We start from the raw sequence: 115,343 nt of genomic DNA, 5'->3' as shown, positions 1-115,343 counted from the left end.
GAAATTTAAGCGCCGAATGCAATGTTGCAAACTGTGCGCGACAAATTAGAGAGGAAGCATGGAGCCTGTAAAAGATAGGTATAGTATTGAAAATACCGATTATACAGTAGGACAAGATAACGTTCAGAAATGGGGTTTTGATGTTCATAACCCAGTATTTGGAATCAGTGCAGGAGCGATCATCGTCTTCTTAATAGCACTTCTGGTCGCCGACCCTGAAACCGCAAAATCAGCACTTGATGGAATTAAATGGAAAGTCATCGGTAACTTCGATGGGTTCTTCATGTGGGCAGCAAACATCTTTGTCATTTTCTGTTTTGCCCTCATTGTCTCTCCGTATGGCAAGATACGTATTGGTGGCAATGATGCCAAAGCAGAGCACTCCAACCTATCTTGGATGTCGATGTTATTCGCCGCGGGAATGGGTATTGGTTTGATGTTCTGGGGTGTTGCTGAGCCAGTGGCTTACTTCACAGGTTGGTATGAAACGCCACTTGGTGTTGAAGCTTATTCTCCTGAAGCCGCTAAGTTGGCGCTCGGCGCAACTATCTACAACTGGGGTTTACACGGTTGGTCTATCTACGCTGTTGTTGCTCTATCTCTTGCTTTTTTCACATTCAATAAAGGTCTACCGCTTTCTATTCGTTCTATTTTCTACCCAATTTTAGGGGATAGAACGTGGGGTTGGTTTGGACATATCGTTGATATCGTTGCGGTACTGGCTACGCTTTTTGGCCTTGCAACATCGCTTGGCCTAGGCGCACAGCAAGCCGCAAGCGGTATTAACCATGTATTTGGTACCGATGGCGGTATTGGTATGCAGCTTATTGTTATTGCAGTGGTAACACTGTTGGCAACAATGTCGGTTATCCGCGGCATTAACGGTGGTGTTAAGGTTTTAAGCAACGTCAACATGGTTGTTGCATTAGGCTTGCTGATCTTCGTAACTATCGCTGGTGGCATGGCGGGTATCAAGGCGATACCAACCGCACTAATGGGTTACATTGAAAACTTTATTCCTCTCAGCAACCCTCATGGCCGTGATGATGAAACATGGATGCAAGGCTGGACGGTATTTTACTGGGCTTGGTGGATTTCATGGTCACCATTCGTAGGCATGTTCATTGCTCGTATCTCTAAAGGTCGTACAATTCGTGAATTTATCGTCGCTGTATTGTTTATCCCAACGACAGTAATCATCATCTGGATGGCGATTTTCGGTGGTATTGCGATTGATCAGGTAGCGAGTAAGGTGGGGGAGATTGGGATCAATGGTCTGCAAGATATTACACTTTCTCTATTCCATACTTACGATGCGTTACCAATGAGCTCAGTGCTTTCAGTGGTATCGATTGGTTTGATTATGGTGTTCTTCATCACTTCATCAGACTCAGGTTCATTGGTTATTGATAGCATTACTTCTGGCGGTAAAGTTGATGCACCTGTTCCACAGCGTGTGTTTTGGGCATTGATGGGCGGCGCGATTGCGGCGGTTCTACTGTGGGTTGGCGGTACTGAATCTATCCAAGCACTGCAAGCTGGAACAGTCTCAATGGCATTACCATTTGCCTTCATATTATTGCTTATGTGCCTAAGTTTATTTTTAGGTTTACGTACAGAGAATCAATTGGTTAAGCAGCAAAGTGCTTTGAGCTAAAAGTATTTTTCAAATACAGGCCGACTTAGTCGGCCTTTTTTTCGCCGTAAACATAAATGATTACCTGTATTTTGTTTGAAAATTCATCGAACTGATTCTAGTTTACTGAAAACAATAAGTTAACCTGCTAAACTTCAGACATCCAAGTATTTGAATTATTGTGACAACAGCTTGCACTACTTGGATCGTATGTTCGAGTTTGTGATTCAGTCACAGGAAAGTAAGGGATATGAGGTCAACAGACCTTATAAGTATTCCGTAGAGAGGAATAATGACTAAAGGTATAGATAAATACAGTATCGACAGTACGGATTACACTGTTGGTCAAGATAACGTCCAAAAATGGGGTTTTGACGTTCATAACCCAGTGTTTGGTATCAGTGCGGGACTCATCACTTTGTTCTTGATCGGTGTTCTGCTTACAGATACCGCTTCAGCAAAGTCAGCATTGGATGGTGTTAAATGGCAAATTATCAATTCATTTGATTGGTTGTTCATTTGGTCCGGTAATATTTTCGTTATTTTTTGCTTGGGCTTGATTGTGTCTCCGTTTGGTAAAATCCGCCTTGGTGGTGTTGATGCAACGGCAGATTACTCATTCATGTCTTGGCTATCCATGCTGTTTGCTGCAGGTATGGGTATCGGCTTGATGTTCTGGAGTGTGGCTGAGCCTGCGGCTTACTACACGGGTTGGTATGAAACGCCATTGGGCGTTGAGGCGAATACACCAGAAGCGGCCAAGTTGGCACTAGGTGCTACTATGTACCACTGGGGTTTACACCCTTGGGCGATTTACGGTGTTGTAGCGCTTTCACTGGCTTTTTTCTCTTACAACAAGGGACTTCCGCTTTCAATTCGTTCTATTTTCTACCCAATCTTGGGTGATAGAGCGTGGGGCTGGGCTGGCCACATTGTTGATATTCTTGCGGTTCTTGCCACACTATTTGGTTTGGCGACATCGCTTGGCCTTGGTGCGCAACAAGCGGCAAGTGGTATTCAGCATGTGTTCGGCATTGAAGCTGGTTTAGGGCTACAAGTCATTGTTATTACAGTGGTGACTTTATTAGCGGTTGTATCTGTACTTCGCGGTATTGATGGTGGCGTTAAAGTTATCAGTAACATCAACATGTTGGTTGCTTTCCTACTGCTTATCCTAGTAGCTCTAATCGGCTACGCAGTGACTCTAGGTTCAATCCCTACAACATTGATGGCATACATCGAGAACATCATCCCGTTGAGTAACCCTCATGGGCGTGAAGACGAAGCTTGGTTGCACGGTTGGACGGTATTCTACTGGGCTTGGTGGATTTCATGGTCACCATTCGTTGGTATGTTTATCGCACGTGTTTCTAAAGGTCGTACTGTTCGTGAGTTCATTACAGCGGTACTGATTGTTCCAACGACAGTGACTATCATTTGGATGTCAGTGTTTGGTGGTATGGCAATTGATCAAATCGTGAATAAGGTTGGTACTCTCGGTCAAAATGGCTTAACTGATGTATCACTGGCAATGTTCCAAATGTTTGATGTATTGCCGTTTGGTACTCTGCTTTCAATCATCGCAGTTGTACTGGTTCTCGTATTCTTTATTACATCGTCTGACTCGGGCTCTTTAGTCATCGACAGTATTACCGCTGGTGGTAAAGTTGATACGCCAGTACCTCAACGCGTATTCTGGGCGTTCCTTGAAGGTGCGATTGCAGTAGCTCTATTGTGGGTTGGCGGTACTGAAGCCGTTCAAGCTCTGCAAGCGGGTGCAATCTCAACCGCATTGCCATTCACCATCATTCTATTGTTGATGTGTGTGAGTTTGTTAATGGGTATGCGAACAGAGAAAAGATAGACTAAGTACTATTCGATTTTTATTTTTTTGATGTCGAATATAAAGTAAAACAAGAGGCAGAAGAGGAAACTCTCCTGCCTTTTTTGTATCCATTTTACAGCCTGAGAAACTGTATATATCGTAGAAATTGTCGTTGAAATGGCGCCTTGAAATTGGCGAAAAGCCAAGTAATTGGCGTTAGCTTAGTTTATGCTTTCATTCAAGTTATAATGTGATCTCGAACTGTGAAATAGCTCGAATCCTTTGCTTATATTGGGTAGTATTCGCGAGATTTCCACCACTCGTGAAACTTACTAATGAAATTAACACTTAAGCAGAAGTTGATAGGCGCTAGCTTATCTGCTGTCATCGTCATGGCAACAGCCTTGACTTGGCTATCAGCAAACCAATTATTTGAAGAGACTCGTAATGGCGTATACCAACGAGCTGAAAGCGTATCCGAAGCCGCATCTGAAGGGATTAAAAACTGGATTGCGATTCGTACCGATATCGCATCTGCATTCAATGATTTCTCTCGAGAAAATGATGTTGTTCCCTTCCTTAAACAAGCACGTGTAGCAGGTGGTTTTGACGATATCTTTCTAGGTACTCCTGAAGGCGGAATGTATCGTTCACACCCTGAACGTAATCGTGCAGATTACGATCCTCGTCAACGTCCTTGGTACCAAGAAGCAAATGCTGCCGGTAAGCAAATTATTACGACTGCTTACCAAGATGCGATCACCCAAGCGCTTTTAGTTACGATTGCTGAACCTGTTCGTCATAACGGTAAGCTTGTTGGCGTTGTTGGTGCAGATGTACTTATCGATCAACTCGTCAACGATGTTATCAGCTTAGATGTTGGTGATAATGCTTACGCAATGCTAATAGATGCGTCAGATGGCACATTTCTAGCACATCCGGACTCAGCATTGAGTCTTAAGCCTGTAAGTCAGCTTTCAAACGATATCTCTATGCCTATCATCGAAAACGCCGTCAGTACGGGTAGCATCGAGATTATCAAAGAGCGCGGCGCTGAGAAGCTGCTTTACTTCTCGAAGGTGCCTAACACTAACTGGATCTTTGCGGTTCAAATGGATCGTGCGACTGAAGAGGCGAATCACTCAATACTTCTTACGCAACTCATTACTACCGCTGTTGTGATTACTCTGATCGTTATCGTGTTGGTTTCTATGTTGGTTAGTTTCCTATTCCGCGACTTAAACCGCGTTTCAGCGGCACTTGAAGAAATTGCTTCAGGTGAGGGCGACTTGACTCAACGTCTTGAACTTAAAAGCGACGACGAAATTGGTAAACTTGCGGCAAATTTCAACCATTTTGTGGGCAACATGCACACCATGGTACTTAAGCTAAGTGAAGTGTCTGCTGCACTAGGTAACCAAGCACGCCAAACAGCCTCTCAAGCTGAAGAGCGTAGCGCGCGTATCCAGATGCAACAAGACGAAATTAATATGGTAGCAACCGCCGTGAACGAAATGGCTGCAGCAACACAAGAAATTGCAGGTAACGCTGATCAAACTGCACAGAACTCATCTGAAGCAGTTGGCGCATGTGAGCACGGCACGGGTCAAGTGACACAAACTCAAAGCTCAATTCAAAATCTTGCACAAGAAGTTCAAATCGCAACAAACGTGATTCTAGAGCTTGAAGAGCACGGCAACAGCATTAACGCTATCTTGTCTAATATCCAAGGTATTGCAGAGCAAACAAACTTACTAGCACTGAACGCGGCGATTGAAGCGGCACGTGCTGGTGAACAAGGTCGCGGTTTCGCGGTTGTTGCTGATGAAGTTCGTGTTCTGAGCCAACGTACACACGGCTCAACGCAAGAGATTCAACAAACTATCGAATTGCTACAAGGTACCACGGGCAAAGCGGTAAGCATCATGAACGATAGCCGTACCCTTGCTGAAACCAGTGTTGATGACTCAAACTCAGCGGCTGCAAGCTTAACGCAAATTCACTCAGCAGTTGAACGCATCAGCGACATGGCGACTCAAATCGCTTCTGCTGCAGAAGAGCAAGCTTCAGTAACGTCTGAGATTACTCGTAACACTGAAGGGATCCGTGACGTATCTAACGAACTGGCAGGCGAAGCGCATCAAGCGGCAGAGCAAGCAGCTCAACTTTCTGAACTGTCTCACGAACTAGAAAGTGAAATCAGCCGTTTTAAGCTGTAATGATAGTTAGATAGTTAGATAGTTAGCTAAATAGCTAAATAGCTAAATAGATAAAACGAAGCCCCAACTTAGGTTGGGGCTTTTTTTTGTTCGATTTTTAAAACGTCAAAGAAGCAAAATGTCGTGATCTAATTATGCAAGGCTATTGTTTATTAAAAATTAAACCGCCCGAGCGTGACACAGAATGTGTTTTATTATGGCCTCTAAACCTTGACTCCGACTGGGGCTAAGTTGAGATTTTAGATCTAACTGACGGAACCAGCCTTTAATATCGAACTGTAGAATGCTCTCGGGTTTTTGGTTGTTATAGGCGATCAAAACCAATGCAAGCAAACCTTTAACTAATGAGGAATCACTGGTTGCTTGTATCGACATTTGATTCTGTTGATTGAGGGAAAGGTCTAGCCACACATTACTTTGGCATCCTGAGATAAGATGCGTGTTATTCATCTTTGCCACAGGGAAGGGCTCTAATCGGTCCCCCAATTCTATCAAATACAGATAGCGCTCTTCCCAGTCAGCGCATCGATCGAAGTTTTTCTGGAGCTTTTCAGGGGACATAAGCTACCTTAACAGTTGGTGGATTCGTTTAAGTGATTGGCACAAGGCGTCGATGTCTTCTGGCCGGGTATACATGCCAATCGATGCGCGACACAGCGAGTTTTGACCGAGTCGTTTTAAAAGGGGCATTGCACAGAGATGTCCGGTACGAATCGCAATTCCATATCTATCTAAGAATGAACCCACATCAAAAGAGTGTTGGTTTTTCATATTAAAAGCCAAAACACCCGTGCGGTTCTCATCGTCGCCATAGATCTCTATTGCTGGTATCTGTCTTATGTTTTCCACCAAATAATTCATTACACTTTTTTCATAGTCAGAGATCTCTTTGAAGCCGATCGCTTCGATATAGTCTAAAGCGGCGCCTAAACCCAAAACGCCTGCAATATTAGGAGTGCCCGCTTCGAACTTCCACGGAGCTTGACCAAACGAGGTTCCCAAAGGCAGTGTAACTTGATCGATCATGGCTCCACCGCCCTCCCATGGCACCATGTTGTCGAGGTGTGATTTTTTTGCGTAAAGCACGCCGATACCTGTAGGGCCATATAGTTTGTGTCCAGAGAAAGCATAGAAATCACAATCGAGATCCGTCACATTGACTTCATGGTGCATGACAGCTTGAGCCCCGTCGACTAACACGGGTACTTTTGCCTTATGCGCAGCTTTGACAATGGTCTTAACAGAGTTTGTGCGACCTAAAACATTCGACACGTGGCTAATCGCCAGCAGTTTTGTCTTTGTATTCATTAACGAGACAAGGTCGTTGAGATTTAAGTAACCATTTTTTGCCATTGGCCAAACACGAATGTTGACGTTATAAATTTCAGAAAGCATCTGCCAGGGGACAAGGTTGGCGTGATGCTCCATCTCCGTTACGATGATTTCGTCACCCGCTTTTAACCTTGGGCGTAAATAGCTATTAGCAACAAGGTTGATGGCTTCTGTTGTCCCTTTGGTAAAAACAATAGTTTCTCGGGATTGAGCTGAAATGAACTGAGCAAGTTTCTCTCTCACTTGTTCCATTTCTTCGGTGGCTTTAGAGCTGAGATAATGGACGCCGCGATGAACACTCGCATAATCATGTTGATAGAACTGAGTCATGCGGTCGATAACGACTTGAGGGGTTTGGGCTGTCGCTGCACTGTCTAAATAGACCAAAGGTTTGTCGTAAACTTGAGTTTTTAGAGCCGGGAAATCGTTAAACCAAGGACTCGTCTTTTCGCTCGAATCAATCATTGAGACATCCTTTATTGAGTGATGCATTGATTTTATCTATCACAGATTGTTTTAGAGCGGGGTGTTTAATTCTCTCGGTAACGTCAATCACAAACGCAGATGTAATCATGTGTTCGGCTCGCTTTTTTGGTATTCCTCTAGAACGTAAGTAGTTGATTTGGTTCGGGTCGATTTGCCCTGTTGTCGCACCATGGCTGCATTTGACGTCGTCCGCATAAATCTCTAATTGAGGTTTAGAGTTTACTTGGGCGTCATCGCCTAGAATCAGACTGTGGGTGTCCATTTGTCCATCTGTTTTTTGCGCGATAGGGTCAACATAGATCATGCCATCAAAAACAGACTTAGATTGGTTTCGAGCGATGGTTTTATGATTTTGCTCACTTTGGCAGTGAGGAGAGTTATGCTTCAAATACGTGCGAGTATCAAAAATCGCCTCACCTTGAGGGAGTGAAATACTATCCATAGCAACAAAACCTTGTTCGCCATTGAGCTCTGAACTTACTTGATGTCGTATCAATTGGCCGGAGTAGAGCAAGCAACAAGAGTAGGCGTTAGCATGCGCATTAACCACCAAATCGTTATGACCGAAATGATGTTGATTTGAGGCTTCTTCGACAATTTTAGTGTGATGGTAGTGAGCACCGCAGCCAACATGTTGTGTTAAGCGAGATAGTGTTACGCCTCTACCGCTTCCCTGTGAAACATGGTGTTCGATGACGGTGACTTCCGCATGGTCTGCGACTTCAATATGGCTTCTGTAGCTTGATACATCGCCTTGTTTTCCGGAATTGATATGCAGAAGATAAATAGGTTTCGATATCTGCGTGTTCGCTTCTACTTCAATTAATATGCCACTCGAAGCGGTAGCATCAGTAATGTAGGTAAAAGCGTCTGGCTTTATAGAACGAGATAGCTCATCGATTTCAATTGGTGAAAGCGCGCAGATCGGAGTGATTCGTGCTTTTGGGATCCAGTCGGAGTATCGAGCTAAAAAGAAGCCGTCGACGAAGACGAGTTGATAAGCTTCAATGTCTAAACCCAATTTATTGTATGACGTGTTAGCCGTCGATTGCTGTGGCGCACTGCTTAGCTCTAGTTCGTTTAATCGGTTAAGCGGCGTGTATTTCCAGTCCTCATGTTGCGGGGACGGCAGCTCAACCTCAAGTAATTTAGACCACTGTTTTTTTTGCCACTCAGGTGTTCGAACGAGGGTTTCAAATGAATCAAGCAATGAATGTTTATTGTTCATCAATGATCCACCCATAGCCTTTCTCTTCTAATTCTTGAGCTAACGTATGATCACCAGATTTTACAATCTTTCCTTGGTACAACACGTGCACGAAATCTGGTTGGATGTAATTGAGGATACGTTGATAGTGCGTGACCAAAATAAACGCTCGCTGTTCATTCTGCAGCGCATTCACACCTTCAGAGACGGCTTTAAGGGCATCAATATCTAGACCTGAGTCAGTCTCGTCGAGTATACAAAGATCAGGTGAGAGCACCGCCATTTGTAGGATGTCATTGCGCTTTTTCTCTCCACCAGAGAACCCCTCATTGACGGAGCGTTGGAGCAAATTTGCTGGCATCTTTAACAATTGTGCTTTTTCTTCCAGTAGATCTTCAAAGTCAAAACGATCGATCGGTTCTAAGCCTCTATATTCGCGAACCTCGTTGAGAGCTGTATTTAGAAAGAGTTTGTTACTGACACCTGGAATTTCGACAGGGTACTGAAAGGCTAAAAATACCCCTTCGCCGGCTCTCTCTTCTGGATCAAGCTCTGTAAGATCTTGGCCTTTGAAAACAATCTCACCACTGACGACCTCGTAATCATCCTTGCCTGCCAGTGTGGCGGATAGGGTACTTTTTCCTGACCCATTAGGTCCCATAATTGCGTGAACTTCACCAGGCTTAACGGTTAGGTTAATGCCTTTTAGGATAGAGTTTTCTTCAACGTTGACATGTAAATCTTTAATTTCTAACATTTTATCCCACACTATGCTCGAGGCTGATTGAAAGAAGTTTTTGCGCTTCAACAGCGAATTCGAGTGGTAATTCTGAAAATACGTCTTTACAAAAGCCATTGACGATCATGGATATGGCGTTGTCTTCACTGATCCCTCGTTGGGTACAGTAAAACAGTTGATCTTGGCCAATTCGAGAGGTCGTCGCTTCGTGTTCAACGTGAGCAGACGGGTTTTTGACTTCGATATAAGGAAAAGTGTGAGCCCCACATTCTGTGCCGATTAACATTGAATCGCACTGAGTGAAGTTTCTCGCACCTTCTGCGTTAGGGGTGACTTTAACCAAGCCACGATAACTGTTCTGGCTTTTGCCAGCCGAAATCCCTTTTGAAATGATGGTAGAGCGAGAGTGTTTTCCTATATGAACCATTTTGGTGCCGGTATCGGCTTGTTGAACGCCATTCGTTAAAGCGACAGAGAAAAACTCACCGACGGAGTAGTCTCCTTTGAGAATCACGCTAGGATACTTCCACGTAATCGCAGAACCTGTTTCCGATTGAGTCCAAGACATTTTGCTGTACTCACCCTCGCAAACCGCGCGTTTGGTTACGAAGTTGAGGATGCCGCCTTGTGAATCTTCTGCTCCGGAGAACCAGTTCTGTACAGTGGAATATTTAACTTCAGCACGCTTGTGTATGATGACTTCTACGACCGCAGCGTGAAGTTGATAGGTATCTCTCATCGGGGCAGAGCAACCTTCAATGTAACTGACGTATGAGTCTGCATCAGCCACTAAAATTGTTCTCTCAAACTGGCCTGTTTTTGCTTGGTTTATGCGAAAGTAGGTAGAGAGCTCTCTGGGGCATCTCACACCTTTAGGGATATAAACAAAAGTGCCGTCGGAGGCGACAGAGGCATTCAATGCCGCAAAGAAGTTGTCTTCAGGCGGAACAACAGTGCCTAGGTATTGCTGAACAAGTTCAGGGTATTCTTGGATAGCTTCGCTGAATGAACAGAAGATAATCCCGAGTTCTTTAAGTTCATTTTGATAGGTAGTGGTGACGGAAACTGAATCGAAGATTGCATCGACAGCAATTTCTGAACCTTCCCTAACTGGAATCCCCAGTGTTTCAAAGGCTGTCTCGACTTCTTCGGTTAAAAATTCATTCGAGCCATCATCATTGTCTTGGTCACAACTATCTTTGTCGCAGCTAGAGCAACTTGGCGCGGAGTAGTAACTGTAATCTTGATAATTAAGGTCTGGATAATCGGCTTTTAACCAATGCGGTTCCTCCATTGTTTGCCATTTTCGGAATGCTTTGAGGCGAAACTCCAACATCCATTCGGGTTCGTTACGTTTTGCGGAGATTGCTCGAACGACTTGTTCGTTGATTCCTTTCGACAAAGTATCTGAAGATAACTCAGTGTAGAAACCTTCACGATAGTGACTGCTCTGCAGTAACTCTGTAACTTCAGGCTGCGTGTCAATTTCAGGTCGCGTTTCAGCGTTTGGTCGCATTTCAATTTTTGTTTGCGTTTCAACGTCAAGTAGCATTTTAGCTTCAGGCAGCGTTTCTAATGCGCACATGGTTACACTCCAAAACTTTCGCCACATCCACAAAGGTTCTTCACTTTGGGATTATTGTATACAAAATTACTGTTTAAACCCTGACGCACAAAGTCGATCTCTGTGCCATCGATCATAGGTAGGGCTTTGAGCGAAATATAGAAAATAACGCTATGTGATTCGTGCTTGATGTCGTCATCGGATGGCGAATCGATCAGCGACACTTCATATGCAAAACCTGTACAGCCAGAAGACTTAACCGTGAGGTGGAAGTGCTTTTGTCCATGTGATAACTGGGAAATTCTGTTTGCGGCACTTTCACTTAACGTAACACCCTGCCACTCCATATCATGTATGGATATGTCATTAGAACCGGAACTCGGAATACTCACCTTACTGCTCCCTATTTGACGAGTGATACTAGATGATATTGATTATCATTTCCATATCAACCATGTATTATTTATGGTCTTTGGATTGAGGATCAATATGTTGACAAAATATAAATCCCAAATACTATATGTGCCAATATATTTAGTAATGATTATCATTAAGATTTAATTGAGGTTGTATAATATGGATGTCATCGTTTATTCCAAGCCACAGTGTGTGCAATGCACAGCAACGGTTAAGGCGTTACAGAGCAAAGGTATTGAGCATACCGTCGTTGATTTAACGTGTGACGAAATCGCAATGGAAAGAATTCAATCAATGGGTTATCGACAAGCACCCGTAGTTGTCGCCAATGATCGCCACTGGTCCGGTTTTAGACCTGACATGATCAGCGCGTTGGACTAATGATTGTTTACTACTCTAGCGCTTCTGGGAATACGAAGCGGTTTGTCGAACAGCTAGGATTACCTGCGATCAGGCTTCCTACTGAGGCCAATGAAAGGACGTTAGAGATTGAGCAACCATTCGTACTCATATGCCCGACTTATGCCGATGGTGAGGGGCGAGGAGCTGTGCCTAACTCCGTTATAAGTCTATTGAATAACCCGAAGAATCGAGCATTGATTAAAGGTGTGATTGCGTCGGGAAATCGAAACTTTGGAGCACTTTTTGCTCGCGGAGGTGCCATTGTCGCTGAAAAGTGCAATGTGCCGCTGTTGTATCGTTTCGAACTATCTGGAACCCAGAGCGATATTGATATCGTAACAAATGGGTTAGAACAATTTTGGAAACATCATGGATAACCACTTTGAGAACGAGTCCCTTGACTACCATGCTTTAAACGCAATGTTGAATCTACTTGATGAACAAGGGACGATTCAGTTTGAGGCAGACAAGGAAGCGGCTCGACAATTTTTCTTACAACATGTTAATCAAAATACCGTTTTCTTCCATAACTTGGACGAGAAGATCGACTACTTGCTCAGAGAAGGGTATTACGAGGCAGAGGTCATTGAGCAATATGATCGCAGTTTTCTTCATCAAATTTGGGCAAACGCCTATCAAGCCAAATTTCGATTCCGAACTTTCTTAGGTGCTTATAAGTTCTTTACTTCCTATGCTCTCAAAACTCGCGATGGTAAACGATATTTAGAAAGGTTCGAAGACCGAGTGGTTATGACAGCACTGTTATTGGCTCGTGGTGATTGTGAATTTGCGCTGGCACTAATGGAAGAAATTATTCACCAGCGTTTTCAACCGGCTACGCCCACCTTCATTAACTCCGGTAAAAAGAGCCGTGGTGAATTGATCTCCTGCTTTCTGTTGAGAATCGAAGACAATATGGAGAGTATCGGTCGCGCGATTAACTCATCATTGCAACTCTCACGTCGTGGCGGCGGTGTTGCTTTACTTTTGACTAACTTAAGAGAGCAAGGCGCACCCATTAAGGGGATCTTAAATCAAAGTTCAGGTGTCGTCCCTGTGATGAAATTGCTTGAAGACAGTTTCTCGTATGCAAACCAACTGGGTTCTAGGCAAGGTGCGGGTGCGGTTTATCTCAATGCACACCACCCAGATATCATGCAATTTCTTGATACAAAAAGAGAAAATGCCGATGAAAAAATTCGAATTAAGACCTTGAGCCTTGGCGTTGTCATTCCTGATATTACGTTGGAATTGGCCAAGCAAAACAAAGATATGTACTTGTTTTCTCCTCATGATGTCGAGCGAGTATATGGCGTACCTTTCTCTGAAATTAGCGTGACGGAGAAGTACCATGAAATGGTGGACGACCCGAGGATCCGCAAAGGAAAAATGAGCGCAAGAGGCCTATTCCAAACGCTTGCTGAGATCCAATTTGAGTCGGGCTATCCATACATCATGTTCGAAGATACGGTTAATCAGGCTAACCCTATTCAGGGACGTGTAAACATGTCCAACTTATGCTCTGAAATATTACAGGTCAATGAGGCGTCCAATTATGATGATGACTTGAACTACAGCCATATCGGACGAGATATTTCGTGTAACTTAGGCTCGCTCAATATTGCCAAGGCCTTGGATGGCGGCCGACTCTCTCAAACTGTTGAAACCGCAATTCGAGCATTGAATGCAGTGTCAGAAATGAGTTCGATCAACAGTGTGCCTTCGATAAAAAAGGGCAACGACGAAAGCCATGCGATTGGTTTAGGTCAGATGAACTTGCATGGTTTTTTGGCTCGAGAACGCATTCACTATGATTCACCAGAGGCCATTGATTTTACTGGTAGTTATTTTGCCTGTGTTTTATATCACTGCCTTGTGGCTTCCAATAAATTGGCGCAAGAGAAAAAGAGTACGTTTAAAGGGTTCGAAGACTCAAGTTACAGTGATGGGGCTTTCTTCGACAAATATTTGCAGCAGGATTTCTCGCCAAAATTGGACGTGGTACAAGACCTATTTAGCCGTTTGGATATTCGAATCCCCACCGTGTCTGAGTGGAGCGAATTGAAACAACTCATCATGAGCTCAGGGCTGTACAACCGATATTTACAGGCCATTCCACCTACAGGCTCAATCAGCTATATCAACGACTCTACCGCTTCTATTCATCCCGTTACCGCTAAAGTTGAGATAAGAAAAGAGGGCAAAATTGGGCGAGTTTACTTCCCTGCACCGTATCTGAATAACTCCAATTTGGAGTACTTCCGTGACGCTTTTTCGATAGGCCCTAAGGCAATAATCGATGTCTATGCTGCGGCGACTGAACATGTTGACCAAGGCCTTTCATTAACTTTGTTTTTTGACGATGAGGTAACGACGAGAGACATCAACAAAGCTCAGATCTACGCATGGAAAAAGAAGATTAAAACGCTTTACTACATCCGAATGCGACAGAAAGCATTAGAAGGTACTCAAGTTGAAGGGTGCGTGTCGTGCTCACTGTAATAAAGGGATAAACGCAATGAAAAAGATGGAATCCGGACCCGTTCAAGCGATTAACTGGAATCGTATGATTGATGGCAAAGACCTAGAGATTTGGAATCGCTTAACGGTTAATTTTTGGCTGCCTGAAAAGGTACCTTTATCCAATGATATTCAAACATGGAAGCAGCTAACTGAAGAAGAACAAACGTTAACGATTAGAGTTTTTACCGGTTTAACGTTACTCGATACTATTCAGAACACGGTGGGTGCACCAGCCTTGATGGAAGATGCGAGAACGCCTCATGAAGAAGCGGTATTAACCAATATCGCTTTTATGGAGGCAGTTCATGCTCGTAGCTACTCTTCTGTATTTTCTACTTTGTGTACTACGCCGCAAATTGATGAAGCGTTTCGCTGGGCTGAAGAGAATCCTCTGTTACAGAAAAAAGCACAGATTATCCTCGATGATTATTTGGCTGAAGGCGACCCGCTAAAGAAAAAAGTGGCCAGTGTTTTTCTTGAGAGTTTTTTATTCTATTCTGGATTCTATCTACCCATGCATTGGTCGAGTCGGGCGAAACTTACCAATACAGCGGATTTGATCCGTTTGATTATTCGTGATGAAGCGATTCATGGTTATTACATTGGATACAAGTTTCAACTCGCTTACCAATCTCTTAGTGAGGAAGAACAGGCGAGAGTTAAGGATGAAGCTTATTCATTAATGTTCTCTCTTTATGAAATCGAAACGCAATATACTGAATCGCTTTATGATCCTGTTGGCTTAACTGAAGATGTGAAGCATTTTCTACATTACAACGCCAACAAAGCGTTAATGAATCTCGGGTTTGAAGCATTGTTCCCGGATGAGTTATGTCAGGTTAACCCTGCTATCATGGCCGCATTGTCGCCCAATGCTGACGAAAACCATGACTTCTTTTCTGGTTCTGGTTCTTCTTATGTCATAGGTAAAGCTGTGGCTACTGAAGACGATGACTGGGATTTTTAAACGAATAGCCCGAGCGTGAGCTCGGGCTAGAAGCGTATTATTTAACTTCAAAACGACATCATCTGTTTCAAGATTTCAAGATTTCAAGATTTGCCGTTTGGAAGTCAGGTCACTCAGACGGCAAATTTTTCTTTAACTCTAAAAGTATTTTATAAGCACTTTCGCCAGACATTTCGTATGGGTTAAATTGATCAGATGCAGAAAACTGTAAGTTCAACAGCTCGGTTAAATAGGACTGTGGAATGTCTCCCATCGACCAATCTCCAAACTCTCGACTATCAATTTCCTTAAAATACAGTATGGTCACTCTCTCGTGTCGCTTGTCATTTAGGATGTGATTGTAGGTATGGTTAACGGCATCCCTAGAGCCTTCAATACATTGAAGAAAGTACTTTTGATTATGGCTGAGAAGCCCTGTTAGATGGCTCTGCCGGTTGTGGTCTCGTGAGATAGTGAGTATCTCTTCCAGTGCTTTAGAATCACAACATTCGGAAAGTGTGCTGACATAAATTAACCGATTTAGGAACATAGGCATCATTTCGAATTTTTGTTCAAAGGGTATTAATAAATATAAGCCAAGCTCATGGAATTGCGAGTTATTGGCCTAATTGTCACTCGGTGGCTTTTGGAAAAGAAGAGGGTGGGGATTAAGTAGCAAAGGACAGCAAGCAAGATACGCTAAAATGACTCTAATATTGGACATTCAATCATTTTAGCGACCTGCTTGTCATCGAGACTCTCTTTAGTCGTTTAGAACCGAAATCGATTCAACGTTGGAAGATGCATCGAATCGAACATTGACCAACACGCTTTCACGCTCAAAAGTCACATCATCAAAATCAGTGGCTGCGATCTTAAATCCATTCCTTGCAAATAAACTGGTCACTGTTGTTCGTTGTTTCTGTTCCATGGCGCTTGTCAGTAGTTCGTTCATCTTGATCTCCATTAAGTAACCGTGTGCATAGTGTAAGCGTACAGGGTCTACGTTATGAGTTCAATTGCTTAATTAACAAGCTGTGTTGATGAGTTCAATTGAATGATTTTGGCATTCCAAAATGTAATGAATAAAAGGGAATGAGGTTGTATCACTTATGATAATTATGGCGTAATGTGACCACCGTTCAGTATAATGTTCGGATAGAAATTTATTTAAAAATTCAATGTAATAAGTGGTTACAAATCGATCTAGTGCGGTTCGTGGTTTTACGTTTTTCGAAATTACTTTGTATTGGTTCAGGTTATTGCGATGTCGCATCTTCGGTATCTTGTTTTAATCTTTAGCCATAAACTGACTTGATGACTTGATGACTTGATGACTTGATGACTTGATGACTTGATGACTTGATGACTTGATGACTTGATGACTTGATGGATTAGTAATTCTGCCGTTGCTTTTTGGATGTTGGGGTTCTTCAATTTAAGTGATAAGTCTTTGATCTAATGTGTAAGATGGAACGTATTTCTGTTCATTTAATTGAAGATGAGCAGGTAATGATGTTATCTAAAGAGACTGAATCAAGAATTATTGAAATGGCATGGGAAGACAGAACGCCGTTTGAAGCAATAGAACTGCAATTTGGTTTAAATGAATCAGAGGTGATTCGCTTGATGCGCAGTCGTTTGAAGCTTGGCAGTTTCAAGTTGTGGCGTACTCGCGTTTCTGGTCGCTCTACCAAGCACGTAAAACTTCGTAGTTCAGATGTATCTAGAGGTTATTGCCCAACTCAGTATAAGCATCGTTAAATTGATACTTGCGTAGTTTTGTAGCCTCAATGGATATCCCTGTATGGAAAAGAAAGGAATAAAAGAAATGAAAAAGTTTATTACTCTATTTTTGGTATTGCTCTGCTTTGGTGTCAGCCATGTTCAGGCCAATGATGCGCGACTTAAGCAAGCTTACCAAAATCACCAAAGTGATGTTCAAGTACGTGGCTCGGGTTTAGTTTCACGATTGCTTCCAGACGATAATAAAGGCTCTCGACATCAGAAGTTTATCTTAAGGCTCGACAGCGGACAAACTTTGCTGGTGGCACATAATATTGATTTAGCTCCTCGTATTCAGGGATTGAGAAAGGGCGATAGAGTTGAATTTTATGGAGAGTATGAATGGAACAAGAAAGGTGGCGTAATGCACTGGACTCACAAAGATCCTCGGAATCACCATGCTCATGGCTGGCTGAAGCATAATGGGAAAATATACGAGTAGACGACACTTGGTATGCTGCATCTACGCTCGCCTTGGTTTCTGATTATATTGAATTCCTCATTTGGGTCTCACTTATATTTGCCCCAATAGACGAGAGAGCCGAAATATCGGCTCTTTATTATCTGCTCTCTATTATTGGTTCTGGATACCTTTATTTGTAAGCTAGCTTCGCTTGGTTATTTTCACATTAAACCCAACGGGAGACATCGTGAACGCAAACTGTTCAACTACAGTTTCAGGGGCTTGTTGTGGTTCGATGCTGAATTCTTTAAACAATGTATGAAAGGCGAGTTTAATTTCCATCATGGCCAATGAGCGTCCAGGGCATAGCCTTGCTCCTCCACCAAATGGCTGAAGGTTAGAGAACGAAGCGCCATCTTTTTCTATCCAACGATTCGGGTTAAACGTTGTTGGATCTTCAAATAAATCTGGGTCAAAACCATTCGCATGTAGCATCACAAAAACTGGCGTCCCTTTTTTTACCTGGATGTCACCAATCTGCGTGTCTCGTGTGGGTTCCAAATAAAGTTGTGGCGCTACCGGCTTTAATCGCATCGCTTCATACATCACCGCTGTCATATAAGGTGTTCGAGGAAGCGGCCATTCTAAGACCTTTCTCTTCCCTAGGGCGTCAAGTTCATCTTGTAAGGCCAACTCACTACTACGATTACCGCTGACTAAGAACGCCATCCAAGCCAGTGTATTCGCTGTGGTATCTTCTCCCGCTAATAGAAGGGTAATAGCATTGGCAACAATATCTTGGTCAGTTAATGATGAATCTTGTTCTTGTTCCAATAACATGATTTGCAGCATGTTTTCTGGTGAATCTTTAAGGGTTGGTTCGCGAACCAGACGTGCTCGTTGTGTTTCAATACACCCATAAACGAAATGCCCGATCTCTTCCAAACTGGCATCAAACTGCTTGTCTTTTCTTGTTTTGAAAAAACGCCACAATGGAATGGGAGAGCTACAGCGCTGATTTATTACTGGAAACACGTTTTGTAAGCTTTTACTTAGTGGCACCGTCGTTTGTTCTATAGAGTTAAAGTCCTCGCCGAAGGCCAGTAGCGATGTCACATCGACCGTGTATTTTTTAAACTCTGCTACGAGTTCGACCACTTCTCCTGATTCTGCGAGCATTTCAAGGTGCTTTCCAAAACGTTCTGTAATCACGCTTAACTGGGGGTGAAAATATTTCAGGTGACTTGGCTGAAACATAGGTTCTGTTAGTTTCCGTTGATGCTTCCAACGTTCCTCTTCAGCAGAGAATATGCCATTAAGACCGACTTCATCAAAGACACTCTCTATATTCTTTAGGCGGCGAAACTCATCAGGTCGAGACTTTAATACGGACTTGATTTGAGCTGCGTCGGATAATACAAGTACATCTTTCATGCCTAGCTTTAACCGAAAATGAGCACCGTACTCTTTAATCCAACACAACATTTGCTGATGAACATTGGACTTTTTTAAATAACTCACATGTCCTAAAACACCAGAAGTGGGTGGCATTGGTAGTTGCTCAATTCGCTTCATTTACATTTCCTTATGGATATCATTGATGGCGCGTAACATCACTGAAGTTACGGCTAGAGCGATAAGTAAAAGTCAGCATCTAATTTAACAAGTTTCATGATTCGGTAAGTAAAGGTATGTAAGTGAGGTATTCTCCGCTAAGTTTACAAAGTCTCGGAACCGGAGATTCCTCGACAATTACTTAACGAATATTTTTGAAAGTGGACTAACAACGCCGTTGGCCCCTCTGTCGATGATGTGAGTATATATTTGCGTTGTCTTTAGATCGGCGTGTCCCAGTTGTTCTTGAACTGTTCTAATATCTGCACCGCTTTGAAGAAGATGTGTAGCAAATGAATGCCGCAAAGTGTGGCAGGAGATGTCTTTCTCAATGTCGGCTTTTTGGCTCGCTACTTTAATGTGTTTTTGTAACGCTGTTGGATGAATATGATGCCTACGCAATACACCGGTTCTCAAATCGGGTGCCAGACGAGCAGAAGGGAAAAGAAATTGCCAATTTAAGCTTCTTTCTGCACTCGGGTATTTTTTAGCTAGAGAATCGGGCAGGTATACACCAGAAAAAGCTTCATCATGTATATCTTGCTGATGGTATTCTGCGGATTTCTGTTGTTGTAACTTGATTGCGGGAAAAAGCTCGGGGGCTATTGTCACTATACGGTTCTTTCCTCCTTTTCCTTGCCACACTCGCACCGATTTATAGTCATAGTCGATGTCTTGCATTCGTAAGCGCAGACACTCCATCAAGCGTAGGCCTGACCCATACATTAATTGGTAAGGTAATTTGAAGTTAGGAGAGCAGTGGTTAAAGAACCTGCCAATTTCTTCTGGAGTCATAACCGTTGGCAACTTTCGAGATTTGTCTGAACGGCGAAACTGCATATCAAGTTCTATGGGTTCTTGAATGATCTCTTTGTATAAAAAGACCAGCGCATTGAGGGCGAGGCTTTGTGTTTTCTGTGCTAATTTCTTATCAATAACTAAGTGCGTGAGGAAGTCTTCTACATGCCTCGAAGTCAAACTTTTGGGATGCTTTTTATCATGATAAAGAATGTACTGGTGAATCCAATAAATGTACGCCTTTGTAGTACGAAGAGCATAGTGCCTCGCCAACATATACTCTTGTATATACGCTAGAAATGGTGATTTTTGCATTTTAGTTTTAACTGGTTATACATACATGAATTACAGTTTGGCACATCAATTCATACTATATAGAAAAAGTCTGTATTTTGGGATGCAAGCAGATGCTCGTAGTGCTTAAGTTACTGTTAGTTTTCATAAAAACGGGGTATGGTTAACTTCATCAAGATACTAGACAGAATAATTCTATATTTAAATGCAGAATTTTTCTGTCTAAGAACTGTTATAGGGCACGAACAAATCAAGATTTATCAAATGAGAAGGTCAGTAAATGAATTTATCTATAGTAGACGTATTTAACCAGCCATATGAGCGATGGTCAAAAAGGCGATTAACCACAGAGGAGGCTATTGAAAACTATAGAATAACGAATGTTATGGAGCTAGAGACGAATGATCAGCTTCTTTATACTGTCTCTGATGCTTTTACTGCTGCGCAGTATGCCGTTATTTATTATGGTGATAATGGATTTGATAATCATATTGACGGCGCTTTGAACTCTTGTTCACACTACAGCACGTGGAAAGGCGCGATGCCTTCATCTACGCCGCTTGCCTTGTCCAGCTATCAAAAAAAGTACCCTAACTTCGACTCCGTTGCGGTTGATACTCAAATCAATAATCTAAATATTAAGCCAGGTCATGGTCAGTATTTATTTCATGGTGGCTTATGGACACATGGAACCAATAAAAAAATTGTCACAACACGACAGCTATCAACTAGCTTATGCCCAAATATTGCCCTAAATAATGCCCTTCATCTTGGCAAAGCTCATGATGCAGGGCAGATAGATTTAATGGTTATGAAAGTTGATAACCCAACAACAAACGCTTTTGTGTTTAAAAACAAAGGTACAAACCTTGGTCATGAAAAAGAAGTTCTATTCTCGAGCGGCGCAACTTTGTATGAAGTAGGAAGGCAGTTAATCACTAGTAACTTTGTGGTTGGTAAAGCCGGACACTCGAACAAAAATGTATGCGTTTACCTTGTTGAGATGCGTCTTAGTTAACGCCCTATAACAATGCAACCAAGGTGATGCGTTACACTCGGCGGTTTTGGTATGGAGTTTAGTGTGCTTTGCTTGTTTAGTGGGGCACACCTTATTGCAGGCGTTATGTTTCAGGTTCAAATTTCGTAAAATGAGGTAGATATGGCGTATTGGCGTATGCAGTTACACCCAGATGATTCTGGGAATTCAGCTTTTCATTCCGCACAAAGCTTATCCGCAGGATTTATTGGTTTAGATTTTGCTGAGCGCGTAGGCGATTTAGAGTTTGAAGAACTGGATAAGATTCCTCAACACCAAAAAGATTATGTCGCTTTTGCAAACCAAATGAAGGTCGGTGATAAAGTTCTGATTATCTCTCATCACTTTCCATTTGCCGTTTGCACTGTATCTGGTGACTATAACTATATAAAAACTCCAGTACCAGAGTTGGGTGTATGGTTCCGACATTTTCGAAGAGTAGACAATGTGAAGTATTTTGCTGATTTTAAAACCAATGCAAAAGCTTGGCAGCAAATCAAAATGACAGACACAATTTCCCCACTTGTTAACGAAGGGACTTTATCACTGAATCTAATTCGTGAGATGTATCCTGAAACATAACAAATAAGGATTAAGGTGTTGCGCAGCCAACACTAAATCCCAAGTGTTGAACAAGCCCGAAGCCACTTTATTAAGTAAATTGTACGATTGTATTTGAAGGGCACATCGCTTTGAGGCTTTTCTCAAGGCGAGCGAGGTCAAGATAAGGTTGCGATAGCAATCTTATCAACCAGTTAGTTATTTTCTCTTTCTTTCGTCGTCACGTATCCTCTGTTTTCGTTGATGCCATTCTCCTTATTATCAAATGCCTTTCGGCTAGATGGGTCGACTCACTCCAACGTACGCCATCTCATGCTCACAGCAAGGGCATACTCGTATCGCTTTGGTCCTTATCGGTGCGGTGAGTGGCGGCATCATATAGAGTAAGTTCAACAGCAACAGCTGAATACGGGCTCTTAAGGCGTGTGCTTGACCACGTAAAAAGCCGTAGTCTCGAACTCGTTGTAACCCTTTGGGGAGCACGTGTTGCAAAATGAGCAGCAAGAACTTGAGAGTCGGCAAGGTGCGCGTTCGCCATGCTTTGGTTTGGCTCTCTTTATAGCGGAACGTGACCGTATCATCGGTGATATGGATGATGTCTTCATCAGGCAGCACACCGCGATAGAGATAGCGCGACAAATAGCTCAGTGCAGACTGACCGTAACCAACCTGCCTACAATCGACCACCCATTGTTTGGGAATGCCACTCGGCAGCCACAATGTTGGGTGTTGATTAATGGCCTCTAGCATTCTTGCTCGCCAGATTTTGGCTAAAGCAAATGCGTTAAAAAGGTAATGCTTGTTGCCTTTGTGCCATGTTTGCCTTGATGCATCGTATTGGCCTGCCGCTACGATAATGTGCAGATGTGGGTGCAAGTTTCGTTGTCGGCTGTGGGTATGCAGCACGGCGGTAAAACCAAGTTCACCTTGCATCTGTCTTTTCGCAAAGTCCTTTAAAACCCCCGATGCCACCTTAAACATACCGTTATATGTCGCTCTAGGTTGATGTCTTGCTAAGACTCTTAGTTGATACGGCAAAGTGAAGGTCACCATGAAATAGTGAACAGGTAACCGCTTTTGCTGTTGACGTTGTAGCCAGTCAGAAGTGGTGCGTTGTTGGCATTGAGGGCAGTGTCGGTGACCACAAGAAAGCGGTAATCGGTCGTCGTGATGACAGTGACTACAGAACCATTGTGAGCGACCTTGTTGCTCGGTCTTGCAACGGAGCATCGCCCTAATGGCCCGATGCATATCGCCATTCATCTGAGTATGATAGTGACGCTTAAGCGCACGGTGATGTTGGCGAAGCAGCTCAATGAACGTACTCATTTCATGCTCCCTGTTAAGTCTAGAGCATCCGTTAATTGGTTGATGGCCATCGCCGCATCACGCTGCTTTATCTGAGTTATTCGGGTGTAACGGGCTGTGGTGTTGAGGCTTGCGTGACCCAGCAGCGTTTGCAGTGAACGCAGGTCAAGCCCTTGCTCAAGTAGGTGCGTTGCAAAGCAGTGTCTGAGAGAGTGGGGGCTGGCGTGTTTTTGGATGTCACACTCTTTGAGCACAAGCTTCATGGTTTTTTGAATGCCGCCTCTGTCCATCGGTGCGTTGTCACCTTTTCTAAGCCCTGGAAACAGTAATCGCGGGTGCTTATGGCTGAGCCAATGCACACGAAGAGTTTTAAGCGTTCGCAGAGGAAGCGGCACCATTCGGTCTTTCCCGCCTTTTCCTTCCCGTATGTGAACGCGCATTGTTTGGCTGTCGATATCATGAACGGTGAGGTTAAGTCCTTCACCAAGGCGTAATCCCATACTGTAAAGGGTCAAGAAAAACACTTGATAACGAGCCTGTCGCGTATGGTTAATCAGCGAGCTGACTTGTTGCGGTGTGAGTATGTCGGGCAGTCTTTTCACTTGTGGCGGCTTCACGATATTGAGCCATTCCCACTGTTTACCCAGCGTGTAGCGATAGAAGAACTGCAAGCCATTACGATCGAGTTTTATGGTGCTCCACGAGTGGGTTTGGATAAGAGACGCGAAGAACTGTTTGAGATCTGCCGTGGTTAACGTATCAGGAACGCGATCGAAATGAGCGGTGATCCGACGAACCGCACGAGAATAGGCATCAATGGTCGCAGGTCGTTTACCTTGTAGCTTTAGGTTGGTAAGGTGTTGTTCATAAAGGGTGTTGTAGCGTTTTAAGTCATCGGGTTTCATGGGCTTACTCCTGTCAACGACCATCAGGGTGATGGTGTTACAAGAGTATGGTTCGCACTCGTTTTACTCTGCCGCGTAGCGGCTTCGTTCAACAAGCAATTTAAGAGTGATTCAGCACGCTTGTCATTTTTAGTTTGGGTTAAGTTTGGTGATTACGGTGGTTAAATTGAGTGTCGTGGTTGCGTGCTTCACACCTTAATTGGGCGTTAAATGCCAATTCGAATTTGACTCTACTTGATATGTTTGTTCTAATCACTTACATGCCTAAAGAGGTGAGCGGACACCCTTAATACTTGATTAGAAATGCTTTTTTAGATTTTTGGTTAAGCAGGTCCCTTAGTTGATAAAACATCGTGCTAAGGTATGTAGTGACTATCTTTTACGTAGGTTGTGTCCGTGGAACAAACCCAGCGAAAGCTGGGTTTTTTTTTGGAGATAAAATAGTGGAATTGCACGAACATATTACTTGGTATATTGAGAAAGAATCAAAAAAATTAACTGAAAGGCACCATGCATACCATAATGCATTACATGTAGAAAATGAACGGAAACTATCGCGTTCTTCATCCCCTACGAATCTAAAAAAAGTAGCTAAGCCACCACAATGGTTAAAGGATAAGAAATTCGATCCTTTTTACGTTAGAAAGCATGCTAAAACTATTGCATATTCTATTGCAAAAAAAATAGAAGCAAAATCATACGAACCTTACCTGCCTGCAAAAAATGATATTGCAAAATCATCAGGTGGCTATAGAGAGGTTGCTGTATATCAAATCCCTGATGCTGCAATTTCAACTTTCTTTTACCATCGCTTACTTAAAAAAAATAAACACCGATTTAGTTCATTTTCTTATGCATATAGAGATGATAGGAACGTACATTTTGCTATTCAGGATATTGCAGTTGAATTATCTCAGAATTCAAGGTTGTTTGTCGCTGAGTTTGATTTCTCAAAGTTTTTTGACACTATATCTCATTCTTATTTATTTGAGCAATTTGATAAAAATGGTTTTTATATAAGTACTGAAGAACGAAGTGTTATAAAGGCTTTTCTAAAAGGTCGTGATGAAGGGATTCCACAGGGGACTTCAATCTCTCTATTTTTAGCAAATTTAGCATGTTGGAAATTAGATAAGCAATTAGAAAGAGAAGGTTTACAATTTGCTAGGTATGCTGATGACACCATTATATGGTCTCAAGACTACACTAAAATTACCAAAGCTCTTGATATTATGACTTCATTCTCTAAAGATGTTGGTGTTGCTTTAAATCCACAAAAGTCTGAAGGTATAAGTCTACTATGCCCAAATGAAATGCAATCTGAATTTTATAAAACTAAAGAATGCGTCGAATTTCTTGGGTATTCAATTTCTGTTGATAAGGTATCAATCAAAGAAGCATCTGTAATTAAGATGAAACGTGAAATTTCATACATTTTGTTTAAACATCTAATACAGCCACTTCAATCAGCTCAGTTAAAAGCCTTGAAAATTCCTGCAAATAATCAAGATGAAGCACTTCTTAGTGCTATATGTGAAATACGTAGATATATGTACGGAAATTTGTCAGAAAGCATGCTTGAGTCATATCTAACAGGCCGTAGCAATAGAATTTTCTTCAAAGGGATTATGAGCTTTTATCCACTGATTAATGATGAACAGCAGATGACATCCCTAGATGGTTGGCTGGTTAATGCGATCTTTAAAGCTGTACAAAAACGATCTAAATTATTAACTTCTCATCGTCAACCAAGAACTCACTCCTTCCCTTTTAATGTATCTCGTAAAGATCTACTAATAGGATGCAACAGAAGTAAAGTCCATGGTAAGAGGTTACTAAAATATCCGAGCTTTTTAACAATCTATCAGGCAATGCAAAAAGGATTAGTAGAAGACGGCATTTCTGGTATTACAAATTCGAATGCAAATAGTTACAATTACTAAAGCATTTAACAAGAGCTTTAAACGGAACTAAAACAGTTGGTTAGGTTCCGCTTCGCTCCACATTATAACCAACAATTTTAGTCCGCTTAAGCTGGCGTTAGCAGTTTAAATTGAATTAGGTAGTTAATGAAAACACAGTTAATGTTAGTACTGCTTTCGGTAGGTATTTGTTGGCAAGTTCATGCGGATGAAATTCGCTTACCTAAATGCCAGATTGAGGATGCAGTAGAAACGCCAATCACTTTTTTTGTCTCAGAGTCAGTAACAAAGCGTTATGACACATTTGTTATTGAAGGGCATATTCAGCGATGGCTGAATTTTTCAAATCAAGCACTAAAAAATTCGTGTGTTCCGATGCTCAGAACATTGGATAGAATTGTCTATACGTCGGAAATACTTGGTGAGGAAAGCGAAGAGTTTGAGGTTGTACATAGTTTCTTAGAGTACTATTACCCAGAAGAAATAGAGCGTCTAAATAGTGATAAAGCCAATCTTTATGGATTGGTTTTCAAAAAAGATATTTCCCAGTTCACAACTGAATGGTGCGGTGAGACTATGTCTTCAGTCTACCCTCAATTTTTCACTATTGGTTTAACCTGCGGTGACAGCGTTTTAGAGCATGAACTTGGTCATTTAGCATGGGCTAATCATGATATGGAGACACTATCAGATCAAACTGATGGAATGCCATTTGATCTATCAAATCAAGTCCCTCTAAGTGTTCAAAGTAAATACAAGAAACATTCATATGGCTATATGTGTGGGGGTAAAGGAACGGTCATGGCTTATGCTGATGAGACTCACCCGTTCTATTCATCTCCAGATATCAGTTACGGGGATATTGTTTGTGGAAACGCTTATTACGCTGACAATGCACGAGTTTTGCGTGAGCACGCTTTGAGTCTTAGAGGTAAATAAACAGCTAACAAGAAATTTAAGAGTGATTCACAACGCTCGGTGCTTTCACTTCAAGCCAGTTTAGTGTTTAGGGCACAATGCCTTAGGTAAGGTGTCTGCGTTGTTCACACCTTAATTTGGCGTTATGTGGTAGTCAGGTAAGTCTCTAATTTAGCTTGGTTTTCCATTGATTTTTATTGGTTTTCATGTGCGAAAATCCTTGTTTTGTTCTTTTGATTTGTCTCATGCTGTTTGAATAATAAGTGAGTTGAATTGTCGAATTTAATTTTGAGTAAATAAAAATTAGCGGATAATCGGATAGAAAGTTGAACATAAAAGTAACGTCAACGTTTAGTATATCTGTCATTAAGTTGAGCTCCATGAGGTCTCCCTGTTTGTTTATATCTAATGGGTATGTTAAACCTCAGATAGCTGCTATCAGTTTCACACTGTGAAACCTTCGCAGAGTCAAACCACATAACAAACAATTCAACCTGACTTGCAACGCGTGGCATTTTTACTTCTAATCAGTTTTAGTGGTTACGGTGCAATGCAGAATCACCGTATTGCGTTGCTGCGCAAGTTAATTGGGCGTTAGCTGTGTCTCACGTTAAGTAATCAGGATAAATATGAATAATCTTCTTATAGATGAACTGCTTCGTTCATATGGAATTTACTGCTCTAATAAAGAAGCTGATGATTTTGAAGAATATCAGCTTCTTGGAGCGGTAAAGTACGCCAAATCTGTAGCTTACAAGTTAAAAGACCTAGATTTATTAGGTCTTGCCTCAAAAATTGAAATAGAGTTGCAAGAGCGAATAAAAACTGAAAATGAATACTACCTATCTTTTGATGAGGCTCCGAGTGAGTTTCCGCATTTGGAAGATGGGCGAGAGTTTTGTAAGGACCTGTTTTATGTACAAAATCGCTATAGAGTTGATATGAAACCGTACCGAAGATTACTCATTGATCACGAGGAAATATTTATGTCTACGGGGCTATATGACTCTTTAGTTAAGTACCTCGATGAAGATACAGTTCTTCACAAGATCTACAATCAGGTAAAACACAAAGTCATGTATTACCAAGGAGTCACACTGCCTGAAATTAGTAAGGTTGATGCACTATTTAATGAAGCTTTCGAGGATATTTGTCGAAAGGCTGATAAACACCTTGAACGCCAATTGAATAAAGCTGTCGCTGCAAACAGCTAACAAGGCGCTAAAGATGGACTAACAAACGCTTGGCATTTTCAGTTTGGTTTAGTCGTGTGTTTAAGGTGTTTTAATTGAGCGAGGTGGCAGGTTTGTTAGCCACTTAGCTAATCGTTAGCTTAAAGGAGTAATACGATGAAATGGTGGGAAAAATCAGTAGAGTACTACTTTGTTAAAAAGTTTCTTCCATTGGAAACAATGATTTCTGCATTTGATGGAAAGCATGAACAAATTGGTGATGTACTTTTACAACATGCTGACAGATGGATAATGATCGAGTTCAAGGTTGATAAAGATGCAATCAGTAGTGAGAAAAATAAATTTCATGACTATGAGTTAGCTTTTGAAGAGTTGTCTGCCCATGATAGTCATCATTTTCTCATTTACGGTGCTATTCACTCTGAAAATGAAGAGTTCTGCTTGTGTGGCGATACATACTTCTCTGGACAGCCTTCTGGGAATATTAAGAAGATATTGGCGTCAGGGTTAAAGAAAGATGCTTTCTTAACATATCTCGATCGCTTTTTGTTTCATAAAAACGGAGGCCCTAAAGGGGGTGGAGGTGGTGGCGGTTTAACTTTCAAGGATTATGCTTTGGTTGCAGGAATTAGTTGTGACAATAAGATTGTTGAGTGTAAAACTCTACAAGAGTTTGGACTTGAAAATGGCCTTAAGATTGAGCATGAAAAAGTTCAGTCACGCGGCTATTCCATAGATAGAGATCTAGATGGACCGAGTTTCCCTTAAGCTAACAAACGACTATGGCGTCAATGATTAGTTTTTGGCTGTACTTTCATTCCACATGGCGCCATCTCTCAGCATAGAGTTTAGGGTCACAACCATCTTTCGAACACACGCGATTATTGCGACTTTCTTTGGCTTTCCGGCAGCTAAAAGTCGAGCATAAGTCGCTTTGAATACGGGGTTACATTGCATGGCTGACATCATTGCCATATATAACACTGTGCGTACTTGCGCTCGACCGCCTTGGATCACGCGCTTACCTTTGTAGCGCCCACTTTCGCGTGTTATTGGAGCGACACCAATCAGTGATGCTGCTTGTTTATTTGTGATGTAACCAAGTTCAGGTACGTTGCTAATTATTGATGCAGCGGCAATGTTTCCTATTCCTGGGACGCTTTGCAATATTGTGTTTTTAGCTTGGTATTCAGGGCTATCTTCAATGAGTTTAACGAGCTTTTCTTCTAACTTGGTGATTTGATTTTTTATCGTGGTTAGCATTGGTTTGATAGTCGGATGGAGAGAGGCGGGAAGTATCTGGATTCGGTTCTTTTCCATGGTTTGCATGGATAACAACTGGTTTCGGCGAATGACTAAGTCACTCATTAGGCGTATGTTTTTTGGCTTTATGACAGTAAGAGCTGGTTTGATTGCTTCTCCATAGTGAGCGATCAATTCTGCATCTAAACGATCATTTTTGGCTCTGCGGCCAATAGCACCAGCGAATCGTTTTATGTGGACAGGGTTTGCTCTGACAATAGGTAATTGAGCCTCTGCACATGCAAGAACAAAAGGCATTTCTAACCGGCCTGTTGCTTCAATAACGATGCGTTCAGGACTATGACTCTTAATTGTTTTGAGTGCTTTTTTGATGCCTTTATCATTGTTCTCTACTGAGAAAAATAGATCTAGTGGCCTGATGTGGATGTCTAATTGTGTTTTGCCAGTATCAACTCCAACGTTGATGCTTTGATTGATTTTGGTATTCATAATAAGCTAACTCATGCTTGCGTAATGCGGGTTCGAGACCCAGTCGACTATTCGAGGTTTATGCTTGAAGTCCTATGTAGCGTTCATGTTTGTTATCGGTCTCTCGATAGAGGAGCCAGCGTTTAAACGAACTGCTACATAGAAAGCTTTAGTTGCAGCTAAAGCCTGGGTCTCACATTACCCGATTGGAGTGCTTATTATCCATACAAACAATTTAAGAGTGATTCAGTACGCTTGGCATTTTCCTTCTACTTCAATAATAGTAGTTACGGTACAATGCTTTAGGTTGGGTGGTAGCGTTGCTCACCCCTTAATTGGGCTACATGGACTCCCTCTTTTGTCAACAATAGCTCCCGCTGACAACAGTGGATCGGACAGCAGCTCTACATTCGGTGTTTAATCGGATTCGTTCCGTCACCTTGATGATATTCGCTTGATGCCGGCCTCATTCGTTAAACAGTATTTATTACTTCCCAATTAAACAGGTTTAGGCATCTCGGTCTGGTCGTATTGTCATTATTTGCTATTGCTTTGACTCGGTGAGTGTTAACCGTTTACGTAGTTAATCTTGTACTCTTTTCCTGTTGTTAATAATGCCCATATTATACGAGCGTTCTTTGCTGCTAGGGCGACAGCTGCTCGTTTATAGCCTCGTCGTTCAACGAGTTGATTTAACCAAAGACTATTGCGATCGGTTTTCTCTTTACATCGTGCAATAACGGCTCTTGCGCCATGAATCAGTAGAGTGCGAATGTGTTTTTCGCCTCTTTTGCTGATGCGACCAAGAAGAACATGACCACCTGTTGAGTATTGTCTTGGAACCAACCCTATCCAAGCGGCAAATTGGCGACTAGAGGCAAATTGGCGACTAGAGGCAAATTGTTTGGCGTCATTGACGGTCGCGACAATGGCACTTGCACTGTGTTCACCGACACCTGGGATATCCATGAGGGCTTTGGCTGAAGCCATCTCACGGACTAAAGCAGAGACTCTGCGATCATAGTGCAGTACTTCTAGGTTAAGGCGTTGAATCTTGTTCGATAGATCTTGAAGTAGCTCTCGAGCGAGTATAGGCAAACCATTTTCTGCATCTTCAAGGACACTACCAATGGTGTTTTGAGCCGAGTAGCGACCCTGGGGCATCACAATACCAAATTCGGAAAGCAAGCCTCTGAGTTGATTAATGGTCGCAGTTCTTGTTTTAATTAGCCCCTGCCGAATACAATGCAGGCAAAGCACTGCTTGTTGCTCTTCACTTTTGATAGAGACGAATCGCGTTTTGGGTCTAGATACCGCTTCACAGATGGCCTCCGCGTCATTGGCATCGTTCTTCTCATTTTGACGATATGGAATAACGAATTTGGACGCCATAATTTTCGGGTTATGGCCGAGTTTCATTGGCTCTCTCGCCCAGTAGTGGGCATCAGAGCACGCCTCCATACTGATGAGGCAGGGCGGTAACTTAGCGAATGTGTCTAAGAGTTTGTTTCTTTTGACAGTTTTGCGTAGGACGCACTTACCATATGCATCAACGCAAATATTTTCAATGATGGACATAATAACCTCCAGTTCGTCAGCGTGTACTTAGTAAGTATGGCACGCAGAGTGTCAGGTAGAGGGAGTCCATATCATTCGTTAACTGTGCTTTGAGTCACGAACAAATACCATGAGCTTTATCATCCTATTTGTATATGCAACAGTGTTAACTGTTAGTTTCGTTTAAAGAGAGCACGGATGAAAAAACGTTTGTTAATAGTGCCTATTTTGGGTGCTTTTTTAGCTGGTTGTGCAAATAAATATGTAGCACCAGCAAATACTGGCAATTTGACACAACTTAGTCTCCAAGCGGAAGGCGGTGGAGCATCGTTAGCTGGAATACAGATTAGGTTCTGGCATGTAGATAATGCAGGTAAATGCGACATGTGGAAAATTGAAGGTGACAGAACTCTGATGCACACAATTGAAATTGGTGGATTCTCAATGTTTGGTGATGAACAGCCCAAAACATTGCCAATTGTTGCCGGGAATAAATCACACTTCTTAGTAACAGCTACTTCCGGAAGTCTTATGTGTGGGGTCATGTCTGATTTTGTTCCAAAAGAAGATGAGTCGTATATTTTGAAGTTTGATGGTGTGCTAAAAGCTCTGAGTAACTCACAGTGTAGTGTTGAGCTAACTACCAGTGACCACAACCCTGTTGAATCGCTTAACTCCCAACTCTGCTTTAAGCCACATTGACCGCACAGTTAACAAGTATTTAAGAGTCAGTCAGGTAGAGGGAGTCCATATCATTCGTTAGCTTAAAGGGACGTGAAACTATGGATATCATTTCAATAATCATTTTCGTTTTATGCGCAACATTTGTGTTTCCTGCCTTGTTTGGTTTGTTCGAATTGAAAACTTCAAAGCTCAAAGCAATCATCGAGGTTGAGGGCAATCAAATAACGATCCGCAAGCTAGCTGTGGAACGATTCCTTAGCTTAAAAGGCAGCACGATATGTACGACTAGGATTGTACGTATTCAGTTTGTGAAAGACCCGATTGGAGGGACATGCATAACTCTGTTTAATGAATCCGATGGAGCGTTGGACTTTTGGGTTCCAGAGCACTTAATGAAAGGTGTTAAAAGTCAACTTGTGAGTGCTTGTCCGTATGCACAATTCGTTGAAATTTAAGCTAACAAACGACTATAGCGTCAATGATTAGTTTTTGGCTGTATTTTCATTCCATATGGCGCCATCTCTCAGCATAGAGTTAAAGATCACAACCATCTTTCGCCCCCCCTTAATCCACCCAAGCAAGATAGAGATAAAGTGAGTAAGAAGAAAGTGTATTAATTTTCAGTGTATTGCGCGAGATTTGAGGCGTTTTTGAGGGCTCAAAAACGGTGAAACCCCGATGTTGGTAGCATCGGGGTTTCGAATTTCTAGATTCTCGACTGGTAAGATCGATTGTCTTTTCTATGCAGAAGGCTGGATTAATCCAATCTTATTCCTTGGTAGGGAATTAGATACGGATGAAGTCCATGTGCTCAACTTTAGGCTTGAACGCGTGACGTTGAACGTCTTGCGGCTTAACCTTAACTTCTGCGCCGTCAATCACTAGAGTGATTGCTTCGTAGAATTCAGGCTTATCCATTTGGTTGATAAGTTCAGCGTGAACAAGTTCGATAGCTACAGCTGCTGCTTCGCCACCGTAGATTACAGCTGGGAATTTACCAGCGTGACGTAGGCGGCGGCTCGCACCTTTACCTAGTTCAGTACGTACTACTGCTTCAAATTTCATAGTTTTACTCTCAAATTAGTAAAAATTAACTTCACACCTCAATGCGACCTTGAGTATGTGGTAAAGCTTAGGCATAAACGAGTTCATGCTTAAGCGAGCGCGGATACTAACATCACATTCAAATCTGAGCAAGTCAGAAGCCCATCTCAAAGTGAATTTCCTACGATAAATGATTCGTTTGGAGATAAAACGTTCACTAACTCTTATTCCCCCCATTTTATCGCCTTTTACATTGCCAATAATATCTATTTATAGCGCTGCTAAATCATCAAGTTAATGAATGGAAAATGAATGATTACCTAAGACTTGGTTAAGGCTTGGTTGGTTAATCTTAGTGTTAATTAAACAGCAGAATGAATAGGTAAAAATATGGAACCGGTAAGCATTGTCGTAATTACGCTAAACGAAGAGAAACGCATCAGTCGCTTAATGGAAGAGTTGAGTGTGCAAACCCACCAAGAGTTTGAGGTGATTGTTGTTGACTCGAACAGTGAAGACAACACAACAGGCGTGGCACAAGCTTATGAAAGCGCGTTGCCAAAGTTAACGGTTCATCATATGGAAAATCGTGGTGTGAGCCTTGGCAGAAACACCGGTGCATCATTGGCGCAATACAACCGAATCCTTTTCTTGGATGCCGATGTGAGCTTGCCTCGAAACTTCCTTGCGAAAGCGCTTTATGAACTAGAGGAGAAGAAGCTTGAAGTGGCGGGTGTGTACATGAGTTCGAAAGGCTTGCCGCTGGTACACAAATTTGGTTATGGGCTATTTAACGCAGGCTTATTTACTACCCAGTTCTTTTTCCCGACGGCGATTGGCGCCTGTATTTTCTCGACTAAACGCGCGCATGATGAAATCGGCGGTTTCGATGAAGAGATCGTCCTGTGTGAAGACTGTGACTATGTAAAACGTGCGAGCAAAACATGGCGATTTAGATTTCTTAATATGACCTTTGGTTTTGACCCACGTCGTTTAGACCAAGATGGGGTTGTAAAGACAGGATCAACTTACCTTAAGGCCAATGTAAGACGCTTCTTTAAAGGCGAAATGCGTAACAACGAGATGAACTACAAGTTTGGTCATTATAAAGAACAGTAAGCACTGAGGTTGTTATGTTTGATGGACTAGGGCTGTTTCTGGGGGCATTGGGTGATGCTCTCATTGGCCCAAACCTATTTGTACCGGGAGAGCCCTTTTTTATTGCTGCGGGCTTTCAACTGTATTCAGGTGCATGGATGGCGTTGGTTTTGGTGATGCTAGGTGGTTTGCTTGGTGACCAACTCAGTTATTTCATTGGCTATAAATACGGTGCGAAAGCGCAGCGAAGGCTCATTAAGTTTCATCCTAAAACCAAAAGATTAATTGCGCGCTGCCGTTACCTAATTGCTCGCAAAGGCACATACATCATTCTTTTTGCTCGCTTATTAGGGCCTATCGCTTGGGTTGTGCCATTTATCGCGGGCTCACATCGTGTGCCGTGGCGCAGTTTTAGTGTGTTGGCGTTTATCGGCTTGGCTCTTGGTGGAGGACAGTTCATTGTTTGGGGCATGTTACTGGCGCACGGTGTTGAAAACTTCCCGTGGCTTAATAGCCTTAAGATATTTATCTCTGAGCATAATAGCTTGATCGCCGGTGTGTTCATCGTATTGGTCTTCACTATTATTGGTTATCGAATGAAGTGGCGACGCTTGATGCTTAAATCCAGTGCGCTGTTGTTGGCGTGGGTATTGTTTGCGAACTACGCTCACTTTTTCTGGAAGGCCGATGATTTTCATAATCAACCAGAGACGGCTAAAATTGACAAAGTCGACTGGAATTCGGTGACCTATAAAGCGTTCCCTGGCAAATCTTCGTTCTACTCGGCGCAAGCTATCAACGTACTATATGTTGGAGCAACCCCAAGAGACTTAATGAAACAATTGGGCTGGATAGAGAATCAAACTTTTTCTCGAAATGAGATTGAATGGGCTGGCTATCTCGCATTGCTTAGAGACAAAACACCACCAGTGTCCGATTTGTATTGGCGAGACAAGCCACAAGATATGGCGTTTCAGTTACCTGGTAATTTGATGAAGCGCAGCCATATTCGCTGGTGGCGTGCAGGTGTCGATACCAAAACCAATCAGCCTCAGTGGCTGGGGGCAATTAGCTATGATGATGGCCTCAAAGTCACCCCTTACTCTGGCATAGTGACCATACTGCATAACATTGACCCTAATGTTGATGAAGAGCGAGATAGGCTCGCTCATCAGATACGAACGTCATTACCTGATATTGAGCTAGACAAGTACCCATTGGCTACGGTGGAAGTGATCGATGAAGATCATGACTACTATACCGACGGGAATGTTTTGATGATTGGAGTCGCGACTCATAATGATAATTTGCAAACTCTAGATGTCGCTGTGAACGAGATACAGAGCGATATATAAGAGATATAAGAGATATAAGAGATATAAGAGATATAAGAGATATAGAATAGATAGTTAAGAGCGACTAACTTGTGCCTTGTTTGAATCCCCTTCAAACAAGGCTTTGTGATTTCTACTGGACTATATCTAAAGAAACTTAACCTTCTCTCAAGTCTCAAGTCTCAAGTCTCAAGTAACTCCTCAACTATAAATTGTTCAACTTTGACTATGCTGATTAAGGGTGAACAAGCAGCGAAAGCTAAGGACAACGTTATGCAAATGAATCCGATTGGTTGGTTTGAAATTTATGTTGATGACATGGCAAGAGCAAAAGCTTTCTATGAGTCAGTATTTAAAGTGACATTGGATAAGTTGGCCAATGAAACAGAAATCGATGTTGAGATGTGGGTATTTCCTTGCGACATGGACAACTATGGCGCTACTGGTGCCATATGTAAGATGTCCGGTGTGAAAGCGGGAGGCAACAGCACCATGGTTTACTTTTCTTGTGAAGATTGTGCGACAGAAGCAAGTTTGGCGGCGGCCAATGGCGGTACGTTACAAGTGCCAAAAATGGACATCGGTGAGCATGGCTTTATCAGTGTAGTGAGCGATACGGAAGGTAATATGATTGGGCTTCACTCGATGAGTTAATCATATTGAAGTAAGAAGCGCTTTGTTAAACCAGAATAAAGTTAAGCCCTAGCGTTGTGCTAGGGCTTATCGTGTTTACTTAGTTTACTTAGTTTACTTAGCGCGTTTAGCTTACTTAACCTTTGCTTAGTTTAAGCACCAAAGAGGCTTTTAATCCGCCCATAGAGCTCTTGCTGAGTGTTAGGCTGCCTCGGTAGCTGTGCGCCATTTCGTTCACGATGTTAAGTCCTAAACCTGTTCCCGGTGTGGTTTCATCAAGTCGAACGCCACGTTTTGTCACTTGCTCAAGCTTCTCTTCCGGAATGCCTTGACCATCATCTTCAATCACCAACTCTATGTTGCCATCGTCGAGTTCATTTGCATGGACACGAATAATGCTGCTTGCCCATTTGTAACTGTTCTCGAGTAGGTTGCCGACCATTTCATCAAGGTCGGTCTTTTCTACCGCTACTTCAATTTCAGAGTCTAGCTCGTTAATCATGGTGACTTCGTTGGCGGCATACACTTTATCAAACGCCATTGAGATCGCTTCAACACGCTCACAAGGTGAAGATTTCACCGATAGAATGTTCATTGCACCAGCCATGCGCGCACGGCCAAGATGATAATCTATTTGGTTCTGAATCTGATGAATGGGTTGCTGTAACAATGTTTTGTCATCGTCTGGAAGTCGCTCTATCTCATTTTTCAAAACCGACAGCGGTGTTTTCAAAGCGTGAGATAGGTTTCCAGCGTGGTTACGAGCTCGTTCCAGTAACTCTTGATAGTGGAAGAGTAGGGCGTTGAGGTCAGAAACTAATGGAGAAACCTCTTTCGGGTAGTTGTCGCTTAACCCTTGTTGCTCGCCGTTTCTCAACATCACCAGTTCACGTTGCATCTTACTGAGTGGCAATAGCGACCAACTGACTTGAATGCCAATCAACATAAGCACGCCAACAAACAACAGCATCAGAATCAACCAGACTTGACCTGTAAGCTCGGTCAGTGTGGACTCTAGTGGATCTTCATCGATACCTATAGTGATCGTGACAGGGTCGTTCAATTCAGGCAGATAGATATCTTGCTCGATGTAAATCAGCTTTTCTTTCTCAGGCCCTTTGATTGAAGTATGAATCGGAGAGCGTTTAATGGTGAGGTCTTTGTCCCATAGAGAGCGAGATCGAATAATCTGGTCTTGAGTAGCTGCTCGCCAATAAATACCACTGTAAGGTTGATTAAACCTAGGATCAGACAGACGCTCTGCCATGATTAAGTTACCGCTGTCGTTGGTTTCGATATTGGCGGTTAACTCGTCCATGGTTAAGCTAAGTTGTTGTTTCATATCATCGACAAGGTAGTCATTCACCAGTTTAGGGATACCGACGCCGGCCGCTAATATCATCGCACCTAGCCAAAAAGCCGCGGCAAGGAGCAGGCGGCTTTTTAGACTGATGTTTTTAAGTGTTCTTTTTTTTAGATTCATGCATTTACTGCCTGTCTTTGCCCACAGTTATCTGATTGTATTTCGATGATCAGAACAGGCTGTCCATTTTATTGGCTATTACACTTAGTTTCGTTGACGATTGCTTCTAGTGTAACTAGATAGGGGGCTATTCAGCATTCAGTTGGTAGCCAAGCCCACGAACGGTTTTGATGATCTTTGGTGCGATTTTTTTGCGAATACGACCAATGAACACCTCAACGGTGTTTGAATCTCGGTCGAAGTCTTGCTTGTAGATGTGTTCAACCAACTCAGTACGCGAGATAACCTTGTTTTGGTTATGCATGAAGTACGCGACCACTTTATATTCCAATGCCGTTAGGCTAACCGCTTGGCCTTGCCACAACACTTTAGAGCTGCGTGTGTCTAGGCTTAAATCGCCAATTTGAAGAACAGGGGCGGCACTGCCAGACGCGCGACGTAATTGCGCACGAATACGAGCAATCAACTCAACCATTTCAAACGGCTTTGTTAGGTAATCATCAGCGCCTGCATTTAAGCCTTCGACACGTTGGGTCAGCGTATCTCGCGCACTTAAGATAATCACTGGCGTGTTAATGTTTTCGTCTCGAATGCCTTTTAGTACGGTAAGGCCATCGATTTTCGGTAAGCCTAAATCGAGAACGATGGCATCCCACTCTTCTGACGTGGCGCGATAGAGTGCGTCGATACCATCTTGAGAAAGTTCTGGAACCCAGTCTGCTCCCTCTAGTGTTTCAATAATTTGTTGGCCCAAACGAGGTTCGTCTTCAACGACTAAAATTTTCATAATTGTTCTTCTTAATTCTTGGAATGACCATTCGTTGTGCTTAATGGCTCGTTGTGCTTAATGGCATCTTTAAAGTTGCGGCCTTTAATCATGAGCATCTCCAACGTCTCGGCGTTGTATTCGACTTTGATGATATTGTTTTGGAAGTTTATTTTTAGCTCATAAACCCAAATATCATCGTCTTCTTCTAGTTCTACTTTAATGATTCGACCATGAAGATCATTTTCAACTGCAGCATACATTTCTGAGAAAGGGCGAATGTAGCCTTCTCGCACAGCTTCATAGACTTCGTCTTGATCTTCTTCAAATTCGATACGGGTTCCCGCTTTATGAACATCTTGTACAAGATCATGACCGTTATGGTGATCATCTTGTGCAAAGCTTGATGTCGAGCCTATAGCTACAGCGATACAGATGAGTATAGCGCTTGGTTTTTGCATGCAGTGGCCTTAGTAAAAGAAGCAAGTAACGACAGTTTAATACAATAATAATGAATGGAGTATGAATGTGAATATGAGAGACGCTTTATCATTTTAGCAATGTAAAGTGTTGTATCAACGTGCAATTAACCAACCTGATATTCATGTTGATTAATTTGCTCGATAGTAATGCGTTGACGTTATTACATTCCCTTACAAATTACAAATAATTAACATGGTAAACTTGTGACTATATGGACTTATGGGGCTCTTTTGCCGCGCGATATTTGATTTAATAAGGATTTTAGAGTGCCGCTTACAGTGCTAGTTATGTTGTTTTTTTCAGTGCTGATAACGTTCACTAGCCATGCTAACGAATTAGATTTCAAGCAAATCAGTGATTTCGAATATGGCATGGTAGTGAGTGATTCTTCGGTTGATGCCATCCTATATAAGGAAGAAGGGTGGAGCTCAATTGTTACTTGTATTCCTGAACCGAATCAGTCCTGTTGGCTTAAACTTGCACTACCTTCAGACAACCAATCATATGAACATCTAGTTTGGAAATCTCTTTCATCCCGGACAGGAGAGCTGTTTTTTGTTGATCAAGACGGCAAAGTTGTTGGCAATTTTTTGTTTGAGTATTATCGCTCGCTACGGCTGAACAAAAATTTTGAATACAGTTATGTTTTAGTGAAATTTCCTAGGGGTAAGACTGTAAATGCCAGTGCGTTACTTTCGAAAGAGCATCAATTAAAGCAATCACTTGTCATGAAAGATGGGGTGATTCTCTCGCTATTTATATTGGCGAGCGCAATATCGTTAGTTTATGTTTATTATGTTTGGCCGATAAAACGAGCTAAATCACTATTTATAACTTGTTATATAGTACTGTTCTCTATGTTTTATATTTATAAGTTTGGGTTTTTATGGGATGGGTATGATGATAAAGGAACCTACGTTATAAATTTTTTTAGAAGCGACTACTGGTTCGTTTCTTATTCTTTATCTTTAGTTTGTGTGTATTTAATGCTTGTTTTTTCAAGTTGCGATAGAATAAATACTAAGCACTTACTGATTTGTTCTTCATTTGTGTTTCTACAATTCTTTTCAGTTTATATAAACTTTGACGTCATTGTTGGATTTTTAATTAGTACTATCCTAGCAGCCGTTGTTATCGCATTTTGTTTGATATCAAAAGAAGTTAATAATAAAGTTCAAATAATAATTAGCTATCTTTCCTGTTTTATTATGTCTGTGGTGGTTCTTGAATCATCAATGACTATTTCATTCATGCCTGAGTATTACTATTTAATACAGGCGCTATTCTACTTGTCTCATGCTTCTTTTGTATTAGCATGTGTTTATGATCTTGGAGAATTAAGAGTTATTAATCTGGGCGATTATAAAAAATTGTTGTCTAATTCTGATAAAGATTTCATGACAGGATTGTATAATCGAAAATCTATAGAATATAAAAAGGTCATTGAGTGTTCTCGTTGTTATTATTACATTGATGCAAATCAGTTGAAGTTTCTCAACGATAGTCAAGGTCACCATGTGGGTGATCGAATGATAATAAACTTAGCTATGCGCTTCAAAAAAATAGCCGCACAAGGCATAGGGAAGGCGTATAGAGTCGGTGGCGATGAATTTGTGTTAATTTGCCAAACGTCGGTTTCCAAGGAGCTACTAGAATATTTGTTGGAACAGAACCTCACCCAAGAAACAGAAAACGCTCTGAGCTTTAGTTTCGGTCGCTATCGTAGTGGCCCTAATGAATCTGTGGAAGATTGTATTTACAAGGCTGAATACTGTTGCCGTAAAGCAAAGTCCAACAATGAATCTTACCAAGACTGGCAGCAACAAGACGGGGTCATGCTCTATAGCTTACCGAACCTTAGAGTAGAAGCCGTTGAATTACTTAACTCGGATAGGCTGCTTTGCTTTGCTCAAAAAATTCATTCTTTAAAGGGTGTTGCTTCGAGCTATGAGTTACTGTGTCGTTTAAAAATGGAGGACGAAGAGGGACGTGAAAAAATCGTTTCTGCTGGTGAATTGCTCGATGTTGTAGCCTCTCATGGGCTTGAGAAGGAGCTCGACTCTCGTATGCTTACTTACGCAATTAGCTTACTGGAGCACTATTCAACTATTCAATTGTCATTAAACTTCTCAGTTAAAACCATTTTCGATATGAGTGTTATCGATCGTTTATGTCATCTCCCCCCTTATATCCGTTCCCGTTTATGTGTTGAAGTGACCGAGCTTGTTTTTTATCGTGCAGATGAGAAGTTTCGAAAAATAGTAGAACGACTACAACACCACCAGATCATAGTTGCCTTAGATGATTTTGGTTCAGGTTATTCATCGTATTCAATTTTATCTGAAGGTTGTTTTGATACGATCAAGCTTGATGGTTCGCTCGTTGAAAATATTAACAGTTCTGATTTTAAGAACAAAATGGTGCACTCATTAGTTGAGTTGGCAGAAATGAGCCAAACTAAAGTGGTTGCAGAACGTGTTGAAACAATTGAAGAATTAAGAACGTTAGAAGCGTTAGGCATTGATTTTATTCAAGGCTTTTATATTCATAAGCCAACTTTAGCCATTGAGATTTTTGATAATATGGAAAAAGAGGCGCGGGAATCAGAAAAAGCTGAGCGCAATCTAATTTGTGGTTTAACAAGTTAACTCATGTGTGGTCATTAGAATGTGAATAAAAGGAGTATCAATACTCCTTTTATTAATTCTGTTGATTATGGGAGTCTATTGCTTGAGTTCATCTTCGAATATCTTGTCTCTCATTTTCCAAAAGCGCCCAACTTTACGGGCAATGACGAATTGAGGTGGGCGGAATCGATGTTGGTGAGCAACCACCTTCGTCGGTGAAGCTTCGTCAAATGGTCTGTGTCTGTCGGCAAGGTGAGGACGAACAAACTGATCCTTAAAGTTCTGCTTCTGTTTCTTGGTGGTTAATGACCAGAACTCATGCACTTGTGCTTGGTTTTCTCCACGGTAGGTGACTTTAAGTTGCGACTTGCCTTTGTCGTCCTTGAGAACGTTAAGGTCCATCTCTAAACACTCAAACACCAACGCATCTTTTAGGTTTAACGCTTCTTTGAGCTTTTTATCTGGGTCAACTAAGGTGGCATCGCACTCATGACAAATACGCGCGGCAATGTCGTTGTCTGCGCCGCATTCACCGCAGTACTTAGCGCGAAAACGATAGTTACAGTGCTCGCGTTCCCCTGTGTCTTCATCGGTAAAGTAGCCTTGGCATTTGCGGCCAAAGTGTTCAAGTAAGAAGCCATTGCTGTCTAGCTTGCCCCAAAAGTTATTATTGAAACCGCAAGCAGGGCAGGGGATGGTGATAATTTCACTGTCTGAGTCGGGTTTAGGGTCGCCCACTTCAGGTTGGTAAAGATCGTAACTGTTGCCTGCATAGTCTAAAACTAAACACTCTTTTTTACCCGGCGATAAGCGTAAGCCACGGCCAACGATTTGTTGATACAAACTGATGGACTCTGTCGGGCGCAAAATCGCGATTAGATCGACATGTGGTGCGTCAAAGCCTGTGGTTAATACCGACACGTTAACCAAGAACTTGATTTTACGTTCCTTGAAATCATTGATGATTTGATCGCGCTCTAACGTAGGCGTGTCACCAATCACGATGGATGATTGACCTTCGGGTAGTAAGCTTAGGATCTCTTGTGCGTGTCGAACGGTGGCAGCAAATACCATGATACCGAGTTTGTCTTGGGCTAGGTGAATGATTTGATCGACAATTTGTGGGGTGGCACGCTTCGATTGCTCAATCACCATGTCGAGTTCTGATTCTTTATAGCGCCCCGTACTTGCCGGCTTTAGTTGCGAAAAGTCATAGCTCAAAACGGGCGCATCGATCATGCGTGCTGGTGTTAGAAAGCCTTCGTCCAACAAGTAACGAATCGGCAGTTCGAAAATACAGTCTCTGAAAAATCTCGGCTCTTCAGAACGCACTTGTCCACGAGTGTGGTATTGGTAAAGCCACCCCATACCAAGACGATAAGGCGTCGCGGTCAATCCAAGCACCTTTATGCCCGAATTATTTTCACGTAAGTGAGTGATCACTTTTTGATAGCTGCTGGTCTTTTCATCTGGCACGCGGTGGCATTCGTCGATAACCAATAATGAGAACTGATTGGAGAATGAGTCAAGGTTTCGAACTACGGATTGAACTGATGCGAACACCACTTGTTGGTCTGTCTCTTTACGCCCTAAACCGGCAGAGAAAATTGAACCTTTTAGCCCATAACCTTCATACTTTTCATGGTTTTGCTCAACAAGCTCTTTTACGTGTGCAAGCACTAGAACACGACCTTTAGCAAGCCTTGCTAGCTCTGCAATTACCAGGCTTTTTCCTGCGCCTGTAGGTAACACAAGAACAGCCGGTGTTTGGTGTTTTCTGAAGTAATGAATCACTGATTTTACTGAGTCAGCTTGGTACGGGCGGAGTGTATACATATCGTGTCTTGTAAGATGAAAAACAAATAGTGTGAAATAGCTCAACTAATTGAGCAAAGGTGACTATAATACCCGACTTAGATTAGTTGAGGTATTCATGCGTTTAGATAAATTTCTGTGCGATGCGTTAGGCGTCACTCGAAGAGAAGCAACACACTTATTAAAATCAAAAGCAGTGACAGTAAATGATGTCATTCAAAAAAGCGGCTCACTTAAGGTAACTGAAGAGTGCGTTGTGGAATGGCAAGGCAATGAACTGAATGTTCACGGCCCGCGTTACATCATGCTTTACAAGCCAGAAGGCTTTGTTTGTTCGCATGAAGATGGTTCAAATCGCACTGCGTTTGAATTACTCGATGAAATCAAAATGGACAAGCTGCACTTTGCAGGTCGTTTAGATGTTGATACAACGGGTCTTGTCTTAATGACTGACGACGGTAAGTGGTCTCATCGTATTACGTCGCCAAAGCACAAGTGCGAAAAAATGTACCGTGTATGGCTTGTTGAGCCTGTTGAAGCGGATTATGTTGAAAAATTCAAAGAGGGCATCCAGCTTAAGAGCGAAGACGGCCTAACACTTCCAGCACACCTTGAAGTACGTGCAGAGCGTGAAGTGTTGCTAACGATTCACGAAGGCAAATACCACCAAGTAAAACGCATGTTTGCAGCTCTTGGTAACAAGGTAGAAGCACTGCACCGTGAACGTATTGGTGAAATCGAGATGGACGAGTCTTTAGAGTTGGGTGAATACCGTTACCTAACACAAGAAGAAGTAGACTCTATCTGGAAGTAATCTTTTCTATCGTAGATGTGGCCGACCAAGGATAGCGTCGGCTGATTATTTTGACTGGTACTAGGACAGTTTCAGCCATTATTGCTATATGTTCATGTATGTGTGCGCATATTCGTGTATCACTGTGCGTATTCGTATATTGCTGTGTGCATGTTCATGCTTACATAAAACCTAGTACTTAGTCGGAGAGTTATGCAAACGTCTACCCAACAGACCCCAAGCTCACAACCACAAACGCCTCAGTTAGGTTGGATGCTATTTTTGGTTCTGGGTGCGATTGGTGCACTGACACCGCTCGCCATCGATATGTACCTGCCTGCTATGCCAACGATCGCCAAAGATCTCGGCGTGACAGCGGGTGAAGTACAAATCACACTTACCGCGTATACCGCAGGTTTCGCATTAGGTCAGTTGTTACATGGTCCGTTAGCCGACAGTTATGGTCGCAAACCCGTTCTACTGATTGGTGTATTCTTTTTTGCGATAGCGTCTGTTGTGAGTGCCACCACTCATGGCATTGAAGCGTTAACGTTAGTTCGTACCGCTCAAGGTTTTGCGGGTGCTGCTGCGGCGGTCATTATCCAAGCGGTTGTGCGTGATATGTTCGACCGTGAAGATTTCGCAAGAACCATGTCGTTCGTTACTTTAGTGATGACGGTTGCGCCATTAATCGCCCCTATGATTGGTGGCTATTTAGCATTGTGGTTCGGTTGGCGTTCAATCTTTTGGGTGTTGGCTATTTTTGCCGTGATCGTGATTCTTGCGGTTATCATCAAGATCCCTGAGACACTGCCCGTCGAAAATCGTCAGCCCTTGCGCTTTAAAACGACGATTCGCAATTACGCTCGTTTGTGTAAAAACCCGACGGTTATGGGTTTGATTTTCTCGGGTGCATTCTCATTCTCTGGGATGTTTGCATTTTTAACCGCAGGCTCTTTTGTCTACATTGATATTTATGGCGTACGTCCTGACCTATTCGGTTACCTGTTTGGTCTGAACATCGTTGCGATGATTCTGATGACAACCATCAATGGTCGAATTGTTAAAAAGGTCGGTTCTCATACGATGTTGAGAGCGGCGCTGGTCATTCAATTACTGGCTGGTTTAGGCTTGCTCGTCGGTTGGGCGTTGGATCTAGGACTTTGGGGTATTGTGCCGTTTGTGATGCTATTCATTGGCACCATTTCTACTATCGGCAGTAACTCTATGGGTCTATTGCTAAGTGGTTATCCAAACATGGCAGGCACGGCTTCATCGCTTGCGGGAACATTAAGATTTGGTACTGGTTCTGTCGTTGGGGCTATCGTTGCGATGCTGCCAAGTGACAGTGCTGGGTCTATGGCTATGGTAATGGCTGCGTGTGCAGTAATGTCAGCATTACTATATTGGACATTAGGAAAGAAGGCATAATGTCAAAATACTATATTGAAATTCAGAAGTTAGTGAATGATGCATTGGGCGAGCTTTACGCTCTGCACAAAGCAGGCAAAGCGATTGATGCGCCTATTGCGAACAACCTTTATTTGGTTCGTTGGGTAACGAAGGCGATTAAGGCTCAGTCTTATGATCGTGTGATTGTTCCTGATTTGGTGCGTTGGCAGAAGCAGGGGCGTTCAAAAGGCAACAACTCTGATTTAACCTTTACGTTCAAACGTATCTCTGCGTTTTACGGTAAATTCTTCCCTGAAGGCGAAGAACCAAAAGCGCTAAAAGACAGTGATGTTGAAGCGTTCATGGACAAAATGTACGAGATGGGGTGGAGTGTATCAAGTGAAGACGAGCTAACGACTGGCGGCAAGATTCAATTCTTCACCGATGGTGAGCACTCTTTTGCTTTGTGTGGCAAACAGTGTGACGACTCTTTCGACGGTGAGCTGATGGTTAAGCCAATGAACTGGTTTGTTCGTGGTAACCACGCAGAGTTCATTCAAGCAGCGATGGAAGCTGGCTTTATGCTTCACAAAGTCACTGACTATAAGTCAGCGGTGAAGTACCACGGTGAATACATCGTTTATCCTGCTAACCAAGGCAACCAATTGGCTGAGATCCCAATTAGTGTTATTGGCTAATCTCGTGACGACTGAAATTGTAAAGACCGCCTAAATGGCGGTCTTTTTCTAACTAGAAGGTGTGAAGGAGAGTCTTATCTTTAGCTCTTAATCTCTTCGCATCTCGTACCCGAATCTAAAATCTGCTTTAATCCTTCGCCTGCTCTTTAGCTTGCTTCTCAATCGCCTTCACCATGCCTTTAAAGATAAACAGGTGAGCTGGCATCATCGCAAACCAATACAGTAACCCCAGAAATCCCTTTGGATGCCACCAAGCTGATATATTTAGTTCGCGAAAATCACCGTGGTCAGAGACGGTAATCTCCAGTCGTCCTAATCCTGGGCCTTTCATACCGAAAAGCAGGGATAGAAACTGATTCTTTTCACAGCGAATAACCTTCCAAGAGTCAATCTTGTCACCAACTTTTAGGTTAGGGCCTTCTGGCATTTGTCGAACCGGTACACCACCGCCAAATAGAAGATCTAACCATTCGCGTGTGCGCCATAAAGCGTTAGCGAAGAAGTAACCTTGCTTCGGGCTTCCTATTTGCTGTGCGACATTCCACAGCGATTCCAGTGACGCGGTTGAAGTGATACTTGCACCGGTTTTCTTCGGGTAGTAGCCGTAGCCAGCTTGCCAGCGTTTGAAGGCGGTTTTATCAAAGCCCCAAACATTACTTTTCACGAAGTTTCCTTCTGCGTGAATGGCCTGTTCAACCATACTCTCGAACGAGATAAGCTTCTGAGGGTATTTTTCTCTAATGTTGGTCGAATTGGCAATAAAGTCATGCTTTAAGCCCGCGAGAAGCGCTCTGCCGATGTTGGACGGAACAGAAGTCACAACGCCTAACCAATATGACGCGATTGAGGGCGTGAGGAGTGACGTCGCCCAGAGCCTGAGTGGGCGATCAGCTGTTTTGGCAATGTGAGCAAATTGATTTTGATAAGAGACAATATCTGGGCCGCCAACTTCGAAGGTTTGGCTTTCGCTAGGTGTGTCTTGTGCGAGTTTTAGTAGATAGTGGTTGAGGTTCTGCAATGCAATAGGGTTGGCTTTAGAATCGACCCACTTTGGCGCAATCATAATAGGCAAGTTGTACACGAAGTCTCGCATGATCTCGAACGCCGCAGAGCCGGGGCCAATGATGACGCCTGCTTGAAGCTCGGTTACTGGCACTGGTCCTTTACGTAGCAGTTCTCCGGTTTTCTTTCTCGCTTGAAGGTGTTCTGAATCACCAGTCTGCGGCTGAAGCGAACTCAGGTAGATGACGTGTTGATTCTTTGGGCCAAGAGCTGAAACAAAGTTACGTGCCAAATTCAGTTCATAATCAATAAAGTCGTGCCCTTCTGCCATCCCATGAACGAGAAAGAAGACAAGATCAAAGTCGGGGACTAATGCCTGTGTTGCCGCTTGAACGGCGAGATCAAGATACTCTAGTGACAAGTTGTCGTGAGGCTCGGTTCGTGCTTTTAAATAGTCGATATGCCTTGCAGCTGCGGTGACTTGATAGCCTTGCTCAAGCAAGAGAGGGAGGAGCTGCGAACCAACGTATCCAGAAGCGCCTAAAACCAGTACTTTCTTCATTGTTACTCCATTTATCTCTGTGGTTAAAAACCGAACATTGATATAATAGCGTGATATTTATCTTTATTCATCAATACGTTCCGTTTAGGTATCTCTATGTTGCTCTCTTCAATTATTCATCACACTCGAGGTGATTTTGTTCGTAGGCTTATTGCGATTGCTTTGCCTATCACCTTGCAGAGCATTATGTTCTCAAGTCGAGGCCTTGTGGATGTGTTGATGTTAGGTCAGCTTGGAGAAGCGGATATTGCGGCTGTGGGTGTTGCGAGCCGTGCGATGTTTGTGACGACCATTATGCTGGTGGGTGTCACCACGGGTGGTGCACTTCTTACTGCTCAATATTGGGGCGCAGGTAACAAACAAGGTGTGCGAGAAAGTACCGCGCTTACATGGTTGGTTTCGACACTATTTGCGTTACTGACCATTGTTTTCTTCGTTTCATTTCCCGCACAAATCATGGGTGTGACGACTGACTCCCAAGAAGTCATCAACCTTGGTGTTGAATACATTGTTATCACCTCGTTTAGCATGCTAGCGGTGTCGTGCGTCAGCAGTATGGCAGTTGGCCTAAGAGCGATGCACAAACCCGGGCTAAGCACCTTCTTCAGCGGTATCGGTATCCTGTCTAACGTGTTCTTAAACTGGGTGCTGATCTTCGGTAATTTAGGCTTTCCTGCGCTTGGAATCAAAGGTGCGGCGATTGCGACGGTACTGAGTGGTGCGATCGAAGTGGCAACTTTGTTTGGTTATCTCTATTTCTCTAAGCATTTATTAGCTTTTAAGTTCTGCGATATTAAAGCGGCAGCTTCGATCGATAAGGTGGTTCGCTTCTTAAAGTTATCGCTGCCGACGACGTTTAACTTTTTGGCATGGGCTGGTGGCTTATTTGCTTACCACGCGATCATGGGGCAATCGGGCGTTCAAGGATTGGCAGCACTTTCAGTGATGACGCCGGTTGAATCTATTTCATTGAGTTTATTGATTGGGATGTCGAATGCGGCTTCTGTTTTGGTTGGGAATCAACTTGGCGCAAAGAATAATGAAGCGGTTTACTATCAAGCGTTAGGCTTAACGATTTTGTGTTTCTTGACCAGTATCGCTGTGGCCGTTTTTCTTTACTTCGTACAAACGCCAATACTGAATGCTTTTAGTGCACTGACAGAAGAAACCAGAGCCCTCTCAGAAAAGTTCATTCTAATTTTAAGCGTGGGTATTGTTATCCGATCGGTACCGATGACTGTGATCGTTGGTGTGTTGAGAGCTGGCGGTGATGTAAAGTTCTGCCTTTATCAAGACCTGATTGCCCAATGGGTGATCGGTATTCCGCTCGCCGCGATTGCTGCTATCTATCTGAAGTTTCCACCTGAGTGGATATATCTACTTTTCCTCACTGAAGAAGTGCTTAAGTGGGGTGGGTCGCTCTATCGCATGAAAACAAGAAAATGGATTAAAAACTTGATAGGAAATTGAAGTAGAGCGCATCAACCCCATCACTTTATCGTTGGTGTGTGATCTATCTTTCAAAATACTTCCTCCTAACAGGGAATTAGTGTAGATTCTCATTCCAAATTCTAACTAATGTGAGCTGTTTAATGTTAAAGCTGTCAGACCTGTGTAAAGGCTATGTCGATGGGGGGGAGTTTCACCCTGTTTTGCAAGGTGCTGAATTAACATTAAACCAAGGTGATCAGCTGGCATTAATGGGAGAAAGTGGCTCTGGTAAGAGTACTTTACTGAATCTTATCGCGGGTTTAGACCTTGCCGATTCAGGTGAAATCGCTTTCCCTCACTTCGATATGCACGACTCGACCGAGCGTGACCGCACTGCTTATCGTAGAAACAACATCGGTCATATCTTCCAGCAATTCAACTTGCTACCAACGCTTAACATTGCCGACAACATCCGTTTTTGCCGCCAGTTAAAAGGTTTACCTGAAGATAAGGGCCTCTGGAGACAGATTCTTTCTGCTTTAGACCTTATGCCTTTGCTTGGTCGTTACCCTGAAGAAGCGTCCGGTGGTCAACAACAACGCGCGGCGATTGCTCGTGCCTTGTATATGGAACCGAAAATCTTGTTGGCTGATGAACCAACGGGAAGCCTGGATGAGCGCAATGCGGAAGCGGTAATGCGTTTGCTGACTTCTTTGGCCCGCCAATTAGAATGTACCTTGTTGCTGGTGACTCACAGTGAGAAAGTTGCATTGCATATGGATGGCAGAATTCGCCTACAAGGAGGGCAACTGCATGTTATGGCCCGTAGTTAAAGCGCTACTTGGTCACTATCGACGTTACCCACTTCAGATTATCTTGGTATGGCTTGGTTTAACCCTTGGCGTATCACTTTTGGTTGGTGTTACCGCTATCAACCAACACGCCAAGCAAAGTTATACGCATGGCGAAAAACTCTTTTCGAATCCTCTTCCTTACCGTATTCGACCAAAACATAACGCCAATAAAATCCCGCAAGGTTTTTACATTCAGCTTCGCCGTGAAGGCTTTCAGCAGTGCTCTCCTTTTGACCACCATAGTATCACTGATGAAAACGGCGCAAACTTCATGCTTATCGGCATAGACCCTGTTTCTATGCTTCAGCTTCAGCCTGGTGCTGCCCTAAAAGAACTCACCACATTAGATCTCATGAAACCACCATATCCGATCCTAGTGAGTGATGATCTTGCTGAACATATGGAATGGAAGGATGGGGACTACATCCCACTTATGGATGGTTCTGAGCTTGGTCCAGTGGTAGTGGACCAAAATAACCTGATTAATGGTACAAGGTTGATTGCGGATATCTCCTTGCTCCGAATGCTTAAACGCAGTGCAGGGCTTTCTGTTATTGCGTGTTCAGATATGTCTCCGGAGAAATTTGAGCGTCTTAAAAACATGTTGCCCAATGGTTTGACAATCTCTCGCAGCTCTAAAGCTGAGCTTGAGTCATTGACTAGCGCTTTCCACTTAAATCTAAAAGCGATGGGCATGCTGTCGTTTGTCGTTGGCTTGTTTATTTTCTATCAAGCGATGTCGCTGTCTTTCATCCAGCGCCAACCACTCGTCGGAATCTTGAGACAAACAGGTGTTTCTGGTTGGCAACTGGCTAAAGCGCTTTGCTTAGAGTTATTGTTATTGGTTCTACTGAGCTGGGTTTGCGGCAATGTATTCGGTGTCATGTTGGCAAACCAACTGTTACCGGCCGTTTCTTCGAGTTTAGGTGATCTTTACGATGCGAATGTGGGCTTAACCTTGAGCTGGAGTTGGCGTTGGAGTAGTTATAGCTTATTAATGGCGTTGCTTGGTGCATTCCTAGCGTGTGCGTGGCCATTGGTTCGTTTGCTGAGGTCTCAACCGATTCGCTTGTCATCTCGTTTATCTTTGATGCGTTTTGCGGGTACTGAGTTTACTTGGCAAGCATTGATTGGTTGTGGTTTCTTGGTTGCAGCTGTCGCTGTGTATCAAGCCCCACAAACGCAAGAATCTGGTTTTGCGATTATTGCCCTGATGCTTGTCAGTGTGGCTTTGTTTACGCCTTTCTTGATGTGGAAGCTGTTCAACAGTTTGTCTTATTCACTGCGTTGGGTTCGTGCTCGCTGGTTCTTTGCGGATGCAGCTTCAAGCATGAGTTATCGTGGTGTGGCGACAATGGCGTTCATGCTAGCCTTAACAGCGAATATTGGTGTAGAAACCATGGTGGGCAGCTTTAGGGATACCACCGATAAATGGCTAACACAGCGTTTAGCTGCAGACCTGTACATCTACCCAACCAACAACGCCGCTGCACGTATGAGTAATTGGCTGTCAGAACAGCCTGAAGTCGATTCAGTTTGGTGGCGTTGGGAGAAAGATGTCGTTTCCCCTGCCGGAAGTACCCAGGTGGTGAGTACTGGTTCTTCTGAAGGCGAATTAGAAGCGCTGACAATCAAGTTAGGAATTCCGAATTACTGGTATCACCTGCATCATTCGAAAGGTGTGTTGATCAGTGAATCGATGTCTCTCAAGTTAGGGATTCGCCCTGGCGACTATATAGACCTTTATGACAATCTTGGCTCTGGTTGGCAGGTTGTCGGTGTTTATTACGATTATGGCAACCCTTACCATCAAGTCATGATGTCACATCGAAACTGGCTATCTGGGTTTGCTGGACGCGGAAATGTCGGTCTAGGCGTCATACTCAAAGATGATGTCAATTCGGTAGGACTTCGAAGTCGATTGGAAAGCGTATTCAGGCTTGGATCTGAGCGTATTTTTGATAATAACAATATTCACAGTCAGGCGATGAGAGTGTTTGATAGAACATTCGCGATAGCTGATACATTGGGTAACATCACTTTGGTCATCGCTGTCTTCGGCATCTTTTTCGCGACGGTTGCGGGTGAAGTGTCTCGACAAAGGCATATTTCATTGCAACGTTGCTTAGGGGTGTCGGCAAAAGAGCTGATCTTTACAGGCAGCTTGCAGTTGTTTGTGTTCGGACTTATCTCTTCCCTGATTGCTATTCCGCTCGGATTGGCGTTAGCCAGTTTGATCGTCGACATTGTTATCAAGCAGTCTTTTGGGTGGTCACTCGAGTTACAAGTGATTCCTTGGGACTATTTGCAGACATTTGCGTGGGCGATGGCAGCATTGATGTTAGCTGGTGCATTGCCAGTGATGAGAATGATTCGGAACACACCGATGAAATCACTGAGGGATGCGCTTTAATATGCTTCAACGAAATGGCTCAAAAAAACTCAGACACCGACTTGTCTCTGCTCTATTACTGATTGGCTTCTTTGGCATCATTTTAGGTGTATGGGCGTACTATTCCTATTTTGCCGATGTTGGTGATAAGGGCGAGAATGAGATTAACGCAGTACTTGTCAGCGAACACTTCAATGTGTTTGAACCTGTATTACCAGATCGCGGCGTTTCGTTGCCTCGTGATTTCCAGTTCCACCCTGAATTCCAGCATGAGTGGTGGCATTATTTTGCTTCTCTAAAGGGGGATGATGGTAAAAAGTACTCGGTGCAGTGGAGCTTCTTCCGCATAGCAACCGACGAGAGAGAAACTCGGGGGTGGCAAAGCCCACAGGCTTATATTTCAAATGTGGTAATTTCGTCTGAATCTAAGGTTTGGAAAGAGCAGCGTTTGGCGCGTGGCGGTATTGGCCAGGCGGGAATGACCAGTCATCCGTTTAGGATTTGGATCGATAATTGGAATTGGCGTGCACTGGGTAACACCCCGTTTCCAGGTCGCCTTCAAGTACAAACCGATACGTTTGGCCTTGAACTCGACACTATTTCGAAAGGGCCATACGTACTCAACGGCGATAACGGCTATCAGAAAAAGCACGATTTATTGCCTGTCGCGTCTTATAACTTCAGCGCTCCGTTTTTATCTTTGAGCGGGGTTTTGAACCTCGACGGTGTAGCGAAAGATGTCGAGGGTACTGCGTGGGTGCACAAAGAGTGGGGCAGTGGTTTACTCGGAGTGGGTCAGCAGGGCTGGGATTGGTTCGTGTTTAATCTCGATGACGGTACAGCGCTGAGCATTAATCGCTATCGCCATAATCAACAATTGCCTTATGTCTTTGGAACATTGGCAACTCGTTCTGGCAAAGTATATCAGTTAACGGACTCCGATATTTCTATCAAGCCTTTACAGAATACGACGCTACTGAATGGTAGAAGAATGCCGCTCCAATGGATTATTAACGTGCCACAACACGATATCAATCTCACAACGCGTATCAAACGTAGGGAAATGTGGTTGCCTTTTGTCATACCCTATTGGGAAGGGCCAATTATGGCGAGCGGAAGCCATGAAGCAACAGGCTTTATGCAGTTAACAGGCTACTAAAAAACACCTAAGGCTATCATTTGATAGCCTTTTTTTATGTTTGATATTCCGACAACCCTCGAATTATTTGTGCATACAGCCTAAGCGAACTCATCTATACTTAATTCATGATGCATAACAACATTATGGAATATACGACGTATTGTTTAGTATTTGTAGGAAAAACCGAAGTTAAACATCTGAAGAAGTGATTATCTATCGATAAAGCTTGGCTATACACTCTAGGCTATTCTTTGTTATTCGTTTATTTAAATAATAAATATAAGGGCGAAATCATGACCGACGTCATCCGTGACTTCTTTAAATTGGAATCTGCTGGCGGCATCATACTAGTCATCGCTGCGGCGATCGCAATGTTTGTAGCAAACTCACCACTGAACGAAATGTACCAAGGGGTACTGCAAAGCTACGTTCTTGGTATGTCTGTGTCTCACTGGATTAACGATGGCTTAATGGCTGTCTTCTTCCTTCTAATTGGCTTAGAAGTTAAGCGCGAACTTTTAGAAGGCGCATTAAAGTCTAAAGAGACAGCAATCTTCCCAGCTATCGCAGCTGTCGGCGGTATGCTAGCTCCTGCACTTATTTACGTGCTATTCAATTCAAGCAACCCTGAAGCGCTTCAAGGTTGGGCTATCCCAGCAGCAACTGATATCGCATTTGCATTGGGTATCATGGCTCTTCTTGGTAACCGTGTACCGGTAAGCCTGAAAGTATTCCTACTAGCGTTGGCAATTATCGATGATCTAGGTGTTGTTGTTATCATTGCACTGTTCTATTCAGGCGACCTATCAACGCTTGCACTTACAGTTGGTTTCATTGCAACTGGTGTGTTGTTCATGCTAAACAACAAGCATGTAACTAAACTGAGTGTTTACCTTATTGTTGGTGCAATTCTGTGGTTCGCAGTATTGAAGTCAGGTGTTCACGCAACATTGGCAGGTGTAGTCATTGGTTTTGCTATCCCACTGAAAGGCAATAAAGGAGAGCGTTCTCCGCTGAAACACCTAGAACATGCTCTGCACCCATACGTCGCTTTTGCAATTTTGCCAATCTTCGCTTTTGCAAACGCAGGTATCTCACTGGAAGGTATCTCAATTTCAAACCTCACAGGTATGCTACCGCTTGGTATTGCTATGGGTCTATTGGTGGGTAAGCCACTGGGTATCTTCCTATTCAGCTGGGGTGCTGTGAAAACGGGCGTAGCTAAGCTTCCTGAAGGTGTGAACTTCATGAACATCTTCGCGGTATCTGTGTTGTGTGGTATTGGCTTTACGATGTCTATCTTTATTTCATCGCTAGCATTTGGACCAACGAATGCAGAGTTTGATACGCTTGCTCGATTAGGTATCCTGATGGGATCGACAACAGCTGCAATTCTGGGTTACATCCTGCTACGTATTTCTCTTCCGAGTACGAAGCAACAAGAAGTAAAACTATAATCAGTAACGGGCTCGCTTAAACTAGCCAGCCCAATAATGAACAACAAGAATTGATCATATGAGTTACTACTGAGGCTCATGTGATGACAAAGAACAAAAAGCCGTGATGGGTAACCCTATCACGGCTTTATTGGTTTTGAAGCTTAAGTGTATGTGTAATATACCAATCGTAGTAAATAACTGGTCACCCTAGCTTGCTAAAACGCTCGATAACAGCGTTAGAATTTTTGATTGTAGAATAACTACTTATCGAAAAATTCTGCCTTGTTCTCAAGCCTTTTCCCTACGCTAATTTTGATCACTTACTTACTGTGATTGGTATAAAATAACTTACTTTACACCTTACATCTCAGTGACAATGTCACGCTACTTTTCTAGTGTGGTAAAAATGGTCCACTCTTCAACGATCTGTTCACTTAACCCAACTACAGTCGCGGTTACCTTACGGTTCAGTGCGTGTGAAGTAGGGTCGTCACCATCGTTTTCTAAGCGTTCTTCACCATAGCCAACAATTCTCACGCGCTCCGGTTCTATACCATTAGAAAGTAACTCGTCTTGCACATTGTTTGCTCGTTTCTTTGACAAGTCCAAGTTGTACTCGTTGGAACCCACTTTACTGGCGTAACCTTGAATCTCAATCGACGCACTTTTGTAGTTTTCAAGAAACTCTGCCATGGTGCTAATCTGGCTAGAAAATATTGGGTTTACTTCAAATGAGTCATGAGCAAAGAGTATTTTTAGTTGTCGTACTTCTTCTGCTCGAATTGTTTCACCACAGCCATCATTGTCGACTTGTGATGTTTCTGGTGTACCAGGGCAGGTATCTCGCGCGTTTACTACACCATCTTTATCATCGTCTTGCAGATCGGCAATTTGTTCAGCTTCGGGCGTCTCGATGTAAGCTTCTCGCTGCTGATTGGAGCAGGCAAATAAAGTCATCGTTAATACGGGAAGTAATAAGTAAGTTATTTTCATCATTAATACTCCACGGCCGTTGTCCACTCTTCTGGTATATCAACCAGCAGAGCATTCAATAAAGAACCTGTAGCGTTCATCACTCGGTATTTAGCGTACTGCTCCGAATAATGGGCATCCAGATAATCTTTGCGGGCTTCAAACAGTTCGTTCTCAGTATTGAGCAGGTCAAGCAGAGTACGTTTACCTATTCGGTATTGTTTTTCATAGGCGATAACGGTTTCTGAAGCTGAATCAACATGGTCGGACAAAAAGTTTTTCTGTTGCAGTGTGAGATCTAAGGCGCTCCATGAGAGGCGAAGTCCTTCTTCGACTTGGCGATAAGCACGATCTCTAAGATCTTTCGCCTTATTGAGTTGGTAAGCAGAAGCTTCTGAATTGGCGCTGTCTGTACCACCATTGTACAAGTTATACCGCATTCTCAGCATTGCGAGCGTTTCTTGACTTGAACCTTCATCGCCTCCTGCATCATCACGCCATGACTGAGACGCTTCTATAGAGAATGTAGGGTAGTTTACGCCTTTGGACTGTTTGTATTGAAAATGTGCTGCGTCGACATCTGCCGCCGCTATTTTAATTACAGGGTGTTTATCTAAAGCATCAACTAGGGCATCTGACAATGACAGTGGAATCCAAGATATATCGGCCCTTGGGTAAATTAGACCTAGCGGTTCTTGTCCTACGACTCTTCGAAATTGGGTATGTGTGTCGATCAAATTATTCTGGGCGGCTAATAAGTTACCATGAGCTTTTGCAATCCTAGCTTCTACTTGCGAAACATCTGCGGTGGAACCTATGCCTGAATTGGCTCGCTTTTTAATGTCTTTATAGATTTTCTTGTGTACGGCAAGGTTACTTTCTGACAGTGCCAGCACCTCCGTCGCTTTTACGGCGTCGAGATATATTTGAGTTACCTCCAGTGCTTTGTCTTCGGCATCTGCTATCAATTGCAAGCGAACCGACTCGGCTTCTGCAGCGGTACGGTCAATATCGTTCAGAGTCGAGGAACCATCCCACAGCAATTGAGTGAGGGAAATCGTTGCTTCCTTTCTTGTTAGATCGGTGTCTGGACCGTTATTGGGTGCAGGGTTTATACCTTCGTAACCAATACCGGCATCAAGGTCGATACTGGGCCTGTATGCCCCACCAGAGGCGTCATTACGTTTTTTAACGCTTACATATTCGTTAAAGATGCTTTTTATCTCTGGATTCGTTGCCAAGGTAATAGCCACAGACTGCTCCAGAGTTTGAGCGTTGAGTGGTGTTGCAGCAACTAAGCAACACATTATGGATAATTTAAACAATTTCAAAGTAGCTCTCCTTCTACTTTCAATGCCTCATCCGTTTCCCAACCTACGTTTACCGTTGAATTGAGTGAATGGTATTAAACGAAGCTTAGGACATTTGCAAAAAAATGCGAAGTTTGTAGGTTTTTTTTTGAATGTAAGTCGCTATTGCCATTGACTAATTTAAAAAGCATCACATTTCCATACTTTTAGTGAGTTGATTATCAATAGTGTCACTACTAAATTTATTGTAGGAAATAGCCACAGCGCAGAGTGGGATTGGATCCGCGTTTGGTGTGTTCTGGGCAGAAGTGGGAATATGGATATGGGAAGTATCAACCTAAATATACTAGGTCTTGCGAACGGGGTTGTAGTGCTGGACGCTCAAGGCCAAGTTAGACGTTTGCCTCCGGGCGAGCAACCAGCTGCTAGCGACGTCGTTGTCACTATCGAAACAAGTGAAGAGAGCGTGCCAAATGTTTCGGCACGGTTTGTCGATGACCGAGGCCAGCTAAACTTGCTAGACACTGATGATGCTATTGTTCAAGTTCAGCGTGCTATTGAAGAAGGATTTGATCCAACAGAATTGGGTGATGAGTTCGATACCGCCGCTGGTGAGCAAGGCTCAAGTCTAACCAACAGTGGTAGAATTGAACGTACAGGGGCTGAAACTCTAGCTTCCACGAACTTTGAAACTGACGGACTTGAATCTCAAGGGCTGTCCGAAACTCAAAGTATTGCTCTTTTCGATATCATTGCTCTTGCGCTTGTTTCAGGTGAAACCAACGTTATTGAGTTTGAACAGGATGAGCCTATTGAAACCGGGGGCGCTTTAACCAGCGACGATCCGGACGTTACCTTTATCGCCAAAGAGGCGGAAGGTCAGAATGGGTTTGGGTCTTTTGTCGTTAATGAAGATGGTACGTGGACATTCGTGGCCAACAGTCCATTTGATGAACTTGCTGACGGCGAGCAAATTCAAGATACGACGACAGTACAAACCTCCGATGGTAGCGAACAAGTCATCACCGTCACCATCATTGGTACTGATGATGCGGCAGTCGCTACCGATGATTCGGGCAGTGTGACTGAGGACATTGATGTAGATGACATCACCAATCAATTAGTGACGTCTGGTCAGGTCGTAATTACAGATGTAGACAGCGACACTCCTACCTATTCAGCTGACGGTGAGTTTAACCTCGTAGGTTCAACAAACGAATCACAGCTAGGCGTATTGAGCATCGACCCTGATGGTGCTTGGACTTACGTAGTTAACAACGACGATGTTCAGTACTTGGATGACGATGAATTCGTTACTGAGGTTTATACCGTGACAGCCAGTGACGGTACCACTAGCGAAGTGACTATCACTATTAACGGTGCCGATGATCCATCTGACATAACTGTTGGTGAAGGTGATTCAGACACAGGAGAAGTGACTGAGGATGTGGATGTTGATCAAGAGAGCAACAACTTAGCGACGTCAGGGACGCTAACCATCACCGATGTCGACGATAACGACGTCGCTGCTTTCGAACCAAACGGTGTGTTTAACCCAGAAGGTTCGACCAATGATACCGCTCTGGGTTTTTTGACCATTACCGATGGTGGTGAATGGACTTACGTCGTCAACAACGATGATGTGCAATACCTTGACGACGATGAGTTTGTCACCGAGGTTTACACGGTTACTGCGATTGACGGAACCACAAGTGAAGTAACCATCACCATCAATGGAGCTGATGATCCATCCGAAATTACTGTCGGGGAAGGTGACTCAGACATGGGGGAGGTGACGGAAGATGTCGATGTTGACCCGGAGAGTAACGACTTGATGGCGTCGGGAACACTAACGATTACCGATGTTGATGCTAACGATATCGCGGCTTTTCAACCTAACGGAACGTTTAATCCTGAAGGTTCGACCAATGATACTGCGTTGGGTGTGTTGACCATTACCGACGATGGCGAATGGACTTACGTCGTAGACAACGACGATGTGCAATATCTCGATGATGATGAGTTTGTCACCGAGGTTTACACGGTTACTGCGGTTGACGGAACCACCAGTGAAGTAACCATCACCATCAATGGTGCCGATGACCCATCTGAGATTACGGTTGGGGAAGGTGACTCTGACGTGGGTGAGGTGACGGAAGATGTCGATGTTGACCCGGAGAGTAACGACTTGATGGCGACGGGAACACTGACGATTACCGATGTTGATGCTAACGATGTCGCGGCTTTTCAACCTAACGGAACGTTTAATCCTGAAGGTTCGACCAATGATATTGCGTTGGGTATGCTGACCATTACCGACGATGGCGAATGGACTTACGTCGTCGACAACGATGATGTGCAGTATCTCGATGATGATGAGTTTGTCACCGAGGTTTACACGGTTACTGCGATTGACGGAACCACAAGTGAAGTGACCATCACCATCAACGGTGCCGATGACCCATCTGAGATTACGGTTGGGGAAGGTGACTCTGACGTGGGAGAAGTGACAGAGGACGTCGATGTCAATGAAGATACCAACGAACTCTCGGTGTCTGGAACCTTAACGATTACTGATGTCGACACCAGTGACATGCCTGCATTTAAACCTAATGGCGTGTTTACCCCTGTTGGATCTACTAATGCACTTGCACTAGGAATGTTAACGATTACTCCTGAAGGGGCATGGAGTTATGTCGTTGATAACGATGCCGTTCAATACTTGAACGATGACGACACGGTTATTGAGCGATATGTCGTCACCGCCATCGATGGTGTAGAGCATGTTATCGAGATAACAATCAATGGTGTCAATGACGCACCTGAAGCGACCAGCTTTACGGTCGTTAATGATGAGGACGCGATTATACCTATCCTCTTCGATTCTGAAGATGGCGGCATGCCAGATTACATCTCAGATATAGAAGATGATCATGACGACATTCCACTTAATATTCGGATAGAAAGTTTGCCAACCAATGGCAGCCTTTTGTATACCGATGAAAATGGCGTCACGAGAGAAATTGTGCAGTCTGACGTCGACAACGGTGTGTTGTTTGTCCCAAACAATATCAGCTTCGTTGCCGGGCCTGGAGAAATGTTTGAAATGGGCTTCAGTGGTGACCCTGACGATATGCCAGAGCTCGTTGATGGTTTCTATAATTGGGGCGTCGCGGTATCACCAACCGAAAGGCTAATTACCTTAGCTAACGGAAATACCATTACGCTATCGATTGATGACAATAATGACAAACCCCTACAGCAGTATCAAGGTGAGCAGCCACATGTTGGTTATGGGATTGGTGATACTGATGGTAAAGGTATGAACATGCAGGAGACCTTGATCATCGACTTTACCAACAACCCACTTGAAGTGGTTCATTTTGGATTAGATGGTATGGGAGGAGAGTTCAATACCAATAGTAGTGTACATATTGAAGTTATCTATACCTTTGCTGACGGGACAACAGCTAGCGAGCAATACCAAAAAGATGAAGGCGATACAGGCAATCAGCAGATTCTGTACGAGTTTAGCTACTCTTCACCAAGTAATCCGATTGTTGGTATGGAGCTTTCATCTTCCGGTGGTAATTGGGAGCTGCGTTACGTACAAGGTAATGAAGCTGTAACCGATGACCCTCAATTTGACTATGTCGCAGTAGATTCAAATGGCGCTGAAAGTACCGTCGAAACGGTGGTGGTTGATATTGAAGAACCACAACAATATAACGTGATCAGTGCTGCGAGTAATGAGCCTTTATTTGCGGGCTCTGGTAATGACCTGCTGATTGGAGATAGCGATGACAATATATTCACCTGGTTAGACTCTGCGCTCGATAACGGGACCGATATAATTAAAAGCTTTGAGCTTTATACGGAGGGCGCCGGTGATCTGATTGACCTCAATGATCTACTTGAAGACCCACAAGATGAAACTCAAATGGCCGAGCTGCTTGGCATGATTGAAGTGTCTGTTGATGGAGACGATATCGCACTATCGATTCCAATCAGTGGCGGCAGTGATACTCAAACCATAGTGGTTGAAGGTATTGCAACGGAAATGGGAGCTTCGGTTGATCTCGGCAATGATCTTTCGGTGCTAGCCGAGTTAATCAAAAATGATGCTGCCTAGTAGGATCGTGAAATGCTTTGAATTTTAATGTAGTGAAAGCCTTCGGTTTCGAGGGCTTTTTTGTGTCTACTATTAACCTAGAAAAATACCGTGATCTTAGACAAAAAAAAGCCCAAACCAACGTGGTTTGGGCGGATACAAGTATAGGAGTTAATAAGGAAAATGCAGTAATTAAGAAAACAGTGAGAAACAAGTTTGACGGCCTGTTAAACATCTAAATACTCTGTTTTCTACTTAATTTATGACCCTCGATTACCATTTCAGTTCCCCAAAAATTCATTAATTTTCTCTTTTTAATTAAACGCGCCTCTATTCAATCGCTTAGAACGTAATGCTCATAACTGGTACGACCAATTTGTGAAAATGTGATGTTGCTTGCTTGTTAAATAAATGTACTAAGCGTATATTTCAAACAGTTGTTTAATACGAGTGATTGAAATGGCACCAAGAAGTACAACCAAAGACAAAATCTTAGATGTGGCTGAAGGCTTATTTGCTGAGCACGGTTTTAATGACACCTCTTTACGCACAATTACGAGTAAAGCCAATGTCAATCTTGCTTCAGTGAACTACCACTTTGGCGATAAGAAGACTCTGGTTCGTGCGGTACTCAATCGTTACTTAGAAGCATTTATGCCAGCATTGCAAGATGCGCTAGTGAACTTAAATTTGAACGAAACGTATTCTATGAGTGATGTGTTTGAGTCTTTAAGACAGCCGCTAAGGGCACTGAATGATGTAAGGCCAAATGGTACCAGCCGATTTATGTTACTCATCGGTCGAGGCTATACAGATGTGCAAGGTCATTTGCGTTGGTTCATTACTACTCGTTATAGCGAAGTACTGACTTTGTTTACCAACTCAGTAATGAAAGCCAATCCAAACCTCACTCAAGAACAGTTATTTTGGCGATTGCACTTCACCCTAGGGACTTGTGTATTCACCATGGCATCTAGCCAGGCTCTAATAGAAATTGCAGAGAATGACTATGACAGAAAGATAGATGCTAAGGCAGTGGTCGATATTCTTATTCCATATTTGGCCGCTGGCATGTCAGCAAAAGAATAAAACAATAAAAAGCAAAACATTCACAAACAATATAGTGAACAAAAGGATCTGAACTATGAGCTCTCTAAGACAAAAATGGGTAAGTGACCCAGCTTTTAAACTCTTTAAAAAAGTACTACCACCCCTATCTAGCACCGAGAAAGAAGCGATGGAAGCGGGTAGCGTGTGGTGGGACGGAGAGCTGTTTTCTGGTAAACCAGATTTCACTAAGCTACACCAATATCCAAAACCACAGCTGACAGCAGAAGAGCAATCGTTCATGGACAATGAACTTGAAACTCTACTCGCTATGCTTGATGACCACAAAATTGTGAAAGAAGACCGAGACCTTCCTGAAGAGGTGTGGAACTTCTTACGCAAAGAGCGTTTCTTCTCGCTAATTATCGCGAAAGGGTACGGCGGCCGTGAATTTTCGGCGCACGCCAACTCTACAATCGTAACTAAGATTGCAACGCGTAGTATCAGTACTGCGGTTTCGGTAATGGTTCCAAACTCTCTTGGCCCTGGTGAGCTGCTGTCTCACTACGGTACTCAAGATCAAAAAGATTACTGGCTACCTCGTCTTGCTGACGGTACAGACATCCCTTGTTTCGCACTAACAGGACCTGAAGCAGGTTCTGATGCAGGTGGTATCCCTGATGTCGGTACAGTGTGTATGGGCATGTACGAAGGTAAAGAGACACTAGGCATCAAGCTTAACTGGAACAAGCGTTATATTACTCTAGCACCAGTGGCGACGGTACTTGGTCTGGCTTTCAAATTGCACGATCCAGAAAAGCTACTGGGTGACAAAGAAGATATTGGTATCACTTGTGCGCTTATCCCTGCAGACCACGAAGGTGTTGTGATTGGTGAGCGTCATGATCCACTTGGTCTTGCGTTTATGAATGGCCCAACACGCGGTCACGATGTATTTATTCCTATGGAATGGCTAATCGGTGGCGCAGATTACGCAGGTAAAGGCTGGCGCATGCTGGTGGAATGTCTGTCTGCTGGTCGTGGTATCTCATTACCCGCACTTGGTACGGCGATGGGCCACCTTACAGCGAAAACGACCGGCGCATATGCTTATGTTCGTAAGCAGTTCGGTATGTCGATTGGTAAATTTGAAGGTGTTGCAGAGAGCTTAGGCCGTATTGGTGGTTTAACGTATCTATTAGAAGCGACTCGTACACTGACAACCACTTCACTTGATATGAAAGAGAAGCCGGGTATTGTAACGGCTATCGCCAAATATCACATGACAGAAATGGCACGTACTATTCTGAATGACTCAATGGATATCCATTCAGGTCGTGCAATTCAAGATGGCCCAATGAACTACTTGGCTGCGCCTTACCTAGGTATTCCAGTTGCTATCACAGTAGAAGGTGCGAACATTCTAACTCGTAACCTGATGATCTTCGGTCAAGGTGCGACACGTTGTCACCCATACGTATTGAGCGAAATGGAAGCGGCAGCGAATCCAGACGAGAAGCAAGGTGCAAAAGACTTTGATAGCTTGTTGTTCAAGCATATCTCACACGCAACTAAAAACACGTTTGGCGCATTTGGTGCAGCACTGACTGGCTCTAAGTTCATTAAAGCCGACATGAGCGGTCCAACCAAGCCTTACTACCAAGATTTGACTCGATTGAGCCGTGCGCTTGCAGTGAGTGCGGATTTCGCAATGCTGACGCTAGGTGGTGAACTGAAACGTAAAGAGCTTATCTCTGCACGTTTGGGTGATGGTCTGAGTTACCTATACATGGCGTCTGCTGCGCTTAAGAAGTATGAAGACGAAGGTCGTCAACAAGCTGACCTAGATTACGTACATTACGCGGTTCAACATTGTTTCCATAATGCGGCTAAGTCGCTGCAGGAAGCGTACAGAAACTTCCCGAACAAGATGGTTGGGAAAGTGCTGAAAGGTCTCGTTTTCCCGGTAGGTAACCACTTTGAAAAACCAAGTGATAACCTAACAGTTCAACTAGCAGAGAGTTTGATGACTCCAGGTGCACACCGTGAACGTCTGACTCACCTTTGTTACATTGGCAAAGAGGAAGATGATAGTGTTGGCCTTATGGAGAATGCTTTCAATGCGATGTACAGCATTAAACCTTTGGAGCGTAAGATCTTCAACGCAGTGAAAGAGGGCAAAGTGGCTCGTAAAGGCTTGCTGGCAGATAAACTGGCTCAAGCACTTGCTGCTGATGTTCTGACACAAGAAGAAGTCGACCAAATTGTTGCTGCTGATAAACTACGCTACACAGCGATTCAAGTTGACCACTTCAGTCATGATTTTAGTGAAACTTTGACGCGAAAAGAGTTAAAACCTAAGCTAAATAGCGTTGCTTAGATAAAGAAATGATTAAAGGCACCTATCAGGCTGTCTCTTGATCACAAGTCTGGTTAATCAAGAGACTTAGCGAGTTCATACCCTTCAAGGATGGTTTGTAACCTAAACCATCCTTGCCATAACGTCTTTATAGAAGCGCGACCTGTTCGCTTGGTATTCTTCCAACCACCTAACCGAGCAATACCGTTGTAAGCCCATGATATATTAGGCGCTTCTTTCGGTAGTTTTTTACTCTCCAACTTGAGCCACATTAACTTCCACGCTTTGCCTTTTAATACCTGCTCACAACTGGTCTTAGATAACTCGTCTGATTCATTCATAAACCTCAACTGGAGTAACCGAGTCGCGATAAAAGCCAAAACGACGCTGAGCCTTTCTAAGTTATCCTTACTTTGCATTCTCAGTTGCTCAACTTCAGTCCCTTCACTTTTCCAGACTTTATGAAAATCTTCTATTAGCCAGCGCCGCTCATAATAACTGACGATTTTGAGTGCCTCTTCCTTGCTCGTTATCGGCTCTGAAGTCAGTAAGTGCCATGCGAGCTTATTATCACTCTCTCCTTGTTCTATACATCCCACGTAGTAAAGCGGAATGTTATCGAACTCTTTCTTGTTAGCAGGAGACTTGAGTGTCACGGGGGCATATTTGATATCTAAATGAGCCTTGCGAGCTTTACGACCGCCTTTTTGCGGTATTTCGAGCACTTTCTCTCCGGCTGATAACAGGGTAGAGGCATAGCTATAAAGACGATTATCATGCTCTTCAATACAGCGGCTTTGCATTGAGCGAACGAGGAATCTCTGTTGTTGCTCTCGCTTGTAAGTGAGGTATTCAAATAGGTCTGCTTCTCTATCACACACAGAAATGACATCCGAAATTTTATCGCCAAGTCGCTCAGCGACATGGCGAGAGGCTTGTTCCCACTTATAACTTTCTTTCTCTTTGTATGGTCGAGTCGCATGCTGGTGCCTTTGACCTCGCTTTTCTATATCACGAGTCCAGCGCTGTTGTTCAATTAAACCAATAACAGATTGAGTATCGGGAGCAAAAAGTAAGGTTGAGTGTACGAACATGGCGCGATGTCGATTGCCTTGATTGGAATGCCCGAGTTCATCTCGAATGCTACGATGGGAGTAACTGAGAGAAGTGGTGTCTTCTAAGGCAAGAAGTGTTTGTTGCTCTAATGCTTCTTGTGCGGTGACATAAAAACCCGCTTCTGCGATATCTTCTGCTTTGATTTGCTCATTACGGATGAAGCGATAAGCCCCTTCCATTTCAGCAGGGGAGATAATGAGTTTCGAGACGGGTACACCAGGTTGCTCGGCCAGTGAGGCTGCGAGAGCAACGAGTCTTTGAGTGCGTCTAGGGTCATTAAGGTGGGCTTGACCGAACTGTTTTTGTGCCCAAAGGGTAGGCTCTATATAGGTCATGATAATCATCCTTGTCATTGCTTAGATGATCAGATCATGAAACCTAAAAATAGTTCAAAAAAAATCCCTAAGCGTGGCTTAGGGATTTGTGTATAAGAGACAGCCTAATAAGGTGCCTTTTTTGTTTTTGTCGTAGAAGTCGCAATAGAAGCGTTAACAAATGGTGACTTAGTCGGCAAATATCAGTTGAGTGCTCCAACCACTTGCATTTTCACCACATTTTTACAGAAATTAGATGCCATTTGCGCACGAAACTCTTATCCTTAACCTGATTTTTTAAGGAAGTTGAATATGATCATCAAACCTCGAATTCGCGGATTCATCTGTACTACAACACATCCAGTCGGTTGTGAAGCTAATGTAAAAGAACAAATTGCTTACACAAAAGCTCAAGGCCCAATCGCAAATGCACCTAAACGTGTACTCGTTGTTGGCTCTTCAAGTGGCTACGGCTTGTCTTCACGTATTGCGGCTGCATTTGGTGGCGGCGCTTCAACTATCGGTGTTTTCTTCGAGAAAGCCGGTACTGAGAAAAAGCCGGGCACAGCTGGTTTTTACAACTCAGCAGCGTTCGATAAGCTAGCTAAAGAAGAAGGCCTGTATTCAAAAAGCCTTAACGGCGATGCTTTCTCTAACGAAGCTAAACAGAAAACAATTGACCTTATCAAAGAAGATCTGGGTCAAATCGATATGGTTGTGTACTCACTGGCATCTCCAGTGCGTAAAATGCCAGAGACTGGCGAAGTGATTCGTTCATCTCTAAAACCTATCGGCGAAACGTACACATCTACAGCAGTAGATACAAACAAAGATGCGATCATCGAAGCAAGCGTTGAGCCTGCTACTGAAGAAGAGATCAAAGACACTGTTACTGTTATGGGCGGTGAAGATTGGGAACTTTGGATTAACGCACTTTCTGAAGCGGGTGTTCTAGCTGACGGTTGTAAGACTGTTGCTTACAGCTACATCGGTACTGAACTAACGTGGCCAATCTACTGGGATGGCGCGCTAGGCAAAGCTAAGATGGATCTAGATCGTGCAGCGTCAGCGCTTAACGAGAAGCTAGGCCAAACTGGCGGTACTGCGAACGTTGCTGTTCTTAAGTCTGTTGTGACTCAAGCAAGCTCTGCTATTCCTGTTATGCCTCTTTACATCGCAATGGTGTTCAAGAAGATGCGTGAAGAAGGTATTCACGAAGGTTGTATGGAACAGATTTTCCGTATGTTCAGCCAACGTCTATACAAAGCAGATGGCAGCGCAGCAGAAGTTGATGAAGTGAACCGTCTACGTCTAGACGACCTAGAACTTCGTGATGACATTCAAGAGCATTGTCGTAACCTATGGCCTCAAATCACAACTGAAAACCTAAAAGAACTGACTGACTACGTTGAGTACAAAGAAGAGTTCTTGAAGCTGTTCGGTTTCGGTGTTGACGGTGTTGATTACGAGGCTGACGTTGAGACAGCTGTTGAATTTGATGTAGCTGACATCTAATTCACAAATCAAAGTACAACGAAATAGGCGCTCATTGAGCGCCTATTTTTTTGTCTGTAGTTTGAGAAAAATGACGAGCTGATTTGAGATGCACAGAGTTCTAAAAACAGATGAGATAGATAGGAGAAAGAGAAGAATATGACGGGCAATAAAAAATGCACTAACTCAAAGATGAATTAGTGCATTTTAAATATCTAATCTAAAGCGTTATAACGCTGAATAAACTAGCTAATGATAATGATAAAGGTACCCGCTAAGGTCATCAATATATTGGCTATCGCGTACGTACCCGCGTAACCCAGTGCTGGAATAGTTGAACGAGCGTGGTCGTTTACTATGTCCATTGCCGGAGCACAGGTTCGTGCGCCAATGATGGCTCCAAAAAGAAGAGCTCGGTTCATCTTCAGTGCGTAAGCGCCAACTAGGTAAGCGAAGAATACCGGAAGTACACTCACGATAAGTGCTATACCGATAACTTGTGGACCCACTTGGGTCAAATGCTCAAATATCTTACCACCGGCGCTCAAGCCGATACCGACCATAAAGAACATCAAACCGAGATCTTTGACCATATTCAACGCCCCTTGAGGAACGTAGCCGAAGGTAGGGTGGTTTGCTCTTAAGAAGCCAAGCATGATGCCCGATAGAAGAAGCCCAACGGCATTACCTAATCCAAAAGAGACTTGACCGAATGTCATGGTTATCAAGCCAAACAAAATACCCAGAATGAAGAAACTACAGAAGGCCATTAAATCGGCCATTTGGCTATGAATAGAGATGAAACCAATTTTTTCTGCAAGGCCGTGAACACGGCTCTTTTCACCACTGACTTGTAGTACATCACCTTTAGAAAGTACGATGTTTAAGTCCATCGGCATTTCAATTTGAGCTCTTACTACGCGGTTAAGGAAACAGCCGTATTCGGATAAGTTTAAGTCAGATAAACGCTTGCCCGCGATGTTGTCACTTTTAACGACGATCTCTTCTTCAACGATTCGTAGATCGAGAAGGTTACGGTCAAAAACTTCTTTGCCGTTTCGGAAACTTGGATCAAGACGAGCGTGGCTGTCAGGGAAACCAACCAATGCGATTTCATCGCCTTCTTGCAGAATGGCATCGCCATCCGGGTGGGCAAGAATACCATTACGTCGAATGCGCTCGATGTAGCAGCCCGTTTGACGATAGATGCCAAGTTCACGAAGGTTTTTGCCGTCTGTCCAGGAGATAAGCTCAGGTCCCACACGATAAGCTCGGATAATGGGTAAGTAAACCTTACGCTGACCAGAGGTGCCTAAGCCGCGCTCTTGAGCTATTTGTTCTGCTGAGTCGTGTAGGTTTACTTTCTGGAGCTTTGGAATAAGGCGGGCAAACATAATCATACTGATTAAGCCGACTAAATAAGCCATCGCGTAGCCTACGGATAGGTTCTCTATGACCAGACCCAAGTCCATGTTTCTTGGTACTTCAGCTAAACCTGAATTGAGCGCATCTTGCGCACCAACCAATATCGGTGTTGCTGTTAGTGCTCCAGCCATCATGCCTGCGGAAAGACCGAAACCAAGACCCAAATATTCGCTGCAAAAGTAGGTAAGGGCAATGGCGGTAGAAAGTACAACCAGGCTAAGAATGAGGTAATGCTTGCCATCTCTGAAGAATATACCGAAGAAGTTGGGGCCGGCTTCAATACCTACACAGTAAATGAAGAGCATGAAACCAATTGTGAGAGCGTCGGCGTTAAAGGAAAAGCCAAGATGTCCCATGATAAGAGAAGTAATCAGAACACCGATTGAGTTTCCAAGTTGGAGGCTACCGAAACGAATTTTACCAATGGCGAGGCCAATAGATAACACAACAAAGATGAGAAGGATGGGGTTTTGTTTTAACAGCAAGACAACGTCGATATTCACAGTGATTGCTCAATAATTAGCGTGAAACACAGGATCAGTTTGAGGAATGAATTGTATCTAAATATAAATAAATTATAAGTGCTATTTTCAATTTTATTCGATATTGGCCTTAATCTTACTCCGTTTGAAAAATTGTCACAAAAAAGCCCGCTACAATTGAAGTGACCCCATAAAGTTGGACATTTCTGTTAAGCGGCTTTCAAGGCCTGAGCTCGATATTCTATCGGAGTCAGGCCTTTTAGTTTCACTTTTATACGTTTCGTATTGTAGTACTCGATGTATTCTTTAATTTGCTCTATCAGAGCATCTGCATCTTCAAAGCTTTGATTGTGATACATCTCTGTTTTGAGTAAAGCAAAAAAGTTTTCAGCAACGGCATTATCCAAGCAGTTACCTTTTCTAGACATACTTTGCGTTAACCCACTCTCCGCTACCTTTTCCTGATACTGTCGATGGCGATATTGCCAACCTTGATCGCTATGTATAATTGGCTTTGAGTTGGGTTTAAGCGTTGATATGGCTTCCGTCAGCATATCCGTGACAAGCGGCAAGCAGGCATTTTTGGCCACTCTATAAGCAACCACTTCCTGAGTAAACAAGTCGACCACGGGAGACAAGTATACTTTCTGCTCTTTGACTTTGAACTCCGTGACATCCGTTACCCACTTTTCATCGGGTTGAGTCGCACTAAAATCTCTTTCAAGCACGTTAGGAGCAGCTGTTCCAGATTCTCCTCGGTATGAACGATACTTTTTAATCCTGACCGTCGATTTAAGATTGAGCTGAGCCATAAGCCTTTGAACCGTTTTGTGGTTAAGTGCGAACCCCTGATTTTTTAGTTCCAAGTGAATACGGCGGTAGCCGTATCGACCCTTATGCTCATGATAAATTGACTTTATCAACCGCAGCTCACGTTCGTAGTTATTTGGGCGCTTGCTCGTTTGAGCCTGATAATAAAAGACACTTTTTGCCAGCTGTAGAGTCTGCAGTAAGTGCTTCAATGGATACTTGCCTTTAAGAGTTAGAGCTATGACCGCTTTTTCTTTGTTCGACGGTTTTTTTCCTGCTCCAACTCTTCCAACTTTTTTAGAACGGCATTCTCAGTTCGTAAGTAGACCAACTCCTCTCTTAGCTCCTCAAGTGTCATTTCATTATCAGGCTTAGTGGTACGTTGAGGTTGCTGTTTCATTGAGGGGCTTCCTTTATGGCGTATTTTGAGCCCCTTGATACCGAGCTCATTAAATCGTTTGAGCCAGACAGAGAGTATTCCAGGGGATGAGAGATTTAATACTGCGCTAGTGTGCGTGAGAGACCATTCATTCGTCCACATTAAATTCAATGCTTTTCGTTTTGTCTGAGCAGTAGCAGCATGCTTAGTGGGTAAAAATGAATCAGTACCATGGATGGCAAAGACTTGAGCCCAATACCGTATCTGTCTCGAAGAAATTGAATATTGTTTTGCTAAATCGCGAGATGACGCGCCACCTAAACATTGTTTAGCAATGATACATTTTAGCTCTCGGCTATATTTGGACATAAAAAGACCCCCAATAATTGGAGTCCAACTATTGGGGGTCAGTTCAAATGATGAGCGGGCTCTATATCAATCGTCCAGTCTAACTCTTCTTTTGGTTAGCTGTTCAAGGTGTTAGCGTCGATTCTCGTATGAGAAATTCCCGCTTAGTCGAAAAGACCTAGGTTTTCTTTTGCGTATGCTTCAAATTCTGTGCAGCCGCCGATGTGGTCTTGGTCGATGAAGATTTGTGGCACTGTGTCTACAGGTTTACCAACAGTCTTTTCTAGGTCAGCTTTGCTGATGCCTTCAGCGTGGATATCAACATAACGGTAGTTGAAGTCATCGCGTTTAGCTTTAAGAGTTTCAGCATGCTCTTTTGCACGAACACAGAATGGACAAGCAGGGCGACCAAAAATAACTACAAACATTTAATTTCTCCTAAATACGGGATGAGGCTCGTTAACTCAGTTATGTTAACTATTCTTTAATGAATGCCACTCAAAATTTCTTAAAACCAACTATGCCTCAATGCCATGGGGAAATAAAGATGGAATTGCCTCTTAATACGATAGGTTTTGCCTATCAGCACAAATATTAATCACAAAAGGGTAGAGTCTTGTTTACTGGCCACTGTCATCGTTAAGCCCCCTCAGTCTTAGAGTGTGAATTACCCCTAAGATTACGACTTTAATCCATCTTTAGTGCGACAAGTTGCACCTTGTCAAAAAAAACAAACATAGAACGAGGCATCCTTTATCTGGGTATGGAACCATATTCGGTAAGCAGCATGATGTAACGACGTTTTAGGGTATTCGCATTTAGGATGCAGAGATTGTGTTGCAAATACGAAGGTCATATTTCAAAAGTTAAATTCCAAAACACCAGTTCCCCAAATCAATTTTCCAATAACCAAGAGCTCGCAGTTTTGTTCGGTCATAGGCGCAGGAGGCACCATGTTTCAATTTATGACATCTACAAAGATCATCTTTGGTGATGGAGCACTTTCCGCTTCATTGTCTCTCTTTAATCAATATGGTTACAGCGTCCTATTGGTTACTGGCAATACATTAGAGCGTACTTCAATTGTAACTGACTATCTCGATGCGCAGAGTATGCGTTACCAGCACATAGCAGTTTCGGGTGAACCCAATATCAAAATGGTTGAAGAGGCTGCCACGTCTGCTCGGCGATTTAAACCTGACATGGTCGTGGCCATGGGTGGAGGCAGTGCGATTGATATGGGGAAAGCTTTGGCGGCGGTTTTACCTAATCAAGGTAATTTATACGACTATGTCGAAGTGGTTGGGCGTAATGTTCCTCTGAAAACCAAACCGCTTCCGTTTATCGCTATTCCAACCACAGCGAGTACAGGTGCAGAAGTCACTAAAAACGCGGTGCTGAAATCAGGGCAAGATCAGGTCAAAATCAGCCTTCGAAGCCCTGACATGCTAGCCGATGTTGCGATTGTTGACCCAACCCTAACTCATGGTACCAATCTGTATTTATCGGGGCGTGGTGCTATGGATGCCTTTACCCATCTAATGGAAGCCTATGTGTGTGGTGAACCCAATTCACTCACCGATATGATCTGTGAGGAAGGGCTACGCAAGTTAAGTAGCTCTGTGGTTAAAGCGTGCGTTTATGATGAGCCTCAAGCGCGTTCTGATCTTGCCTTCGCTTCTATGCTCGGTGGAATGGCAATAACCAATGCCAAACTTGGCGCCGCGCACGGATTAGCTTCTGCGTTAGGTGGCAAGATATCTGCACCACACAGTGTTATAACAGCGCGCTTAGCGCCATTTGTGATGCTAGAAAACATTGCAGTAGCGAAAGAGCAGCAAAGAAACGACATATTAGCGCGTTATCAGCGCATCGCTCAGATAGTGACCGGTAATGCAAAAGCAAAAGAAGAAGACGCGATTGCTTGGTTATCTGAAGTGTTGGACACGTTAAAGCTTCCAAGCCTACTGGAGTTTGGTGTCTGCGAAGCTCAGTTTGATGAGGTGTCTGCCGATGCGCTCAAATCAGTGGCTATTAAAGGAAATCCTTTACCGTTGAATCAAGAGAGGCTTGTACATATTCTTCAGCAGGTTTGTGAGGAGTGCTGCTGTGGAGGGGAATACCATGAGACAGCCTCGATGAATCAAACTGCTCAACTTGCCCCAGAGCAGGCTACGGAGTCGAGTTTTACCATCATTAACTCTTATGCGTCTGAGAACAGTGTTGTAGAGAAAGGCAATAGTTGGACTATTTGACGGTCTTCGATATGTTCGCGGTATAAGGTATTTAAAACAGACAAACAAAAACGGAGCACTAGGCTCCGTTTTTTAATGGCTATCTTTTTGTTCGTATCTAAGAGGCACTTTGTTCGTACCTTAGAAGATTAGAACTGAGAGTACTTTTCGTAACGTGAATCACGAAGTGACTCTTTAACGCGTTTTAGGTTCTCTCTGAAACCAGAACCACGACGAAGCGTAAAGCCTGTCGCTAACACATCAATAACCGTCATTTGAACCACACGACTTGCCATTGGCATGTAAACGTCAGTGTCTTCCGGTACATCCAATGAGATAGACAGAGAACTCGCTTTATCTAGCGGAGAGTCTTTTGCTGTGATAGCGATAACTGTCGCGCCGTTCTCACGAGCTAAGTTCGCAATCTCTACTTGGCTTTTAGTGCGGCCAGTGTGAGAGATAAGAACAATAACATCGTTATCACTGCAGTTAATGCAGCTCATACGTTGCATCACGATGTCTTCGAAACAAGTGATTGGGATATTGAAACGAATGAACTTGTTTTGAGCATCTTTGGCTACAGCAGAAGAGGCACCCAGTCCGAAGAAAGAAATGCGTTTTGCTTGAGTCAGCAAGTCAACCGCACGGTTTACTTGCATCGCGTCTAAACTGTTTTTAGCAACATCTAGACAAGCCATAGTTGATTCAAAAATCTTATGCGTGTAAGCATCTGGGCCGTCATCTTCTTCAACATTACGGTTCACGTAAGGTGTACCGTTCGCCAAGCTTTGAGCTAGGTGAAGTTTAAAGTCAGGGAAGCCCTTTGTGTCTAAACGACGACAGAAGCGGTTAACTGTAGGCTCACTCACGTCAGCCATTTTAGCTAAGGTAGCAATGCTAGAATGAATTGCAGTTTGAGGGGAAGCCATAATTACTTCGGCTACCTTACGCTCAGACTTGCTGAAATTTTCCAGGTTTTTTTGTATTTTTTCTAATGTATTCATAGTGTTCACAAGGGTATAGAGAACAACTTGCTAGTTAATATCTTTTACCAGGGGGTATGGCTGAAACAAATATAGGAAAAGACAAAACCAAACTTATATTCGGTATTGCAAATTCTACTGCATCAAATGGATATCAAGCTAACTAGCACCATAGAGTCAGTATAAACCCAACACACTATTCACTAATACAAAAACACGGCATGAATGCTTAAGAATATGACAAACCTCAACAAAATTTTAGAAAACTACAGAATTGGAAGAGGGTTTGAGCAAAAAGAATGCAAATTGAGTATGAACTGACAGCTAAGTTACATCAAAAAGAAAGAAATTTTCAATTTGATGCAACTAAAATTGAATGGCTATGCGTTGATTAGCTTAACCAGTTTGGTGATTTTACTCATCAAGTTAGGTGCTAGTTTAGAGATTTCACGCTGTTCTTCAAGCACTGAAGAGAGGATATCATTGCCCGTTAGTGGGTTTGCTAATACTACACGGAAAACGATGATTGGCTGATGCGCCCATACTTCGGGGTTTAAACGCGTTCGCGATACAAAAGACTTACCCGTTTCACGCTGCTTCTTCTGAATAAACTTAGTAAGCTCATTGAGTAACTCATTCAATTCGACACGATGTTCAGGCTCAGCTTTAAGCAGTGCTGCTTTGACTGATTCAGGTACATAGCGATAAGTCAGTAGGCAAAGCTCAGGTTCTGAAACCAGTTCGAAGTCGTTCTGCTCTTTAATAAGATCGGCAAAGTAGCGCGCTTTGTTGATGCTCTGGTCGATCAGCAGTTCATATCCAGGACGACTAATGATGTGCATTGAGGCGTAGACCAACATTGCCATACCTGAACGAGAGCCTTCTAACGTATGGCTACCTAAGTCTTTTGAACCTTTACGAAGGATGTATTGAGCGTGATGCTCAATCGCTGTCATCGCATCTGGCTTCTTAAACAAAACCATGCCTGCACCCATAGGGATATAAAGCTGTTTATGCGCATCAATCGTGACTGAGTCAGCCAATTCAATACCATCAAGTAGATGACGATGGTTGTTTGACATTAGAGTCGCACCGCCCCAAGCGGCATCAACATGGAAATGACAATCAGATTCGGCACACACCTCTGCAATGTCTCTTAGAGGGTCGATATTACCGGTTTCGGTTGTACCTGCCACACCAATGACAGCGAATGGCTTTATCTTGTTCTGCTTGAGCTGTTCAATCTTGAGCCTTAGATCGTCTGTACAAATGCGGTTGTCGTTATCCGTCTTAACAGACACTAGACCTTCTTGACCAATACCAAGTACATCCGCAGCTTTTTTCAGAGAGTAGTGACCACGTTCAGAGACTAAGATGGCTAGGCCTTCATAGTCATAGTGCTTCATGGCTTTAAACAGGCCTTCTTTTTCTACGCCTTTGAACGAACCTTGTGCCTTTAGTGCATTGTTACGTGCAACCCAAAGCGCCGTAATATTCGCGATGGTACCACCAGAACAAAACGCACCTAAAGAGTGGTTTGCACTGTGCATCCAGCGAGAATAAAACTGGTCGCTATCTTGATAAATCAGGCGATGTAACATGCCCAGAACTTGACGTTCTAGGGGAGTGAAAGCTTTTGAGGTCTCGATTTTTACTAGATTCTGATTCAACGCAATCATGATTTTAGAAAGCGGCATCAGGAAGTACGGCAACGCAGAGGTCATATGGCCAATGAAACTTGGCGAAGACGTGTGAACCGAGTGAGACACGAGAGAATCGAGGAGATGCTCAGTATGTTCAGAAACAAACTCAGGCTGCTCTGGGATATGAGCATTTGAAAAATCTTTCTCAATTTCACGCAGCGGCTTTTCTTCAGCCACAATGTGTTCACGTAAGAATTGATTCAGGTTTCTTGAAAGTTTGTCTTCAATTTGAGTGAGTGTTGAATCTGGGCCTTCGGGTACTGTAAAGATACGTAGAAGACTGTCGAAGCTAACATCTGCTGTTTTTTGTTCCGTAACCATAGCAAGCGAGTTATTTTTCTTATATTGACGCGAGCGGGATAATCTAAACGAAAACGGGAACAATGTCCCGTCTTAATTATGAAATCCAACTTCCCATAAAGCATAGTAAATTGAGGGTTATTTACACTTAATCGCTTCAAGTTTGGTAATCGACTGGTTGTAACGCTGCAGCGCTGTGTCGATTTGCTTGGGGTGGCTAAGAAGCTCTGCAAAGGCAGAACGTAGCTCGTAGTTTTGAGCGTGAGGCGTTGATTGGCGGTCGTCGAACGTTGTTTTCGCGATTTTACCAAGTTCATCATCACGTGTTGATAGCGTTTTAATGTCGTGTTGTTCTAATTGCAACCAACCTTCTACAGATTGCTCGGTAGCTACTTTGCTTGAATCGTTTACTAGATAGTAGTTTACCGCAGCACGATTAAGTTCAAAGTGGTGCTTACGACCTTCTAGGAACCACTCACTTACTTCTGTTAGCTCTGGGTATTGCTCAGAGGTCAATGCCGCAAGATCGGCATACCAATTCAAAGAAGCGTCGATGTACGCGTCATATTTTTTTGCTTGGCACTGGTTTGTCTCAGACATTGAATCTGCTGCAAAAGAGAAAGTCGAGGTTGAAGCTAGCAGTAATGCGACGCAAAGGCGTTTCATAGTGGTTCCTTTTGTAAGTTTATTCTTTTTATAACTTTGTCGTTACAGATTACCGTGATCATTATTTGTTGAGCAATGACACTTAGTGTCTTTTTATTTCGGTAACTGTATCGGTATCTTGGGCATGGGTATTCGAGTTGCATTCTAATCTAAAACAAATGCTATTCCTGCGATCTAGTTAGCAAGAGATACAAAGAACAACATCAAAATCGGGACAAGCAGGCTGAGGATAAAGCCACTTACGATAGCGACAGGGACGCATCGAACGCCACCTGTGGTTTGAATAACAGGTAATGTGAAATCCATCGCGGTTGCACCAGCATAGCCAATAGAAGTACATGGGTAGCTGCGAATTAGCACTGGAATCAGTACTAAGGCAACTAACTCTCTTAACAGCTCAAGCATGAATGAAGCGCCGCCATAAACAGGACCAAAGGCGTCGCCCATCAAGATGCCGGCTAATGAATACCAGCCAAACCCAGAAGACATTGCCAAGGCTTTGAACAGAGGGATATCAAGGACATAAGCCGCAATGACACCACCTAGCATTGAGGTGACGATGATCGCGATTGCGATTACCATGCCGTGTTTGTTGAGCAAGATCTGACGAAGTGTTAGTCCGCTATTGCGTAGCTGAATGCCAATAAAGAACAGTAAAACAAACAGAATCCATTCACTGGCGGTATCAACCCAACCAAGTCCAATAGGCAGAACTAAACCAGCGATAAGGCCGGAACCTACCACTAAGATGAGTTTGCCAGACTCCATCGCCATAGAAGATAGAGGAAGTTTCTTGTTACAGCTGTCAGTCTGGAGTGGCAGTAACTTATCAATAGCGGGCAGCGCCATTAGGTTACAAACGCTTAAGCAGACAAAGAAGGTGGCGGTGTATAGAAGGATTGTCTGCAGGTTACTGCCTAGGTTATCGAGGGCAGCTAAGCTTAGTCCCATCAAAGCGAGAATCACGTAGATCAACCGCGAAGTAGAGCGGTTGATAAAATCTAGCGTCTGAGCGTTTGATATTGAAAAAAGATACCCCACGACGAGTGGCGAAAATATAAAGATCATCCCTGTAAACATGCTTTCCCCATTGCATTGACTTCATATTACATTTATTAGCAATTTAACAGTAACTTAGAAGCCGCTAGTATTGATCACGTCACTTAGCTTTGCATTAAAATCCGGTTTGCTCAAGTTGCTTAATTTATAAAGCACTTCCGCTCCTGTGACGTTCAGTTCTACTTCGTGCTCATCGATGTTGTCATCCTTGTTTCTAAACATCAGTAGGTGGTTAGCTATTCGCGCAATATCAAGGTAAGACACTTCGCGTTCTTCGTGACTATTAGTGGTGTTACTGCAAACATCGATAAAGTCGCTGTCGAAACCCCAACGTCGTAAAACTAGCTTACTTGTCGCCGAACACTGGCCTTGGAATATTTGCAGTGCGATGTCGTGATCTAAGTAGTTCCCGTTGTCTAGGTAGAGGTGATATTCGCTAACCAAACAGAACAAACCTATGTCTGCGAGCAACCCAACAAGTAGTGACTTTTCATGCTCTAGATAACGGTATTCGGTAGGGGATAGCTCTTTAAATAGGTTAGTGACTAACACCATAGTTGCGGCGAGTTCTTTTGATACAGAAGCGCTCTGAACCAATAGCTCGTTACACTCTTTACTCAAATTGACGGAATGTTTAAGTTGCTCAATAGCCTGAGCCGTGACAATGTCACGCACCCTCAATATACCAAGACGCGATACGGCCGTCATAACATCGACACAAGTGATATTGCGTCTGTTGAATACAACAGAGTTAGCAACACGAATCACGATTGCTGTTAGCCCTGGGTCTTCAAGTAAGCACTCGGCAACTTCAGCGACGCCTGTTGGTTCAAGAGTACAAAGCTTTTGAATTTTAAGTACAACCTCAGGAATCGGAGGAAGAGTTATTTTTCCCGCTGAGATGGAATGTCCAACAAGTTGGGCAAACTCGGATTCTAGGCCCTTAAGGAGAAGAGCTTTATTTTGTGGTAGCCAGAAAAATGATAAATGATTCATATTAAGAGTAAGAACATGTATGTCGTACCATTTTACAAGCCACGATGCTGCGAGGCAATACTCATCGAACCACATAAGCTGTGATAACTTGAACGGGAGTATCACTAGGAATTAAATTTTTGGCGTGATTTGATAGTTAAATGTGATGTAAATCATTAAAAGCACGGATATTCAACTGATTGATGTGAACTGAGCCCTGACTTATTTTTCTTTTCGAAGTATCATTTATTTCAAAGGTGACAAATGAAACCATAATATTCACCTAAATATTTAATTAGATTTGAAATTTTTCGCATAAAAAGCTGCTTGTCTGGCGATCAACCTAATCGGGGTAATTTGATTAAGGATCAACGGATATGACCGAGACAGCATTTGTTAATTACGTGAATCAATTTGGTGAACATCAAAAACGCTCTATGTTTGGAGGTATTGGCCTCTTTCAAAATGACGCGATGTTCGCTTTATTGAGTGAAGATTGTGTATTCATTCGAGGTGGGAAGTTATTAGATAAAAAGCTGACGGGGCTTGATTGTGAAAAGTATCGTCATGTAAAAAAGCAGACGACAGCAACCGTGAATTACTACGACATCACGGATCTTTTTACATCCGAGCATCCTGAATTGGATAGTATTATTCGTACTTCAATCGATAATTCAATTAAGCAGCGTAGCTTCAAAAAATCATCAGCTAGCCGTAGGTTAAGGGATCTGCCTAACATGCAACTGACGTTAGAACGCATGGTTAAAAAGGCTGGAGTGGATGATGTTTCAATGTTTATGCAGTTGGGCGCGTCTGAAGTGTTTAATAAGGTTCGCGAAGCGTACGGAAACGATGTTGACCTAAAATTACTTTGGAAATTTGCGGGTGCAATTGATGGTATTCACTGGAAACTATTACAAGAGCCACGCAAGCAGCAATTATTAAAGAGTTGCCACTAAAGGTATCGTTCGTCTATGCCTAAGATTACTGTTTATACATAAAAACCGAGGAATTTCCTCGGTTTTTATGTTTCTATCTAGCCGTTTTAAAAGCTAAGCTTTTATTAAGGGCTTGCTCGTTCTACTTAAAGCTTGAAACGAGTAGTGAACATTAACTGATCACCGTAGAAGTCGTTGATACGAACTTCAGCACCTAGAGAGAATAGCTCTGTAGAGTGGAAACGAACGTAAGCAGAACCGATCCAATCATCTTTGTCATCGATAGAAACGTAACCACCTTTGCCACCAACTTCTAGTTGTGGACCAAGCCATTGACGAACACCAACGTTGAATTCCATACCAACATCAGGAGAGCTTTTGGCTGCAGGTTGAACTATACGCGCTAGCATTTCACCTGTTAGATCTGCCCAGTTGTTAATTGGAGCGTGGAAACCAAGACCGACAGCAGAGTCGTAATCGCCTTCAAATTCTGAATCGATACGCGCTACTGCGTGAGCATTCGGGTGGATTGACTTACTGAACGCACCACCAAATGTAATTGGGCTCGCACCGATACGTGCGTCAAAGTAATCGTAGCTAAAGTTGCTCATTACTTGTGCTTGTTCATTTGGTTGTCCATCGACAGCTAGTGCTTGGCTAGAAGCCAATAGCATAGCGGTAGTAAGTAAAATTTTGCGCATAACGATCGTAAACCTTTATTAGTGTTGATCCCTTTGGTTTGATAAAAAACAGGCAAACCATAAACATTGAGACAGTTTAATCTAACTCACGGAAAAATAACCCATAAAAATGCTGTTCATTTGTCATTTAGTCAAAAAATACGCAAGTAAAGTACTGCTCTGTTACAGAGATCTCATGTTTTAAGGCTATTTGGCAAAATTTATTATCCATTCACTCGTTATTGATAACGATTAGACACACTTAATTTACGCGCTGTACGCAAATGACTTCACATCTTAGGTAGGAAATCGCGATTATTGAGCAGCAACTCGTTTTCCGCCACCTTCTACGTGCTAACCACTCTTCACCAGCAAGGTTCGTCTTTATTGGCCGGTAACAGTGATGTACCAATAGTGTTCGCTGTTATCTACCGACAAGTATTAACTGCTATTCGCCGAAACTTGTTCGCTTGCTTGCCATTGACGTCAGTATGCGCTCGGTATCTAAGATGGAAGTCCAGTTTAGTAGCTGCTTGTCGTTAGCAATGACATAGTCTGTCAGTTGTTGAGTAATCGTGTCTCTCAGTTGATCGCCTTGCCAAGGTTTTGAAATATAAAAATCAAGCGCCGCGTTATTAATTGCTGTGACTGTATCATCAAGCCCGGCTTGCCCGGTGAGCAGCAGCTTGCGTGTTGGCTTTGTAGAATCGTGCTGGTTAAGTTCGATAAGAAAATCGATGCCCGTTTTGTCAGGCATGATGTGGTCACACAAGATTAAGGCGAGCTTGATACCTTCCTGTCCCATTTCTTTAATTACTTGCTTAGCTTCATCGACCGATTCGGCTCCTTCAACAATAAAGTTGTCTTCAAATGGTGCTAAATCTTGAAGGACACTGTTGAGAACCTCTGGCTCATCATCGACACATAAAATTAGGTACTTATTCATGAGGTGCTCCTTCTTGTTTGAATGGAAGCCACACTTGCATGTGTGTATGGCTGCCTACCTCAGACTCCACCAAAATAAAACCTTGATGAGCCGAAACGATTTGTTGAGAAATGGATAACCCAATCCCTAAACCGAAGTTGCCTTCTTTTTTGGTCGTGAAGTTTGGGTTGAAAATAGTGTTGATGTCTTCTTTGGCGATACCGTGTCCAGTGTCCGATATTTGCACTACAAGAAACGTGTCGTCACCTTTAGTGTCTTGAGATGTGGTGATAGAGACTTTGCCTCGCTCTGAAAGAGCATCAAGTGCATTAGAGAGAAGGTTGGTCCACACTTGTTGCAGCGAGAGCGACTGGCATAACAAAGGCGGTAAATCGGTGTCGTAGTGTTTTTCAAGTTGGTGATGTTTGAGCCTGTTTTCAAAGATCACTAAGGTATCTTCAAGTCCTTCGTGAACATCCGCGTAGTGGCGAACCTCTTCATCTTCTCGGGCATAGCTTTTTAGGCTTTTGACCATATCGGCAATACGTTTGCTGCAAACTTGAATTGAGCGGATAGAGTTTCCAACATAGTGATAATGCTCTAAGTCATTGAGCAGCTCTTTGCCTGCGACAGGGGAGTCTTTTAAGGTATCTAAAACCGCAGAGTCTTGGCTCAGGTTCAGTCTTACGGCTTTTTTGGCTAGCGCACGATCATCGATAGTAGAGGTGAGGTGCTTTACGAGTTGTCTTTCTTGAGCCGTTGATAGTGGCTTCGCCATTTTTGAATGTGCTAATACATCCGTCCCTTTATTTGATTCTGGGAGTGCCGAGTTCTCGAGTATTTGATCGAGATGTTCAGACAAGGTTTCAATACTTCTCAGTATGGCTGCAATTGGGTTATTTAACTCATGTGCGACGCCCGCAACAAGTTGCCCGAGCATCGCCATCTTCTCTTTCTCAATCAATTGCTGGTGGGCAGATTCCAGTGATTCGAGCGTTTGCTGCAGCTTGATTTTATTGGTGATGCTTCTTTGTAAGCGTCGGTTAAAGTGCCGGAGCAATAGATTGGTGAATAGGGGTAACAGGGTATTGTTTGAATGCATAACCTGAGCAAAGCTATCTTTATCCAGCTTGATAACTTGGGTCTGGGTTAGGGTAATTGCAGTAGAAAACGAAGGCTCACCAGTTACAAATGACATCCCGCCAACGATGTTCCCTTTGGAATGACGTACCACTTCCCGTTGCTGCCCAAGTTCGTCTTTCTTGTAGAGCGCCGCTTCACCCTCAATGATCAGCCATAAAAAGCGATTGTCTTCACCTTCTACGGTGAGCAGATGTTCGGGGGAGTAATCACGAAGGGCCTTGGTTTTGTCATCTTTTGAGAAGACATCTTGTAAAGCACTGACGACACGTTCAGCCAGGGCATTATCAGAAAGCTGGTGGTAGTCGTGAATGAAGCCTGATTGAAAAGAGTGAATCTTTTGTTCAATGTGTGCTCTGAGTAAGCGCTGTTGATCCAATGCATCACTGTAAGAGAGCAGGTTGTCTGAGTCGTATTGGATAACAAAAGAAGTCAGCTCTTTTTGCGCTGATTTGAATAGAACCTGATCTTGAACCGGTTTGGTTAGGCAGTGATTGAGTCGACCTTCATTCACAGCGGTTAAAATGGATTGAATGTCTGACGAAGCGCTGACTAATATCGTTCTTGCGGTATTACTATGGGGCAGCTGCTCAAGTTCAATAAGAAATTGCACACCATTAAATTCAGAATGATGATGCGTGATCACCAAGGCAACGGTTTGGTGGTGATCATGGATATCTTCTAATGCGTGATGTGCGTCTTCTATGTTCTCGGCAGTATAAATATCGAATACAGAAGCTAGCGGAGCGAGCTCCGTGCGTATTCTTTCAATGCTAACCGGATTATTGTCCAAACAGATAACAGCGTATTGATTCACAGCTCAACCTTAATAGTAGCGACGCTTCTAGCCTAGCAAGAACCGCTGAATAAGGATGAGAGCTAGCCGTTAATTTATTGAGGCAATCTAAGTATCGAGCAATAGGCTGATTTAACTCAATGTTTCTTGTTTGCTACTGATGGGTTAGACTAAAAAAAACAGACACGTGTAGAAAGAGAACTCATGGAACAGTTAAGAAAAATTGGCGCAATCGGCGGAGCAATCTCATTGGCACTTTGTTGGCCACTAGCGGTTGGGCAAATTGGACAAAATGCCATTACTGATGGCGTTGCAAAGCTTAACAATTCAAGCATTCAAGCCGAGATCGTGGAATACGATAGAGGTTACTTGTCCTCCAACGTAACCACTCGTCTAACTGTGACGGATGAAGACCTGAAAGAGCAACTTGCGATTGATGGACTGCCGAGTGAGTTTGTCATTAACAGTGCGGTTAGTCATGGCTTAGTGAGCTTAAACGCGCTGTCGACGTTTGATAATACCGATATTTTGCCTCTAACTCTGACAACTAGTACAGAGCTAAACGGCAACACTGACTTTAATTTTGAGTTAAGCCAGTTCAATCATCAAGGTTCTGATGAGAATGGTACTTCGGTATCGATCACTAAATCGAATCTTTCTGGCCACGCGACTGTTTTAGGGCAAGTTGATTACCAGCTTTCTATCCCTTCGGTTCAAATTGACTTTGAAACCGGTGAAGAGGTAACGCTGTCTAATCTCAAAGGTGTGGGTTCAGGCCAACAAGCGAAAGGTTACTGGCTAGGCACACAGAACTTTACTATCGATAGCTTCTTGGTTTCAGACTCTGCAATGCAGCCTTTCATGACTATTGAAAATTCTAAGTACGATTTTGAATCACATCTAGATGAAGCCACTAAGCGTCTGCGCAGCAACCTTAAGCTGGATGTCGCAAACATTGAGACCAGTGAAGGCCAGTTGAACAACCTAAACGTCGATTTTGAAATGTCGAAATTGGATAGCGAGTCGTTTGAGAAAATCTTCGAGATTTACCAATCTAATCCTGTGATGACGCAAGAAGACGTTGCAGAGATCATTCCATTTATCGATATCCTGTTTGCCAAAGGCTTCGACCTTTCTATGAACAACATGTCGCTAGAGTTAGGTAAAGGGCAATTCGAATCTAAGTGGTTGGTGAGCGTACCGGAAGGGACAGAAAACATCAGCAGTAATCCTTCGATGATTGTACCTGCATTAACGGGCAACCTTCACTCTAGCTTCTCAAATGAGCTTGTTGAAGAGTACCCGTTCATCCGTGAAGGTATCGATGAATTGCTGGTGATGGAAATGATCAAGGAAACACAAAGTGGTTATGAAATCCGTGCTGACCTAGAAAATGGAAACCTAGTCTTCGAAAATGGACAAGAAATTCCATTAATTGCTCTACTTATGCCGGTTTTTGTTCAATAAACAGAGCAAGGCTGAATACTGATAGGGTGATTTAGCAGGTTAAGCTTAAACATTTTATACGGTACAAAACAAAAGAGGTCTTAAGACCTCTTTTGTGGTTTTTATGTTGAGTAAAACATGGTATTACTTGCATAGTTATTATTTAGCAGGAGCAATTATCCCCATGGAACTTACATTAGATAACGTATTCAACTTCAGTGCTGGCCCAGCTGCACTGCCTAAACCGGTAATGAAACAAGCGCAAGCAGACTTTATTGATTGGAATGGTTTAGGGACTTCCGTGATGGAAATCAGCCATCGCAGCAAGGAATTTATTCAAGTTGCTGACGAGTCCGAACAGGACTTACGTGATCTTCTGAACATCCCAGACAACTACAAAGTTCTTTTCTGTCAGGGGGGCGCTCGTGCTCAATTCGCTGCTGTTCCTTTAAACCTTTTAGGTGACGCGACGAAAGCGACTTACATCGATGCGGGTTACTGGGCTGAAAGCGCAGTGGCTGAAGCGAGCAAATATTGTGAAATCGATGTATTTAACGCGAAGACGTCAATTGATGGTAAAGCGGCGGTTGTTCCGGCTAAAGATTGGAAAATCGACCCAGAAGCTGCGTACGTACATTTCTGTCCAAACGAAACCATTGATGGTATTGAAATCAGTGAGCTTCCTCAAACGGATAAGCCAATCGTAGCGGATATGTCATCTAATATTCTGTCTCGTAAGATCGACGTGTCGCAGTATGGTGTTATCTACGCGGGTGCTCAAAAGAATATTGGCCCAGCTGGTATCTGCATTGCTATCGTGCGTGATGACCTACTAGAACTCGCAAACGACGTATTGCCGAGCATTCTTAACTACAAAGTGCTCGCTGAAAAAGACTCAATGTTCAACACTCCGCCAACGTACGCTTGGTACCTATCTGGTCTTGTATTCAAGTGGCTGAAAGCTCAAGGTGGCGTTGAAGCGATGGAATTGGTGAACAAAGAGAAAGCAGCACTGCTTTATAACGCGATTGATAGCTCTGCTTTCTACAAAAACGATGTTCACACCGCAAACCGTTCAAGAATGAACGTACCTTTCCAGTTGGTGAAACCCGAGCTAGACAGCAAGTTCTTAGAGCTAGCTGATGCTGCAGGTCTGAAATCACTAAAAGGCCACAGAGCGGTAGGTGGGATGCGAGCATCACTATACAACGCAATGTCTTTGGAAGGTGTGCAAGTATTAGTCAACTTCATGAAAGACTTTGAAGGAAAATACGCTTAAATAGGGCGTAATTCACAATAAGAGGAGCGAAAGCTCCTCTTTTTTTACTTGCTGAGAAGGAATAGATATGAAGAAGTTAGGCGTAGTAAATAGTGTATTGGCTGGTAAAACCGTTGCCTATGCACACGGTGCTCAGAGTGCAATTAATAAGCAAATTTTACCTGAGCGTCAGCGTGCCACTGAACTTGGCTTTATTAACGATGAGCAAGCTGACCCTCGTTTTCATGGCGGTATTCAAAAAGCCCTTCATATCTACCCAAGCGAGCACTACTCAATTTGGCAGGAAGAATTAGGCGACAAAGTCATCTTTCAATCTGCAGGCGCATTTGGTGAGAATATAAGTTCAAGCGGTGTGACTGAAACTTCCATTTGTTTAAAAGATAAGATTCGCATTGGCTCAACATTATTGGAAGTCTCGCAAGGACGTATGCCATGCTGGAAGCTGAACGTGCGATTCGATCAAAATGATATGGCAAGAAGGCTACAAGATACCCTGCGAACAGGCTGGTACTTCCGAGTATTGGAAGAGGGTGATATCGGTGCTGGAGATGAGATCATTCTATGTGAAAGGCCTTACCCAGAATGGCCGTTAACTCGAATCATGGGAGCGGTGTTCACAGGTTGTTTGGATAAACAAGAGCTCAAAGAATTGGTGGAGCTGCCTTTAGTAGAATCTTGGGGAGCACTTATCGAGCGTCGCCTTGAAACTGGAAAAGTCGAAGATTGGGAAATGCGATTAGTTGGTCCGACAGCGGAGTAGACTGTTTTCCTAATACGTAAAAAAACGCTCACTATTTAGATAATGTGAGCGTTTTTAGTTCTGATGTTGATCACTCGTGGCTAAAAGCTAAAAGCTAAAAGCTAATCGCTTCATCTGCGATTTAGCTGTCTTTCATCTAGCTATAACCAGAAATCTTTAACCGGCACGTCAGGGCTAAAATGGTGCGCAATCTGCGCTTGCAGAAGCTCCGCTGTCGCAATTGCATCCGTTAATGCATGATGCGGCGTGTAGTCGGGTAAGTGGTACCGACGGCGGCTCTGCCCTAATCTCACTGACGCAGGCTTCTTGCCCTTTAGCTTATTCCATAATCCGCCAGCCAGTTTGTTCTGGATTTGAGATTCGATCTCGAGCGTATCGAGGACTGGAAACTCAATCCCTTCACCTAATCTCACTTTCAGTGCGTTATCCAAGAAATCACGCTCGATGCGACGATAATGAACGACTGGGATATGCCCCGCCATTGATTCTAAAATCTCATCTAATACTTCACTCAAGTCTGGCGCATCAATGATGTCATTATGAGTGATACCATGAATAACCACTGAATCTTCTTCCAATTTCTGTTTTGGCCTTAGTGTCCAGTGTCTAGCTTGTCGCAAGTAGATTCGATTGAGCGTAAACGGAACTAGCCCGATGGTAATGATTCCATCTTTGTTTGGGTTTAAACCGGTTGTTTCAAAGTCTACCGCTAAAAACTTTATTTCTGACACTGGAGTATCAGGAGAAGGAAGAGGCTGGCTATAAAATTGCTTTAAGCGCTCGTCTCTCGCTCGTTCCAGCTTTTGAGCAAACTTAAATGGCCAATCGACCGCGGGTGATCTGAATAGTTTGTTCATAGGCCCTACTTAAACTTATTGCTGGCTTGATAACGGAACTTAAGGAAGTTCTGTGCATTACTTAATATTTGGAATGCGTCCTTTAGGTTGCGTCGCTCGAAGTCAGATAGGTTCTCTGGCTCAATGTTGTTATCCGGTTCTATGTTGTTGTCGACATCGTGTGCTTGGTGGCGAATACGAACTAAGGAGATAAACTCCATTGCATCTTTCAAGTCTTGAGCTCGGCCTTTTGGCAGAATACCTGCGTCGATAATGTCATCCAAACGTTCAAACGAGTTCTTCGAGCGAGAGGCGACCGCCAAAGAGTGAACACGAATTAGATCGGCAAGTGGTGCGGTACCACGACGTTTAAGGTTGATCGAGTTGTTATGACGACCATCTTTCTCCATTACGAAATCTTTGAAGAAGCCAAGTGGTGGTGTACGGTTAAGCGCATTACGAGCAAGACATGCTAAGAAACGGTTGTTCTTACGTGCGCGGCGAACAATAAAGCTGTTCAGTTGTTCTGCCCATTTTAGGCGGCCATAAACACCATCTAAGTCAAAGAAAATAGAGGCGTTCAGTAGCGCTTTCGGGTTTGGATCATCAATCCAATCAGCAAAGCATTCTTCCCATTGTCGACGTGTCATACGCCACGTTGGGTTCGTCGCCATGATGTCTCCCGTACAGTACACATAACCACATTGGTCTAAGCCATCACAAATGAAGGTCGACAGTTCTTCAAAGTACTTGCCGTGTTTTTTCTCGTCATAGGTATCATCAAGAATAATTGCGTTATCTTGGTCAGTAACGAGCAGCTGCTCATCACGCCCCATCGAGCCGAGCGCGAGGAAACAATAAGGGATCGGCGCTTTACCGAGCTTATCTTCGGCTAGTTCAATAATTCGTTGTTTAAAGCTACGGCCAATTACCGACATTGCGGTACCTACCATGTGGGCGTTGGCGTCTTCGTTAACCAAGCGCACAAAGCTGTCTTTTACTTGCTCAGAAAGCACTTTGAGGTCTTCGATGCTTTGCTGTTGGAAGATACTGCTTACCAACAACAGTGAGTTTTGAGATTCGTAACGTACAATATCTGTCGCTTCGATAATACCAATAGGCTTCTTATCTTTTAGCACGGGTAGGTGATGGACGTTATAGCGAAGCATTGTCATCATGGCTTCGTATACATAGGCATTATGATCGAGTGAGATTACCTCTGCTGTCATGACACTTGATACTTCATCCGATGGATCGAGCCCTTCAGCTAAAACTCGAGTACATAGATCACGATCGGTAATGATGCCAATGACGGGCGTCGAATCGTCTTCATCATCTTCCACAATGTCGGGGTCGATGATCAGCAAAGATGACACATTATCTTGCGCCATCATGGTTGCAGCTTGTTGGATGGTTCGGGTTTTTTCGATCATTGGCGCTTCGCTAGTCAGCAGCGTCTTTACCTTTGATGTGGTTAGATCGTTAGCATCGTTGCTGTCTGAGTTAGCCTGACGCAATCGCGCATTATCTTCCACTTCGACAAAGTCAGCGAATGAGTCATAGTTGTCGTAGAGTTCTTGGAAAATAGGTTCAGGGATACAGTAGAGTAGGGTGTCTTCTGTTGCCTTTACAGGGAAGCGAACCTTATTGTTGGTGAGTAACCCCATTTGGCCAAATAAGTGTCCCTCATCCAGCCGGTTATAGAGCTCTCCTTTACGACGATAGACTTCTACTTCGCCGCTTCGAACAATGTAAAGATCATTAATCTGGTCACCAAAGTGAATGATAGGGGTATCTTGGCGGTAATAAGAAATTTCGACGCTACTGGTTACTTTCGCCAACATCTCCTCAGGGAGTTCTGTGAAAGGGGGGTATTGTGCCAGAAAGTTTTGAATCTCTAATAACTCAGCATCCATAATGATCATCCATTGGTTTGTATGATTTCATGGTACAACATTTGATAATATTTTGCCGTCACAAATCAATCTGTGAGCTAAAACCTTTTTAAAGTCTTAGGGATAGACTAATCTTTCAATTAATAGGGTGACAGTTAAAGGATGATAGGAATGCCGAAGTGGAAACTTAGTTTAGTATCTGCAGCTTTTATGTTTTCTTCGAGTTCGTGGGCCGAGACTCACAGTGTGGATATTCTTGATTATGACCATGTATACGCCACCGCTCATTCGGGAAGTTTGAATGAAGATGCAGGCAGCAATAACAATGCATCATCGTATGGGTTAGGGATCAGCTATGCGATAACGGATGATTGGCTATTGTTGGGCGACTACAGTGCTCGTTTCATTCACCCAGATGACTCAACAACTAGAATGGATACCCTTATGCCGGGCATTGGGTACCGTTACAGCATTAAGCGAGATCTCGATATAGTGGCATACTACCTGCTTGGTATCACGAAGGGGGAGGTCGAAGATAATGGAACGAACATTACTCGCTCGTCAGACTCGGAGTTTATCCAAGGGATAAAAGCAGAACTCAACTATGGCTTTGCGAAACGTTGGATAGCGAACGGCAGTGTACAAGTGAATCGCAGTGACTTGTTTGATGAGGAAGTTTACCACCTAGGTTTACGCTATTTAGTGACCAACAAATTTGCGATTGGTGGCTCTTATCAACACAGAGATGGTGAAGGTAAGATTCGCAGTGAGCGTACTAATGAGCTAGGTGTAGAGTTCTTCCTAGAGTATTAACTAGTAATAGTAACGCAGAGACTAAGTGTTAGTAACGAAAAGGCTAAGTGCCTTAACCGCTCATATAAAGAAGACAGACACGAAAAAGCCAGCTTAATCGCTGGCTTTTGCATATCTATAGGTCTACAAATTCAGTTTTCGCTTTTCGCTTTTCGATTAAAGAACCGCAGCGATGCCTTTACATAGAGGACCCATGTTTGACTTAGTCATACCAGCAACACTGATACGGCCAGAACCAACAATGTAGATTGCGAATTCGTCTTTCAGGCGAGTTACTTGCTCTTTACTTAAACCAGAGAAAGAGAACATGCCGTTTTGACGTTCGATGAATGTGAAGTCTGCATCCACACCTTCAGATTTCAGTGTCGTAACAAACAGCTCACGCATCTCTTGGATACGGTCACGCATTTCTGCTACTTCTGCTTCCCATTCTGCACGTAGATCAGTATCACCAAGGATGTGAGTTACGACAGCACTGCCGTGCGCTGGTGGGTTAGAGTAGATTGAGCGGATGATGCTCTTAACTTGAGAGAACGCTGTTGTTGCTACGTCTACAGACTCTGCAACCAATGTGAATGCACCAACACGCTCGTTGTACAAGCCGAAGTTCTTAGAGAACGAGCTAGCAACAAGAATTTCTTTGTTGTATTGAGCAAAAATACGTAGACCAGCTGCGTCTTCTTCAACACCTTTTGCAAAACCTTGGTAAGCAAAATCGAATAGAGGCAGCAGTTTCTTCTCAGCAACCAGTTTAGCCAGTACTTCCCACTCTTCAGTTGTTGGGTCGATACCTGTTGGGTTGTGACAGCAACCGTGAAGAAGAACGATGTCGCCAGCAGAAGCTTTTTCTAGGTCAGCAACCATGCCGGCGAAGTCTTTGTCTTTAGTTTCAGCATTGTAGTAACTGTATTGAGCAGTTTCGATACCCGCAGCAGCGAAAACGCCGTTGTGGTTAGCCCAAGTTGGGTTACTGATCCAGATTTTCACATCGCCCAGTTGGCGCTTGATGAATTCACCCGCTACGCGAAGTGCACCTGTACCACCTGGAGCTTGTGCTGTTTTAGCGCGTTGAGATGCAACGATCTCTGCATCTGAACCGAAAAGCAGTTTTTGAACGGCTAGACCGTATTCTGCGGTACCTTCAATCGTTAGGTAAGATTTGGTTTTTTCGTTTTCAAGAAGTGCAGCTTCGGCTTTCTTTACTGTTTTTAGTACTGGTGTTTGACCATCTTCATTTTTGTAAATACCAACACCAAGATTGATTTTCTCTGCTCGAGAGTCTTTTTTAAATTCTTCAGTAAGGCCGAGAATAGGATCGGCGGGAGCTGCTAACACTTTTTCAAACATAATCTTCATCCATGTCAATTGAGAGGGAGGTAATAATAACTCCAGTATTTATACCTTTCATATAAGGTTGATACAACTCAAAACCGAGAATTTATTCAAACGACTTTTGACTGGCTGCTTAGAACATTTAATTTAACCAATTTTTCGGTATTTCTATTTGCAACGACTGTACGTTGAAGGCATTTCGTTCAACGCAATTCATTGCTATTAATATGGTTTTTATGCATGTTTAGACTGGTCGATATAAAGGAACCACATAGAATGAAGAAAATACTGAGCCTATGTTTTGTGGTACTAGCGGTGGTCATGGCTGGTGGGTGCAAAGATAGCAAAAACGAAGGCAATAAGCCTATGGTCTATAAGCCTACGAAAGCATCCCCCCCGGATCTTTCTGTAGCGATTACGGTTAATGGTAAAAAGCGTACTTTAGAGCTCCATCGATATTCGATCCGAGAGCCTGATATGAAAGTACATCTATGGAACCATAGTATTAATGGTCATGCACCATCCAGTACAATCAATACGCCAGCGATTCGTGTTTACCGTGGTGTGGATACCAGTGACGAGAATACGCAAGTTATTGCTGCACTGACGACTAAGAACAAACTCTATGTGACGGCGTTCCGTGGTAGTCAAAGAGTATGGACAATTGAAAAAGCGGACATTATAAGCGGCTTATCTGCGAACAAGTTGACAGCAAAAGCACAAAATGTAGCTTCGGTTGCACCGAGGTCCGCAATTTTAGACAACATGCAAAAAGCAATCAAAATCATAGATGAGCACCCGAGTGCTCCAACGTCTGGTTTAGATAACCTAATTGCTAAAGACAAAAGTAAAGTTCAGCTGCACAAAGTAAAAGTAGCAGTCCATGTTTCTTACCAAGCATTTGCTCAAGAAGCGGATAGCAACTTGGATGATGCGATGGTGCTTGTCGATTACTACATTAACTTAGTTGATTATGTGTTGAGCCGAGACGCCTTGTTGCGATTTTCTGTCAATGATGTGTTGATCGAAACTTGGGGATACCTAGACGATCATTACCAAACTTGTAAAAAAAGTGCTTCTCATGATGCTTGTAAGGATTGGGGATATCAGCACGAGAATGAACCAGTGCGTGTTGCCACCATTAAATGGTGGGATGAGCAAAGAAAAACTCGAGGTTGGGATCTCAAACATAGAATGCTTTACCTGAAAGGTAACTGGATCCTTGGTGTGAACTTCGGAAGTATAGTTCGCTCTCCTGGTGACATCATCGGTGCAGATGGTGTCGTATTGCACGAAACCGCACACTATCTAGGTACTGGTCACAGTACATCAGCAGAAAGTGAGGGAATACAAGGAGGCGCTGCCCATGTTGATGATATTAACTTCAACATATATAAAAATAACCGTTTAAGAAGAAATTTGGTTGGACTAGCCGATTACCCTTTACCTCCATCGGCTAAAATCGATCACGTCAGTGTAAAACGAGACAGTACGACAAGCTTAGACGTACTAAAAAATGACTTTGATGCTAACGGTGACACGGTTTCTATCCATAAGGTTGATAAATATTCAGCACAAGGTGCTGAACTTAGCATTGCCAATGGAAAAGTAACCTACAAAGCTCCTAAAGGTTTCATTGGTGAGGATGAGTTCCACTATATTATTACCGATGGTAAGAAACTGTTCGACCGTGATGTCGTTCATGTCAAGGTTACCTCTCCAGACCTATATGCTCGTTTCGATTTTGAAGATGCCCCTATTGATGATTTATGGATGGTGAACGCTCAAACAGGTTTACCGGGTCAAGTGGCAGTAGCCAAAACATCAAGTAAGCAGTCGATTTCTGAAGTTTGGGTTAATCAAGGCTATGCGAATTCTAAGACGCTTAAGCTAGGGGCTTTTGAATCTGTAAAGTCTAATTTGTTAGAGAATGATGTTCAGGAGTCTCTAAAATACAAATTCCATTATGGACATGACTTTGACTTCGCTGAAGATGATTTCACTTTATCACTTAAAGTGAAACCTAACGTAAAACTAGAGCATCCAATTGACTTGGTTAGTAAAGGAATTTGGAATGATGGTTTTCACTTCAAATTAACGAAAGAGGGGACGTTAGAGTGGTTTATGATTTCGCGCCAACTCGCAACCTATGCGGGTGGAAATGATCTAAGAAAAGTGTCGGTGACGACCAAAGAGGCGCTAAATCTAAGTCAATGGAACACTGTTGCTGTACGTGTTGATCGTACTACCCAAAAAGTATCTATTTGGTTGAACGGTAAGCAAGCGACATTAGTTGATCATTACAACAACAAAGCAGAAGTCGATGATATTAAATTGGCGAGCGGTTATGCCGGAGTTTGGGGAGCGGGTAGCCGATTAGGGGCAGGAACAAGCCAAGGGATGATTATTGCTAAGCCTTGGATGGATGCGGGTAAAGATGCAACGGCCGCTCTCGAGACAGAGCAAATGGCCGGGAACATCTTAGTGGATAATATTGAGATGCGTTCGTTTGCCTTGTCTGACGTTGATATGGCAGAGCTTGCTAATGATAATCTGAAGTATGCACATACGCCGCGACCATATAATGGACAATCAATTCCATTTAATGGTAACCACAATTTCAGTTGGAAAGTATCAAAATCAAGTGCATATAAAGTGTATACCAGCACAGATAGTAGTACTTGGTTAGAAGTTCAATCAGGTTCTAGTTCTCCAGCTTCAGGTTCACACACTGTTAATCTAGACTCAACGAGTGATGTTTTATATTGGCGCATTGATTTTGATGGTAAAACTGGGAAAGTATGGTCTGTACGTAACTCGTTAAAAACGGGTATTCAGAATCTTTCTTTTAGTTACGCTGAGGCACACAGTGGCGCTAAGTACCCACAATGTACAGTAAGTAAGAATGGGGATTGTTTATTTGGTTGGGATGACGGTAATAGAACTGACCAATATAATCATACTTGGACACAAAGTCCTGCAGATATTCTTAACTGGGAAGGCCACCTCTACTTAGGTGGAGATGAGAAAAAATCAGAGGTTTCTGTTACTGCTCAAAGTGGACAAGATTGGAAAACAGTCCGCTTTCGAACGGCCGTTATTGGAAAGGGGTGGACCGGTGCGCAGGAGCTTCCAAAAGGTACACTTAAGTTATTAGCTAATGGTACGGAAATCTGGAAGGCTTATAGCGTAGGAGACAACATATCTGATGGAACATTAGGTAAGTCAGGTAATCATTGGTCTAATCTACCGTCTATTGGTACCAACAAAGTGAGTGTACCAAGAGGTACTAAAGTAGGTGGCTATAGTATTCACAGAGTCGATTTGCCAGCTGATACAACAACGCTCAAGTGGGTCTATGAAGTAGAAAAACTTGATAGTAAAGGAAAGAACCCTGGTGTTGCTCTTGGTGGTGTACAGCTACTAAGATAGTATTTCTTCTAAACTGAAAAACCCAGCATATTTATATGTTGGGTTTTTTTATGGCATCTGTTTTAGCCAATCTTATTGTTGAGTTTAAATTTGGTGCGGATGAAGATAACCCCACTAAATACCTAACGGATAAAGCGATAGGGTGTAACTCATTTATGGTTTCAAAAACTAAGCAGGTTGAGCAATAAAACTTTCACGCTCAAGTTCACTTTGTACGTTTTTTCCATCCTTGTAGGTCGCGGCAATGAAAACAAACTCCTGTTCAACGGCAAGAAAAGCTTGAATAACTTGCGGGTCAAAATGCGTCCCATCGCCTTCCAATATAATCTGTTTGGCTTGCTCATGGGTAAAGGCTGGCTTGTAGACTCGCTTTGATATTAATGCGTCATAAACATCGGCCAATGCCATTAAGCGGCCGGACAGAGGAATATCTTCACCAGACAGTTGGTTGGGATAACCGCTGCCGTTCCATTTCTCGTGGTGAGTCAGAGATATCTCTTTCGCGACTCTTAAGAAAGAACTGCTTCCCAATTGCTTTTCTGCAATAGATAACGCTTCGGCACCAATAGCAGGGTGACCTTTCATTATCTCAAACTCTTCATCCGTCAGTTTGCCTGGTTTCAATAAAACGCTATCTGGAACACCAACCTTACCCACATCGTGCAATGGGGCAGACTTGTAGAGCAGCTCAATATAGTTTGGCGTTAATAAGCTTGCGTGGATTTCAGATTTGCTGAGCTCCAGTGCGAGTACCTTTACGTATTCTTGAGTTCGTAAAATATGGGCGCCAGTTTCGTTATCTCGAGATTCTGCAAGTGCAGACAAACTAACAATCGCTACGTCACGTGTAGTTTTCACTTCGTCTTGGGCATTTTCTAGGCTATCAAGCATTGTATTGGTCATAGATGCTATTGAACCAAGCTCGTTGTAGCTAAAAATAGGTAAGCGAACGCCTTGCTCACCATTAGTAACTTTACTTAATGCGTGCTCTTGGCTTAGAAGAATACGTTTAATCAGTTTGCTCCATAAAGTCATGATAGTTATCGCGTACCCGCCCAGTACAACCGCCAAATAAATAAACTCTTTGATCACGCTGATCTTGCCCGTGCCATCTAACAAACGGTCGGGGTTGTTTTCTAGCCAGAAGATGTCTTTGACGGCAACCATAGTCAGCATGGTGGTTAGGGTTACCAGAAGCACGACGACTAAACCAATCATTTGCTTAACTAGCGAACTTCTTTCTCCAATCAGGTGGAAGTCAAACTGACCAGTTGTCTCCATTTTGTCGATTTGAGCGAGCTTGGCGCTTAACTGAAGAATGGTTCCGGTAAAGAAACCAAATAAGCTCATGCCGAACAGCACTTTCAAGTTACTGTCTATCGTGAAGTCGTAGCTTAGGTTGTAATACAGAGCGAGAGGAACACTAGCTGTTAAAAATAATAGAGTATCGACTTGTGCGAATCGACCTTGTTTGACTAAGGCGTGTTGTGATAGCAAATAATGACGCGCTAGCCACAATAAGATAAAGACACTACTGACTTGGGTGAAAATTTCTAATGTCTTTAAGCTTTCGAGCATCGGGCAAACCCGACTGCCATAGGTGCCAAACAGAACGCCAGCGATCACGTATAATTGAGTCGTTAGCGATTGATTGTAATTTGAAGTATCCATCGATAAGCCTTTGTTCATTTTCATCTTAAGGTCTCGCAACTATTCCTAAGTTTACGAATACGTGTTTTTTGCATTGATTCACGAGGTTGGGGGGATACGCATGGGTAGCATAGCGAGCGTGAATAAGGTCGGGGATTCTATCGATAGCTTTTGTTGAATGATACAAAAAATTGGTTAGTGTTGGTTATTTGTTAGCTAGATAGGTGTTATTACGATGTTTTTTATGAAAATATTTGAATAGTCTCGATTGAAATTCGAGACTATTCAGTCGATATATTTAAGTAAAGTCGAGAGTGATTGACGACTACTTACCTCTAATCAAATTACTTTTTCAGATTGATTTCAGATTCAATTGAGTTGGTTTCAATGTCTGGGTGAGATGCTAGTTTGTCAGCTGCCCATTGGTTTAGGTGTTTCAAGATAGCAGATACCGCGTGTTTCTCCGTTGGTGCTTGGTCTTGATCTACATCGATTTTTTGCTGTGGATGTGAACCTGTCGCATCTTCAGCAATATGGAGCCAATCTGGGTGCCAGTAATATGGCTGGCCACTCGGTGTTGTCCAACTATGAACACCGTTTGACTCTCCTTTATAACTTAACTGGTCTGCTTCTATTTTTTTCATTGTTCTCTCGCATGTTTTTTGGGTTACATCAAATTATAGAGGCGTAGAACGAACTTGGCTCCCGCCTTGGTTACAAACTTAACAAAGCTTACAAAGTTATCTGTGAACTTATTCACACTATTATAGAAATTAGGCTTATTCATATGGATAGCAGTAATAGTTGTTAATGTTAGTGATAAAATCTCAGGCTTATTTGAATTTCTGTAGGTAGTACAATTAGATGGCGCGTTATGAAGAGCTAGCAAAGGATATTCGAACTCAGATTGCTAATAACACGTGGCGATCCGGTGAGAAGATCCCTTCGGTACGCATGAGTTGTCGCAATTACAACGTCAGTAATAGTACTGTCTTACAAGCCTACCAAATGCTAGAAAGCGAAGGGTGGATCATAGCTAAGCCCCAGTCGGGCTACTTTGTTGCCCCTCGTATGGACGGTTTTGGGTACGAACAACCGCTAGTACGTGAAAAAAAAGCCATCAATGACCGCTTATTCGATTTTTTGAAGTCGAGTTCCGCCGAAGGCGTGATTCCTTTTGGCTCCGCATTCCCAGATCCTGATCTTTTCCCATTACCTACTTTAACTCGAAACCTTGCGAGTGCTGGAAGAAAAATGACTGGCGCCAGTGTTATCAATAATCTACCACCTGGTAGTGAATCTCTCAGAAGGCAAATCGCTCAGCGGTATTTGCAGCAAGGCATTACGGTAAATCATCAAGACATCGTGATTACGTCAGGTGCAATGGAAGCGCTTAACTTGAGCCTGCAAACGGTGACTAAGTCGGGTGATAATGTTGTAATTGAGTCGCCTGCGTTTTATGGCGCTCTGCAGGCTGTAGAGAGGCTAGGCTTAATCCCTATCGAGGTCGATGTTTGCCCAATCAATGGGTTGAACATCGAACAGTTTGAAAGTGCCCTAAAAAACCAAGACGTGAAAGCGTGTTGGTTGATGACAACTTTTCAAAATCCGACAGGAACCAGTTTGTCGGAAGAATCAAAGCGCCGTGTGGTCGATATTGCTGAACAACACAAAACTTACATCATTGAAGATGACGTGTATGGTGACCTTTACTTTGAAGGGCATAAACCTAAGCCATTAAAAGCTTTCGATAAGACAGACTCAGTGTTGCTGTGTGGCTCATACTCTAAGAGCCTATGCCCTGGTTATCGTGTCGGTTGGGTGGTGAATTCTCGTTTTAATGATGCCATTCAAAAGCTTCAATTGTTGTCTACGCTATCAAGCAGTGCACCCGTTCAGCTTGGGGTCGCACACTTCCTCACTCATGAAAGCTATGATAATCACCTTCGCAAACTGCGTAAAAATCTCTTGGTCAGAAAAGAGCGGTTTATTAGCGCTATCAAGCAATACTTCCCCCAATCTATCGAAATTGAAGACCCTGCTGGTGGTTACTTCGTGTGGGTTCGTTTTTCTGCTAATTTTGACGGCCAACAATTCCATCAACTCGCGATTGCACAAGGTATTAGCGTCGCATCGGGCGATCTATTTAGTGAGCAGGGCAAAGTAGACAACGCGATTAGATTGAATTTCTCCTATGAACTGACAGAAGAGAAAGAACAAGCACTAATGATGCTTGGCAAACTGGCACATCAACTTGCGCATTCGTAAATCGTAAGTCACTCATAAAAAAGACAATGATTCCAACTGTACGGACTGATTCCGATGCAACTGTACGCCTTCTTGACCAGCAAGTTGTGATTCAATAATGATAGACCAAATATTGGAGATATCGGTATGTTGAAAATGACTATGGGAAATGAAGTTAAGTTAATTATCGTCGCGATTGTGTGTGCACTTCTGTTAATCCTCGGTCACGTATTACTGGCGAAAGCATTCGCTGACATGGCATGGGCAGAATACACGACCGCCGCAATCCCATTCGTTATGATGATAATCTGCGGTCTCGCGATAAAGTACGCTAGCGACCAAGATGTCGATTAAGTTGCTGAGTACTCGAAATAATTTTACTGAGCCCCACCATGATTTGGTGGGGCTTTTTCGTTCTATACATAAAACGGGTTCGTTTAGGCATCGATTTATCGTGATGAAATAAGGATAGTCGACGAAATACAGTACCTGTCCATACCTGTTGTAAGGGTATGTAAGCAGTATCTAGTCACTGCATGGAAGGTATATCACTTTTAGTCAAAAGCTTGGCAAACACCATTTGTAGCAATTTTCTATTGTTATGTTTAGATTTTATCGTATTCGCGTCAATTATCGGTCGGTCGTATTCGAGTTGTTATAGAAAAAGCTCTTACAGTACCTTACATTGCCATTTTATCTTTAATCTACAATTGCTTAGAACTAATTGAAAGGTGGATGTATGAGATTTAGATATGCAAAAGCAAACCTCTGTATGTTGGCATTGCTAACAACTAATGCAGTGGCCAGTGAGATTGATGTCGATTTGAATAAGTTAAGTAACGTTTCAGAGGTTGGCTCTAATACCTTGTCGATCACTAGTGAGTTCATCGGCTATGAACTTAGTGATGGCCAGTATCGTTACGCAAGAGACGTTGATTTAAACGGTTTAGATTGGGTTTTCTTGTATGGAGAGCATCAAAGAAAAGATAAACCCAATAGTGCTTTAATTGGTGACGTAAATGTTATTGGCGAATTACGACAAGTTTCCAATTCCGAGACTAAAAATGCAGTTGGCAATCGTTACTATTGGCAAGGCGGTGACTCCACGGATTATAACCAAGAACTGGCTTTCTCTGGTTTGCTTGTTGGTACGAGTGGTTTCTCTTTTGACGTTCAACCAGGTAAAGACGGGCGATTTTCTGTAGAGCTTTATACACACAATTGGCTTTCTTCTGCTGATGTAACCGCATGTGTTAAAAAGCAATGCATCACGATTAAAAATGATATTTCGTTTCACATGACCAGTGTCAAAAATACGATTGTCTTCGAATCTCAATCTCCAGACGACATCGTGGAAATTTCTTACAAACGTCAATATAGACAGTTCGACTTTGAATCAGGCCAAGGTTATCACTCTATCGAAGCGATTCAGCTAAAGGAGCTAAAGTAATATGAACAGACTCATTTTAGTATCAGCAATCGTTGCTGCTTTTTCAGCGCAAGCGGGCATCGGTAAGATGGATCGTTCTGTTACTCAACACAAAGCGTTTGCCTTACAAACTCAATTTGATTTTGCTTGTCACATGAATGCAGGGTCGGCCACTTTAATCGACCCTTATTGGGTTATCACAGCAAATCACGTATCTGGCTCTAAAAGTGCAGGGTATGAAAACGCGGTAACTTGCTCTTCTTATAAAAAAGATGAGAACGGTAAATATAACGTTGTTCATACATCACGTGCGACCACTAACCCCGATGGAGAGTGGGGCGAATATGAGTTTACCGATGGTGTTTATGATTTCGCGCTTGTGCGTTTGGATACACCGATCACCGGAATAAAACCAGCTAAATTACCAGAAAAAGGGATGTTCAATCATTCGGAAGTCTATGAAGTCAACAGTGTTGGTTTTGGTAACTATAATGGGCGCAATGGCGGCAAAAAATTTGTTAAGTACAACGATACCGATAAAAAATGGTTAGCTGAATATAAGTACGATCCAGTAATCATGCCCCAAAGCAATCTTCAGTGGCTAATCATCCATGGAGATTCAGGATCGGGTATTACAATTGAAAGAGATGGTGAGTTTTATATTATTGGGGAAATTGGCCTTCAATATTATGGCGAACTTGGCTGGCAAGATACCTTCGATGATGTCTTAGGAAGATTAGATACCTTACAAAGTGACATGCAAGAGCATGGTTTCAGCTATACGAAACCTGTAAACCTTGATGATGTGAAATGGACACCAACGACCCAGAATGACATTGAAGATCTTCACGCATTTTACAGTTACTGGAAAGCTGAAAATATGGATTTCAATGGTACTTACTGGACGAAGGATGGTGGTATTTATAACACCGCTTATGCGATAGAAGGGGAAAAATACACTTTTGAAGCTGTTATCCCTGCAAATCCTAAAGCTCCAGCCTTTGATGTGTTTGTTAATGGTCGACAGGTTGCTCATAACATCAAAGCAGACAAAGAAAGTCTGTTTTTGAAAGTGAATACGTTTGAGCAGAAAGGCGATCAGTTAGTCATTGAATTCAAGCCTCTCCAAAGTACAGGCGAAAAAATAATGCTTGATCACTTTTTGGTACGCAAGGCTGACTAATTTAGTCTGGACAGCTTAAATGAAACTTAAGCGCAATATATAAAAAAGAAGCCCTACTTAATATAAGTAGGGCTTCTTTTACAATGTGCAAAATTACTTAGTAATTAATGTACTTTGCTTAGCATTTAATTCAAAGTTCGAAGTCTTGGTTATCGATTTGCTTACGATAGGAGTGGCACTACCTAGTATCTTTCTCTTTGTCGTTCTTTCGTAACTGACAAGTTGAACCTGGTCACCTTTGAGAGTGCTCTCTAAGCAGTTAGCAACAGTGACCAGTTTCCCTGATGCGACCGTGAACTTAACTTTTTTACAGTAGTTAATTGTGTTTACTGATGGATCTTTAACTAGGGAAAATTGTTGATCTTCAATCTCAACTTGGATCGCGCTTTTGTTCAATTCGACCTGAACAGATGTATGCGATGCTTCAATGCCATAATTTTCGATCGTCAAACCCGTTTCAATTAAGGGTTTAGGAGCAACACGGTACTTATCGTTGGACCTATATGTTGTATTTATTGTATCCGTTTTTGAGTTATAGATAGTCGCCGGCTTCGTTGATGAAGCTTTAAATACATACGATTGGGTAACAGGATCTAATTTCCCATTAAGCTTTAAGTAGGTTATTAACTCATCTCGGTTTGATACATTGAACTGTTTGAATAGCAGTGTAGAGACATGATCGAGCGCGTATACGGTACTTCTCACGTGGTTTTCAACGGCTACAGCTTTCAGACTATCACTAACAACGTCCAATAGGTTGTTGTTCAAAAGGCTGTTTTTAGGGGTGTAGTTCGCTCTAAGGTCTTTTGTAACATTCGTCATTACAGACGCCAAACCATACTTAGATACTTCAGCAGGAGTCATATAATGCATACCGTTAGCAGGTGCTGCTTTTAGGGTAAACCAGTAGAAACCGCTCGGATCTTTTAATCCCATTTTTTTATAGTAATCAATGTATGGCTTGTGCTCTTTGTGTCCTACAGGAAGTGAAGCACCTTGTATAGAGCCTGCAGCCCAAGAGTGCACGCCTAATCGAGCGCCTGGTTCAACCGTCCTTTTTACACCCGCAACGAAAAGGTCAGTGCCGCCTGACGCTACATGTCCAATCGAGCTAATGTACGTGTCTAACTTCTTTGCTCTTACTTTGTACGCTAGTTGGATGTTGGCGTCATCATTCATAGAGCCACCCATATCAATGAAGTTCAGCGTTTTTGTATTCGGGTGAGCTTTCATCATATCGTCAAATGCTTTGGGGCTACCACTACATGCAACGCCATTGACACTCGCTATTGTACCTTTAATCTTGAAGGTTAAGGCTGTATCCCCTTGTAAGGGTTGCGAACATTTAGAGATGAAGACTGTTGGTTTTTGTGTTGGTTTCACCGCCGGCTTTTTAGCCGGAGTCGATGATCCTCCGCCACCACATCCGGTTAAAGTGATTAGTAGAACTGCAGATAAAATGCTTGTTTTCATTGGGGTCCCTAAAAATTTATATTCACAAATTAATTAGTAAGAAGAATAATTTATACAGGACATCAATACTGTATGACTTTGTCAGGTGTTCATTACATAAAATTACAGTAAGTAAGCTTTTGATTTGTAGTTTTATATTTGAGCTAGTGATTGGAGGTTTGCTCATGAAAGTGAGCAGGTGAATCTGTGGGGAAAAAAGGAATAGAGATAATATTAAGACATAAAAAAAACCTCCGTATATACGAAGGTTTTTTTATCTGATACTGACTTTTTTAAAGAAGAAGCAAGCCGATATTAGAAGTTTGCAGAGCGTGGAGTACGTGGGAACGGGATAACGTCACGAACGTTGCCCATACCTGTTACGTAAGATACTAGGCGCTCGAAGCCAAGACCGAAGCCAGCGTGTGGCACTGTACCGTATTTACGTAGATCGCGGTACCAGCTCATGTGCTCAGGGTCGATACCCATACCAATCATGCGCTCGTCTAGAATGTCTAGACGCTCTTCACGTTGTGCACCACCGATGATTTCACCGATGCCTGGTGCAAGTACGTCCATTGCTGCAACTGTTTTGCCGTCGTCGTTTAAGCGCATGTAGAAAGCTTTGATGTCTTTCGGGTAGTTCTTAACGATAACAGGCGCTTTGAAGTGCTCTTCAGCTAGGTAACGTTCATGCTCAGAAGACATGTCGATGCCCCACTCAACGTCAAATTCAAATTTCTTACCAGAGTCTAGTAGGATTTGGATTGCGTCAGTGTAGTCAACTTGTGCAAAATCAGCGTCAACGAATTGCTCTAGACGAGTAATTGCTTGCTTGTCGATGCGAGAAGCGAAGAACTCAAGGTCGTCACGGCGCTCTTCAAGAACAGCAGCGAAAACGTACTTAAGCATGTCTTCAGCCAGTTTCGCTACATCGTCAAGGTCTGCAAACGCAACTTCAGGCTCAACCATCCAGAACTCAGCTAGGTGGCGGCTTGTGTTTGAGTTTTCAGCACGGAACGTAGGACCGAACGTGTAAACCTTGCTTAGTGCACAAGCGTAAGCTTCAGCATTAAGTTGGCCAGATACAGTTAGGAAAGTCTCTTTACCGAAGAAATCTTCGTTGAAATCAACTTTGCCTTCGTCAGTGCGAGGTAGGTTTTCCATGTCTAGCGTAGATACGCGGAACATTTCGCCAGCGCCTTCTGCATCAGATGCAGTGATAAGCGGAGCTGAAGTCCAGAAGAAACCTTGCTCGTGGTAGAAACGGTGAATCGCTTGAGATAGACAGTTACGTACACGTGCTACTGCGCCGATCACGTTTGTACGTGGGCGTAGGTGAGCAACTTCACGAAGGTATTCGATAGAGTGACGTGTCTTAGCCATTGGGTAAGTGTCAGCGTCTTCAACCCAGCCTACAACTTTAACGTCAGTTGCTGCTAGTTCGAAGTCTTGACCTTTCGCAGGAGACTCAACAATCTTACCTGTTACTTCAACAGAGCAGCCAGTTGTTAGCTTTAATACTTCGTCTTCGTAATTATTAAGATTATTAGGAACCACGGCCTGAATCGGGTCGAAACAAGAGCCGTCATAAATGGCAAGGAAAGAGATTCCAGCTTTGGAATCACGACGTGAACGGATCCAGCCGCGAACAGTTACTTCACTGTCTACCGCTAGCTTGCCGCCAAGTACGTCTGTTACAGGCGCGTAAGTCATGTTGATTTCATTCTCCATTGAGGGACAAATTCAACTCGAAGTATCTAGCTTTGCTGCAAATAAACATACATTTGCACAATAATTAGCCGAAACATTGAGTTGTATAAACTTTTTAAATCGATTGAACATATTACCTGTCATAACGACAGCTTCAACCTTTATTCTTGCTTGGTGAAAGAAATATTTTGTCTATCGAGGATAAAAGCCAATAAGGGCTGATTTTTTGCTCTATTTTCTACTTTGTCACACCAAAAGTTGTCTCTTTAGTCTCAATTGAATACTAATTTTTACGATTTCCAGTGTTGGCGAGCGTGAATTGATTAATCAGTGACTCGAGATGATCCGAAAGTTCTTCTAAATCATTACTGATGTCACGAGTCTCAGCCGCAGATTGTGATGTGTTGTCAGCATGAGAAGTGATGGTTTCCACCTTTTGTTGCACATCTTGGGTTGCGTGTGTAGTGGATTGCGTCTGTTGTTGAATATTTTGCGCATGAGCCAGAACTTGTTTCATTTCTTCAACGACACCGTTCATTTCAACGGACAGTGCGTCGATATCTGTTGAGCTTTGATGCGCTTGTTCGCAAACGCGGTCGGCAGAAGTCAGAGATTCTTCACTGCCTTTCTGGAACTGATGGATAATCGATTCAATACTGCCCGTTGCCTCTGCCGTTCGTGATGCAAGATCACGAACTTCATCTGCTACTACCGCAAAGCCCCGACCTTGTTCTCCCGCACGAGCCGCTTCAATCGCCGCATTTAAGGCTAGAAGGTTGGTTTGGTCTGCAATACCTCGAATAACACCCAATATTGAAGAGACTTCTCCAGTTTGCTCATTAAGTGTTTGTATCTTGTGTTTTACTTCTTCAATACTGCTGACTAGGTTCTTTATCTCACTGCTTGCATCATGTGCTTGATTGGCACTCTTACACGCCACATCGGCGGTGTGATTGATAAGCTCTGAAGCCGTTAAAGTCGCTTGTTCTACATTGACTTGCTGTGCCTGTATTCCTTCGACATTGTTTTGCACTTCCGCTGTTTCGTTTTGTTGATCGCTGGCGGCTTGCTCGGTAATTTGCGCAACACTAGTCAGTTGGTTGGCAGACGCATTCAACTTGTGCGAAGTGTCTTGTACCTTTTCCAAACTGTTAGAAACGGTGCCCATGAATGAGTTGATGGAGTTAGCCAGCGTACCTATTTCATCCTTACTTTGCTCTGGCAGGCGAGTTGATAGGTTCTTATCATTGCTGACTTGGGTCATAAAGCGAGATGTCTGTTGAAGAGGGCGTACGATGATCTTACGAATCAATCCCATAGTAAGAACGAATCCGGCAAAGGAGATCACCGCCATAATACCGATAGCGGCCATGGTTTGAGTGTTGATCAGTGAGTTGGCGTGGCTGAGGTTATATTCGAGGCGAATGGCACCCAATACTTCACCTTGTGGCGCCATATGACAGGCCACACAATTGGTACCTCGGTAATCTTCACTCGATTTCATTGGCAGAGCAATAACCAAGCCTTTACCCCAGTCGGCAGAAAAGGGCTCGATAACGGTTTCACCCGCTAGCGCTCGTTTATCAATATCATCGACAGGCGTTTGGTTTTCATTGCCGGGGCCGTATAACTTGCTCACTGTATCGGCACGTAATACACGAACATTTTCAATACCTTCTTGAGCTAGCGCTTTCTGACGAAGTGTCTCTTTTTGCGCCATGGTGCCAGTGAGCATCATCATGTTGAGGCTATCGAAATAGTTACTCGCTTTGTCGTGTAGTTGTTCACTGAGCACCGAGTTAACCAACTCTTTTTGTTGCGAATATTGAAAATACGTCGATATGGCAAGCAGGAAGGTAAACACGACGGCCAAAGCCACCAAGATTTTGAAAGTGATTGTTGAGCGCATAGGGAATAGTTTTTAGTATTTATAATGACACGCATACTGTACGTGTCAGAGACCCTACTACCTATGGGGTATAACAAATAGTGTGACCATTCTCCGTTTATGATGATGTTTCTGTGATGTAACAACTTTGTGTTGTTTTTTTGGCGCGTAAGTGTCAGTAATTTATCATTAAATAGCGATAAGTATGATCTTGTTTCCGTGTTCTCGGCCTTTAAGTGTTGAATCTATTAATAGATGTAACTAACAGTGTTTGGTCTTATAAATCAGTTTGAGAGCTTACTATTGATAGAACTTGTGAAGTGGAAGGGTTTTACGTAAAATTGCGTGTCATTTTTTTAGCCTGAGAAACACAATGAGATCTGAGTTATACAAAGAGTTTATGTTTGAAGCAGCCCACCATCTTCCCCACGTGCCAGAAGGGCATAAGTGCGGTCGTTTGCATGGCCACTCTTTTCTTGTTCGTTTGTACGTAGAAGGCGAAGTTGATCCGCATACTGGTTGGGTAATCGACTTTTCTGAAATTAAAGCTGTATTCAAACCCATTTACGACCGTTTAGACCATTACTACCTAAACGACATTGAAGGTTTAGAAAACCCGACAAGTGAAGTATTGGCTAAGTGGATCTGGAACGAACTAAAACCAAGCTTGCCACTTTTGAGCAAGGTTGAGATTAAAGAAACATGCACAGCGGGTTGTATCTACCGCGGTGAATAAGGTTTCGAGACTGTAATTTCAAAGCTATATTTTTAAAGTAATTGCCTTCAATACGATAGTATTCAATATCGTTTTTATGGTTATAGTCTTCAAAGCTTCAAAGGTGCTCACAAGAGCGCCTTTTTTGTGGCTGTCATATATGTCTGGGTGTTCTTTATACAAGCTTTGTTGTTGATGGAGTGGGTGTATTTATGTGGTGAGTTTTTATTAATGATGATGATTGGTTTAAGTCGCTTGGTGGTTGATTTATATCCAAATGGCCGTTTTGTTCAATTTAATAGCAAAAATTGTGGTTATAGCGTTGTGTTTCGAGGCTCATTCGATAAGATGAAAAGACCTCTATGATAGAGGTAGGGCAGCAACGGATACGCTGCTTCAAATACTATGGAATGTGACTCAATTATTGGACACATACATGAAATTCAAGATTACATCGCCGATTATTGAACCTACGGAAGGTTCACCACATCAGTTAATGCTCACTCATACTGCTCGTTTTACCTCTTTTAAGACAAGATCCTCTTTGAACGCCCTGTTCGACCACGTCTCTGCACGCTTCTTTACCACTTATCGCTCCTATTGTTATTCGTTTTATAACTTTATTTCTATCTGAACGCCTTTGTCATCCTCTCGATGTACAAAGACTCACACCTATAAAAACTAAACAAATAAGTTAAAAACAATGAATATTAAAATGATGGGTAGCTCCCTAATTATCGCTGGTACCGCTCTCGGTGCTGGTATGCTTGCGATCCCGATGGTATTAGCTCAATTCGGATTGCTTTACGGCACACTGCTTATGGTACTGATCTGTTTCGGTACGACTTACGCAGCATTACTACTTCTAGAAGCGACCATCAAAGCGGGTGGCGGTCTAGGATTAAACTCTATTGCCCGAAAAACTCTGGGCAAACAAGGTCAGTTGCTGACCAACGGCTTGCTATACGCGCTATTGATTTGTCTATTAATGGCTTACATTCTAGGCGCGGGCGACTTGCTGAGTAAGTTGCTGTCTAACTTTGGCGTTGAAATTACCGCTACTACGAGCCAAATCGTGTTTACCTTGCTTGCGGGTGCCGTAGTCGCGAGTGGTACTGGTGTAATTGATAAACTGAATCGTGCGTTGTTCTTCGTGATGCTAGCGAGCTTGTTTGCAACCATGACGTTCTTGGCGCCGAGCATGACTCAAGATAACTTGATGCAAGTAACCAGTCATGATCACATTGACCTCATCAAAACCAGTGCCATCCTATTCACAAGCTTTGGCTTTATGGTTGTGATTCCAACCTTGGTTTCTTACAACCACGAAGCGACAGACAAACAGCTGCGTAACATGGTGATCGTCGGTTCACTTATCCCGCTTGCTTGCTACTTATGCTGGTTGTTTGCTGTGGTCGGTAACCTGAGTGAAGAGCAATTCAGAAGCTTCAAAAATGTCTCTGATTTGATGGCGGCGTTTGAGGCACAGTCTCCTTGGGTGGGTAATGTTCTTTCTACCTTCACAGGTTTGGCACTGTTAACTTCTTTCTTTGGTGTGGCGATGGCGCTGTTCAACCAAAATAGAGATATGTTCAACCAAAACACAGCGGTGACTTACTGCATTAGCTTCATCTTGCCGCTGGCGGGTTCACTGCTTGCTGCAGATAAGTTCCTACAAGTGTTGAACTACGCGGGCATCATCTTAGTGTTCTTGGCTGTTTTTGTTCCTCTGGTGATGGTTCATAAGCAACGCTTTATGAAAGTAGCGGAAGACAGATACCGAGCAGAAGGTGGCAACGTAATGATGCTGTTCTCGCTGCTGTTTGGTTGCTTCCTGCTTATCTCACAAGTGATCTAGTTCTTTGGTCAATTATCTAAGATGCGAATTGAGCATCTTAGATATAAGTGACCGGAATTCAGATACAAAAAAAGGAACGCATCAGCGTTCCTTTTTTATTATTTGCTCGTTACCAAGCAAGCTGTGTTAGAGGTTATTAACAAACAACCTTAACAGCCAAACCACCTTGAGAAGTCTCACGGTATTTAGCGTTCATGTCTTTACCGGTTTCTAGCATAGTTTCGATAACTTTATCTAGAGAAACAGTAGGAGCAGAAGAACGACGAAGTGCCATACGAGTCGAGTTGATTGCTTTCACTGCAGCAATACCGTTGCGCTCGATACATGGTACTTGTACTTGTCCAGCAACTGGGTCACACGTTAGACCTAGGTTGTGCTCCATGCCGATTTCAGCAGCCATACATACTTGCTCTGGGCTACCACCCATAAGCTCAGCAAGACCAGCAGCAGCCATAGAACACGCCACACCAACTTCACCCTGACAGCCAACTTCAGCACCAGAGATAGAAGCGTTACGCTTGTAAAGACCACCGATCGCGCCAGAAGCTGCGAAGTAACGGATGTAGTCTTTCTCTGTTACTGTTTGAATGAACTTATCGTAGTAAGCCAATACAGCAGGGATGATGCCACATGCGCCGTTTGTTGGTGCTGTTACTACACGACCGCCAGCTGCATTCTCTTCGTTTACTGCGAAAGCAAACATGTTCACCCAGTCAACAACCGTCATTGGATCGTTAGTTGTTTTTTCTGACGTGATCAGTTGTTGGCGAAGTGCTGCTGCACGACGAGGTACACGCAGTGGACCAGGCAGGATACCTTCAGTATTCATACCGCGATCCATACACTCACGCATCGTTTTCCAGATGTTAGCGAAGTAAGTGCGAGACTCTTCGTCTGAGTGGAAAGCCGCTTGATTTTTCATAACCAGTGTACTGATAGAAAGACCACTTTCTTTACACTGATTAACCAGCTCTTCAGCTGTTGTGAATTCGTAAGGTGCTTTAATTGGGTTTTCTTCTTCTTTGCCGAAGTTCTCTTCGTCAACGATGAAACCGCCACCAATTGAGTAGTACGTTTTTGAGTATGCGACTTCGTCATCAACCCAAGCATGAATGCTCATGCCATTCTCGTGTAGAGAAAGGTTGCTCGTGTGGAAGTTCATTCCACCATCGCGTGGGAACGAAACAGTATGACAGTGCATACCAACAGGTAGACGTTCAGTTTCTTCTACTCGAGCAATGAAGCCTGCAATAGAATCGATATCAACACGCTCAGGAGTATTGCCAGCAAGACCCATGATGATTGCGATATCTGTGTGGTGACCTTTCCCTGTCAGTGATAGTGATCCATATACGTCCACGGTGATTTTAGTGATGTCGCGCAATTTTCCCATTGAACGTAGGTCATCAATAAATTCTTTACCCGCTTTCATTGGTCCAACTGTATGTGAGCTCGATGGACCAACACCGATTTTATAGATATCAAATACACTAATCATAGCGATTACCTCAAAAAGAGAGCCTCCCAAGGGGAGTAGGGAGGCTCATTTATTATCATTATATTTTTTGTCTAATCTCGCCATATAAGATGGGTGTCATCTTATAAAAAGGACTTGAGATTAAAGAGCGCCGTAGATTACAGAACTAATAGCCGCTAGACCACATAAAGCTGTAAAGATTTGCACAGGTGCTGAAGTTTTGTACTTAGCCATCGCTGGTACTTTCTGCATCGCGAATACAGGCATTAGGAATAGGATAGCTGCAATCATTGGAGCACCCATTGTTTCAATCATACCTAGGATGCTTGGGTTAACTACCGCAACAATCCAAGTTGTAACAACGATGAACGCTAGAGATGCTTTCTCAATCGTGCTGATTGAAGAACCAGAGCGAGACTTAATTAGACCAACAAGACCTTCATGAGCACCTAGGAAGTGACCGAAGTAGCTAGAAGTGATTGCTGCGAACGCTACAAGAGGACCCATGTAAGAGATAAGTGGAGACTCATGAACGTTAGCTAGGTAAGAAAGAACCGAGATGTTTTGAGATTGCGCTGTTGCTAATTGCTCTGGAGATAGAGAAAGTACCACAGAGAATACGAAGAACATTACAAAACCCATCAGCATCATTGCTGCGCCACCAGTGATCGCGTCAGTTTTCTTAACTGCGTCTTCACCGTATACACGACGTTGCTCTTTAGAGAACTGTGAAATGATTGGGCTGTGGTTGAAAGAGAACACGATGATTGGAATCGCAAGCCAGATAATAGAAGGCATTGCTGACCATTCTGGGCTTGTTTCCATCATTGAAGTGTTCCAATCAGGAACTAGGTAGAAAGACAGCGCTAGTAGTACGAATACTAGAGGGTAAACCATTGCTGAAGTTGCTTTAAGCATCAGCTCTTTACCGAATACAACACCTGCTGTCATAGCAAGGATAAGTGCACCAGAAAGAAGAGGACGAGGAATAGATTCCATGCCCATTTGGTTTACTAGGAAAGAGTCAACCGTGTTTGTGATACCAACACCGTAGATAAGAACGATTGGGTAGATAGCGAAAAAGTAAGCGAAAGTAATAAGGTTCGCGCCAGTCTTACCGAAGTGTTCTTCAACTGTGTCTGTAATATCTGCTTCAGGGTTCTTAGAAGACAGTACGAAACGAGCTAGAGATTTGTGTGCGAACCAAGTCATTGGTGCCGCGATTAAAGCTAGGATAACTAGTGGCCAAAAACCACCCGCACCAGCTTTGATTGGAAGGAATAGTACACCAGCACCAACTGCTGTACCGAATAGTGATAGACACCAGGTAAAATCTTTATAGTTAAACTTGCTTGTATCTGTAACGGCATTTGCCGAAGAAGTTGTTGTGTTCATGTTAAATTACTCATTTTTTGGGAACAGGAAATAAGTCGGGGCTAATTCTGCAGAATTTTCTTCTACAAAAAATAGATCTAAATCATGTAATGAAATGGCGTGTCACATGATATGCGAAAAATGGATTTTTGATCACGAAAATAGCGTGCCACAGGTGATTTATGTTTATGCTTGGCATTAGTTTTATTTATGCGAAAGGTGGTTCAGTACAGAATCATATCAGGGAAACGTTTGCGCAAAATTGGATTAATAAATTTGTTCCATGGAAAGGTCGTTATTTGTTAACAAGGATTAAACAAAACGTAGTTGCTATGTAATTTGTTGCACTACGTGTTGCTGCAGAGATTGGATGATTTGCGCTGTAACGCCCCAAATTAGGTGCTCTTGGAAGGGCATCGTAAAAACACGATGCTTGATTTGTTTAAAGTTAACAGTGTGGCTGTGTAACTTGGCTTGGTCCAAAATATAGGTGGCTGGCACCTCAAAAATAGAGGCAACTTCGTTCTCATCGATGATGGCTTTATAGTCAGAATCAACCATTACAACAATCGGTGTAACTAAAAATTTACTAATGGTACTTAAAGTGGGTAATTGCCCAACAATTTTAACTTGATTCGATCGAATTCCGACCTCTTCGTGGAGTTCTCTAAGTGCGGTGAATTGCATAGAAGGGTCAGAGAGTTCGTGTTTTCCTCCGGGAAAACTGATTTGGCCAGGGTGATGTTTAAGATGTGCTGCTCTTTTAGTAAAAATGACGTGTAAACCATCTTCTCGTTCCACTAAACCGACTACCACTGCCGCTTTACGCAATTGGTCGTCACTGATGTGCGAAACGCGCTCAATGGATTCTGGGTGATAGCCAACGGTAGAGTTGAGCTGGAATTGTTGAAGGAAGTTGTCTTTGTTCATATAAAGCCAATATATTGATTATTATGATTTTAAGTATAGACATAACCGTGTGTTGATTACTAATTTCTCATTTGTCGTCATATTCCTCCTTTAGTAGAGGGGATCACAGGACATAACAAGAGCCGGCTAGTCACGAATTTTCTTAAAATGCGCTAGTAAGCGTTACCCATGTCATAAATTGGGTGATGAAACATATATTTTCTGTTTAAGAATTTGATAACAATAACTTAGTGGACCATTCTAAAAAGAAATAGAAGAAAAGGTATGAGATGAAAGGAATCATATTCACCGAATTTTTAGAGCTTGTTGAAGACAAGTTTGGGTTAGAGCTTTTGGAAGAAGTTCTAGAAATGTCAGAAGATGAGGGGATCTACACATCAGTAGGCAGTTATGACCATCAAGATCTTGTTCGGTTGATTATCAATCTGAGCAAAAAAACTGATATTGATGCAGCGAGCTTACAACGTGTTTTTGGACAGTCTGTTTTTAAAAACTTGTTGGCGTCATTACCGAATAAAGCGAGCCTCGCCCACAGCAACACCACTTTTCAATTTATTCAGCACGTAGAGCGTTACATTCACGTGGAAGTGAAGAAGCTCTACCCAGATGCTGAGCCTCCAAAATTTAGCTTTATCACCACGACCGAAGCGCAACTTGTCTTTGACTATAAAAGCGCACGGTGCATGTCTCATGTTTGCTTGGGACTCATAGAAGGGTGTGCTGAGTACCACGGTGAATCAATTGGGGTAGAAATGACGCCACAAAATGATGATCAAAGTGTGGTTAGGTTTAATCTCAAAGTAGAAAAGTGATATGGATCTGGCATCTGCCCAAGAGAAAAAACTTAAACGTCAAATAGCAGCTCGGAAAGCGGCTGAAGCTTTGTTGGAGCAAAAGAGTCTCGAACTGTTTGAGGCCAACCAACAGCTAGAGCTTGCGCTACGCCAATTAGAAAAGCGTTCCAATGCGAATATTCGACGGATCGAATTCCAAGAACAGATCGACAACCTGTTGATTGATTTCGGACGCGCGTTTCTTAGGAATGATCTCGATGATATTATGTTGTCAGAGTTAACGACCAACGTGACCAACAGTTATTTGATTGAAGCGAGTCGCCTGATACTCCCGCCTAAACTGATCCCGCAGCTTCTCACAAATGACTACGGTGACGAAACTGTCGGTGAATTAGACCAAAATATTCAGGAGCCTCAATGGCGAGGCGATTTACTGACAGTACCTCTCGAAGTAGAGAAGGTGATAGTCGGTGCGTTAATAGTGAAGGTTAGGTTGCTAGACCAAGACTATGAATTTATCGAGAGTCAACTTTTGCTAGTGACGGATCTGATATGCAGCGCCTTAACCCATCAGCTTGCGATTAACCGAAATATTGAATCACGTAAGCGAGCAGAAGAGTCGGAAAGGGCAACACGCGATTTTGTAGCGATGATTAATCATGAATTAAGAACTCCACTCAACGGCTTATTGGGCAGTGCTGAATTGATCAGCGATACCGAACTGACTAGCTCTCAACGTGAAATAGTGAATAACCTAAGTCAATCTGGTGAGTTTCTTAGAACCATCATTAATGATTTATTGGATTACAGTAAAATCAACGCGGGTATGTTGGAGCTTATTCCGAAGAAATTTGCGCTACATGATTTGAAAAACACGATTGGCAGTATTTTTACCAATCGAGCGATTGAAAAGCAGCTTCAGTTTGATGTCAATATAGCCGATGGGGTACCCAGTCATTTCTACGGTGACTTAGAGCGCATCACTCAATTGTTTGTAAATTTAATCGGCAATGCAATTAAGTTCACAGATCAAGGGCGCGTGAGCGTTGAAATAAAATGGCTCAATGATCGATTCATTTTTTCTGTTGAGGACACTGGGGTCGGTATCGCAAAGTCTGCCCACAAAACCCTCTTTGAACCTTTTACGCAGGTCGACAACTCAAGTAGCCGAAACTATGAAGGTACCGGGCTTGGTTTGGCTATTTGTCGTAAGTTGGTTGCGTTGATGAGTGGCAACATTGGCGTGACCAGTGTTGTCGGTTCGGGTACTAGGTTTACCGTC

At 43.1% G+C, this 115,343-nt stretch carries 95 protein-coding genes (1 of these 95 only partly in view); 49 read left to right on the top strand and 46 right to left on the bottom strand.

From position 1 onward, the window contains the following. The first annotated feature begins 58 nt into the window (after nucleotides 1-58). The 3 genes from OCV44_RS08795 (at nucleotide 59) to OCV44_RS08785 (ending at nucleotide 5,680) form a co-directional block, all read left to right on the top strand. Nucleotides 59-1,657, top strand: a complete 1,599-nt coding sequence (locus OCV44_RS08795) for a BCCT family transporter (RefSeq protein WP_139685752.1) — start codon at nucleotides 59-61, stop codon at nucleotides 1,655-1,657. A 271-nt stretch (nucleotides 1,658-1,928) separates the two neighbouring features. Then, complete coding sequence (locus OCV44_RS08790) at nucleotides 1,929-3,500, top strand: BCCT family transporter (RefSeq protein ID WP_009847132.1); 1,572 nt, start codon at nucleotides 1,929-1,931, stop codon at nucleotides 3,498-3,500. 296 nt (nucleotides 3,501-3,796) lie between these two features. After that, the gene (locus tag OCV44_RS08785; protein WP_139685751.1) at nucleotides 3,797-5,680 is read left to right on the top strand and encodes a methyl-accepting chemotaxis protein; all 1,884 of its coding nucleotides are present in this window, start codon (nucleotides 3,797-3,799) and stop codon (nucleotides 5,678-5,680) included. 159 nt (nucleotides 5,681-5,839) lie between these two features. Here OCV44_RS08785 and sufE read toward each other — a convergent pair whose 3' ends face one another. From sufE to OCV44_RS08755, 6 genes are all read right to left on the bottom strand, one after another. Further along, a complete protein-coding gene (sufE, locus tag OCV44_RS08780; protein ID WP_139685750.1) occupies nucleotides 5,840-6,241 on the bottom strand; it encodes a cysteine desulfuration protein SufE in 402 nt (133 codons plus the stop codon). A 3-nt stretch (nucleotides 6,242-6,244) separates the two neighbouring features. Further along, nucleotides 6,245-7,477 (bottom strand): SufS family cysteine desulfurase, encoded by a 1,233-nt coding sequence (locus tag OCV44_RS08775; RefSeq protein ID WP_139685749.1) that lies wholly within the window; start codon nucleotides 7,475-7,477, stop codon nucleotides 6,245-6,247. After that, entirely contained in the window at nucleotides 7,470-8,726 is a 1,257-nt protein-coding gene (gene sufD / locus OCV44_RS08770) for a Fe-S cluster assembly protein SufD (protein WP_246091806.1), read from the bottom strand. The genes OCV44_RS08775 and sufD overlap by 8 nt, the downstream gene beginning before the upstream one ends. After that, complete coding sequence (gene sufC / locus OCV44_RS08765; RefSeq protein WP_139685747.1) at nucleotides 8,716-9,462, bottom strand: Fe-S cluster assembly ATPase SufC; 747 nt, start codon at nucleotides 9,460-9,462, stop codon at nucleotides 8,716-8,718. The genes sufD and sufC overlap by 11 nt, the downstream gene beginning before the upstream one ends. A 1-nt stretch (nucleotide 9,463) precedes the next feature. After that, nucleotides 9,464-10,960 carry a Fe-S cluster assembly protein SufB gene (gene sufB, locus OCV44_RS08760; protein ID WP_139685769.1) on the bottom strand — a complete coding sequence of 499 codons (1,497 nt, stop codon included), beginning with the start codon at nucleotides 10,958-10,960 and terminating at the stop codon, nucleotides 9,464-9,466. A gap of 71 nt (nucleotides 10,961-11,031) precedes the next feature. After that, a complete protein-coding gene (locus tag OCV44_RS08755) occupies nucleotides 11,032-11,400 on the bottom strand; it encodes an iron-sulfur cluster assembly accessory protein (RefSeq protein WP_139685746.1) in 369 nt (122 codons plus the stop codon). A 184-nt stretch (nucleotides 11,401-11,584) separates the two neighbouring features. Here OCV44_RS08755 and nrdH point away from each other — a divergent pair, with 184 nt between their 5' ends. Genes nrdH through nrdF form a run of 4 tightly spaced genes read left to right on the top strand, consistent with a single transcriptional unit; the run spans nucleotide 11,585 to nucleotide 15,317 of the window. Then, entirely contained in the window at nucleotides 11,585-11,806 is a 222-nt protein-coding gene (gene nrdH, locus OCV44_RS08750; protein WP_139685745.1) for a glutaredoxin-like protein NrdH, read from the top strand. Continuing rightward, on the top strand, nucleotides 11,806-12,204 hold the full coding sequence (gene nrdI / locus OCV44_RS08745; protein WP_139685744.1) for a class Ib ribonucleoside-diphosphate reductase assembly flavoprotein NrdI: 399 nt from the start codon (nucleotides 11,806-11,808) through the stop codon (nucleotides 12,202-12,204). The genes nrdH and nrdI overlap by 1 nt, the downstream gene beginning before the upstream one ends. Continuing rightward, nucleotides 12,197-14,329 (top strand): class 1b ribonucleoside-diphosphate reductase subunit alpha, encoded by a 2,133-nt coding sequence (gene nrdE / locus OCV44_RS08740; RefSeq protein WP_139685743.1) that lies wholly within the window; start codon nucleotides 12,197-12,199, stop codon nucleotides 14,327-14,329. The genes nrdI and nrdE overlap by 8 nt, the downstream gene beginning before the upstream one ends. Before the next feature lie 16 nt (nucleotides 14,330-14,345). After that, nucleotides 14,346-15,317, top strand: a complete 972-nt coding sequence (nrdF, locus tag OCV44_RS08735; protein WP_032555225.1) for a class 1b ribonucleoside-diphosphate reductase subunit beta — start codon at nucleotides 14,346-14,348, stop codon at nucleotides 15,315-15,317. 109 nt (nucleotides 15,318-15,426) lie between these two features. On the opposite strand, the gene OCV44_RS08730 is transcribed toward nrdF, so the two are convergent. Both OCV44_RS08730 and OCV44_RS08725 read right to left on the bottom strand, forming a co-directional pair. Then, on the bottom strand, nucleotides 15,427-15,846 hold the full coding sequence (locus OCV44_RS08730) for a BLUF domain-containing protein (RefSeq protein ID WP_139685768.1): 420 nt from the start codon (nucleotides 15,844-15,846) through the stop codon (nucleotides 15,427-15,429). A gap of 213 nt (nucleotides 15,847-16,059) precedes the next feature. Further along, complete coding sequence (locus OCV44_RS08725) at nucleotides 16,060-16,251, bottom strand: hypothetical protein (RefSeq protein WP_009847119.1); 192 nt, start codon at nucleotides 16,249-16,251, stop codon at nucleotides 16,060-16,062. 557 nt (nucleotides 16,252-16,808) lie between these two features. On the opposite strand from OCV44_RS08725, the gene OCV44_RS08720 reads away from it, so the two are divergent. Continuing rightward, complete coding sequence (locus OCV44_RS08720) at nucleotides 16,809-17,060, top strand: TIGR03643 family protein (protein WP_139686244.1); 252 nt, start codon at nucleotides 16,809-16,811, stop codon at nucleotides 17,058-17,060. A gap of 67 nt (nucleotides 17,061-17,127) precedes the next feature. Then, nucleotides 17,128-17,523: a DUF3465 domain-containing protein gene (locus tag OCV44_RS08715; protein WP_029222999.1), complete on the top strand. Its 396-nt coding sequence runs from the start codon at nucleotides 17,128-17,130 to the stop codon at nucleotides 17,521-17,523. A gap of 162 nt (nucleotides 17,524-17,685) precedes the next feature. Here the strand turns inward: OCV44_RS08715 and OCV44_RS08710 are convergent, their stop codons facing one another. Continuing rightward, nucleotides 17,686-19,059 (bottom strand): cytochrome P450, encoded by a 1,374-nt coding sequence (locus tag OCV44_RS08710; protein WP_139686243.1) that lies wholly within the window; start codon nucleotides 19,057-19,059, stop codon nucleotides 17,686-17,688. A gap of 177 nt (nucleotides 19,060-19,236) precedes the next feature. Further along, nucleotides 19,237-20,211: an integron integrase gene (locus tag OCV44_RS08705; protein ID WP_139686242.1), complete on the bottom strand. Its 975-nt coding sequence runs from the start codon at nucleotides 20,209-20,211 to the stop codon at nucleotides 19,237-19,239. A gap of 259 nt (nucleotides 20,212-20,470) precedes the next feature. Here OCV44_RS08705 and OCV44_RS08700 point away from each other — a divergent pair, with 259 nt between their 5' ends. Together OCV44_RS08700 and OCV44_RS08695 are read left to right on the top strand one after the other, a co-directional pair. Further along, complete coding sequence (locus OCV44_RS08700; RefSeq protein WP_139686241.1) at nucleotides 20,471-21,208, top strand: hypothetical protein; 738 nt, start codon at nucleotides 20,471-20,473, stop codon at nucleotides 21,206-21,208. Nucleotides 21,209-21,349: 141 nt separating this feature from the next. Beyond that, a complete protein-coding gene (locus OCV44_RS08695; RefSeq protein WP_139686240.1) occupies nucleotides 21,350-21,808 on the top strand; it encodes a hypothetical protein in 459 nt (152 codons plus the stop codon). A 255-nt stretch (nucleotides 21,809-22,063) separates the two neighbouring features. On the opposite strand, the gene OCV44_RS08690 is transcribed toward OCV44_RS08695, so the two are convergent. Further along, nucleotides 22,064-23,116 (bottom strand): IS91 family transposase, encoded by a 1,053-nt coding sequence (locus OCV44_RS08690; protein ID WP_139686321.1) that lies wholly within the window; start codon nucleotides 23,114-23,116, stop codon nucleotides 22,064-22,066. Continuing rightward, a complete protein-coding gene (locus OCV44_RS08685) occupies nucleotides 23,113-24,000 on the bottom strand; it encodes a tyrosine-type recombinase/integrase (RefSeq protein WP_139686322.1) in 888 nt (295 codons plus the stop codon). Before OCV44_RS08685 ends, OCV44_RS08690 begins: the two co-directional genes overlap by 4 nt. 368 nt (nucleotides 24,001-24,368) lie before the next feature. Between OCV44_RS08685 and OCV44_RS08680 the strand changes: the two genes are divergently transcribed. From OCV44_RS08680 to OCV44_RS08665, 4 genes are all read left to right on the top strand, one after another. Next, nucleotides 24,369-25,943 (top strand): reverse transcriptase domain-containing protein, encoded by a 1,575-nt coding sequence (locus tag OCV44_RS08680; RefSeq protein ID WP_211349773.1) that lies wholly within the window; start codon nucleotides 24,369-24,371, stop codon nucleotides 25,941-25,943. Between the two features lie 126 nt (nucleotides 25,944-26,069). Then, entirely contained in the window at nucleotides 26,070-26,861 is a 792-nt protein-coding gene (locus OCV44_RS08675; RefSeq protein ID WP_139685795.1) for a hypothetical protein, read from the top strand. A gap of 608 nt (nucleotides 26,862-27,469) precedes the next feature. Beyond that, nucleotides 27,470-28,054, top strand: a complete 585-nt coding sequence (locus OCV44_RS08670) for a hypothetical protein (protein WP_139685794.1) — start codon at nucleotides 27,470-27,472, stop codon at nucleotides 28,052-28,054. Nucleotides 28,055-28,189: 135 nt separating this feature from the next. Further along, entirely contained in the window at nucleotides 28,190-28,801 is a 612-nt protein-coding gene (locus OCV44_RS08665) for a hypothetical protein (RefSeq protein ID WP_139685793.1), read from the top strand. A 27-nt stretch (nucleotides 28,802-28,828) separates the two neighbouring features. Here OCV44_RS08665 and OCV44_RS08660 read toward each other — a convergent pair whose 3' ends face one another. Next, nucleotides 28,829-29,785, bottom strand: a complete 957-nt coding sequence (locus OCV44_RS08660; RefSeq protein ID WP_198591532.1) for an IS110 family RNA-guided transposase — start codon at nucleotides 29,783-29,785, stop codon at nucleotides 28,829-28,831. Nucleotides 29,786-30,331: 546 nt separating this feature from the next. Beyond that, nucleotides 30,332-31,342, bottom strand: coding sequence for an IS110 family RNA-guided transposase (locus OCV44_RS08655; RefSeq protein ID WP_139685792.1), 1,011 nt, complete (start codon nucleotides 31,340-31,342; stop codon nucleotides 30,332-30,334). Nucleotides 31,343-31,519: 177 nt separating this feature from the next. Here OCV44_RS08655 and OCV44_RS08650 point away from each other — a divergent pair, with 177 nt between their 5' ends. Next, nucleotides 31,520-32,023 (top strand): hypothetical protein, encoded by a 504-nt coding sequence (locus tag OCV44_RS08650; RefSeq protein WP_139685791.1) that lies wholly within the window; start codon nucleotides 31,520-31,522, stop codon nucleotides 32,021-32,023. Nucleotides 32,024-32,103: 80 nt separating this feature from the next. Further along, nucleotides 32,104-32,460 (top strand): hypothetical protein, encoded by a 357-nt coding sequence (locus OCV44_RS08645; RefSeq protein WP_139685790.1) that lies wholly within the window; start codon nucleotides 32,104-32,106, stop codon nucleotides 32,458-32,460. A 331-nt stretch (nucleotides 32,461-32,791) separates the two neighbouring features. Here OCV44_RS08645 and rplY read toward each other — a convergent pair whose 3' ends face one another. Continuing rightward, a complete protein-coding gene (gene rplY, locus OCV44_RS08640; protein WP_139685789.1) occupies nucleotides 32,792-33,070 on the bottom strand; it encodes a 50S ribosomal protein L25 in 279 nt (92 codons plus the stop codon). 369 nt (nucleotides 33,071-33,439) lie between these two features. Between rplY and OCV44_RS08635 the strand changes: the two genes are divergently transcribed. From OCV44_RS08635 to OCV44_RS08625, 3 genes are all read left to right on the top strand, one after another. Next, a complete protein-coding gene (locus OCV44_RS08635) occupies nucleotides 33,440-34,168 on the top strand; it encodes a glycosyltransferase family 2 protein (protein WP_139685788.1) in 729 nt (242 codons plus the stop codon). A gap of 14 nt (nucleotides 34,169-34,182) precedes the next feature. After that, complete coding sequence (locus OCV44_RS08630; RefSeq protein ID WP_139685787.1) at nucleotides 34,183-35,502, top strand: LssY C-terminal domain-containing protein; 1,320 nt, start codon at nucleotides 34,183-34,185, stop codon at nucleotides 35,500-35,502. A gap of 252 nt (nucleotides 35,503-35,754) precedes the next feature. Then, a complete protein-coding gene (locus OCV44_RS08625; protein WP_139685786.1) occupies nucleotides 35,755-36,135 on the top strand; it encodes a VOC family protein in 381 nt (126 codons plus the stop codon). A gap of 115 nt (nucleotides 36,136-36,250) precedes the next feature. On the opposite strand, the gene OCV44_RS08620 is transcribed toward OCV44_RS08625, so the two are convergent. The 3 genes from OCV44_RS08620 to OCV44_RS08610 form a co-directional block, all read right to left on the bottom strand. Continuing rightward, on the bottom strand, nucleotides 36,251-37,597 hold the full coding sequence (locus OCV44_RS08620) for an ATP-binding protein (RefSeq protein ID WP_139685785.1): 1,347 nt from the start codon (nucleotides 37,595-37,597) through the stop codon (nucleotides 36,251-36,253). A gap of 127 nt (nucleotides 37,598-37,724) precedes the next feature. After that, nucleotides 37,725-38,384: a response regulator transcription factor gene (locus tag OCV44_RS08615; protein WP_139685784.1), complete on the bottom strand. Its 660-nt coding sequence runs from the start codon at nucleotides 38,382-38,384 to the stop codon at nucleotides 37,725-37,727. Nucleotides 38,385-38,395: 11 nt separating this feature from the next. Next, nucleotides 38,396-38,824 carry a PepSY domain-containing protein gene (locus tag OCV44_RS08610; protein ID WP_139685783.1) on the bottom strand — a complete coding sequence of 143 codons (429 nt, stop codon included), beginning with the start codon at nucleotides 38,822-38,824 and terminating at the stop codon, nucleotides 38,396-38,398. A gap of 288 nt (nucleotides 38,825-39,112) precedes the next feature. On the opposite strand from OCV44_RS08610, the gene OCV44_RS08605 reads away from it, so the two are divergent. After that, nucleotides 39,113-41,494 carry a bifunctional diguanylate cyclase/phosphodiesterase gene (locus tag OCV44_RS08605; protein ID WP_139685782.1) on the top strand — a complete coding sequence of 794 codons (2,382 nt, stop codon included), beginning with the start codon at nucleotides 39,113-39,115 and terminating at the stop codon, nucleotides 41,492-41,494. A gap of 75 nt (nucleotides 41,495-41,569) precedes the next feature. Here OCV44_RS08605 and OCV44_RS08600 read toward each other — a convergent pair whose 3' ends face one another. After that, on the bottom strand, nucleotides 41,570-43,309 hold the full coding sequence (locus tag OCV44_RS08600) for a DEAD/DEAH box helicase (protein ID WP_139685781.1): 1,740 nt from the start codon (nucleotides 43,307-43,309) through the stop codon (nucleotides 41,570-41,572). Between the two features lie 97 nt (nucleotides 43,310-43,406). Here OCV44_RS08600 and rsuA point away from each other — a divergent pair, with 97 nt between their 5' ends. From rsuA to OCV44_RS08585, 3 genes are all read left to right on the top strand, one after another. Beyond that, on the top strand, nucleotides 43,407-44,102 hold the full coding sequence (gene rsuA, locus OCV44_RS08595) for a 16S rRNA pseudouridine(516) synthase RsuA (protein ID WP_029223631.1): 696 nt from the start codon (nucleotides 43,407-43,409) through the stop codon (nucleotides 44,100-44,102). A gap of 192 nt (nucleotides 44,103-44,294) precedes the next feature. Then, nucleotides 44,295-45,512 (top strand): Bcr/CflA family multidrug efflux MFS transporter, encoded by a 1,218-nt coding sequence (locus tag OCV44_RS08590; protein WP_139685780.1) that lies wholly within the window; start codon nucleotides 44,295-44,297, stop codon nucleotides 45,510-45,512. After that, the gene (locus OCV44_RS08585) at nucleotides 45,512-46,171 is read left to right on the top strand and encodes a DUF2913 family protein (RefSeq protein ID WP_102310832.1); all 660 of its coding nucleotides are present in this window, start codon (nucleotides 45,512-45,514) and stop codon (nucleotides 46,169-46,171) included. Before OCV44_RS08590 ends, OCV44_RS08585 begins: the two co-directional genes overlap by 1 nt. A gap of 127 nt (nucleotides 46,172-46,298) precedes the next feature. On the opposite strand, the gene OCV44_RS08580 is transcribed toward OCV44_RS08585, so the two are convergent. Next, the gene (locus tag OCV44_RS08580) at nucleotides 46,299-47,735 is read right to left on the bottom strand and encodes a DUF2867 domain-containing protein (protein ID WP_139685779.1); all 1,437 of its coding nucleotides are present in this window, start codon (nucleotides 47,733-47,735) and stop codon (nucleotides 46,299-46,301) included. A gap of 96 nt (nucleotides 47,736-47,831) precedes the next feature. Between OCV44_RS08580 and OCV44_RS08575 the strand changes: the two genes are divergently transcribed. The 5 genes from OCV44_RS08575 to nhaA all read left to right on the top strand — a co-directional run bounded on the left by OCV44_RS08575 (nucleotide 47,832) and on the right by nhaA (nucleotide 55,010). Further along, entirely contained in the window at nucleotides 47,832-49,205 is a 1,374-nt protein-coding gene (locus OCV44_RS08575) for an MATE family efflux transporter (RefSeq protein WP_139685778.1), read from the top strand. A gap of 122 nt (nucleotides 49,206-49,327) precedes the next feature. Beyond that, nucleotides 49,328-49,999, top strand: coding sequence for an ABC transporter ATP-binding protein (locus OCV44_RS08570; protein WP_009847080.1), 672 nt, complete (start codon nucleotides 49,328-49,330; stop codon nucleotides 49,997-49,999). Beyond that, nucleotides 49,980-52,433 (top strand): ABC transporter permease, encoded by a 2,454-nt coding sequence (locus OCV44_RS08565; RefSeq protein ID WP_170213749.1) that lies wholly within the window; start codon nucleotides 49,980-49,982, stop codon nucleotides 52,431-52,433. The genes OCV44_RS08570 and OCV44_RS08565 overlap by 20 nt, the downstream gene beginning before the upstream one ends. After that, the gene (locus tag OCV44_RS08560) at nucleotides 52,423-53,571 is read left to right on the top strand and encodes a lipocalin-like domain-containing protein (protein WP_139685776.1); all 1,149 of its coding nucleotides are present in this window, start codon (nucleotides 52,423-52,425) and stop codon (nucleotides 53,569-53,571) included. Before OCV44_RS08565 ends, OCV44_RS08560 begins: the two co-directional genes overlap by 11 nt. A 275-nt stretch (nucleotides 53,572-53,846) precedes the next feature. After that, on the top strand, nucleotides 53,847-55,010 hold the full coding sequence (gene nhaA, locus OCV44_RS08555) for a Na+/H+ antiporter NhaA (protein WP_139685775.1): 1,164 nt from the start codon (nucleotides 53,847-53,849) through the stop codon (nucleotides 55,008-55,010). Between the two features lie 366 nt (nucleotides 55,011-55,376). Here the strand turns inward: nhaA and OCV44_RS08550 are convergent, their stop codons facing one another. Together OCV44_RS08550 and OCV44_RS08545 are read right to left on the bottom strand one after the other, a co-directional pair. Further along, entirely contained in the window at nucleotides 55,377-55,988 is a 612-nt protein-coding gene (locus tag OCV44_RS08550) for an OmpA family protein (RefSeq protein WP_032499588.1), read from the bottom strand. Continuing rightward, on the bottom strand, nucleotides 55,988-57,295 hold the full coding sequence (locus OCV44_RS08545; protein WP_139685774.1) for a TolC family outer membrane protein: 1,308 nt from the start codon (nucleotides 57,293-57,295) through the stop codon (nucleotides 55,988-55,990). Before OCV44_RS08545 ends, OCV44_RS08550 begins: the two co-directional genes overlap by 1 nt. A gap of 301 nt (nucleotides 57,296-57,596) precedes the next feature. Here OCV44_RS08545 and OCV44_RS08540 point away from each other — a divergent pair, with 301 nt between their 5' ends. The 3 genes from OCV44_RS08540 (at nucleotide 57,597) to OCV44_RS08530 (ending at nucleotide 64,812) form a co-directional block, all read left to right on the top strand. Beyond that, nucleotides 57,597-61,406 carry a VCBS domain-containing protein gene (locus OCV44_RS08540; RefSeq protein ID WP_139685773.1) on the top strand — a complete coding sequence of 1,270 codons (3,810 nt, stop codon included), beginning with the start codon at nucleotides 57,597-57,599 and terminating at the stop codon, nucleotides 61,404-61,406. Between the two features lie 438 nt (nucleotides 61,407-61,844). Beyond that, nucleotides 61,845-62,474 carry a TetR/AcrR family transcriptional regulator gene (locus OCV44_RS08535; protein ID WP_009847073.1) on the top strand — a complete coding sequence of 210 codons (630 nt, stop codon included), beginning with the start codon at nucleotides 61,845-61,847 and terminating at the stop codon, nucleotides 62,472-62,474. A gap of 55 nt (nucleotides 62,475-62,529) precedes the next feature. After that, nucleotides 62,530-64,812: an acyl-CoA dehydrogenase gene (locus tag OCV44_RS08530; protein ID WP_139685772.1), complete on the top strand. Its 2,283-nt coding sequence runs from the start codon at nucleotides 62,530-62,532 to the stop codon at nucleotides 64,810-64,812. A 53-nt stretch (nucleotides 64,813-64,865) separates the two neighbouring features. Here OCV44_RS08530 and OCV44_RS08525 read toward each other — a convergent pair whose 3' ends face one another. After that, on the bottom strand, nucleotides 64,866-66,242 hold the full coding sequence (locus tag OCV44_RS08525) for an IS4 family transposase (RefSeq protein WP_261900921.1): 1,377 nt from the start codon (nucleotides 66,240-66,242) through the stop codon (nucleotides 64,866-64,868). A gap of 291 nt (nucleotides 66,243-66,533) precedes the next feature. Here OCV44_RS08525 and fabV point away from each other — a divergent pair, with 291 nt between their 5' ends. Continuing rightward, nucleotides 66,534-67,736 (top strand): enoyl-ACP reductase FabV, encoded by a 1,203-nt coding sequence (gene fabV / locus OCV44_RS08520; protein WP_009847071.1) that lies wholly within the window; start codon nucleotides 66,534-66,536, stop codon nucleotides 67,734-67,736. A 224-nt stretch (nucleotides 67,737-67,960) separates the two neighbouring features. Here the strand turns inward: fabV and OCV44_RS08515 are convergent, their stop codons facing one another. From OCV44_RS08515 to OCV44_RS08500, 4 genes are all read right to left on the bottom strand, one after another. Further along, nucleotides 67,961-69,643 carry an aspartate:alanine antiporter gene (locus OCV44_RS08515; protein ID WP_139686305.1) on the bottom strand — a complete coding sequence of 561 codons (1,683 nt, stop codon included), beginning with the start codon at nucleotides 69,641-69,643 and terminating at the stop codon, nucleotides 67,961-67,963. A 188-nt stretch (nucleotides 69,644-69,831) separates the two neighbouring features. Further along, entirely contained in the window at nucleotides 69,832-70,674 is an 843-nt protein-coding gene (locus OCV44_RS08510) for an IS3 family transposase (protein WP_139686331.1), read from the bottom strand. Further along, nucleotides 70,671-71,180 (bottom strand): helix-turn-helix domain-containing protein, encoded by a 510-nt coding sequence (locus OCV44_RS08505; protein WP_139686330.1) that lies wholly within the window; start codon nucleotides 71,178-71,180, stop codon nucleotides 70,671-70,673. Before OCV44_RS08505 ends, OCV44_RS08510 begins: the two co-directional genes overlap by 4 nt. Before the next feature lie 143 nt (nucleotides 71,181-71,323). Then, nucleotides 71,324-71,587 (bottom strand): GrxA family glutaredoxin, encoded by a 264-nt coding sequence (locus OCV44_RS08500; protein ID WP_009847069.1) that lies wholly within the window; start codon nucleotides 71,585-71,587, stop codon nucleotides 71,324-71,326. Between the two features lie 525 nt (nucleotides 71,588-72,112). Between OCV44_RS08500 and OCV44_RS08495 the strand changes: the two genes are divergently transcribed. Continuing rightward, nucleotides 72,113-73,414, top strand: a complete 1,302-nt coding sequence (locus OCV44_RS08495; protein ID WP_139684889.1) for an iron-containing alcohol dehydrogenase — start codon at nucleotides 72,113-72,115, stop codon at nucleotides 73,412-73,414. 128 nt (nucleotides 73,415-73,542) lie between these two features. Here the strand turns inward: OCV44_RS08495 and OCV44_RS08490 are convergent, their stop codons facing one another. The 5 genes from OCV44_RS08490 to OCV44_RS08470 form a co-directional block, all read right to left on the bottom strand. Further along, nucleotides 73,543-74,397 carry a MurR/RpiR family transcriptional regulator gene (locus OCV44_RS08490; RefSeq protein WP_004734686.1) on the bottom strand — a complete coding sequence of 285 codons (855 nt, stop codon included), beginning with the start codon at nucleotides 74,395-74,397 and terminating at the stop codon, nucleotides 73,543-73,545. 359 nt (nucleotides 74,398-74,756) lie between these two features. After that, a complete protein-coding gene (gene panP / locus OCV44_RS08485; protein ID WP_139684888.1) occupies nucleotides 74,757-76,400 on the bottom strand; it encodes a pyridoxal-dependent aspartate 1-decarboxylase PanP in 1,644 nt (547 codons plus the stop codon). A 117-nt stretch (nucleotides 76,401-76,517) separates the two neighbouring features. Continuing rightward, a complete protein-coding gene (locus OCV44_RS08480; protein WP_139684887.1) occupies nucleotides 76,518-77,045 on the bottom strand; it encodes a hypothetical protein in 528 nt (175 codons plus the stop codon). Nucleotides 77,046-77,219: 174 nt separating this feature from the next. Next, nucleotides 77,220-78,125, bottom strand: coding sequence for a lysine exporter LysO family protein (locus OCV44_RS08475; protein ID WP_139684886.1), 906 nt, complete (start codon nucleotides 78,123-78,125; stop codon nucleotides 77,220-77,222). Nucleotides 78,126-78,179: 54 nt separating this feature from the next. Continuing rightward, on the bottom strand, nucleotides 78,180-79,100 hold the full coding sequence (locus tag OCV44_RS08470; RefSeq protein WP_139684885.1) for an HDOD domain-containing protein: 921 nt from the start codon (nucleotides 79,098-79,100) through the stop codon (nucleotides 78,180-78,182). A gap of 356 nt (nucleotides 79,101-79,456) precedes the next feature. Here OCV44_RS08470 and OCV44_RS08465 point away from each other — a divergent pair, with 356 nt between their 5' ends. Beyond that, nucleotides 79,457-80,038 (top strand): TfoX/Sxy family DNA transformation protein, encoded by a 582-nt coding sequence (locus tag OCV44_RS08465; RefSeq protein WP_139684884.1) that lies wholly within the window; start codon nucleotides 79,457-79,459, stop codon nucleotides 80,036-80,038. A 125-nt stretch (nucleotides 80,039-80,163) separates the two neighbouring features. Here the strand turns inward: OCV44_RS08465 and OCV44_RS08460 are convergent, their stop codons facing one another. The 3 genes from OCV44_RS08460 to OCV44_RS08450 all read right to left on the bottom strand — a co-directional run bounded on the left by OCV44_RS08460 (nucleotide 80,164) and on the right by OCV44_RS08450 (nucleotide 83,579). Then, entirely contained in the window at nucleotides 80,164-80,718 is a 555-nt protein-coding gene (locus tag OCV44_RS08460) for a hypothetical protein (protein ID WP_009847060.1), read from the bottom strand. A gap of 427 nt (nucleotides 80,719-81,145) precedes the next feature. Further along, nucleotides 81,146-81,643 (bottom strand): response regulator, encoded by a 498-nt coding sequence (locus OCV44_RS08455; protein WP_139684883.1) that lies wholly within the window; start codon nucleotides 81,641-81,643, stop codon nucleotides 81,146-81,148. Further along, a complete protein-coding gene (locus OCV44_RS08450) occupies nucleotides 81,636-83,579 on the bottom strand; it encodes an ATP-binding protein (RefSeq protein WP_139684882.1) in 1,944 nt (647 codons plus the stop codon). The genes OCV44_RS08455 and OCV44_RS08450 overlap by 8 nt, the downstream gene beginning before the upstream one ends. 183 nt (nucleotides 83,580-83,762) lie before the next feature. Here OCV44_RS08450 and OCV44_RS08445 point away from each other — a divergent pair, with 183 nt between their 5' ends. The 3 genes from OCV44_RS08445 to OCV44_RS08435 all read left to right on the top strand — a co-directional run bounded on the left by OCV44_RS08445 (nucleotide 83,763) and on the right by OCV44_RS08435 (nucleotide 87,043). After that, nucleotides 83,763-85,025, top strand: a complete 1,263-nt coding sequence (locus OCV44_RS08445; protein WP_139684881.1) for a DUF945 family protein — start codon at nucleotides 83,763-83,765, stop codon at nucleotides 85,023-85,025. Between the two features lie 163 nt (nucleotides 85,026-85,188). Continuing rightward, nucleotides 85,189-86,283: a 3-phosphoserine/phosphohydroxythreonine transaminase gene (gene serC, locus OCV44_RS08440; protein ID WP_139684880.1), complete on the top strand. Its 1,095-nt coding sequence runs from the start codon at nucleotides 85,189-85,191 to the stop codon at nucleotides 86,281-86,283. A gap of 67 nt (nucleotides 86,284-86,350) precedes the next feature. Next, a complete protein-coding gene (locus OCV44_RS08435) occupies nucleotides 86,351-87,043 on the top strand; it encodes an MOSC domain-containing protein (RefSeq protein WP_139684879.1) in 693 nt (230 codons plus the stop codon). 140 nt (nucleotides 87,044-87,183) lie between these two features. Here the strand turns inward: OCV44_RS08435 and OCV44_RS08430 are convergent, their stop codons facing one another. Both OCV44_RS08430 and OCV44_RS08425 read right to left on the bottom strand, forming a co-directional pair. Continuing rightward, entirely contained in the window at nucleotides 87,184-87,900 is a 717-nt protein-coding gene (locus OCV44_RS08430) for a 3'-5' exonuclease (protein WP_139684878.1), read from the bottom strand. Between the two features lie 5 nt (nucleotides 87,901-87,905). After that, a complete protein-coding gene (locus OCV44_RS08425; RefSeq protein WP_009847053.1) occupies nucleotides 87,906-89,795 on the bottom strand; it encodes a DUF294 nucleotidyltransferase-like domain-containing protein in 1,890 nt (629 codons plus the stop codon). Between the two features lie 150 nt (nucleotides 89,796-89,945). On the opposite strand from OCV44_RS08425, the gene OCV44_RS08420 reads away from it, so the two are divergent. Continuing rightward, nucleotides 89,946-90,587, top strand: a complete 642-nt coding sequence (locus OCV44_RS08420; protein WP_139684877.1) for an outer membrane beta-barrel protein — start codon at nucleotides 89,946-89,948, stop codon at nucleotides 90,585-90,587. Nucleotides 90,588-90,743: 156 nt separating this feature from the next. On the opposite strand, the gene OCV44_RS08415 is transcribed toward OCV44_RS08420, so the two are convergent. Beyond that, on the bottom strand, nucleotides 90,744-91,934 hold the full coding sequence (locus OCV44_RS08415; protein ID WP_139684876.1) for an amino acid aminotransferase: 1,191 nt from the start codon (nucleotides 91,932-91,934) through the stop codon (nucleotides 90,744-90,746). Between the two features lie 261 nt (nucleotides 91,935-92,195). Between OCV44_RS08415 and OCV44_RS08410 the strand changes: the two genes are divergently transcribed. After that, nucleotides 92,196-95,351, top strand: coding sequence for an Ig-like domain-containing protein (locus tag OCV44_RS08410; protein WP_139684875.1), 3,156 nt, complete (start codon nucleotides 92,196-92,198; stop codon nucleotides 95,349-95,351). 50 nt (nucleotides 95,352-95,401) lie between these two features. Continuing rightward, a complete protein-coding gene (locus OCV44_RS08405) occupies nucleotides 95,402-95,539 on the top strand; it encodes a hypothetical protein (RefSeq protein WP_170213723.1) in 138 nt (45 codons plus the stop codon). Here OCV44_RS08405 and OCV44_RS08400 read toward each other — a convergent pair. Then, entirely contained in the window at nucleotides 95,520-97,046 is a 1,527-nt protein-coding gene (locus OCV44_RS08400) for an HD-GYP domain-containing protein (protein ID WP_139684874.1), read from the bottom strand. The two genes, OCV44_RS08405 and OCV44_RS08400, sit on opposite strands and share 20 nt — an antisense overlap. Before the next feature lie 299 nt (nucleotides 97,047-97,345). Continuing rightward, on the bottom strand, nucleotides 97,346-97,645 hold the full coding sequence (locus tag OCV44_RS08395; RefSeq protein WP_139684873.1) for a hypothetical protein: 300 nt from the start codon (nucleotides 97,643-97,645) through the stop codon (nucleotides 97,346-97,348). Nucleotides 97,646-97,865: 220 nt separating this feature from the next. Between OCV44_RS08395 and OCV44_RS08390 the strand changes: the two genes are divergently transcribed. From OCV44_RS08390 to OCV44_RS08375, 4 genes are all read left to right on the top strand, one after another. Next, nucleotides 97,866-99,269: an aminotransferase-like domain-containing protein gene (locus tag OCV44_RS08390; protein WP_139684872.1), complete on the top strand. Its 1,404-nt coding sequence runs from the start codon at nucleotides 97,866-97,868 to the stop codon at nucleotides 99,267-99,269. Between the two features lie 126 nt (nucleotides 99,270-99,395). Continuing rightward, nucleotides 99,396-99,602, top strand: a complete 207-nt coding sequence (locus tag OCV44_RS08385) for a hypothetical protein (RefSeq protein ID WP_139684871.1) — start codon at nucleotides 99,396-99,398, stop codon at nucleotides 99,600-99,602. Between the two features lie 418 nt (nucleotides 99,603-100,020). Next, entirely contained in the window at nucleotides 100,021-100,698 is a 678-nt protein-coding gene (locus OCV44_RS08380) for a hypothetical protein (RefSeq protein ID WP_139684892.1), read from the top strand. Nucleotide 100,699: 1 nt separating this feature from the next. Then, nucleotides 100,700-101,860: a trypsin-like serine peptidase gene (locus OCV44_RS08375; RefSeq protein WP_139684870.1), complete on the top strand. Its 1,161-nt coding sequence runs from the start codon at nucleotides 100,700-100,702 to the stop codon at nucleotides 101,858-101,860. A gap of 93 nt (nucleotides 101,861-101,953) precedes the next feature. On the opposite strand, the gene OCV44_RS08370 is transcribed toward OCV44_RS08375, so the two are convergent. The 3 genes from OCV44_RS08370 to OCV44_RS08360 all read right to left on the bottom strand — a co-directional run bounded on the left by OCV44_RS08370 (nucleotide 101,954) and on the right by OCV44_RS08360 (nucleotide 106,934). Further along, nucleotides 101,954-103,333 carry a COG3904 family protein gene (locus OCV44_RS08370; protein WP_139684869.1) on the bottom strand — a complete coding sequence of 460 codons (1,380 nt, stop codon included), beginning with the start codon at nucleotides 103,331-103,333 and terminating at the stop codon, nucleotides 101,954-101,956. Nucleotides 103,334-103,627: 294 nt separating this feature from the next. Then, nucleotides 103,628-105,028: an asparagine--tRNA ligase gene (gene asnS / locus OCV44_RS08365; protein ID WP_065678729.1), complete on the bottom strand. Its 1,401-nt coding sequence runs from the start codon at nucleotides 105,026-105,028 to the stop codon at nucleotides 103,628-103,630. A 280-nt stretch (nucleotides 105,029-105,308) separates the two neighbouring features. After that, the gene (locus tag OCV44_RS08360) at nucleotides 105,309-106,934 is read right to left on the bottom strand and encodes a methyl-accepting chemotaxis protein (RefSeq protein WP_139684868.1); all 1,626 of its coding nucleotides are present in this window, start codon (nucleotides 106,932-106,934) and stop codon (nucleotides 105,309-105,311) included. 352 nt (nucleotides 106,935-107,286) lie between these two features. Between OCV44_RS08360 and queD the strand changes: the two genes are divergently transcribed. Both queD and OCV44_RS08350 read left to right on the top strand, forming a co-directional pair. Then, a complete protein-coding gene (queD, locus tag OCV44_RS08355; RefSeq protein ID WP_086049574.1) occupies nucleotides 107,287-107,649 on the top strand; it encodes a 6-carboxytetrahydropterin synthase QueD in 363 nt (120 codons plus the stop codon). Nucleotides 107,650-108,343: 694 nt separating this feature from the next. Next, nucleotides 108,344-109,486 carry an amino acid permease gene (locus tag OCV44_RS08350; RefSeq protein ID WP_139684891.1) on the top strand — a complete coding sequence of 381 codons (1,143 nt, stop codon included), beginning with the start codon at nucleotides 108,344-108,346 and terminating at the stop codon, nucleotides 109,484-109,486. 136 nt (nucleotides 109,487-109,622) lie between these two features. On the opposite strand, the gene OCV44_RS08345 is transcribed toward OCV44_RS08350, so the two are convergent. The 3 genes from OCV44_RS08345 to OCV44_RS08335 form a co-directional block, all read right to left on the bottom strand. Further along, nucleotides 109,623-110,984: an L-serine ammonia-lyase gene (locus OCV44_RS08345; RefSeq protein ID WP_009847036.1), complete on the bottom strand. Its 1,362-nt coding sequence runs from the start codon at nucleotides 110,982-110,984 to the stop codon at nucleotides 109,623-109,625. Nucleotides 110,985-111,104: 120 nt separating this feature from the next. Then, nucleotides 111,105-112,358, bottom strand: coding sequence for an aromatic amino acid transport family protein (locus OCV44_RS08340; protein WP_139684867.1), 1,254 nt, complete (start codon nucleotides 112,356-112,358; stop codon nucleotides 111,105-111,107). 309 nt (nucleotides 112,359-112,667) lie between these two features. Then, nucleotides 112,668-113,267 (bottom strand): CoA pyrophosphatase, encoded by a 600-nt coding sequence (locus OCV44_RS08335; RefSeq protein WP_139684866.1) that lies wholly within the window; start codon nucleotides 113,265-113,267, stop codon nucleotides 112,668-112,670. 269 nt (nucleotides 113,268-113,536) lie between these two features. Between OCV44_RS08335 and OCV44_RS08330 the strand changes: the two genes are divergently transcribed. After that, the gene (locus OCV44_RS08330; RefSeq protein ID WP_139684865.1) at nucleotides 113,537-114,079 is read left to right on the top strand and encodes a heme NO-binding domain-containing protein; all 543 of its coding nucleotides are present in this window, start codon (nucleotides 113,537-113,539) and stop codon (nucleotides 114,077-114,079) included. 1 nt (nucleotide 114,080) lies between these two features. Next, nucleotides 114,081-115,343, top strand: the 5' portion of a protein-coding gene (locus OCV44_RS08325; RefSeq protein WP_139684864.1) for an ATP-binding protein. 456 nt of this gene lie beyond the right edge of the window; only the first 1,263 of its 1,719 coding nucleotides appear in the window; the start codon lies at nucleotides 114,081-114,083; the stop codon falls past the right edge of the window.

Origin of the sequence: Vibrio tasmaniensis (genome assembly GCF_024347635.1) — a bacterium.
Classification (GTDB): Bacteria; Pseudomonadota; Gammaproteobacteria; order Enterobacterales; family Vibrionaceae; genus Vibrio; species Vibrio tasmaniensis.
The sequence above is the reverse complement of the archived record's forward strand: the minus strand, read 5'-3'. Positions and strand labels throughout refer to the sequence as shown.

What these genes read in the sequence shown, in the direction of transcription:
- OCV44_RS08795 (WP_139685752.1), top strand. Translation starts at nt 59, where the DNA reads ATGGAGCCTGTAAAAGATAGGTATAGTATTGAAAATACCGATTATACA.
- OCV44_RS08790 (WP_009847132.1), top strand. Translation starts at nt 1,929, where the DNA reads ATGACTAAAGGTATAGATAAATACAGTATCGACAGTACGGATTACACT.
- OCV44_RS08785 (WP_139685751.1), top strand. Translation starts at nt 3,797, where the DNA reads ATGAAATTAACACTTAAGCAGAAGTTGATAGGCGCTAGCTTATCTGCT.
- sufE (WP_139685750.1), bottom strand. Translation starts at nt 6,241, where the DNA reads ATGTCCCCTGAAAAGCTCCAGAAAAACTTCGATCGATGCGCTGACTGG.
- OCV44_RS08775 (WP_139685749.1), bottom strand. Translation starts at nt 7,477, where the DNA reads ATGATTGATTCGAGCGAAAAGACGAGTCCTTGGTTTAACGATTTCCCG.
- sufD (WP_246091806.1), bottom strand. Translation starts at nt 8,726, where the DNA reads ATGAACAATAAACATTCATTGCTTGATTCATTTGAAACCCTCGTTCGA.
- sufC (WP_139685747.1), bottom strand. Translation starts at nt 9,462, where the DNA reads ATGTTAGAAATTAAAGATTTACATGTCAACGTTGAAGAAAACTCTATC.
- sufB (WP_139685769.1), bottom strand. Translation starts at nt 10,960, where the DNA reads ATGCGACCAAACGCTGAAACGCGACCTGAAATTGACACGCAGCCTGAA.
- nrdH (WP_139685745.1), top strand. Translation starts at nt 11,585, where the DNA reads ATGGATGTCATCGTTTATTCCAAGCCACAGTGTGTGCAATGCACAGCA.
- nrdI (WP_139685744.1), top strand. Translation starts at nt 11,806, where the DNA reads ATGATTGTTTACTACTCTAGCGCTTCTGGGAATACGAAGCGGTTTGTC.
- nrdE (WP_139685743.1), top strand. Translation starts at nt 12,197, where the DNA reads ATGGATAACCACTTTGAGAACGAGTCCCTTGACTACCATGCTTTAAAC.
- nrdF (WP_032555225.1), top strand. Translation starts at nt 14,346, where the DNA reads ATGAAAAAGATGGAATCCGGACCCGTTCAAGCGATTAACTGGAATCGT.
- OCV44_RS08730 (WP_139685768.1), bottom strand. Translation starts at nt 15,846, where the DNA reads ATGTTCCTAAATCGGTTAATTTATGTCAGCACACTTTCCGAATGTTGT.
- OCV44_RS08725 (WP_009847119.1), bottom strand. Translation starts at nt 16,251, where the DNA reads ATGAACGAACTACTGACAAGCGCCATGGAACAGAAACAACGAACAACA.
- OCV44_RS08720 (WP_139686244.1), top strand. Translation starts at nt 16,809, where the DNA reads ATGATGTTATCTAAAGAGACTGAATCAAGAATTATTGAAATGGCATGG.
- OCV44_RS08715 (WP_029222999.1), top strand. Translation starts at nt 17,128, where the DNA reads ATGAAAAAGTTTATTACTCTATTTTTGGTATTGCTCTGCTTTGGTGTC.
- OCV44_RS08710 (WP_139686243.1), bottom strand. Translation starts at nt 19,059, where the DNA reads ATGAAGCGAATTGAGCAACTACCAATGCCACCCACTTCTGGTGTTTTA.
- OCV44_RS08705 (WP_139686242.1), bottom strand. Translation starts at nt 20,211, where the DNA reads ATGCAAAAATCACCATTTCTAGCGTATATACAAGAGTATATGTTGGCG.
- OCV44_RS08700 (WP_139686241.1), top strand. Translation starts at nt 20,471, where the DNA reads ATGAATTTATCTATAGTAGACGTATTTAACCAGCCATATGAGCGATGG.
- OCV44_RS08695 (WP_139686240.1), top strand. Translation starts at nt 21,350, where the DNA reads ATGGCGTATTGGCGTATGCAGTTACACCCAGATGATTCTGGGAATTCA.
- OCV44_RS08690 (WP_139686321.1), bottom strand. Translation starts at nt 23,116, where the DNA reads ATGAGTACGTTCATTGAGCTGCTTCGCCAACATCACCGTGCGCTTAAG.
- OCV44_RS08685 (WP_139686322.1), bottom strand. Translation starts at nt 24,000, where the DNA reads ATGAAACCCGATGACTTAAAACGCTACAACACCCTTTATGAACAACAC.
- OCV44_RS08675 (WP_139685795.1), top strand. Translation starts at nt 26,070, where the DNA reads ATGAAAACACAGTTAATGTTAGTACTGCTTTCGGTAGGTATTTGTTGG.
- OCV44_RS08670 (WP_139685794.1), top strand. Translation starts at nt 27,470, where the DNA reads ATGAATAATCTTCTTATAGATGAACTGCTTCGTTCATATGGAATTTAC.
- OCV44_RS08665 (WP_139685793.1), top strand. Translation starts at nt 28,190, where the DNA reads ATGAAATGGTGGGAAAAATCAGTAGAGTACTACTTTGTTAAAAAGTTT.
- OCV44_RS08660 (WP_198591532.1), bottom strand. Translation starts at nt 29,785, where the DNA reads ATGAATACCAAAATCAATCAAAGCATCAACGTTGGAGTTGATACTGGC.
- OCV44_RS08655 (WP_139685792.1), bottom strand. Translation starts at nt 31,342, where the DNA reads ATGTCCATCATTGAAAATATTTGCGTTGATGCATATGGTAAGTGCGTC.
- OCV44_RS08650 (WP_139685791.1), top strand. Translation starts at nt 31,520, where the DNA reads ATGAAAAAACGTTTGTTAATAGTGCCTATTTTGGGTGCTTTTTTAGCT.
- OCV44_RS08645 (WP_139685790.1), top strand. Translation starts at nt 32,104, where the DNA reads ATGGATATCATTTCAATAATCATTTTCGTTTTATGCGCAACATTTGTG.
- rplY (WP_139685789.1), bottom strand. Translation starts at nt 33,070, where the DNA reads ATGAAATTTGAAGCAGTAGTACGTACTGAACTAGGTAAAGGTGCGAGC.
- OCV44_RS08635 (WP_139685788.1), top strand. Translation starts at nt 33,440, where the DNA reads ATGGAACCGGTAAGCATTGTCGTAATTACGCTAAACGAAGAGAAACGC.
- OCV44_RS08630 (WP_139685787.1), top strand. Translation starts at nt 34,183, where the DNA reads ATGTTTGATGGACTAGGGCTGTTTCTGGGGGCATTGGGTGATGCTCTC.
- OCV44_RS08625 (WP_139685786.1), top strand. Translation starts at nt 35,755, where the DNA reads ATGCAAATGAATCCGATTGGTTGGTTTGAAATTTATGTTGATGACATG.
- OCV44_RS08620 (WP_139685785.1), bottom strand. Translation starts at nt 37,597, where the DNA reads ATGAATCTAAAAAAAAGAACACTTAAAAACATCAGTCTAAAAAGCCGC.
- OCV44_RS08615 (WP_139685784.1), bottom strand. Translation starts at nt 38,384, where the DNA reads ATGAAAATTTTAGTCGTTGAAGACGAACCTCGTTTGGGCCAACAAATT.
- OCV44_RS08610 (WP_139685783.1), bottom strand. Translation starts at nt 38,824, where the DNA reads ATGCAAAAACCAAGCGCTATACTCATCTGTATCGCTGTAGCTATAGGC.
- OCV44_RS08600 (WP_139685781.1), bottom strand. Translation starts at nt 43,309, where the DNA reads ATGTATACACTCCGCCCGTACCAAGCTGACTCAGTAAAATCAGTGATT.
- rsuA (WP_029223631.1), top strand. Translation starts at nt 43,407, where the DNA reads ATGCGTTTAGATAAATTTCTGTGCGATGCGTTAGGCGTCACTCGAAGA.
- OCV44_RS08590 (WP_139685780.1), top strand. Translation starts at nt 44,295, where the DNA reads ATGCAAACGTCTACCCAACAGACCCCAAGCTCACAACCACAAACGCCT.
- OCV44_RS08585 (WP_102310832.1), top strand. Translation starts at nt 45,512, where the DNA reads ATGTCAAAATACTATATTGAAATTCAGAAGTTAGTGAATGATGCATTG.
- OCV44_RS08580 (WP_139685779.1), bottom strand. Translation starts at nt 47,735, where the DNA reads ATGAAGAAAGTACTGGTTTTAGGCGCTTCTGGATACGTTGGTTCGCAG.
- OCV44_RS08575 (WP_139685778.1), top strand. Translation starts at nt 47,832, where the DNA reads ATGTTGCTCTCTTCAATTATTCATCACACTCGAGGTGATTTTGTTCGT.
- OCV44_RS08570 (WP_009847080.1), top strand. Translation starts at nt 49,328, where the DNA reads ATGTTAAAGCTGTCAGACCTGTGTAAAGGCTATGTCGATGGGGGGGAG.
- OCV44_RS08565 (WP_170213749.1), top strand. Translation starts at nt 49,980, where the DNA reads ATGTTATGGCCCGTAGTTAAAGCGCTACTTGGTCACTATCGACGTTAC.
- OCV44_RS08560 (WP_139685776.1), top strand. Translation starts at nt 52,423, where the DNA reads ATGCGCTTTAATATGCTTCAACGAAATGGCTCAAAAAAACTCAGACAC.
- nhaA (WP_139685775.1), top strand. Translation starts at nt 53,847, where the DNA reads ATGACCGACGTCATCCGTGACTTCTTTAAATTGGAATCTGCTGGCGGC.
- OCV44_RS08550 (WP_032499588.1), bottom strand. Translation starts at nt 55,988, where the DNA reads ATGATGAAAATAACTTACTTATTACTTCCCGTATTAACGATGACTTTA.
- OCV44_RS08540 (WP_139685773.1), top strand. Translation starts at nt 57,597, where the DNA reads ATGGGAAGTATCAACCTAAATATACTAGGTCTTGCGAACGGGGTTGTA.
- OCV44_RS08535 (WP_009847073.1), top strand. Translation starts at nt 61,845, where the DNA reads ATGGCACCAAGAAGTACAACCAAAGACAAAATCTTAGATGTGGCTGAA.
- OCV44_RS08530 (WP_139685772.1), top strand. Translation starts at nt 62,530, where the DNA reads ATGAGCTCTCTAAGACAAAAATGGGTAAGTGACCCAGCTTTTAAACTC.
- OCV44_RS08525 (WP_261900921.1), bottom strand. Translation starts at nt 66,242, where the DNA reads ATGACCTATATAGAGCCTACCCTTTGGGCACAAAAACAGTTCGGTCAA.
- fabV (WP_009847071.1), top strand. Translation starts at nt 66,534, where the DNA reads ATGATCATCAAACCTCGAATTCGCGGATTCATCTGTACTACAACACAT.
- OCV44_RS08505 (WP_139686330.1), bottom strand. Translation starts at nt 71,180, where the DNA reads ATGTCCAAATATAGCCGAGAGCTAAAATGTATCATTGCTAAACAATGT.
- OCV44_RS08500 (WP_009847069.1), bottom strand. Translation starts at nt 71,587, where the DNA reads ATGTTTGTAGTTATTTTTGGTCGCCCTGCTTGTCCATTCTGTGTTCGT.
- OCV44_RS08495 (WP_139684889.1), top strand. Translation starts at nt 72,113, where the DNA reads ATGTTTCAATTTATGACATCTACAAAGATCATCTTTGGTGATGGAGCA.
- OCV44_RS08490 (WP_004734686.1), bottom strand. Translation starts at nt 74,397, where the DNA reads ATGAATACATTAGAAAAAATACAAAAAAACCTGGAAAATTTCAGCAAG.
- panP (WP_139684888.1), bottom strand. Translation starts at nt 76,400, where the DNA reads ATGGTTACGGAACAAAAAACAGCAGATGTTAGCTTCGACAGTCTTCTA.
- OCV44_RS08480 (WP_139684887.1), bottom strand. Translation starts at nt 77,045, where the DNA reads ATGAAACGCCTTTGCGTCGCATTACTGCTAGCTTCAACCTCGACTTTC.
- OCV44_RS08475 (WP_139684886.1), bottom strand. Translation starts at nt 78,125, where the DNA reads ATGTTTACAGGGATGATCTTTATATTTTCGCCACTCGTCGTGGGGTAT.
- OCV44_RS08470 (WP_139684885.1), bottom strand. Translation starts at nt 79,100, where the DNA reads ATGAATCATTTATCATTTTTCTGGCTACCACAAAATAAAGCTCTTCTC.
- OCV44_RS08465 (WP_139684884.1), top strand. Translation starts at nt 79,457, where the DNA reads ATGACCGAGACAGCATTTGTTAATTACGTGAATCAATTTGGTGAACAT.
- OCV44_RS08460 (WP_009847060.1), bottom strand. Translation starts at nt 80,718, where the DNA reads ATGCGCAAAATTTTACTTACTACCGCTATGCTATTGGCTTCTAGCCAA.
- OCV44_RS08455 (WP_139684883.1), bottom strand. Translation starts at nt 81,643, where the DNA reads ATGAATAAGTACCTAATTTTATGTGTCGATGATGAGCCAGAGGTTCTC.
- OCV44_RS08445 (WP_139684881.1), top strand. Translation starts at nt 83,763, where the DNA reads ATGGAACAGTTAAGAAAAATTGGCGCAATCGGCGGAGCAATCTCATTG.
- serC (WP_139684880.1), top strand. Translation starts at nt 85,189, where the DNA reads ATGGAACTTACATTAGATAACGTATTCAACTTCAGTGCTGGCCCAGCT.
- OCV44_RS08435 (WP_139684879.1), top strand. Translation starts at nt 86,351, where the DNA reads ATGAAGAAGTTAGGCGTAGTAAATAGTGTATTGGCTGGTAAAACCGTT.
- OCV44_RS08430 (WP_139684878.1), bottom strand. Translation starts at nt 87,900, where the DNA reads ATGAACAAACTATTCAGATCACCCGCGGTCGATTGGCCATTTAAGTTT.
- OCV44_RS08425 (WP_009847053.1), bottom strand. Translation starts at nt 89,795, where the DNA reads ATGGATGCTGAGTTATTAGAGATTCAAAACTTTCTGGCACAATACCCC.
- OCV44_RS08420 (WP_139684877.1), top strand. Translation starts at nt 89,946, where the DNA reads ATGCCGAAGTGGAAACTTAGTTTAGTATCTGCAGCTTTTATGTTTTCT.
- OCV44_RS08415 (WP_139684876.1), bottom strand. Translation starts at nt 91,934, where the DNA reads ATGTTTGAAAAAGTGTTAGCAGCTCCCGCCGATCCTATTCTCGGCCTT.
- OCV44_RS08410 (WP_139684875.1), top strand. Translation starts at nt 92,196, where the DNA reads ATGAAGAAAATACTGAGCCTATGTTTTGTGGTACTAGCGGTGGTCATG.
- OCV44_RS08405 (WP_170213723.1), top strand. Translation starts at nt 95,402, where the DNA reads ATGGCATCTGTTTTAGCCAATCTTATTGTTGAGTTTAAATTTGGTGCG.
- OCV44_RS08400 (WP_139684874.1), bottom strand. Translation starts at nt 97,046, where the DNA reads ATGAAAATGAACAAAGGCTTATCGATGGATACTTCAAATTACAATCAA.
- OCV44_RS08395 (WP_139684873.1), bottom strand. Translation starts at nt 97,645, where the DNA reads ATGAAAAAAATAGAAGCAGACCAGTTAAGTTATAAAGGAGAGTCAAAC.
- OCV44_RS08390 (WP_139684872.1), top strand. Translation starts at nt 97,866, where the DNA reads ATGGCGCGTTATGAAGAGCTAGCAAAGGATATTCGAACTCAGATTGCT.
- OCV44_RS08385 (WP_139684871.1), top strand. Translation starts at nt 99,396, where the DNA reads ATGTTGAAAATGACTATGGGAAATGAAGTTAAGTTAATTATCGTCGCG.
- OCV44_RS08380 (WP_139684892.1), top strand. Translation starts at nt 100,021, where the DNA reads ATGTTGGCATTGCTAACAACTAATGCAGTGGCCAGTGAGATTGATGTC.
- OCV44_RS08375 (WP_139684870.1), top strand. Translation starts at nt 100,700, where the DNA reads ATGAACAGACTCATTTTAGTATCAGCAATCGTTGCTGCTTTTTCAGCG.
- OCV44_RS08370 (WP_139684869.1), bottom strand. Translation starts at nt 103,333, where the DNA reads ATGAAAACAAGCATTTTATCTGCAGTTCTACTAATCACTTTAACCGGA.
- asnS (WP_065678729.1), bottom strand. Translation starts at nt 105,028, where the DNA reads ATGACTTACGCGCCTGTAACAGACGTACTTGGCGGCAAGCTAGCGGTA.
- OCV44_RS08360 (WP_139684868.1), bottom strand. Translation starts at nt 106,934, where the DNA reads ATGCGCTCAACAATCACTTTCAAAATCTTGGTGGCTTTGGCCGTCGTG.
- queD (WP_086049574.1), top strand. Translation starts at nt 107,287, where the DNA reads ATGAGATCTGAGTTATACAAAGAGTTTATGTTTGAAGCAGCCCACCAT.
- OCV44_RS08350 (WP_139684891.1), top strand. Translation starts at nt 108,344, where the DNA reads ATGATGGGTAGCTCCCTAATTATCGCTGGTACCGCTCTCGGTGCTGGT.
- OCV44_RS08345 (WP_009847036.1), bottom strand. Translation starts at nt 110,984, where the DNA reads ATGATTAGTGTATTTGATATCTATAAAATCGGTGTTGGTCCATCGAGC.
- OCV44_RS08340 (WP_139684867.1), bottom strand. Translation starts at nt 112,358, where the DNA reads ATGAACACAACAACTTCTTCGGCAAATGCCGTTACAGATACAAGCAAG.
- OCV44_RS08335 (WP_139684866.1), bottom strand. Translation starts at nt 113,267, where the DNA reads ATGAACAAAGACAACTTCCTTCAACAATTCCAGCTCAACTCTACCGTT.
- OCV44_RS08330 (WP_139684865.1), top strand. Translation starts at nt 113,537, where the DNA reads ATGAAAGGAATCATATTCACCGAATTTTTAGAGCTTGTTGAAGACAAG.